This is a genomic window from Cupriavidus sp. F041, from assembly GCF_057814235.1.
The window spans coordinates 1-112,916 of the sequence record NZ_JBVASY010000005.1 but is presented as its reverse complement, the minus strand read 5'-3'; the positions used below and the strand labels follow the sequence as shown (position 1 = coordinate 112,916).

The 112,916-nt window shown below is 62.7% G+C and carries 96 protein-coding genes and 18 pseudogenes (1 of these 114 running past the window's edge); 50 read left to right on the top strand and 64 right to left on the bottom strand.

Annotation, left to right across the window (positions count from 1 at the left end):
* The 8 genes from ACZY0R_RS43330 to ACZY0R_RS43295 form a co-directional block, all read right to left on the bottom strand.
* Positions 1–1,187, bottom strand: partial view of a hypothetical protein gene (locus ACZY0R_RS43330; RefSeq protein WP_488867994.1) — the 5' portion only. It extends 712 nt beyond the left edge of the window; 1,187 of the gene's 1,899 nt are visible here — the first part of the coding sequence; the start codon lies at positions 1,185–1,187; the stop codon falls past the left edge of the window.
* A 44-nt stretch (positions 1,188–1,231) separates the two neighbouring features.
* Entirely contained in the window at positions 1,232–2,008 is a 777-nt protein-coding gene (locus tag ACZY0R_RS43325; protein WP_488867992.1) for a VOC family protein, read from the bottom strand.
* Positions 2,009–2,114: 106 nt separating this feature from the next.
* Positions 2,115–2,885, bottom strand: a complete 771-nt coding sequence (locus ACZY0R_RS43320; protein ID WP_488867990.1) for a UbiA family prenyltransferase — start codon at positions 2,883–2,885, stop codon at positions 2,115–2,117.
* A complete protein-coding gene (locus ACZY0R_RS43315) occupies positions 2,882–4,249 on the bottom strand; it encodes an alkaline phosphatase family protein (RefSeq protein ID WP_488867988.1) in 1,368 nt (455 codons plus the stop codon). Before ACZY0R_RS43315 ends, ACZY0R_RS43320 begins: the two co-directional genes overlap by 4 nt.
* Complete coding sequence (gene eboE / locus ACZY0R_RS43310; RefSeq protein WP_488867986.1) at positions 4,227–5,351, bottom strand: metabolite traffic protein EboE; 1,125 nt, start codon at positions 5,349–5,351, stop codon at positions 4,227–4,229. The genes ACZY0R_RS43315 and eboE overlap by 23 nt, the downstream gene beginning before the upstream one ends.
* The gene (locus tag ACZY0R_RS43305; protein WP_488867984.1) at positions 5,348–6,535 is read right to left on the bottom strand and encodes a 3-dehydroquinate synthase; all 1,188 of its coding nucleotides are present in this window, start codon (positions 6,533–6,535) and stop codon (positions 5,348–5,350) included. Before ACZY0R_RS43305 ends, eboE begins: the two co-directional genes overlap by 4 nt.
* An 89-nt stretch (positions 6,536–6,624) precedes the next feature.
* On the bottom strand, positions 6,625–7,521 hold the full coding sequence (locus ACZY0R_RS43300; RefSeq protein WP_045242812.1) for a TatD family hydrolase: 897 nt from the start codon (positions 7,519–7,521) through the stop codon (positions 6,625–6,627).
* 35 nt (positions 7,522–7,556) lie between these two features.
* Positions 7,557–8,456 carry an EboA domain-containing protein gene (locus tag ACZY0R_RS43295; protein WP_488867982.1) on the bottom strand — a complete coding sequence of 300 codons (900 nt, stop codon included), beginning with the start codon at positions 8,454–8,456 and terminating at the stop codon, positions 7,557–7,559.
* A 1,596-nt stretch (positions 8,457–10,052) separates the two neighbouring features.
* Here ACZY0R_RS43295 and ACZY0R_RS43290 point away from each other — a divergent pair.
* Together ACZY0R_RS43290 and ACZY0R_RS43285 are read left to right on the top strand one after the other, a co-directional pair.
* Positions 10,053–10,295, top strand: a complete 243-nt coding sequence (locus tag ACZY0R_RS43290) for an H-NS family nucleoid-associated regulatory protein (protein WP_488867980.1) — start codon at positions 10,053–10,055, stop codon at positions 10,293–10,295.
* 124 nt (positions 10,296–10,419) lie between these two features.
* Entirely contained in the window at positions 10,420–11,454 is a 1,035-nt protein-coding gene (locus ACZY0R_RS43285; RefSeq protein WP_488856757.1) for an IS630 family transposase, read from the top strand.
* Positions 11,455–11,675: 221 nt separating this feature from the next.
* Here ACZY0R_RS43285 and ACZY0R_RS43280 read toward each other — a convergent pair whose 3' ends face one another.
* Positions 11,676–12,629 carry a DnaJ C-terminal domain-containing protein gene (locus ACZY0R_RS43280; protein ID WP_488867978.1) on the bottom strand — a complete coding sequence of 318 codons (954 nt, stop codon included), beginning with the start codon at positions 12,627–12,629 and terminating at the stop codon, positions 11,676–11,678.
* 160 nt (positions 12,630–12,789) lie between these two features.
* Between ACZY0R_RS43280 and ACZY0R_RS43275 the strand changes: the two genes are divergently transcribed.
* From ACZY0R_RS43275 to ACZY0R_RS43265, 3 genes are all read left to right on the top strand, one after another.
* Positions 12,790–13,224 (top strand): Hsp20/alpha crystallin family protein, encoded by a 435-nt coding sequence (locus ACZY0R_RS43275; RefSeq protein ID WP_488867976.1) that lies wholly within the window; start codon positions 12,790–12,792, stop codon positions 13,222–13,224.
* Positions 13,225–13,242: 18 nt separating this feature from the next.
* Positions 13,243–13,623 carry an Hsp20/alpha crystallin family protein gene (locus tag ACZY0R_RS43270; RefSeq protein ID WP_488867974.1) on the top strand — a complete coding sequence of 127 codons (381 nt, stop codon included), beginning with the start codon at positions 13,243–13,245 and terminating at the stop codon, positions 13,621–13,623.
* 125 nt (positions 13,624–13,748) lie between these two features.
* A complete protein-coding gene (locus ACZY0R_RS43265) occupies positions 13,749–14,009 on the top strand; it encodes a transcriptional regulator (RefSeq protein ID WP_488867972.1) in 261 nt (86 codons plus the stop codon).
* 175 nt (positions 14,010–14,184) lie between these two features.
* Here the strand turns inward: ACZY0R_RS43265 and ACZY0R_RS43260 are convergent, their stop codons facing one another.
* A complete protein-coding gene (locus ACZY0R_RS43260; RefSeq protein ID WP_488867970.1) occupies positions 14,185–14,517 on the bottom strand; it encodes a hypothetical protein in 333 nt (110 codons plus the stop codon).
* A gap of 61 nt (positions 14,518–14,578) precedes the next feature.
* Positions 14,579–14,908, bottom strand: a complete 330-nt coding sequence (locus ACZY0R_RS43255; RefSeq protein WP_488867968.1) for a hypothetical protein — start codon at positions 14,906–14,908, stop codon at positions 14,579–14,581.
* A gap of 289 nt (positions 14,909–15,197) precedes the next feature.
* Here ACZY0R_RS43255 and ACZY0R_RS43250 point away from each other — a divergent pair, with 289 nt between their 5' ends.
* Positions 15,198–15,461 carry a hypothetical protein gene (locus ACZY0R_RS43250; protein WP_488867966.1) on the top strand — a complete coding sequence of 88 codons (264 nt, stop codon included), beginning with the start codon at positions 15,198–15,200 and terminating at the stop codon, positions 15,459–15,461.
* 59 nt (positions 15,462–15,520) lie between these two features.
* Here the strand turns inward: ACZY0R_RS43250 and ACZY0R_RS43245 are convergent.
* Positions 15,521–15,922, bottom strand: a pseudogene (locus ACZY0R_RS43245) (zinc-finger-containing protein).
* A 163-nt stretch (positions 15,923–16,085) separates the two neighbouring features.
* On the opposite strand from ACZY0R_RS43245, the gene ACZY0R_RS43240 reads away from it, so the two are divergent.
* Positions 16,086–17,825, top strand: coding sequence for an IS1634 family transposase (locus ACZY0R_RS43240; protein ID WP_488857056.1), 1,740 nt, complete (start codon positions 16,086–16,088; stop codon positions 17,823–17,825).
* 127 nt (positions 17,826–17,952) lie between these two features.
* On the opposite strand, the gene ACZY0R_RS43235 is transcribed toward ACZY0R_RS43240, so the two are convergent.
* Positions 17,953–18,561 carry a DUF5131 family protein gene (locus tag ACZY0R_RS43235; protein ID WP_488868047.1) on the bottom strand — a complete coding sequence of 203 codons (609 nt, stop codon included), beginning with the start codon at positions 18,559–18,561 and terminating at the stop codon, positions 17,953–17,955.
* A 346-nt stretch (positions 18,562–18,907) separates the two neighbouring features.
* Here ACZY0R_RS43235 and ACZY0R_RS43230 point away from each other — a divergent pair.
* Positions 18,908–19,113, top strand: a pseudogene (locus ACZY0R_RS43230) (IS110 family transposase); the annotation flags it as partial.
* Positions 19,114–19,341: 228 nt separating this feature from the next.
* On the opposite strand, the gene ACZY0R_RS43225 reads toward ACZY0R_RS43230, so the two are convergent.
* The 4 genes from ACZY0R_RS43225 to ACZY0R_RS43210 all read right to left on the bottom strand — a co-directional run bounded on the left by ACZY0R_RS43225 (position 19,342) and on the right by ACZY0R_RS43210 (position 21,744).
* Positions 19,342–19,851, bottom strand: a complete 510-nt coding sequence (locus ACZY0R_RS43225; protein WP_488867964.1) for a DUF1993 domain-containing protein — start codon at positions 19,849–19,851, stop codon at positions 19,342–19,344.
* A gap of 448 nt (positions 19,852–20,299) precedes the next feature.
* Positions 20,300–20,674, bottom strand: a complete 375-nt coding sequence (locus ACZY0R_RS43220; RefSeq protein WP_488867962.1) for a PHA-granule associated protein 4 — start codon at positions 20,672–20,674, stop codon at positions 20,300–20,302.
* Positions 20,675–20,782: 108 nt separating this feature from the next.
* Positions 20,783–20,908 (bottom strand): hypothetical protein, encoded by a 126-nt coding sequence (locus ACZY0R_RS43215; protein WP_488867960.1) that lies wholly within the window; start codon positions 20,906–20,908, stop codon positions 20,783–20,785.
* Positions 20,909–21,159: 251 nt separating this feature from the next.
* Positions 21,160–21,744: a hypothetical protein gene (locus ACZY0R_RS43210; RefSeq protein WP_488867958.1), complete on the bottom strand. Its 585-nt coding sequence runs from the start codon at positions 21,742–21,744 to the stop codon at positions 21,160–21,162.
* A gap of 224 nt (positions 21,745–21,968) precedes the next feature.
* On the opposite strand from ACZY0R_RS43210, the pseudogene amrS (ACZY0R_RS43205) reads away from it, so the two are divergent.
* The 5 genes and pseudogenes from amrS (ACZY0R_RS43205) to ACZY0R_RS43185 form a co-directional block, all read left to right on the top strand.
* Positions 21,969–22,385, top strand: a pseudogene (gene amrS, locus ACZY0R_RS43205) (AmmeMemoRadiSam system radical SAM enzyme); the annotation flags it as partial.
* 46 nt (positions 22,386–22,431) lie between these two features.
* On the top strand, positions 22,432–23,046 hold the full coding sequence (gene amrS, locus ACZY0R_RS43200; protein ID WP_488867956.1) for an AmmeMemoRadiSam system radical SAM enzyme: 615 nt from the start codon (positions 22,432–22,434) through the stop codon (positions 23,044–23,046).
* A gap of 861 nt (positions 23,047–23,907) precedes the next feature.
* Positions 23,908–24,603, top strand: coding sequence for an ABC transporter ATP-binding protein (locus tag ACZY0R_RS43195; protein WP_488868045.1), 696 nt, complete (start codon positions 23,908–23,910; stop codon positions 24,601–24,603).
* A gap of 3 nt (positions 24,604–24,606) precedes the next feature.
* Positions 24,607–27,132: an FtsX-like permease family protein gene (locus ACZY0R_RS43190; RefSeq protein WP_488867954.1), complete on the top strand. Its 2,526-nt coding sequence runs from the start codon at positions 24,607–24,609 to the stop codon at positions 27,130–27,132.
* A complete protein-coding gene (locus tag ACZY0R_RS43185; protein WP_488867952.1) occupies positions 27,129–28,205 on the top strand; it encodes a lipocalin-like domain-containing protein in 1,077 nt (358 codons plus the stop codon). Before ACZY0R_RS43190 ends, ACZY0R_RS43185 begins: the two co-directional genes overlap by 4 nt.
* Positions 28,206–28,300: 95 nt before the next feature.
* Here ACZY0R_RS43185 and ACZY0R_RS43180 read toward each other — a convergent pair whose 3' ends face one another.
* A complete protein-coding gene (locus tag ACZY0R_RS43180; protein WP_488867950.1) occupies positions 28,301–28,825 on the bottom strand; it encodes an MBL fold metallo-hydrolase in 525 nt (174 codons plus the stop codon).
* 480 nt (positions 28,826–29,305) lie between these two features.
* On the opposite strand from ACZY0R_RS43180, the gene ACZY0R_RS43175 reads away from it, so the two are divergent.
* The 3 genes and pseudogenes from ACZY0R_RS43175 to ACZY0R_RS43165 form a co-directional block, all read left to right on the top strand.
* Complete coding sequence (locus tag ACZY0R_RS43175; protein ID WP_488867948.1) at positions 29,306–29,530, top strand: hypothetical protein; 225 nt, start codon at positions 29,306–29,308, stop codon at positions 29,528–29,530.
* Positions 29,531–29,680: 150 nt separating this feature from the next.
* The gene (locus ACZY0R_RS43170; RefSeq protein WP_488867946.1) at positions 29,681–29,935 is read left to right on the top strand and encodes a hypothetical protein; all 255 of its coding nucleotides are present in this window, start codon (positions 29,681–29,683) and stop codon (positions 29,933–29,935) included.
* 224 nt (positions 29,936–30,159) lie between these two features.
* Positions 30,160–30,285 (top strand): annotated as a pseudogene (locus ACZY0R_RS43165) (IS6 family transposase); the annotation flags it as partial.
* Positions 30,286–30,627: 342 nt separating this feature from the next.
* Here ACZY0R_RS43165 and ACZY0R_RS43160 read toward each other — a convergent pair.
* A pseudogene (locus ACZY0R_RS43160) lies at positions 30,628–31,967 on the bottom strand (IS110 family RNA-guided transposase).
* A 295-nt stretch (positions 31,968–32,262) separates the two neighbouring features.
* Positions 32,263–33,267 (bottom strand): annotated as a pseudogene (locus ACZY0R_RS43155) (IS110 family RNA-guided transposase); the annotation flags it as partial.
* Between the two features lie 90 nt (positions 33,268–33,357).
* Here ACZY0R_RS43155 and ACZY0R_RS43150 point away from each other — a divergent pair.
* The gene (locus ACZY0R_RS43150) at positions 33,358–34,419 is read left to right on the top strand and encodes an IS110 family RNA-guided transposase (RefSeq protein ID WP_488867944.1); all 1,062 of its coding nucleotides are present in this window, start codon (positions 33,358–33,360) and stop codon (positions 34,417–34,419) included.
* A 321-nt stretch (positions 34,420–34,740) separates the two neighbouring features.
* Here the strand turns inward: ACZY0R_RS43150 and ACZY0R_RS43145 are convergent.
* From ACZY0R_RS43145 to ACZY0R_RS43135, 3 genes and pseudogenes are all read right to left on the bottom strand, one after another.
* Positions 34,741–35,070 (bottom strand): annotated as a pseudogene (locus ACZY0R_RS43145) (IS110 family transposase); the annotation flags it as partial.
* Positions 35,071–35,335: 265 nt separating this feature from the next.
* A pseudogene (locus ACZY0R_RS43140) lies at positions 35,336–35,524 on the bottom strand (IS6 family transposase); the annotation flags it as partial.
* A 137-nt stretch (positions 35,525–35,661) separates the two neighbouring features.
* Positions 35,662–36,564 (bottom strand): M28 family peptidase, encoded by a 903-nt coding sequence (locus ACZY0R_RS43135; RefSeq protein WP_488867942.1) that lies wholly within the window; start codon positions 36,562–36,564, stop codon positions 35,662–35,664.
* A 705-nt stretch (positions 36,565–37,269) separates the two neighbouring features.
* On the opposite strand from ACZY0R_RS43135, the gene ACZY0R_RS43130 reads away from it, so the two are divergent.
* The gene (locus ACZY0R_RS43130; RefSeq protein ID WP_488867940.1) at positions 37,270–37,848 is read left to right on the top strand and encodes an elongation factor P; all 579 of its coding nucleotides are present in this window, start codon (positions 37,270–37,272) and stop codon (positions 37,846–37,848) included.
* A 208-nt stretch (positions 37,849–38,056) separates the two neighbouring features.
* On the opposite strand, the gene ACZY0R_RS43125 is transcribed toward ACZY0R_RS43130, so the two are convergent.
* Positions 38,057–38,494 (bottom strand): universal stress protein, encoded by a 438-nt coding sequence (locus ACZY0R_RS43125; RefSeq protein ID WP_488867938.1) that lies wholly within the window; start codon positions 38,492–38,494, stop codon positions 38,057–38,059.
* A gap of 492 nt (positions 38,495–38,986) precedes the next feature.
* Positions 38,987–39,274 (bottom strand): GYD domain-containing protein, encoded by a 288-nt coding sequence (locus tag ACZY0R_RS43120; RefSeq protein ID WP_006161436.1) that lies wholly within the window; start codon positions 39,272–39,274, stop codon positions 38,987–38,989.
* A gap of 333 nt (positions 39,275–39,607) precedes the next feature.
* On the opposite strand from ACZY0R_RS43120, the pseudogene ACZY0R_RS43115 reads away from it, so the two are divergent.
* Both ACZY0R_RS43115 and ACZY0R_RS43110 read left to right on the top strand, forming a co-directional pair.
* Positions 39,608–40,596: pseudogene (locus tag ACZY0R_RS43115) on the top strand (IS110 family RNA-guided transposase).
* A 451-nt stretch (positions 40,597–41,047) separates the two neighbouring features.
* A pseudogene (locus tag ACZY0R_RS43110) lies at positions 41,048–41,335 on the top strand (IS6 family transposase); the annotation flags it as partial.
* A 287-nt stretch (positions 41,336–41,622) separates the two neighbouring features.
* On the opposite strand, the gene ACZY0R_RS43105 reads toward ACZY0R_RS43110, so the two are convergent.
* The 3 genes and pseudogenes from ACZY0R_RS43105 to ACZY0R_RS43095 form a co-directional block, all read right to left on the bottom strand.
* The gene (locus ACZY0R_RS43105) at positions 41,623–42,024 is read right to left on the bottom strand and encodes an avidin/streptavidin family protein (RefSeq protein ID WP_045239538.1); all 402 of its coding nucleotides are present in this window, start codon (positions 42,022–42,024) and stop codon (positions 41,623–41,625) included.
* A gap of 37 nt (positions 42,025–42,061) precedes the next feature.
* On the bottom strand, positions 42,062–42,475 hold the full coding sequence (locus ACZY0R_RS43100; protein ID WP_488867935.1) for an ACT domain-containing protein: 414 nt from the start codon (positions 42,473–42,475) through the stop codon (positions 42,062–42,064).
* A gap of 146 nt (positions 42,476–42,621) precedes the next feature.
* Positions 42,622–42,897 (bottom strand): annotated as a pseudogene (locus tag ACZY0R_RS43095) (universal stress protein); the annotation flags it as partial.
* 509 nt (positions 42,898–43,406) lie between these two features.
* On the opposite strand from ACZY0R_RS43095, the gene ACZY0R_RS43090 reads away from it, so the two are divergent.
* Complete coding sequence (locus ACZY0R_RS43090; protein ID WP_488868043.1) at positions 43,407–43,973, top strand: phasin family protein; 567 nt, start codon at positions 43,407–43,409, stop codon at positions 43,971–43,973.
* 225 nt (positions 43,974–44,198) lie between these two features.
* Here the strand turns inward: ACZY0R_RS43090 and ACZY0R_RS43085 are convergent, their stop codons facing one another.
* On the bottom strand, positions 44,199–45,452 hold the full coding sequence (locus tag ACZY0R_RS43085) for a polyhydroxyalkanoate depolymerase (RefSeq protein ID WP_488867933.1): 1,254 nt from the start codon (positions 45,450–45,452) through the stop codon (positions 44,199–44,201).
* Between the two features lie 97 nt (positions 45,453–45,549).
* Between ACZY0R_RS43085 and ACZY0R_RS43080 the strand changes: the two genes are divergently transcribed.
* Positions 45,550–46,203 carry a glutathione S-transferase family protein gene (locus tag ACZY0R_RS43080; RefSeq protein ID WP_488867931.1) on the top strand — a complete coding sequence of 218 codons (654 nt, stop codon included), beginning with the start codon at positions 45,550–45,552 and terminating at the stop codon, positions 46,201–46,203.
* A 78-nt stretch (positions 46,204–46,281) separates the two neighbouring features.
* Here the strand turns inward: ACZY0R_RS43080 and ACZY0R_RS43075 are convergent, their stop codons facing one another.
* Complete coding sequence (locus ACZY0R_RS43075; RefSeq protein ID WP_488867929.1) at positions 46,282–46,974, bottom strand: AMP-binding enzyme; 693 nt, start codon at positions 46,972–46,974, stop codon at positions 46,282–46,284.
* 47 nt (positions 46,975–47,021) lie between these two features.
* Here ACZY0R_RS43075 and ACZY0R_RS43070 point away from each other — a divergent pair, with 47 nt between their 5' ends.
* Positions 47,022–47,633 (top strand): IS1634 family transposase, encoded by a 612-nt coding sequence (locus ACZY0R_RS43070; RefSeq protein WP_488867927.1) that lies wholly within the window; start codon positions 47,022–47,024, stop codon positions 47,631–47,633.
* Positions 47,573–48,043: a transposase gene (locus ACZY0R_RS43065; protein ID WP_488867925.1), complete on the top strand. Its 471-nt coding sequence runs from the start codon at positions 47,573–47,575 to the stop codon at positions 48,041–48,043. The genes ACZY0R_RS43070 and ACZY0R_RS43065 overlap by 61 nt, the downstream gene beginning before the upstream one ends.
* Before the next feature lie 225 nt (positions 48,044–48,268).
* On the opposite strand, the gene ACZY0R_RS43060 is transcribed toward ACZY0R_RS43065, so the two are convergent.
* The 18 genes from ACZY0R_RS43060 to ACZY0R_RS42975 all read right to left on the bottom strand — a co-directional run bounded on the left by ACZY0R_RS43060 (position 48,269) and on the right by ACZY0R_RS42975 (position 68,410).
* Positions 48,269–48,859: a LysR family transcriptional regulator gene (locus ACZY0R_RS43060; RefSeq protein WP_488867923.1), complete on the bottom strand. Its 591-nt coding sequence runs from the start codon at positions 48,857–48,859 to the stop codon at positions 48,269–48,271.
* Positions 48,823–49,797 (bottom strand): N-formylglutamate deformylase, encoded by a 975-nt coding sequence (gene hutG / locus ACZY0R_RS43055; RefSeq protein WP_488867921.1) that lies wholly within the window; start codon positions 49,795–49,797, stop codon positions 48,823–48,825. Before hutG ends, ACZY0R_RS43060 begins: the two co-directional genes overlap by 37 nt.
* Positions 49,797–50,798: a hydroxyacid dehydrogenase gene (locus ACZY0R_RS43050; RefSeq protein WP_488867919.1), complete on the bottom strand. Its 1,002-nt coding sequence runs from the start codon at positions 50,796–50,798 to the stop codon at positions 49,797–49,799. Before ACZY0R_RS43050 ends, hutG begins: the two co-directional genes overlap by 1 nt.
* A 66-nt stretch (positions 50,799–50,864) precedes the next feature.
* Entirely contained in the window at positions 50,865–52,127 is a 1,263-nt protein-coding gene (locus ACZY0R_RS43045) for a Zn-dependent hydrolase (RefSeq protein ID WP_488867917.1), read from the bottom strand.
* On the bottom strand, positions 52,124–53,872 hold the full coding sequence (locus tag ACZY0R_RS43040; protein WP_488867915.1) for an ABC transporter ATP-binding protein: 1,749 nt from the start codon (positions 53,870–53,872) through the stop codon (positions 52,124–52,126). The genes ACZY0R_RS43045 and ACZY0R_RS43040 overlap by 4 nt, the downstream gene beginning before the upstream one ends.
* Complete coding sequence (locus ACZY0R_RS43035) at positions 53,835–54,671, bottom strand: ABC transporter permease (RefSeq protein ID WP_488867913.1); 837 nt, start codon at positions 54,669–54,671, stop codon at positions 53,835–53,837. Before ACZY0R_RS43035 ends, ACZY0R_RS43040 begins: the two co-directional genes overlap by 38 nt.
* Positions 54,672–54,681: 10 nt before the next feature.
* Positions 54,682–55,668 carry an ABC transporter permease gene (locus ACZY0R_RS43030; protein ID WP_488867911.1) on the bottom strand — a complete coding sequence of 329 codons (987 nt, stop codon included), beginning with the start codon at positions 55,666–55,668 and terminating at the stop codon, positions 54,682–54,684.
* A gap of 79 nt (positions 55,669–55,747) precedes the next feature.
* Entirely contained in the window at positions 55,748–57,343 is a 1,596-nt protein-coding gene (locus tag ACZY0R_RS43025) for an ABC transporter substrate-binding protein (protein WP_488867909.1), read from the bottom strand.
* A 69-nt stretch (positions 57,344–57,412) separates the two neighbouring features.
* Positions 57,413–58,165: a LamB/YcsF family protein gene (locus ACZY0R_RS43020; protein WP_488867907.1), complete on the bottom strand. Its 753-nt coding sequence runs from the start codon at positions 58,163–58,165 to the stop codon at positions 57,413–57,415.
* Positions 58,166–58,182: 17 nt separating this feature from the next.
* Complete coding sequence (locus tag ACZY0R_RS43015; RefSeq protein WP_488867905.1) at positions 58,183–59,187, bottom strand: 5-oxoprolinase subunit C family protein; 1,005 nt, start codon at positions 59,185–59,187, stop codon at positions 58,183–58,185.
* Complete coding sequence (gene pxpB / locus ACZY0R_RS43010; RefSeq protein WP_488867903.1) at positions 59,184–59,966, bottom strand: 5-oxoprolinase subunit PxpB; 783 nt, start codon at positions 59,964–59,966, stop codon at positions 59,184–59,186. Before pxpB ends, ACZY0R_RS43015 begins: the two co-directional genes overlap by 4 nt.
* Positions 59,963–61,189, bottom strand: coding sequence for a pyridoxal phosphate-dependent aminotransferase (locus tag ACZY0R_RS43005; protein ID WP_488867901.1), 1,227 nt, complete (start codon positions 61,187–61,189; stop codon positions 59,963–59,965). The genes pxpB and ACZY0R_RS43005 overlap by 4 nt, the downstream gene beginning before the upstream one ends.
* A 135-nt stretch (positions 61,190–61,324) precedes the next feature.
* Positions 61,325–62,779 (bottom strand): N-acyl-D-amino-acid deacylase family protein, encoded by a 1,455-nt coding sequence (locus tag ACZY0R_RS43000; protein ID WP_488867899.1) that lies wholly within the window; start codon positions 62,777–62,779, stop codon positions 61,325–61,327.
* A 16-nt stretch (positions 62,780–62,795) separates the two neighbouring features.
* Positions 62,796–63,749, bottom strand: coding sequence for a dihydrodipicolinate synthase family protein (locus tag ACZY0R_RS42995; RefSeq protein WP_488867897.1), 954 nt, complete (start codon positions 63,747–63,749; stop codon positions 62,796–62,798).
* 32 nt (positions 63,750–63,781) lie between these two features.
* Entirely contained in the window at positions 63,782–64,504 is a 723-nt protein-coding gene (locus ACZY0R_RS42990; protein ID WP_488867895.1) for a GntR family transcriptional regulator, read from the bottom strand.
* Between the two features lie 49 nt (positions 64,505–64,553).
* The gene (locus ACZY0R_RS42985) at positions 64,554–65,624 is read right to left on the bottom strand and encodes an ABC transporter ATP-binding protein (protein ID WP_488867893.1); all 1,071 of its coding nucleotides are present in this window, start codon (positions 65,622–65,624) and stop codon (positions 64,554–64,556) included.
* Between the two features lie 2 nt (positions 65,625–65,626).
* A complete protein-coding gene (locus ACZY0R_RS42980) occupies positions 65,627–67,333 on the bottom strand; it encodes an ABC transporter permease subunit (RefSeq protein WP_488867892.1) in 1,707 nt (568 codons plus the stop codon).
* A gap of 27 nt (positions 67,334–67,360) precedes the next feature.
* Positions 67,361–68,410 carry an ABC transporter substrate-binding protein gene (locus tag ACZY0R_RS42975; protein WP_488867890.1) on the bottom strand — a complete coding sequence of 350 codons (1,050 nt, stop codon included), beginning with the start codon at positions 68,408–68,410 and terminating at the stop codon, positions 67,361–67,363.
* A 68-nt stretch (positions 68,411–68,478) separates the two neighbouring features.
* On the opposite strand from ACZY0R_RS42975, the gene ACZY0R_RS42970 reads away from it, so the two are divergent.
* From ACZY0R_RS42970 to ACZY0R_RS42955, 4 genes and pseudogenes are all read left to right on the top strand, one after another.
* Positions 68,479–69,312: a LamB/YcsF family protein gene (locus tag ACZY0R_RS42970; protein ID WP_488867888.1), complete on the top strand. Its 834-nt coding sequence runs from the start codon at positions 68,479–68,481 to the stop codon at positions 69,310–69,312.
* Between the two features lie 83 nt (positions 69,313–69,395).
* Positions 69,396–70,298, top strand: coding sequence for a dihydrodipicolinate synthase family protein (locus tag ACZY0R_RS42965; RefSeq protein ID WP_488867886.1), 903 nt, complete (start codon positions 69,396–69,398; stop codon positions 70,296–70,298).
* 131 nt (positions 70,299–70,429) lie between these two features.
* Positions 70,430–71,828 (top strand): annotated as a pseudogene (locus tag ACZY0R_RS42960) (ISNCY family transposase).
* Positions 71,829–72,705: 877 nt separating this feature from the next.
* Positions 72,706–73,950: a Fic family protein gene (locus ACZY0R_RS42955; RefSeq protein ID WP_488867884.1), complete on the top strand. Its 1,245-nt coding sequence runs from the start codon at positions 72,706–72,708 to the stop codon at positions 73,948–73,950.
* 909 nt (positions 73,951–74,859) lie between these two features.
* Here ACZY0R_RS42955 and ACZY0R_RS42950 read toward each other — a convergent pair.
* From ACZY0R_RS42950 to ACZY0R_RS42930, 5 genes and pseudogenes are all read right to left on the bottom strand, one after another.
* Positions 74,860–75,099: a hypothetical protein gene (locus ACZY0R_RS42950; protein WP_488867882.1), complete on the bottom strand. Its 240-nt coding sequence runs from the start codon at positions 75,097–75,099 to the stop codon at positions 74,860–74,862.
* A 108-nt stretch (positions 75,100–75,207) separates the two neighbouring features.
* A pseudogene (locus tag ACZY0R_RS42945) lies at positions 75,208–75,538 on the bottom strand (transposase); the annotation flags it as partial.
* Between the two features lie 76 nt (positions 75,539–75,614).
* Positions 75,615–76,637: an SWIM zinc finger family protein gene (locus ACZY0R_RS42940; protein ID WP_488867880.1), complete on the bottom strand. Its 1,023-nt coding sequence runs from the start codon at positions 76,635–76,637 to the stop codon at positions 75,615–75,617.
* 18 nt (positions 76,638–76,655) lie between these two features.
* The gene (locus ACZY0R_RS42935) at positions 76,656–79,340 is read right to left on the bottom strand and encodes a DEAD/DEAH box helicase (RefSeq protein WP_488868041.1); all 2,685 of its coding nucleotides are present in this window, start codon (positions 79,338–79,340) and stop codon (positions 76,656–76,658) included.
* A 544-nt stretch (positions 79,341–79,884) separates the two neighbouring features.
* Positions 79,885–80,340: an HU family DNA-binding protein gene (locus tag ACZY0R_RS42930; protein WP_488868039.1), complete on the bottom strand. Its 456-nt coding sequence runs from the start codon at positions 80,338–80,340 to the stop codon at positions 79,885–79,887.
* A gap of 1,131 nt (positions 80,341–81,471) precedes the next feature.
* Here ACZY0R_RS42930 and ACZY0R_RS42925 point away from each other — a divergent pair.
* The 5 genes and pseudogenes from ACZY0R_RS42925 to ACZY0R_RS42905 form a co-directional block, all read left to right on the top strand.
* On the top strand, positions 81,472–82,902 hold the full coding sequence (locus ACZY0R_RS42925; RefSeq protein ID WP_488867878.1) for a Wadjet anti-phage system protein JetA family protein: 1,431 nt from the start codon (positions 81,472–81,474) through the stop codon (positions 82,900–82,902).
* Positions 82,895–83,581: a DUF4194 domain-containing protein gene (locus ACZY0R_RS42920; protein WP_488867876.1), complete on the top strand. Its 687-nt coding sequence runs from the start codon at positions 82,895–82,897 to the stop codon at positions 83,579–83,581. Before ACZY0R_RS42925 ends, ACZY0R_RS42920 begins: the two co-directional genes overlap by 8 nt.
* Complete coding sequence (locus ACZY0R_RS42915) at positions 83,571–87,242, top strand: SbcC/MukB-like Walker B domain-containing protein (RefSeq protein WP_488867874.1); 3,672 nt, start codon at positions 83,571–83,573, stop codon at positions 87,240–87,242. Before ACZY0R_RS42920 ends, ACZY0R_RS42915 begins: the two co-directional genes overlap by 11 nt.
* The gene (locus tag ACZY0R_RS42910; protein ID WP_488867872.1) at positions 87,239–88,402 is read left to right on the top strand and encodes a Wadjet anti-phage system protein JetD domain-containing protein; all 1,164 of its coding nucleotides are present in this window, start codon (positions 87,239–87,241) and stop codon (positions 88,400–88,402) included. The genes ACZY0R_RS42915 and ACZY0R_RS42910 overlap by 4 nt, the downstream gene beginning before the upstream one ends.
* A 114-nt stretch (positions 88,403–88,516) precedes the next feature.
* A pseudogene (locus ACZY0R_RS42905) lies at positions 88,517–88,696 on the top strand (transposase); the annotation flags it as partial.
* Positions 88,697–88,867: 171 nt separating this feature from the next.
* Here the strand turns inward: ACZY0R_RS42905 and ACZY0R_RS42900 are convergent.
* A complete protein-coding gene (locus ACZY0R_RS42900; protein ID WP_488867870.1) occupies positions 88,868–89,257 on the bottom strand; it encodes a helix-turn-helix domain-containing protein in 390 nt (129 codons plus the stop codon).
* Between the two features lie 806 nt (positions 89,258–90,063).
* Between ACZY0R_RS42900 and ACZY0R_RS42895 the strand changes: the two genes are divergently transcribed.
* From ACZY0R_RS42895 to ACZY0R_RS42885, 3 genes are all read left to right on the top strand, one after another.
* Positions 90,064–90,744, top strand: coding sequence for a methyl-accepting chemotaxis protein (locus ACZY0R_RS42895; RefSeq protein ID WP_488867868.1), 681 nt, complete (start codon positions 90,064–90,066; stop codon positions 90,742–90,744).
* 13 nt (positions 90,745–90,757) lie between these two features.
* A complete protein-coding gene (locus tag ACZY0R_RS42890; RefSeq protein ID WP_488867866.1) occupies positions 90,758–91,552 on the top strand; it encodes a type IV pili methyl-accepting chemotaxis transducer N-terminal domain-containing protein in 795 nt (264 codons plus the stop codon).
* Positions 91,553–92,088: 536 nt separating this feature from the next.
* Positions 92,089–92,442, top strand: a complete 354-nt coding sequence (locus ACZY0R_RS42885) for a helix-turn-helix domain-containing protein (RefSeq protein ID WP_276290344.1) — start codon at positions 92,089–92,091, stop codon at positions 92,440–92,442.
* 276 nt (positions 92,443–92,718) lie between these two features.
* Here the strand turns inward: ACZY0R_RS42885 and ACZY0R_RS42880 are convergent, their stop codons facing one another.
* On the bottom strand, positions 92,719–93,279 hold the full coding sequence (locus ACZY0R_RS42880) for a hemerythrin domain-containing protein (RefSeq protein ID WP_488867864.1): 561 nt from the start codon (positions 93,277–93,279) through the stop codon (positions 92,719–92,721).
* 489 nt (positions 93,280–93,768) lie between these two features.
* Entirely contained in the window at positions 93,769–95,343 is a 1,575-nt protein-coding gene (locus ACZY0R_RS42875) for a Fic family protein (RefSeq protein WP_488867862.1), read from the bottom strand.
* A 194-nt stretch (positions 95,344–95,537) separates the two neighbouring features.
* On the opposite strand from ACZY0R_RS42875, the gene ACZY0R_RS42870 reads away from it, so the two are divergent.
* From ACZY0R_RS42870 to ACZY0R_RS42855, 4 genes and pseudogenes are all read left to right on the top strand, one after another.
* Positions 95,538–95,738: a plasmid pRiA4b ORF-3 family protein gene (locus tag ACZY0R_RS42870; RefSeq protein WP_488867860.1), complete on the top strand. Its 201-nt coding sequence runs from the start codon at positions 95,538–95,540 to the stop codon at positions 95,736–95,738.
* A 4-nt stretch (positions 95,739–95,742) separates the two neighbouring features.
* Complete coding sequence (locus ACZY0R_RS42865) at positions 95,743–96,138, top strand: IS1096 element passenger TnpR family protein (protein ID WP_488867858.1); 396 nt, start codon at positions 95,743–95,745, stop codon at positions 96,136–96,138.
* Positions 96,139–96,170: 32 nt separating this feature from the next.
* Positions 96,171–97,569, top strand: a pseudogene (locus tag ACZY0R_RS42860) (ISKra4 family transposase).
* A 27-nt stretch (positions 97,570–97,596) separates the two neighbouring features.
* Positions 97,597–98,294: pseudogene (locus ACZY0R_RS42855) on the top strand (porin); the annotation flags it as partial.
* A gap of 87 nt (positions 98,295–98,381) precedes the next feature.
* On the opposite strand, the gene ACZY0R_RS42850 reads toward ACZY0R_RS42855, so the two are convergent.
* On the bottom strand, positions 98,382–99,716 hold the full coding sequence (locus tag ACZY0R_RS42850) for a CitMHS family transporter (protein ID WP_488867856.1): 1,335 nt from the start codon (positions 99,714–99,716) through the stop codon (positions 98,382–98,384).
* Between the two features lie 211 nt (positions 99,717–99,927).
* On the bottom strand, positions 99,928–100,968 hold the full coding sequence (locus ACZY0R_RS42845) for an isocitrate/isopropylmalate dehydrogenase family protein (protein WP_488867854.1): 1,041 nt from the start codon (positions 100,966–100,968) through the stop codon (positions 99,928–99,930).
* 540 nt (positions 100,969–101,508) lie between these two features.
* Here ACZY0R_RS42845 and ACZY0R_RS42840 point away from each other — a divergent pair.
* From ACZY0R_RS42840 to ACZY0R_RS42830, 3 genes and pseudogenes are all read left to right on the top strand, one after another.
* Positions 101,509–101,757, top strand: a complete 249-nt coding sequence (locus ACZY0R_RS42840) for a hypothetical protein (protein WP_488868037.1) — start codon at positions 101,509–101,511, stop codon at positions 101,755–101,757.
* A gap of 43 nt (positions 101,758–101,800) precedes the next feature.
* Positions 101,801–102,394 (top strand): annotated as a pseudogene (locus tag ACZY0R_RS42835) (pseudouridine-5'-phosphate glycosidase); the annotation flags it as partial.
* Between the two features lie 2 nt (positions 102,395–102,396).
* Complete coding sequence (locus ACZY0R_RS42830) at positions 102,397–102,636, top strand: hypothetical protein (protein WP_488867852.1); 240 nt, start codon at positions 102,397–102,399, stop codon at positions 102,634–102,636.
* A 202-nt stretch (positions 102,637–102,838) separates the two neighbouring features.
* Here ACZY0R_RS42830 and ACZY0R_RS42825 read toward each other — a convergent pair whose 3' ends face one another.
* Positions 102,839–103,099, bottom strand: a complete 261-nt coding sequence (locus ACZY0R_RS42825; RefSeq protein WP_488867850.1) for a hypothetical protein — start codon at positions 103,097–103,099, stop codon at positions 102,839–102,841.
* A 513-nt stretch (positions 103,100–103,612) separates the two neighbouring features.
* Between ACZY0R_RS42825 and ACZY0R_RS42820 the strand changes: the two genes are divergently transcribed.
* A complete protein-coding gene (locus tag ACZY0R_RS42820) occupies positions 103,613–103,951 on the top strand; it encodes a hypothetical protein (protein WP_488867848.1) in 339 nt (112 codons plus the stop codon).
* Between the two features lie 65 nt (positions 103,952–104,016).
* Here the strand turns inward: ACZY0R_RS42820 and ACZY0R_RS42815 are convergent, their stop codons facing one another.
* Positions 104,017–105,174 carry a hypothetical protein gene (locus tag ACZY0R_RS42815; protein WP_488867846.1) on the bottom strand — a complete coding sequence of 386 codons (1,158 nt, stop codon included), beginning with the start codon at positions 105,172–105,174 and terminating at the stop codon, positions 104,017–104,019.
* Between the two features lie 176 nt (positions 105,175–105,350).
* On the opposite strand from ACZY0R_RS42815, the pseudogene ACZY0R_RS42810 reads away from it, so the two are divergent.
* The 5 genes and pseudogenes from ACZY0R_RS42810 to ACZY0R_RS42790 all read left to right on the top strand — a co-directional run.
* Positions 105,351–105,635, top strand: a pseudogene (locus ACZY0R_RS42810) (hypothetical protein); the annotation flags it as partial.
* Positions 105,636–105,762: 127 nt separating this feature from the next.
* Positions 105,763–106,056, top strand: coding sequence for a PDDEXK nuclease domain-containing protein (locus ACZY0R_RS42805; protein ID WP_488867844.1), 294 nt, complete (start codon positions 105,763–105,765; stop codon positions 106,054–106,056).
* Positions 106,057–106,150: 94 nt separating this feature from the next.
* Positions 106,151–106,381 (top strand): hypothetical protein, encoded by a 231-nt coding sequence (locus ACZY0R_RS42800; RefSeq protein WP_488867842.1) that lies wholly within the window; start codon positions 106,151–106,153, stop codon positions 106,379–106,381.
* A gap of 760 nt (positions 106,382–107,141) precedes the next feature.
* Complete coding sequence (locus ACZY0R_RS42795) at positions 107,142–107,465, top strand: H-NS histone family protein (RefSeq protein ID WP_488867840.1); 324 nt, start codon at positions 107,142–107,144, stop codon at positions 107,463–107,465.
* A gap of 183 nt (positions 107,466–107,648) precedes the next feature.
* Positions 107,649–108,089 carry a GNAT family N-acetyltransferase gene (locus ACZY0R_RS42790; RefSeq protein WP_488867838.1) on the top strand — a complete coding sequence of 147 codons (441 nt, stop codon included), beginning with the start codon at positions 107,649–107,651 and terminating at the stop codon, positions 108,087–108,089.
* Positions 108,090–108,309: 220 nt separating this feature from the next.
* Here the strand turns inward: ACZY0R_RS42790 and ACZY0R_RS42785 are convergent, their stop codons facing one another.
* Positions 108,310–108,513, bottom strand: coding sequence for a cold-shock protein (locus ACZY0R_RS42785; protein ID WP_488867836.1), 204 nt, complete (start codon positions 108,511–108,513; stop codon positions 108,310–108,312).
* A 1,185-nt stretch (positions 108,514–109,698) separates the two neighbouring features.
* Between ACZY0R_RS42785 and ACZY0R_RS42780 the strand changes: the two genes are divergently transcribed.
* Positions 109,699–110,265 (top strand): phasin family protein, encoded by a 567-nt coding sequence (locus tag ACZY0R_RS42780; protein ID WP_488867834.1) that lies wholly within the window; start codon positions 109,699–109,701, stop codon positions 110,263–110,265.
* A gap of 587 nt (positions 110,266–110,852) precedes the next feature.
* Here ACZY0R_RS42780 and ACZY0R_RS42775 read toward each other — a convergent pair.
* From ACZY0R_RS42775 to ACZY0R_RS42765, 3 genes are all read right to left on the bottom strand, one after another.
* Positions 110,853–111,137, bottom strand: coding sequence for a PHA-granule associated protein 4 (locus tag ACZY0R_RS42775; protein ID WP_488867832.1), 285 nt, complete (start codon positions 111,135–111,137; stop codon positions 110,853–110,855).
* A 206-nt stretch (positions 111,138–111,343) separates the two neighbouring features.
* Complete coding sequence (locus ACZY0R_RS42770) at positions 111,344–111,715, bottom strand: PHA-granule associated protein 4 (protein ID WP_488867830.1); 372 nt, start codon at positions 111,713–111,715, stop codon at positions 111,344–111,346.
* Between the two features lie 760 nt (positions 111,716–112,475).
* Complete coding sequence (locus tag ACZY0R_RS42765; RefSeq protein ID WP_488867828.1) at positions 112,476–112,874, bottom strand: hypothetical protein; 399 nt, start codon at positions 112,872–112,874, stop codon at positions 112,476–112,478.
* Between the last annotated feature and the right edge of the window lie 42 nt (positions 112,875–112,916).

The following is a 112,916-nucleotide window of genomic DNA, read 5'->3' as shown; positions in this document are numbered from 1 at the left end:
AGCACGACACTCAATGTCGCTTCGACCATTGGCTCGCCCCATTGCATCGCGTAGACGGGTACCTGCAGCTTGTCGTCGGGACTTGCACGATAGACGAATGTATCCGCGCGCACGAACACGCCGCTCTCCCACTCGCTGATCATCATCCCCGGGGTTCCACTCAACGTCAGCGGGGCACTCTGCACCGCGGCGAGCTGTTGGGCGCTTAGCGGCAGCTGCACCACGCCCGCGGTGGTCGAGTACCAGGGCGTGTCGCCCGAGTAGCCGTTCTGCCCGGTGGACGGGATCGTTCCCAGTGCGAGCAGTCCTGTCGACGTGGCGACACTGAGCGTCAGGTCGCCCACGTCATTCATCGTGCCGCCCGGGTTGCCGGTAGTCAGCGCGTTGCCCAGGTCAAGCAGGATGGAACTGGACGCATTGTCGACCTGCGCTGCGAGGAAGTTGATGCCGCCTTGCGGCTTGAAGAAATTGCCACCCTGCGCCGCGGCGGCCATGAACTGCCGGCCGAATACCATGCTCTTCGGCTCGCCCGCGGCGGACGGGCCGATCGTGCCGGCAATCCGTCCGCACATGAACTGCGGTGACGTGTAGTCGAGATTGATCCCGTCCACGTTGAACTTGATCGAGAGCCGGTCGCCGGTTGCCTGCAGCGCGGCCAGGAACGGCGAGTTCGACACGTCTGCCCATTGCAGGTTGGTCAGCACGGACTGATACATCGCGCCGGCAATCACGTCGCCGGAGGTCTGGCCCGTCGCGCGGTCCCAGATGTCCAGGAACGGTGCCGGGTCGAAACTGCCGCGCAGCAGTGTGTTGCCCCTCGCATCGGTGATCCGCACCTGCAGGCCCCAGATTTCGGATACCAGTTGCTGTTCGCTGTCGAGATCGACCATCTTGGCGCAGACACGGCCGTCCGAGTCGGCGACCAGGTACTGCAGGATCGGATCTGCGGGACTGGCAGGGCCCGACGGCAGCCAGGCGGACGTGACCTTGCAGCCGAGCAGCCGCCAGGAGGCGTCGCCAGTGGGATTGAACCAGCCATTGGGCGGATTCATGCCCGGTCCCTGCAGCTTCTGGTAGCTTGGTTCGAACGCAGCGTTGTCGAAGTGCCCGGGGTCGTTATTGACCGTCGACACATTGGCCTGGAACTGGCCTGCGAAGTGCAGGCGCAGCGGATTGAGATAGCTCATGAGGTCCCTCCTTGTTAGCGGTGCGACGTCGTTGCCGCGGCGCGTCAGAACGGCTTGATCAGGCCAACCGGATTGCCTTCCGGATCCTTGATCATCGCGAAGTGGTAGCCATCGACGCTGACTGGATCGACATAGCGGCTGCCGCCGTTCTGCAAAGCACGGTTGATCGCTGCGTCCAGGTCGTTAACGCGAAGGTAGAAGTTCTTGCCCGGCTCGTAGCCAGGGGTGTCCGGTTCCGTCTGGCCGATGCCGCCGAGCAGCGGCAAGGTCTGCACCTGGAACGGGATGTAGGCGAAGCCGGCGGTGCCGGTCTGGTAGTGCCAGCCGAAGACGCTGCTGTAGAAGGCCTTCAGCGTGACTTGGTCCTTCGCGATGATCTCGAACATCACGCTCGGGTGCTGATTGACGGCATCGGCTTGCGGCGCGGCGATGGGGGCGGCGGCCGTCGCGGTCCGCACGAAGCCCGCGCGCATTTGCAGGAATTCCACGAACGTGAACGGCGAGCCGTTCGACGCGACAAACAGCGCGCCATGCTGCCGCACGAAGCCGGTGAACACCGGTCCGTTGACGTGGCGCAGGAAAGCGTCAGCGTCGCGGTATGTCTCGAAGAACAGGACGGAAAGCGGATCGGCCGGAGGCAGCGATTGCAGGCGGGCGTCGCCGCCGTAGGGCGTATGGACCAGGTACGCCAGCGTATCGGGCTCGAGCCGCAGGACATCGTCGGCGAGCTGGCGCAGCGCGGCGTCGGCGGCTGGCTCGCATCCCAGCCGGATAAACCAGCGCGATGTCAGGCTGACGGGGGTGGGGATGGATGGACTCATGGTGCTCCTTCCTGGTTTGGAGGCTTCATGCGCAACCGGCATCATGACTTCGGATTCACGTCGGGCCGCTGTGCCGGAAGCGGCCACGATTCTCTTGCCTCGACGATCAGTCGCCGCGAACGTAGCGCTGGCCCGCACGGGTCAGTCCCATACCGACCACGCCCACAAGCAGCCACGCGGGATCCGCCAGCACGGCGAGCACGACGCCGTCGAGGAGCGGCATCGCGGCAAGCATCCACGGGATCACCGGCCACCGGTAACGCCCGGCGGCGGTATGGCATTCGTGGCGCGCGACGACCGTCAGCAGCAGCACGTAGGCCGCTTGGACGAAGGCGGCGATTCCGACCACAGTGGATATCCCGCCGGTCAGCGCGAACGCGGTGACGACGTAGACCAGCAGCCGCGCGCCGGCCATCGCGAACACGGTCGAACGGTGGCGCTTGTGGAAGTGGTCGTAGACCCAAATGACGAAAAGCAGCATCACGCCGGCAACTAGCCCCGCACGATGCGGAACGGGCAGCAGGCAGGCGAGCGCGCTGGCGAACAGCGCGAGGGTGACCGCGCGCGCATGGCCAGCGGTAATGCGGCCGGCCGGAATTGGCCGGTAGCGCTGGTGCAGGCGGTCATGCTCGAGGTCGCAGAGGTCGTTCAGGGCCATGCCGCCGCAATAGAAGCACGACAGTGCGAACGCGAGCAGTACGACCAGCAAGGCGGGGGCAGCAGCCTGCGAGTTGCCGGCATCTTCCCAAACCGCGTCCGATACCCCGCCCGAGAGCACGGCCGCGGTCAGGACGTTCATCCAAACGGTGGGCAGATTGCTCACGCGGCACAGCGAAAGTACCGCGTTGAAGCTGGGGCGCAAGGGTAGCGTGCTCATTGGTCGAAGACGTGATCGAGCAGGATGGCGAAGACACTGGTGGCGGCCATGTTGTCGTCGGGGATGCGGCCGCGTTCGGAGCTGATCAGCACTGGCGCGTCGTCGTCGCTGGCCGTGCGGATGCCGTGCGAGCCGCGTACCAGCGACGCGTCGAGGGACACCACATCCATCGTGTACCGCATGCCGAGCGCCTTGCGCGCGAGAATGCTTCCGACTTTCAGCGCGGGGAAGCGGATGTCAGGATCGACAAACAGCTCGACCGGATCGTAGCCCGGCTTGTTGTGGATATCGATGGTGCGCGCATAGTCAGGCGCAGCCCCGTCGTCGGCCCAGAAATAGTAGGTGAACCAGCTATCCGGTTCAGCCAGCAGGACGATCTCCCCGGCACGCGGATGCGCGAGGCCGTAGTGGCGCTTCCCGGCCTCATGGAGCACTCCGCCAACGCCATCGACGTCGTTGAGAAGCCGGCTCACCGCGCCGACATCGCGCGGGTCGCGGACATAGACGTGCGCCACCTGGTGGTCGGCCACTGCAAATGCGCGCGAAGCGCCGGTGTCGAGGTAGTCGCGGCCGAGATCGCGCTTGATCGCGAGCAGCCCCGCGTCGCGCAGTATGCGGTTGATATGCACCGGCCTGCTGACCGGCACGATGCCGTACTCGGACAACACGACGATGCGTACCCCCCGCGCCCGGAATGTGTCGATCAGATCGCCGCAGACCGCATCGATCTCGCGCAGGTCGCTCGCGATATCGGCTTGCGGGCCGACTCGTTGCAGGCAGTAGTCGAGGTGCGGCAGGTAGATCAGGTTCAGCGTTGGCGCGAACTGCTCCTCGACCGCGAGTGCGGCATCCGCGATCCAGCGGCTCGAGCGGATGCTGGTGCGCGGACCCCAGAAATCGTACAGGGGGAACTGCCCGAGCCGTTCGCGCAGTGACTCCCGCAACGCTGGCGGTTGCGTGTAGAAATCCGGCAGCTTCAGGCCGTTCGCGCAATACAGCGGCCGCGGGGTCAGCGTGATGTCCGCGTCGGTCGCCATTGCGTACCACCAAAACGTGTTGGCACAGGTGAACGACGGATCGCGTTCCCGCGCGAGATGCCAGATGCGCGGCGCCTGCACCAGCTGGTTGCTTTGCCGCCACAGCATCACCTGGTCCAGCTCGCGGAAATACCAGCCGTTGCCGACGATGCCGTGCTCGGTCGGCAGCTTGCCAGTCAGGTAGGTCGTCTGTGCCGAACAGGTCAGCGCAGGCGTCACGGCGTCGATCGTCGAGACCTCGTCGCTAAGCGCCGACAGGTTCGGCGTGTGCGGGCCAAGCAGGCCCCTGGTCAGTCCGACAACGTTAATGACGGCCGTGCGCTGCATCGAGTGTCTCCCTGACCCAGTTCAGCTCGCGTGCGATGGACGCGCCGGGCGAGTCGAGGCGCAGCGCCCGCGGCAGCACGCCAAAGCTGTAGGTTTCGACCTCTAGCGGCGTCCCCGGCGCCAGGCACGGCAGGCAGTCCTCAAGAAAGAAGCGCGTTGTGCCGACGTCCCCGAGTTCCGCAAGAAAGACCGGTACGTGAAAGTGCACGCGGCACTCTTCGGCCGGCTCGCCGCGTTTGAGCCAGCGCGCCAGCTCCGGCAGATCGGAAAAGCGCAGCAGTTCGCCGTCCTGTGTGCACAGCACGGCCTGATGCAGATATGTCGCTTCGTCGAACGCCAGCAGGTTTGCAATCGCCTTGCCGCGGGCACGCAGCGCGGAGGAAACCTGTACCTTGACCACACGGATTTCCGCGCTTTCCAGTGCCGCGAGGCAGTCAGCGGGCCGCTCGAACTCGACCGCCTGGTGGCAGCAGTCGAAGCACAGGCCGATGTAATCAGCAAGCGAGGCGGGAAACCGCATCCGCTGGAAGAACTCGACCACTTCGCGGGTCTGCTCCAGTACGCAGTATGGCTCGGGCTCCAGCGCGAGGCGGATCAGCGGACCGCCACGCTCGTGCAGGTATGCAAGATGCATGAGCGTGTACAACAGATGCGTCCTGACCGGTCCCCAGTGTTCTGCGGCGAAGCCGCTGCGGCATGCGACCGGCACGGTCGAGATCGAACGGGCCTGGCCACGTGGCGTCCATTGCGCGAGGATGTCGGCGAGCCGGTTCGTATAGGTGGCGCGCCGCGGATCCCTCCAGTCTGGCAGGTAGACCGCTTCCTTGACCTGCGTGCCGTGGAACGCGCCGTGCGGAAAGCCATTCAACGTCAGCACGTAACAGTCATGTGCCTCGCACCAGTTGGCAAAGCGGCGGATCTCCGTGTCGTCGAGTTCGAACGCGGCCTGCGCGGACAGGCGAATGCCCAGCGGGAACGTGCGCCCAGGCGAGCAGGCCTTCTTGACCTGCAACGCGTGTTCCTCCAGATTGCGTCGGACGTCGGCCCATGCATCGCCGGGGTGGATGTTGGTGCAGTAGGTCAGCGGGTAGTTGTGGTTCACGACACGACCTCCGGCGCAATGGGGTCGCCCCGTGCATGCCGTTGCCACGCCCGCAGTTCGCCGATGCATGCACGCATGGTGGCGATATCGATATGATTGACCTCGACGCCTTCGCCAATCCCTTTCAGCAGCGTGATGCACAACTGCCCGCCCAGGTGCTCACGGAAATCGCCCAGTGCCCGTTCGACATCGAGCCGGTCCAGCGCCGCGTGATCGAGCGTAAAGCCGATATCGCACAGCGTTTCCATGATGGTGTCCGCCGCCACATCGCCGATCATGCCGAGCCGGCGCGAATACTGGACATCGAGCGCTATGCCGATCGCGACCGCTTCGCCGTGCCGCAAGCGGTGCTCGGAGAGTTCCTCGAGCTTGTGCGCCGACCAGTGGCCGAAATCGAGCGGCCGCGCGCTGCCGCGCTCAAAGGGATCGCCGGAATTGCGGATCTGCGCGAGATGCAGTTCCGCGCAGCGGACGATCATCGGCTCCATCGCATGCGGCGCAAGTGCCGCGAGCGCTAAGCGCTGCCGGTGCAGCCGTCCGAAGAAGGCGCGGTCGCGGATCAGCGCCACCTTTACCGCCTCCGCAATGCCGGCGCGCCGGTCGGCGGCCGGTACGCTTGCCAGCAACTCGAAGTCGTTGATGACCGCGAACGGCGGCGTGAAGGTGCCAAGGAAATTCTTGCGGCCTTGCCAGTTGATCGCGTTCTTGACGCCGACGCCGGCGTCATTCTGCCCCAGCACCGTTGACGGCATCCGGATCAGGCGGAGACCGCGATGCGCGGTGGCCGCAGCGTATCCGATCGCGTCGAGCACCGCGCCGCCGCCGATCACGACGATGTAGCTGTGGCGGCAGAGCCGGAGATCGCGCGCGTAGCCGTAGAACTCGTCCACCTCCCGCGGATCGCGCTTTGAAGTCTCGCCTCCACGGACGATCCATGGCGGACGGACCAGCTCGATGGCATCCGCATGCGCCAGCGCATATTTCTCAATCGCTTTGATGCAGCCGGGTAGCGCACCGGCAAGCCCGGAATCCACCGCGAAAAACACGCGCGCTCTGGCGCCGGGCGGCTGCGCTCGCATCAGGTCTACCAGCAGCCGGTTTTCAGGCGCGAAGGCGCCGCGGGTGAAGCAGACCGGATAGCTGTAGCGGACTTCGAAACTCTGGTCGATGCGATGCTCGAGCATGAGGCGCTCCTGGGTCACGTACCTGGGGCGATGACTTGACTGGAGGGAGACGGCACTTAGCCGCCAGCGGTAGGACTACCGGCGCCGGTTCAGTTTGGCACCGGCTCGTCGACACGCGGCAATTGTCCGCGCAGCACGGAGTTGTCGGCGAATAACTGCCGCTGATCGAGCCGCGGAGTTTGGTCAAGCGCAGCGACATCGATCTGCTGTGACTGCGCATAGGCCTGCAAGGCGTTGCTCCAGGTGACTGCTTCGACACCGGCTGGAGGAATGCCGCGAGCAAGCATCAGCCGCGCGGTCTTTGGCACCGACAGCGGGTCGCTGACGCCCCAGTCGGCCGAACTGTCGACGATGATCCGTTCCGGCCCGTATTGCCGGACGACCTCGACCATCCGCTCGGAGCCCATCTTCGTGTTCGGGTAGATCGTGAAGGCGGCCCATGCGCCGGAATCGAGTACAGCGCGCACGGTCTCCTCGTTGTTATGGTCGATGACCAGCTTCGTCATATCGATGCCGTGCTCCCGGGCGACATCAATCGACCGCAGCGTGCCGTTCTTCTTGTCGCGATGAGGCGTATGGACCATCACCACCATGTCGTGCTCGCGTGCGAGATCAAGTTGGGCGCGATACGCGAAATCCTCCGCGGCAGTGATCTCGTCGTAGCCAATCTCGCCGATGGCGACGACCCCCTCTTTCAGCGCAAATTGCGGCAGCAGTTCAAGCACTTCGCGCGCGAGCTTCTCGTTGTTCGCTTCCTTCGAATTGAGCCCGACGGCGCAGTAATGCGCGATGCCGAACTGGCTGCATCGAAAGCGCTCCCAGCCGACCAGGCTCGAGTAGTAGTCGAAGAAACTGCCGACATTGGTGCGCGGCTGACCCAGCCAGAACGCCGGTTCGATGACCGCGCGGATGCCGGCGGCAGCCATGGCCTCCAGGTCGTCGGTGGTGCGTGAGCTGATATGGATGTGGGGATCGAAGAATCTCACGGCGGGTCCTTTTCTGGTTCTCGTGGTTCTTGACGCTAGAGGAAGCGAAGGGCTTGCTGCGTAAATCCTGCCTGGCGGGCCTGTTCGACGAAACGGGCGTGTTTGTTGAGTGCGGTGCGCAGCCATCGGCAATCGCCGCTCAACGCGTCACCGGTCCGGGCGATCATGAGAAGCGCACCGCGTTGGCCTTGCACATCGTCTTCCGCCAGCTCCTTGCGCACGGCCTGAAGCCCGCGTTCACCGCCATGGGGGCCGAGGCAAAACCATAGCTGCGGCGGAACATTGCGCCCGGCGCTGCGCCGTTCGTCGGCAAGGTCGAGCGCCATCCGCGCCAGTTCCGGAGACAGCCGCCGGTCGATGCCGTCGATGCGCCAGAGCGGCACGTCAATGAACACGGCCTTGATCACGAGCTGGCGCCAGGCGACCTCGTTAAAATGCGTCGCAGCGTAGGGAGAATCGCACGCGACGGCTTCGAATATGGAGCGCATATTGCTGCGGCAGCCTTCACCTGCGCGCCAGACAAAGCGATCGCAGCCCGGCAGCAGTGCGAGCGCGCGATACAGGGCGCACGACTCGCCGTGGTCAGCAAAACGAAAGCAATGCTCGAGCGCAATGGGGAAGGTGTCGCCTTCCATGTCCGGCGAAGCGAGCAGCAAGGCTACGCGCAGCGTTTCCAGAAGGCTCCAGTGTGACGGATCCCACCCGGGAACGCCTGCGCTTAGCGGGCGAACTTCATCCGGGCCCGGATCGAGTGGGATCCCGGCGCGAACATGGCGGCTCGCGAGAGCAAGCAGTTGCGCGAGACGCAGCTTGGATGCGCCGTTGCTGACTTCACTCGATGCGCTGTGCCGGAAGGCGTTGGCATCGCGCGACAGGCGAGGGCCGAGAAGGTCCGAAAGGGCCGCGGCAGCATCGAATTTGGTCGGGACATCCATGCGTGATCGTCAGGTATTGCCTGTCGCCTGCGTTAAACAGGTTGTCGTTCAGCCAGGGTGCGATTGCTGGTCCGGCGAGAATCAATATAGGTCTATGGTTTGATTGATAATACGTGGTACAAACCCTAGCCGCTTATTTCTATTTGTTTAATTCTGATTTTTATAAATATAGATTTAAGTAAACAGAGACAAGAGCAGGACTAAACACGCGCCAGAGAGCAGCGCCGGCCCCTGCCAAGCGAGTCTCAGCAGGAAAAAATGACGGGCGACGTGGCGCGGGCCGCGGTGGTCGTGGCCGAGCAGGAGAAAGCCGGAGTAGAGGGTTGGCCGGGATTCGCAAATACCTTAAGCTTCACATATTCACGAATCCCGGCCGCCCCTCTAGTAGCCATGTCGGACAGCCCCTGCAGCGAAGTGCACTTAGAAGTAGCTATAGGAAGCTTGCGAGTGTATGTGCCTCGCGTATGATAGTCAGGGCGATATCGGGAGCCCAGCAAGGCTCTCCGCCAAAGAATGGGTAGCGAAAGGAGGCGCGTCGTGGACGAGTCATCGGCAGGCCAGTTCTCGGAGGTCGAAGACAGGGTATTGCTGTGCATATACTTGCTGTCGGACACGACTAAACCAGCGAAGCGCGAGCTACATGACGATTGGGACTCCGCTCACACATGGTGCTCTCGCTATGTCCACGATGGGTTTACGTTAGGTGATGGTTCCGCGCAAGATCGATATCCACCGCATCAAATCTACAAGATTAGGTGCGTCCCTGTGAAGCGCGTCACGGAGGGATTTTCGGAAAATGACACTCACGAGAATCTGGACGACCGCATCACTCACTTTGAAGATAAAGACGGTCGCCGGATTGACATCTGGACTATGCCAGTGTGAGTTGTCGCGGCAGATTGAATCTCCCTTCAATCCAAGGCGGGGGCGGCGATTGGCTCTTCGTCGGCGCCATATCCCTTTGTCCGGAAGCAGCGGCAGTGGGCCCCGCCTGCCGCGGCTACAAGGCGGAGTACTTCGGACGCATGGACCGGATGAGTGTCAGCTTCCCTATGTTCAAGGAGATCGACTACCAAGTTGAGTATGGGCGGCGGTAAAGGCACGCTGAGCTCGGGCCAGCTTCCGGACCACCTAAACGGAGACGCCCAACGGCGGGGCTGTCGTCAAGAATGTACGGCACACCCTTGTTCCTCGGCATGGTCAATCGCGAAGTCTGGGCGCAAGGGTCAGGGGTCGGCGCGTTCGAAGGAGGCGTGCTCCCGGCTCTGCGCCGCGCAGTCAGGGAGCGTCGCGGGATGGCGTACGCCGCCTAGTCGGCGAGAGAGGGGCAAGTTGGCAACGGGAATCCTTCAGTCGGTAAGCGGCAGGAAGCACTGTCCGAGTTCATTCAGGACCTGCACAGCCCCGGACGTCAATACCAAAGTCGCCGTCTGCAGCGGCGCGGTTTGCCGCCAGGCGAGCCGTAGAACACAACTTTCGGTGCGTGAGTGCTTGTGATGTACGAGCTCCTTTGAGGCGATCCAGGGTGCTGGTGCGGCGGATCACAGGCTGGCGCCGTGGCCTCCTCTTTATAGAAGGGGCTCCGGGCCGCCTCAGGTGTCGCCGGGCCGGGGTTCGCGCGGTCGCCGGCACGGGTCGCAGGCATCATCTGGGCGCGCAGCGCGGCCAGTGGCGATATACCGCAGCGCGGACGGGCAGAGTTTGGACGGGGAGGGCGCCATGCCGGACTGGCTGCAACGAGCGGTCAACGCCGGGCAGACGTTGGAGCATTTCCGCGTCGGTGCCTGCGCTCGTCGTCTACCCAAGCGAAGTCAATCCCAGAATGAGGAGGCGCGATGAGAACCCGGATCGCGCCAGGCCCCGTCCGCCTCGCCACAAGCCTCGTCGACATGCTGCTTACTCAGCAGTCAGAAATATATGCGACAAAAATTGAACTTCCATGATCTGTTGAAATCCGACGTTAATGAAACGAGATGGACGAACCTTGGCGCATAACACCCTTGAGGAAATGCGCGTACTGGCGGTGCAGCGGATGAGGGAGGGTGAGCATCCCGAGGACGTGGCCAAGTCCTTTGGCATGCATCGTTCCTGGGCCTTCCGATGTCGCGCTATGACCATGGGCCGCGGCAAGGGCTTGCAGGCTTTGCGCTCAACCAAAGGTAGTGGCAGGCCACGCAAACTCACGAACAGCCAAGAAGCCCAGGTGTTTCGCTGGATCAATGGCAAGAATCCGACGCAATACGGTTTTGACTTTGGTTTGTGGACGCGCCAGATTGTTCAGTTGTTGGTGGAAGAAAAATTCGGAGTGGATCTGTCCTTGGCTAGCATCGGTGCGCTTCTGGCGCGCAGGGGACTGACGCCGCAAAAGCCACTGCAACGCGCCTATCAACGCGATCCAATGGCCGTTGAGACATGGCGCAAGGAGACCTTTCCTGCCATCGCGAAGGCGGCAAAGGCACAGAAGGCTGACATTTTCTTCTGGGACGAGTCTGGCTTTCGTGCCGACACCGTGCATGGCAAGACATGGGGTGCGCGTGGCAAGACCCCGGTGATCGATCGGCCGGGGCAGCGCCAGAGCATCAGTGCCGCGTCGGCGGTCAACTCCAAGGGGGCCTTCTGGTTCGCCACCTACAAAGGCGGTCTGACGGGAGAGCTGTTCGTCGAACTCCTCAAAAAGTTGATGCGCGGGCGAAAAAACAGCGTGCACATGGTGGTCGATGGACTGCCCGCGCACAAGAAGGCATGCGTGAAGCGCTACGTTCAATCGACAAAGGGCAAGCTCGCATTGCACTTCTTGCCTGGCTACTCGCCCGACCTTAATCCAGACGAGTTGGTGTGGAGTCATACCAAGCGCACAGGTGTGGCACGCAGGCCTCTTCGTAAAGGTGAGGACCTGCAACAAAAGGTTAACGAACAGCTTCAAACCGTGGCGGAAAACCCGACGCTTGTACGCTCATTCTTCCGCCATCCTTCTGTCGCATATATTTCTGACTGCTGAGTAAAAGCTTGTTGATGCTTATCTTGAATTGGATTGGGGCCCTGGGGGGCGCGGCTTGCCGCCACCAGCAGGCCGCCCCTCATAGCGTTTACGCTCATCAGGACCAGGGGGAGGGTCACGTCCACTCTGGTGCTACCATGCAGGCTGCCCGCCACTTGCTCCAGAGTCAGCCAAGCATCTACCATCAGGCAGCCGATCAAAACGTCATCATCAGGCATGGGTCAGGCTCTCCTGTCCGGGCGCGGATTAAAGGCCAATTCCCGCGCCATGGTTTCATAAAGCTCCCGCGCCTTGGGGGTATTTGCCGGCGGCAACACCACCTGGATGTCCAGCAGCAGATCGCCCGGTGGATTAGCGGGAATGCCCTTGCCGCGCACGCGTAGCTCGCTGCCGCTCTGGGCGCCGGGGGGAATGCGCACCTTCAGTTCGCCCCCAGGTAAATCGATGGGCACCACCGCCCCCAGCGCCGCCTCCCATGGCGCCACCGGCAGGGTGAGGTGTAGATTGCGTCCCTTCACTTTCAGTTGATCGTGCGGTTTGAAATGCACTTCCAGAAAAAGATCCCCCGCCGGCGCACCGCCGGTCCCTGGCGCACCCTGCCCACCCAGACGGATGAGCTGACCCTCGCGCACACCTTTGGGAATTTTCACGCTGAGGGTCCGGCTCCTGAGTTGCACCCCGCCCTGGGCGTCCACGCTTGGCACCTGCAGCGAAAGCTGACGGGTGGCGCCGTTAAAGGTATCTTCCAGATCCAGCAGCACCTTGGCGTGGTGATCGCCACCGCGCGACGGGGACTTGCCACCATGTGTATGGAAACTGCGGTGTCCGCCCCCCATGTGGCCAAACAGCTCGGCGAAGAAGTCGCTGAAATCGGCCTCTTTCCGGGGCGAGTAGCCCCGACTGGAGAACTCGAAGCCGGTGTTCCAGTCCGGCGGCGGACGGAACTCCTGGCCGGGCTGATGGCCTCGTCCCAATTGGTCGTACGCGGCGCGCTTTTCCGGGTCGGAGAGTACGGCATAGGCCTCGTTGAGCTCCTTCATGCGCAGTTCGGCATCCGACTGCTTGGAAACGTCGGGATGGAATTTGCGCGCGAGCTTGCGGAACGCCTTCTTGATGTCCTCCGCGGTGGCATCGCGCGTCACTCCCAGCGTTCTGTAGTAGTCCTGGAATTCCATGCGTGTTCCCCTTTTCAGGTCTCTAGCGCTGCCCTTCCGCTCGGAAGAATGATGGCGAATATCAGTCAAATCAAGAACTTGAAATCCTCAGGGGAAGCCTTACCATTCCAACCGAGGACGTCAGAATATGGCGCCCGCGCTAGAGCGAATGGAGGCAAACATGATGTATCGATCCCTGTTTCCCCGTGACGTATTCTCAGCGTTGGAACGCCTGCAGCGTGAGATGCAGCAGCCATTCGAGCTGTCTCACAGCATTCGCGGTCAGGTCAGTTTTCCGGCCATCAATGTCGGCGGCACACCCCACTCGGTGGAAATCTACGCTTTTGCCCCCGGCATCGATCCGGCCAACATCGACGTGCAACTTGTGAAGGGCGTACTGACCATTGTCGGCGAGCGCAAGCCCGATCTCTCTGACAAGGACGAGCAACCCTCCCTGCATATCGATGAACGCTTCGCCGGCCGCTTCCGCCGTGTGGTGAGCCTACCAGACGACGTGAATCCCAATGCGGTGGAAGCCAAGTACCGCGACGGGGTGCTGCACATCAGCATCCAGCGCCTCGAAGCCGCGCAGCGGCGCCAAATCAGCATCCAGTGATGCGAGGAGGATCTGGCCATGAGCGAAAATACTGCTGTCACCAAACAAGCCGACACTGGCAGTGCTGAAGCGGCCCTGATACCGCCAGTGAATGTGTACGAGGACGTCGCAGGCATCACCCTGTACGCCGATCTGCCGGGTGTGCCCAAGGACAAGCTGGTCGTGCAGGTGGAAGGCGATATCCTGACCATCAAGGGCGAAGTCGTCCTGGCTCAGCCGGACGACATGGAAGCGAGTTACACGGAGGTTTCCCTGCCGCGCTACCGGCGCGTGTTCACGCTATCCAAGGAACTAGATGCCGAGAAGGTCGTCGCCGAGCTCAACCACGGCGTGCTCAAGCTGCGCATCCCGAAAGCCGAACACGCGCAACCGAGCCGCATCGAGGTCAAGGTGGCGTGATGTAAGCCGAGCGGGCCGTGGGCATCGCCCATGGCTGCCCACACACGTAGGCGGGCTGACATGAAACTGGAATCGTTGAAAGAGAGTTTCGGTTTTCGCCCCTTTGAACAGGTGAGGGACCGACGATGCGACTGATCGAACTGGATGAACAACAGGACTTTCTTGCGGCCTTGCAGCGTAACGGTCTGGCAGCAGGTGATTTCGAACTCCTGGAAACGGATACGACTGACCCAAAAGGCGACGAGAACTTCGGTTTACAGGGCTACGTCACGCTAACCAGACTATCAACACAAGTTACAAGGGAATACCCCATCGGCTATGAAACCGATTGGGTTCAGCATTTCAGGAAAGATCTCGAAGCCGGCATTTTCGATAAGTCGGAATGAGATCCTGCATGCTATTTGGGCGGCGGGTGAAAGATGACCACCTGCCCAATTGGATACTCGCCTGGAAGCGGGCATATCCAGACCATGCGCATGTACCCGGAAGAACAGCCTCTCCTGCCACATCGCCTCCAGATTTCCTTTGGCCGAGATCCCTGTCGTGGGGTTCAAGGGGATGCTACCGGTAATGCCGTTCAGACGCCCCGTTGTCGAGGAGCACCGACACCCGGCGGCGCTCGAAGTCGAACGGCATGCGCCAGCCGCTCACGTCGATTTCTGCGTGCTCCAGGATGGCGTCATCCAGGGGGCTTCTTAGTCCTGTTTCAAAAAAGCTGTTGAAGTAGGCCAGTTCCAGAACCCGCTGACTTTCCCGGCCAAGGAGGTCCAGGTGGCGCTCCAGGTGGATGCGGGCCTGGGTCAGCGTGCCGGTCTTGTCGGTACAGAATATGTCCATGCTGCCCAGATTGTGGATCGAGGCGAGCCTCTTAACGATTACCTTGCTGGCTGCCATGCGCAGTGCGCCTCGCGACAGCGTCACGGAGACCACCATGGGGAGGCCGGCTATATGATTATCAAAACCTTTCCCACAGGGTCTGGTAAGCGGATACAGCGGTGGAGTGGATCGTCGCGTCGAGCCATGGCTGCCAGCCCAGTGCGTAACCCTCGCCGTGTGGCAGCAAGCCCTCGGCCGCAGCGTCTGCTTCGCTGCAATCGTGCAGCGGCTCGACGCGCACGCCCGTCACCTCCAGGTGGATCCGCGACAGCGCGCGCGGCATGTGGATGCTGGGCTTCCAGGTGATGGCCTCGGCCGGCGGCACATTCTCGTAGCCGGCCGGCACGCACGCAGGGTAATCCGCGCGGTAGACGGTCGGCCCCGGATCGAGCGCTGCGGCTGCGCCCACGTCTCCCGCACATACAGTCGGTCGCCGGGCTCGCCGTAGGGGCACAACGCAGGTGCCAATGGAACTGGCGGCAACGGATCAACCGACTCGTCGAGGATTGGCCCGCCCCTGCGATCGAGGAACGTCAGGCGCCGGCAACCCATGCCAGGATGCTCTGTCGGTTGCGGCTTCACTGCTCGCCTCGTCTGGGTCTTCCGGCCGTCGAGGATGGCGCGCACCAATAGGTGGCTGAAAAGGATGGGGCGTTCTTTGGTCATGCTAGGATTCCTCGAAACGCTTGGAGACAGTCATGACCGTTCCCCTCTTTCATGAATTCCCCGCAGACGAGCAAGAGGACGTGAAGGCGGCACGCGCTCGATTTGGGTTTATCCCCCTGGATTTCGAAATTACTGATGAGGATGCTTATCCTGTCGGCCCCGCGGCAATACATAGAGAAGTTAGGGTTCTGAGATTGATCAATGGAAAGTTGAGCTTATACGATGTCGGGCCTGGAACGGCCTGGACTGTGGCATTCGAAACGGAGCTTCAAGCAGGTGCCTTTGGGAGGCCCTAATTTGAGACGCCTCTCTTGGGTGTCTGCTGGCCGCTGTTGGTTAAATGAGGCTGCGTGGGTCATGCTGTCACCCCCATCCGCTTCGCTTCCTTGGCGAGTTGCTGGCACACGACCACCACGCGCTGGCAGGTCTGCACGTCAAACCATCCAATGTGGCATTCCTCGACGTTGGCGATGCCGAGCTGCCCGGCCAGCCAGCTGTAGGCCTCCGAGCGCGTCATGCGCCGGCTCTGTCAGATCGGGTTGAACACCGCCTTCGCGCGCGTCCTTGCTTGCCGCGTCGGTGCATCCGCCAGGGTGCCCAGCGGGATGTTCGTGAACGGGTGCATGCCCACGTAGGCGTGGCAGTTCTTTCCCATGCAGAGGTAGGCCCACGGCCATTCGCCGTACTCGCGGCCATAGATCTCCGAGTTGTTGGCGATCACCACTGCCGCCGCGCAGAAATGGCAGTGCGTCGGCACCGGCAGCGGGTTCTTGACGCGCGCTAGGCCTAACTTTGGTCCCTGAACTCGCCGGAACCCGCGCCACCGTTGGGTTTCGGCTATTTTTTGGGGTGCATATGTACCCATGTAAATACATTATATTAGCCTTGTTTTTTGCTGAATATGTCCAATAATGGTGTTCATGTATATCGAACACGTCCCCAACCGCAATTCCCCGCCGGCGATCCTGCTGCGCGAGTCCTATCGCGAAGGCAACAAGGTCAAGAAACGCACCCTGGCGAATTTGTCCGCACTGCCGCCCGAGGTGATCGAGGGCTTGAAGGTCTTGCTGCGCGGCGGGGCGGCCGTGGCCTCGGCCGATGAGGCCCTGGTGATCGAGCGCAGTCTGCCGCACGGCCATGTGGCCGCCGCGCTCGGTACGGCCCGCGCCTGTGGCGCGCAACACTGGTTCGCGGCGGCGCCGGGCCGCGTGCCATCCCTGGTCATGGCGCTGCTGGTGGCACGCCTGATTTCGCCCGCCTCCAAGCTGGCCACGCACCGCATGCTGCAGCAAGAGACCGCGGCCCATTCGCTGTCGCGCATGCTCGGCATCGGCGATGTGGAGCCCGAGGAGTTGTACGCCGCGCTGGACTGGCTGGGAGAGGCCCAGGAAGCCATCGAGAAGCGCCTGGCGAAGCAGCATCTGGCTGGTGGCACCCTGGTGCTCTATGACCTCACTTCCACCTGGCTGACCGGGCGCTGCTGCGACCTGGCGGCCTACGGCTACAGCCGCGATGGCAAGCGTCACGAGCCGCAGATCGTGTTCGGTCTGGTCTGTACGCCGCAAGGGTGTCCGGTGGCGGTCGAAGTCTTCGCCGGCAACACTGCCGATCCGAGCACGGTGGCGTCTCAGGTGGAGAAGCTCAAAGACCGTTTCGGCATCGAGAAGCTCGCCTGGGTAGGGGACCGGGGGATGCTGACGCAAGCCCGTATCGACACGCTGTTGCGCCCGGCAGGACTGGACTGGGTGAGTAGCCTGCGCGCCCCGCAGGTAGCTGAACTCGCCCGCGAACAAGGCCCCTTTCAGCCCTCGCTGTTCGATGAACGCAACCTCATCGAACTCACCAGCGAAACGTTTCCTGGCGAGCGACTGGTGGTGTGCCGCAATCCGCTGCTGGCCGACGAACGGGCCAGGAAACGCGAGGCGCTGTTGCAGGCCACCGAACAGGAGCTCAACAAGATTGCCGAGGCCACCACGCGCGCGCGCAACCGGCTCAAGGGCACGGAGGCGATTGCCCTGCGCGTGGGCCGGGTCATCGAGCGCTTCAAGATGGCCAAGCACTTCGAACTGACCATCACCGACACCAGCTTTGCCTGGGCGCGCAAGACGCTACAGATCGAGCAAGAGGCGGCACTCGATGGCCTGTATGTGGTGCGCACGAGTTTGCCGGCAGCGCAACTGTCAGCCGAGGCGGCCGTGTCGGCCTACAAGGGCTTGGCGGCGGTCGAGCGAGCGTTTCGTTCGCTCAAGACCATGGACTTGCACGTGCGCCCCGTATTCCATTGGAATGCCGAGCGCGTGCGTGCTCATGTCTTTCTGTGCATGCTGGCCTACTACGTCGAATGGCACATGCGCGAAAAATTAAAACCGATGCTCTTTGACGATGAATACATCGAGCTAGCGCGCGCTTCCCGTGCCTCGCCCGTGGCCAAGGCACGGCGTTCGGAACAGGCGAAAGCCAAGGACGCCACCAAGCGCACCGAGGATGATCTGCCGGTCCACAGCTTGCGCACGTTGCTCGGTGATCTGGCCACGCTCACCTACAACATCTGCCACACGCCGCTGAATCCGGACGCCAAGATCATCATGACCACGCGGCCAACGCCCCTTCAGGACCGCGCCTTCCGCCTCCTGGGCATCAGCCCGGCAGCCCTGCCGTAGCACCTGTACCCAGTCAGCCCTCGCTACGCACTCGCATAACCGCGTGAAATCAACACCTTACGCTGGCCTGAACTCAAAGTTAGGGCTAGGGCGCGGCGCGACGGGTTCCAGGGGGTCTTCGGGCCGGTCATGCTGCGCTCCTTGGGTATCCGTCGTGCTGCACGCCGTCGAGCAGGCGGCCGGCGGCCTTCTTGCCGGACATCTGCATCCACGTGGGCGTGTGCCCGTTGACCGAAGTGAGGAACGCATCGTTCTCGCCAGCGGTATTGATCCGCACCCGCGCGACACGTGGCCGCTCATCAATCAGATAGCCCCAGGCCTCCGGCCCTCGCGGCACCCACTCGCTCCATTGCTTGAACAGGAAGGGCACGCCAGCGGCGATGCATTGGTCACGCAGGCTTCGCGCCCAGTCCGGATGCATCGGCCGCGCGCTGGCGCCGCTCTCGCCGCCGACGATCACGCAGTCGATACCCTGGGGAATGCCACTCGCGTGGCCGTGCCGGTTGATGTGCTGCGGGAAGCCGACGGCGCGGGCGGGCAGCCGCAGGTCCACCGGCCCCAGCAGCGGCTCCATGCTCAGGAGGCGCACGCGCGCCGGCACGGCCAGCAGCTTCGGGATGTCGCGGTCGGCTTCCTCCTGGTCGCAGATGGTTGCGCCGATCCAGACGTTGAGCAAGGACACATCTGCCCATTCGGTGAGGCCATGCGACAACTCGCCGAGGGCTTCGTCCAGCATCGCGTGCGCGTTGGTTAGCACCTCCGAGGACATGTTCGATGTCTGGTTCCAGATCGAAGGTCCAATGAAGCCGCCGGGCGCCGCAACACGATCAGCCCTGCCGGCCTTACTGCGCCAAGTCCCGTAGGAGTCAGGCTTACGCCGGCGCCGCGCACAGGTAGGCGCAGAACGACCGCGCCAGCTCCACATCCGATAACCGTGTCCGGATGGGGTTATGCCAAGAGACGGTCTTATACACTGCAGCGCAGTGCACAGGGCTTTTTGGTTAGCGGATCGCGGCCGGTCGCCACAAGGCCATCTTGAGGCACCGGCCGCGATCCGCTAACCAAAAAATCCTCCGCAAGGGGACAAACCGCGTGCCAATACCGCTGTCGCCCATAAACTTGCGCGGATGGTGTACTTCATGCTGACCCGCGGCGAAGCCTTCGTCGACCAGGGTCAGCAGCACTATGAAGAGAGCAGCAGCGCCAGCGCAGTATTGCCGCCCTCAAACGCCGTGCCGCGGCCCTCGGGTTTCAGGTCAATCCGGTAGAGGTGGCCGCATGGTGTTGAGCTCAACATCTAGGATTGAGGTCGGGGTTGTAGGCGGGGAGGACGGCCATCGGCACACCGCCCCGCGAGTGCTGTCCTGGTAGTCTCGCACGATGCGGCTCTTGTGCTGTGCTGCGTCGTCCCAGACGATGAGCACGCGATGCTTGATGTGTTTGCGCAGCGCCTTGAAGAAGCGACAACCACGCAAGCTTACAGCGAGCCGCCGCTCTTCCCGAAAGGAAGGGAGTCTTAGTACGTACCCATATAGTCACGCTTGCCAACTTCCACGCCGTTATGGCGCAGGATCGCGTACGTGGTGGTGACATGGAAGTAGAATTGCGGAAGCCCGTAGCTCAGCAGGTACGACTGGCCAGTGAATTTCTTCTCCTTTGGCGTGCCCGGGCGCGTGATGATTTGACGCTCCTCGTTGCCATCGATTTGTGCCGGCGTGAAGCCTTCAATGAAAGACAGGGTTTTGCTGATAAGCGCTTGCAGGTCCGCAAAAGTCTGTTCGTTGTCCTCGTACTTGGGAACTTCCACACTGGCAAGGCGTGCAGATACGCCCCTGGCGAAATCGGCGGCAATCTGCACCTGGCGGATCAAGGGCAACATGTCAGGAAACAGGCGGGCTTGCAGTATTGCGTTGGGATCGATGTTCTTCGTAACAGCATGCTCTGCCGTCTTGGTCAGAATCGCGCTCACGCTGTTAAGCATTTGCTTGAAGAGCGGAACAGAGGTGGCGTACAGGGAAATGGCCATGGAACTTCCTTTAGGTGAATGTGACGCGATTATAGCCAGGAACCGAAGGGCCCTACCTGTGTCGACTCGCCACACCTCCGTCATTGCCGAGAGCGCGGGGTTGGGCTCAAATCGGGTGGCACCTCAGATGAGGGCTAAGATCTGCACGGGCCGGAAGGCGACTGCGTTATCTTCTACGCCAACGTCCCAATCCGAGTCTCTGAATCCCTCTCATATGACCGTCTTTGCGATATTCCCGAGCCCGCCCGTACGCTCTTTGAGCACAACATCCGGTACTCGACGTGTCCAGTAGTCGCTGGCGAGCCTGAGCCAATGGGCTGCGCGCACGCCTCGGTATGGGAGGACTTCCTCGATGGCGCTCGTCTCCACGCGTCGGCTGGCTAATAGAGCATAGGTACACTCGTAACTCTGGTCGATTGCCAACCCGACAGCTGAGTCTTACGCAGCGCTACTCCGCCAAAATCGCATCCACTTCTCGCAGCAAATGTCCAGCCAGGATGTAGTCTCCCAGCGTCGCCGCCTTTGCCTCGAAGCGCGCCAACTCACCTGCGTCCAGCGCGTCGAGCTCAAACTGGCAGTACAAGTTGCGCTGCCGGAACGTTGTTTTCGGTCGCATCAGCCCAGCAACCAGCGCCGCCAGTGAGTTGACAGCAATACTTTCGTGGCCGCGGTATTGCACCCGCACGCCAGCCTTTTCCCCGAGTCTGCCGAGTTCAATCGCATCTTGCCAACCGGACTCATAGTCTAGTTCGAGCACAGCCACTCCCGCAGCTTCCAGAAGGCGCAGTGCCTCACCCTTGCTTCCAGCACGAACTGTTGTCATTTCCGGGCTCCCGCAACTGCACAATCAAACATCCACGCCAGTCGAGCGCCACCGGGGGAGTCCTTGTCGCAATCCCTTGGGCGTCGTGCCGCGGACATTGTAAGCGGACTATGTTGCAATCAACGTGGGCGATCTCCTGCAGGCAGGTTGCACATCGGTCACATTTGCAGCCAACCGCTGCAGCAGCGCAGTGATGGGGGTGTCGTCGATGTCAAGCTGGATCAAGTTGGCCATTTGTTGGCCCTCCTAGTTTCGTCTATAGTGGGGGCTGTCGCCGTGACGACAGAAAGTCGCCGGGCTGTACGCTGTGGCCGTGGTTTCGCCTCCCGTTTCCACGGCCGCTACATGAGGGACACCGGATAGGGCTAGGGCCTGAGTTCCGGGATGGCGCCCCTCCACGGCGGCCCTTCCTAGATCACTTGCCCCATCAGCACCTGGTAGCGCTTCTGGTTGGCCAGGTCCCCCGTTTCCGCCACCCCAACCGTTCATACCGCATTGCGCACCAGCTTCTGGCAGCGCGTCTCTTCCCGCGTCTGCTGAGCGAAGTCGACGCGCACCACCACCACCTTGGCCTTCGGGCCGGCCGTGTCCGCAAACACATAAACAAGGGCCGGGTCCTCTAGGTCCCACAGCACCGCCTGGGGCGCGGGCCAGCCGCCGAGGCAGGTCGAGCAATCGAAAGCGCCCAGCCGCGGGCCGCCTTGGTATCGCGCGCCAGGTGCAGCAGCTCGGCGTCGCGCAGGGCCAGCGCGGCGGTTTCGGGGCGCACGCCCAGCCCCTTGAGGTGCCCCAGCACTTCTGGCTTCAAGGCACCAACCACGCGCTAGGTGTTGTTGGCGCGGCCGGCGGCGATCGCCTCTGCCGCCCCAGGTGCGGAGCTCGCCAGCGATCTGGGGCAACATCAGGCGCAGCGCGGCGTCCATGGCGCGAGCCCCCAGCTCAGGGTCGGCAAATTCCACCTTGCGCGCCAGGATCAACGTGAACTGTTCGAGCGCCGCCGCATTTGCGTTGTAGCTGAAGCCAGCACACGGGTAGAAGGTGATCGGCTTGCCGTTCTGGACGACGCGCATGCCGGTCACCTTGGTGCGGTAGAAGTCGCTTGAGCCGAGCCTGGCCTGAATCGCGTATCCTGTTCCGCGGCGACGTACGTCAAGCCAGTCAATGGGGCGGGTGCAGACTGGATCAGTTCGATAGATAATTACGAAATGCTAGCTTGTCACTTTGGATACACGCTAGCGATCCACCCGACACGGCCCCCAGTTTTCTTGGACCAGCCGTCAGCGCTGCCACTGCCATGAAGGAAGCTCTTTACCCCGGCCGTTACTGGCATTTCCTGGATGATGGACGTATCCAGTGTGACCTGTGTCCGCGCAACTGTCGCCTGCACGTGGACCAGCGCGGCGCCTGCTTCGTGCGCCAGCGGGTCGGTGATCAGATGATCCTTACCGCCTATGGCCGGTCATCGGGTTTCTGCATCGATCCGATCGAGAAGAAACCGCTCAACCACTTCTACCCTGGCACCAGTGTCCTGTCCTTCGGCACGGCGGGCTGCAACCTGGCGTGCAAGTTCTGTCAAAACTGGGACATCAGCAAATCGCGCGAGATGGAGACGCTCGCCGACGCAGCCAAGCCCGAAGCGATCGGCGAGGCGGCAGCGGCCTATGGCTGCAAAAGCGTGGCCTTCACCTACAACGACCCGGTGATCTTCGCCGAATACGCCATGGACGTGGCCGACGCCTGCCACGAGCGGGGGCATTATGACGGTGGCGGTGACCGCCGGCTACATGGGCGCGGAAGCCCGGCGCGACTTCTACGTCAAGATGGATGCGGCGAACGTCGACTTGAAGGCCTTCACCGACGAATTTTATTTCATGCTCACCGGGGCTCGCTTGCAGCCGGTATTGGAGACGCTCAAGTATCTGAAGCATGAGACCGATGTCTGGCTCGAAATCACGACGCTGCTCATTCCCGGCAGGAACGACAGCAATGACGAAATTCGCGCCGAGGCGCAGTGGATCGCGAAGGAACTTGGCAGCGACGTACCGCTGCACTTCACGGCGTTCCATCCCGACTACAAGATGACCGATGTGCCGCCGACGCCGTCCTCCACGCTTGCCCGCGCGCGCGCGATCGCGCTTGCGGAAGGACTGCAATACGTCTACACCGGTAACGTCCATGACGCCGACGGTGCCACTACCTACTGCCCAGCCTGTCGCACGCCGCTCATCGTGCGCGACTGGCATGACATCGAAAGTTATCGGCTGGCTCACGGAGGCACCTGTCCCGACTGCTTCGCGACGATTGCGGGGCGGTTCCAACAGTTCGACCGCCAGTTCGGGCGCCGGCGAATTCCAATTCGCATCGGGATGTAGACCCTCCGGCAACAGGTTCCAAACGCGCTGTGATCACGAATGCTGCGTGAGCGTTCGCGTACAGCGCTCGCTCTTCGGCGAGCGTGTGCTCAGGTATCTGGACTGCGCGATGCGCAGAAATATATCTTCGTGCCCCTTGCCGCCGAAGGCGATGGGATCGTCTCGTTGCTGCCGTTGCTGGCGCTTCTCGAATACGCCTATGAAATCCTGCGGACCCAGGGTCTGATACTCAAGGCCGGGACCAACGGTGATCGCACTATGCGACCGGCCGGCTGCCGGCGAAGGCATCGACCGGAGGCATCCTGCGATATTTGGGAGGACGGTGCCGTTGTCCTGGAGGCCGGCGCTGTAGGCACCACGTATCCCACGCCGGACGAGGCTAAAGCAGCAGCTCATGGATGGGCTAGGCGCATTGGGTAGATAGCAGCGGCTGAATTTGCCGTGCCATCTGGCTTGCCTATCTCGCGTGCTAGTTAAGTCTAATCCACCGACGGCAGCCTGCACGTGTGAACCAGCTTAACTGCCCTGGCCGCTCTCGAGGCTCCTCCGCGAACCCGCCCCGTAATTCCTGATGTGAGGGACTGACAGGGGGGGCGCGGGTACGTGGCAGTGTGCGCGGTTTCGCGGGAACGTCCACTCGGGTTTCTCGACGAGAAAAAAACTGCCCACGGCGCGCGTACGAAACAGGCAAATAGTCGACGCATAGGGTTTCTCCCTTCGACCTGCACGTATAAACTGGACTTACCACGCAGAACCAGCACCCACGCCCACGCCGCGCTGGTCGAACCGGTATGCCGGGCAGTGCTCGAACTGGTGTCGTTGGCTTGCGGTGGATGCGTGCGTCGCGAGGTTGACAATGTTGTGCTGACGCTCACAGACATCTCCAAAAGCTACGATGGCGCCCGCCCGCGCAAGGTGCTGCACGGAGTCAGTCTTGCGCTAGATGCCGGCGAGTATGTCGCTATCATGGGCGAATCAGGCGCGGGCAAGTCAACTCTGCTCCACCTGATCGCAGGCCTGGATCGGCCCGACAGTGGTCGCATCCTGTTCGACGGGCAGGATCTGGCTACGCTGGACGACGATGCCGCAACCTTGCTGAGGCGGCGGAAGCTAGGGTTCGTGTTCCAGGCCTTCCACGTGCTGCCGAATCTAAGTGCGGGGCAGAACGTGGCGCTGCCGCTGCTGTTGAACGGCCTTGAGCGCGAAGAGGCGTCGGCGCGCGTTGCCGAGATGCTCGCTGCGGTGGGACTTGACGGGCGCGAGGACAGTCTGCCGCGCGAGCTTTCCGGCGGCGAGCTGCAGCGGGTGGCGATTGCGCGAGCCCTGGTACACCGGCCAATGCTGCTGCTGGCAGATGAGCCGACCGGCAACCTTGATCACGAGACGGCTGCGCGCGTGCTAAGGCTGCTGCGCGAGTTGGTCAACGCAAACGGCGCGGCCGCGATTATCGTCACGCACTCGGCAGTGGCTGCGGCAGCGGCGGATCGCGTCTTGCAGTTGACGCCAAGCGGATTGGCGCCGCCGGGGCCGCTGCCGCCCATGAGCGCGCCCAGCTAAGCCATGCGAACTCCCCACTCACTCGGCCTCGCGCTACTCCTGGGCGAATTGCGCGCCCATCCGTGGCGGGCCATGGTCGGCATCCTGGCCGTGGCGATCGGTGTGGCAATGGGCTATGGCGTGCATCTTGTCAACCACGCCGCGCTCGCGGAGTTCTCCCAGGCAGTGCGCTCGTTGATGGGGAATGCTGATCTGGAGATCCGCGGGCCGCGCATGGGATTCGACGAATCGCTGTATCCGCGCATCGCGCGCCTGCCAGAGGTGGCGGCGGCCAGCCCAGTGGTGGAGGTCGATGCGTGGGTGCCGGAGCGCACCGGCGCACTGAAACTGCTCGGCATCGATGTGTTTCGGGCGGCCCCGGTGACGCCCAATCTGATTGGGGGGGCTGTCGAAGAGCGTGCGGGCAACCTCGATCTTCTCGATCCCGATGTCGTGTTTCTTTCGCCGGCAGCGCTAAATTGGCTCGATCTCAAGCCAGGGGATCGGCTCACCGTGCAAGTCGGGCTCACCATGCTTGCGCTGCGTATCGCCGGCACTCTGCCGGCGGCGGGCGAGGGATTGCGCCTCGGCGTGATGGATATCGGCGCGGCGCAGTGGCGCCTAGATCGGCTTGGTCTGCTGCAGCGGATTGACGTCAAGCTCAGGCCGGGAGTGGACGCCGGCATCTTCGCACAAGTGCTGGCTCCGCTTCTGTCGCCTGGTGTGGCGGCGGATACGCCGCAGGACAACGTGCGCCGAAGCTCCAGCCTGTCGCGCGCCTATCGGGTGAACCTGAATGTGCTGGCACTGGTGGCTTTGTTCACCGGTGCCTTCCTGGTATTCACGATGCAGGCTGTTTCGGTATTGCGGCGGCGCTCGCAACTTGCACTGCTGCGCGCATTGGGTGTGACGCGTAGTGGTCTGCTGCGGCTACTTTTGGCTGAAGGCGCAGCTCAAGGCGCGCTCGGCGCGATGCTCGGCCTGGCGCTAGGCTTCGCGCTCGCCGCCGCAATGCTCAGGTACGCGGGCGGGGATCTGGGCGGTGGCTACTTTGAAGGTGTGCAGCCGAAGATCCGCTTCGAAGCGCTGGCGGCGCTGACCTTCTTCGCGCTCGGCCTATCGGCGGCTGTGCTTGGCAGTCTCGCACCGGCATGGGAAGCAGCCCGCACGCGCCCGGCGCAGGCTCTCAAGGCGGGCGACGAGGAGACACCGCTCAAGCGGCTACGCTCGCCGTGGGCCGGGCTTGCGGCGATCGCGGCCGGGCTCACGTTGACGCAGCTCCGGCCAGTGGCAGATCTGCCGCTCTTCGCTTATGCGGCGATCGCGCTGCTGTTGGTGGGCGTCATTCTGCTGATGCCACGGCTGGCGCATCTTGTGTTCGGCTTGCTGCCCTCATCGCGACAGGCTGTGCCGCAGCTTGCCCTGACACAACTCGCCGGCGCACCGGGCCGCGCGTCCATCGCCCTGGCCGGCATCGTCGCCAGCTTCAGCCTGATGGCCGCGATGGCGATCATGGTGTCCAGCTTCCGCTTCTCTGTCGACGATTGGCTGCACAACATTCTGCCGGCGGACCTCTATATGCGCGCTTCCTCAAGCGGCGACAGCGCGTATTTCTCGCTCGACGACCAAGAGGCCATTGCCACCACCCGCGGCGTTGCGCGTGCCGAGTTTCTGCGCGCAAGCCAGATTCTGCTCGCCCCCCGGAGTCCCGCGGTTACGGTCATCGCCAAGCCAATCGATGCGCGCAATCCTGGCGCGCGGCTGCCGCTGACGGCTGCGCCGGTCGCGCCGCAGCCGGGTGATCCGCCGGCGGTATGGGTCAGTGAGGCGATGGTCGACCTGTACGGCTTCCGCCCGGGCCAACATATCACGCTGCCGCTGCAGGGCCGCCCCGTCACCTTCCTGGTCGGCGGAGTGTGGCGCGATTACGCACGGCAATATGGAACGGTCGTGATCAGCCAGGACGATTATCGACGGCTCACGGACGATTGGCGCGTCACCGACGTCGCCTTGTGGCTAGCGCCGGGCACTGGTCTGGCGCCAGCCACAGAGCGGCTGCGCCAGCGCGTCGCCGGCGGTGAACACATCGCATTCGCTGAGCCCCGCGAGATTCGCACCGTCACGCTGAGAATCTTCGACCGCAGCTTCGCGGTGACCTACCTGCTGGAGGGCATAGCCGTTGTGATCGGCCTAGTCGGCATCGGCGCGAGCTTCAGCGCGCAGGCGTTGGCGCGCTCGCGCGAATTCGGCATGCTGCGGCACCTGGGCGTCATGCGTTGGCAGATCGGCGCGATGCTGGCGCTTGAGGGCACATTGCTCGCGCTGCTTGGCGTGGCAGCCGGTCTTGCGGTGGGATGGGTCATCGCGATGATCCTGGTTCACGTTGTCAACCCGCAGTCGTTCCACTGGACCATGACCTTGCATATGCCTTGGGCATTCCTGACGCAGGTGGCAACTGCGGTGGTGGCGGCAGCCTCCCTCGCCGCGCTGGCGAGCGGGCGACAGGCGATGTCGGAGAGTGCCGTGCGCGCGGTGCAGGAGGATTGGTGAACAAGCGCTCATTCCTGCTGTGGTTGCCGTGCTCCGCCGTGGCGGCAGCGGTCTTGGGCGCTACGCCGACTTATCCGCCGGTTGGCGCAGGCCGAACCCTAATCTTCCCGCGCGACCACGGCGCGCACCCCGACTATCGTACCGAATGGTGGTATGCCACCGGCTGGCTCCAGACCCAGACGGGAGCGCCGCTCGGCTTCCAGGTAACGTTCTTCCGATCGCGACCGCAGATCGATCAAGCTAACCCAAGCCGCTTCGCGCCGCAGCAACTCCTGTTCGCCAATGTGGCCCTGAGCGATCCAGGAGCGGGGAAGCTACAGCACGACCAGCGCGCCGCGCGCAGCGGCTTTGGTTTGGCGGTTGCGAGTACCGTCGACACCGATGTATACATCGACAGCTGGACACTGCGTCGAGAAGCGTCAGGGAGCTATCGTGCCAGACTTCCCACACGGGATTTCACGCTTGAACTTACAATACAGCCGACGCAGCCGTTGTTGCTCCATGGTGAGCGGGGTTACAGCCGCAAAGGCCCACTGGCGACTCAGGCAAGCTATTACTACAGCCAGCCGCAACTTAAGGTGAGCGGCACATTGAAGCGGCGCGGCCAACAGGAGATAGTGCAGGGAACCGCTTGGCTGGATCACGAATGGTCGTCGACGTTGCTGGCTGACGTGGCCGTCGGCTGGGACTGGATCGGCGTCAACCTTGATGACGGCAGCGCATTGATGGCTTTCCAGATCCGGGACAAGGCAGGGCGCAAATTTTGGGGGGGCGGCACGCTGCGCGGCTCCGATGGTCGCGTGCGGCTACTTGCTCCCGAAAATGTGAATTTCATGGCGCTGCGACTCTGGCGCTCGCCTCGTACCGGCACTGACTATCCAGTGGCTTTGCGGCTAAATGCAGGCAATCTCACGCTCGAACTTGCGCCGCTGATGGATGACCAGGAGCTCGACAGCCGTGCGAGCACCGGCGCCGTCTATTGGGAGGGTGCGGTGACCGCACTGCGGGGGGGCAAGCCGGTCGGGCGCGGCTACCTCGAACTAACCGGGTATTTCCGGCGCCTTGACCTTTGAGTTCGATGAGCGCGAGGCCCAGCACAGCTTCGTTCGCTTCGCTGCCCTTGCTGCGACTGAGCCATCGCGACGTCCCTCAGATCACCATGAGGTCTTTACCGAGGATGATCTCGCCGCCAAAGTGCTGGCGCGCCTCGGCCGACCACAACTCGTCGGTGATCGCCGCCGGGCACGAAGTGACTTAGCACCAGCGTCTTGACCCCGGCTGCCGCAGCCACCTTGCCGACTGGCGCGGTGGTGGTGTGGCTCTTGACCAGGTGGTCGAGCAGCGTCGGGGCGTTGTCGATGGTCCTCATCAGCTTTTCAAGCGCCGGTAAGTACATCACTTCGTGCACCAGTACATCGGCGCCTTTCGCGAGCTTCATCAGGTTCTCGTCGTACGTGGTGTCGCCCGAGAACACAACTGAACGGTTCTTGGTGTCGAAGCGATAGGCGAAGGCGGGCTTGATCGTGTAGTGGTTGACCAGAGTCGCTGTGACGCGAACCTTGTCGTCTTCCATCACCAGGCGCGGGCCCTCGAATTCGTGCACGTTGATAAGCGGCTGCAGCGGCGGGCGGCCTTCCTCTCTGATGCGCACCTCGATGTCGATCGCGTTCATGTCGATGAAGTCATCCATCATCTTGCCAATGCGCGGAGGGCCGTAAAGATGCACCGGCGTCGCCAGGCCAGTGGCCCATTCGCTATGACGCGGGAAAGAAGGTAGTCGGCCGCAAACGACATATCGGGGTGGATACAGATGGCAGGCTTTCCAGTTCTTTACAAACGTGGTCGCGCTCGGCTTGCAGTCGTGGATGCCGTCCTATCTGTTGCAAGTCCACCGTATCGATCTGCTGCATATCGGAATCGCATCGGTCGTGCCCTATCTGCTGGCCTTCTACAGGCTTAACTATGTCGGCTAGCTGCTGGACAAGGCCGGACAACGACGCGAGCGCCTCTTCCTGGCTACAGGGCGCACTGCTAAGCGCGAGCTTCCTCGCCCTGATGATCACCACCACTTCGCTGGGGTTGCTGGTCGCCTATTGGTCGCTCAGCTTGCTCTCGCATAACCTGGTCTATGCGACCGCCTTTTCAATTCCGCTCAAGCGGATGCCGGACGTAGATGGTCGGCAGCGCAACAGGCATCATGAACTTCGGCGGCCGACTCGCCGGAGCTATCGTACCAGCCGCGATGGGATTGCTGATTGCCCACTTCCAGCAGTCGTTCACACCGCCCTTTATCTTCCTGCTGGCCGAGGGCGTTATAGCGTTCCTGATCGTGCTCACCTTGAGCCCGGAGCCTGGGGAGCTTTCCGCATTGCCCCGGACCAGCCGTCCTTTAGATTGACGCAGTGGCTGCGAGGGAGCACGCTGGCGATCCGGCACCTGCGATTCGTCGAGCTGCTGCGTCTGCAAGCTTGCTTTGATGCGCGTTGACTCTGGGCAACTTGACACGCGGCGCAGGTGCTAGGCTTCTCTCAGATACTTGGAGATTCACATGCACGAAGGAGAGCGGTCTTACAAAGGGTTCAAGGTCAGGCTTGTCATGCCCGACGCCACCAATGCTGGTGAACACTATGGCCGGGTGCAGATTTCGGGCCCGGATCTGAGTGTGAGCGTTCGATTTACGCCGGACTGGCTTCAGCCGCCCAAAACGGCTGAGGAAGCAGAAGCCTGGCTCTTTGCCTATGCAGCTGGCGTCATTGACTGTGAGCTAGCTGGTGGCTTTGGAATGGATCTCAGAAACGAGTAGATTCCTAAGTGGAGTCTCCTTGACTCCACACCGTCACTCTGGCACCGGCGTGCTGGGACCTACGTCCGCTTTAGTTGCGCATGCGGCGCAATCAGTGCCAGAAGTTTCATGCCACGGCACCGCTCGCTCTTCTCGCCGAGCAGGACGCGCTCGCGCGGGCTCTGGTGCAAATGGGAGGGGCCGGTGGGTTACGCTCGGGTTTTTGACAAGCGCGAGCCTGAGACATCGACTGGTTGTTCAACGGGCGGCACTTCGACCGCAAAGTCATCGTCCCGTGCGTGCGTTGGTACCAGCGTTACAAGCTCAGCCTTCGAGACCTCGTTGAAATGATGGCCGAGCGCGGCCTGTCGCAGTCGTCCGAGAAGGGCCCCGAGTCGGCTGGCACTTTTCTCTCCCCGTCCGTACGGGCCTTTTTGGCGGGCGCCTCAGTCCTATGGCATGGGCGACCCCGGTGGAGCTGCAGCAGCGCATCGCGTATGAGGTCAGGTTGGAAGCCGCCTTGGCGGTGTGCCAGTAGCTTCGCGTTTCTCGAAGGGCCTATGATAAAGCTACGTTTTTGTCGGTGCCGCTTCCTACCATGCTGAAGGTCAGCTTCCATCAGCCGGGCCGGCTTTGTCAAATTAACGCAAATGGATGGGACGGCAGCAAAAGCTGATGAGGGCTCATGAGAAACAAATGGGAACGGCGGGTTTTTAGGGCGTTGGCGTTGGCGTTGGGGTTGGGGTTGGGGTGATTTGGAAGCCCAGCGTGGCGGCGCGGCGCCTGAGGGCGGCGATGCTGCGCTGGCGCTGCTGCTCTTCATAGTGCTGCTGGCCCCGATCGACGAAGGCTTCGCCGCGGGTCAGCATGAAGTAGACCATGCGCGCCAGCTTGTGGGCGACGGCGGTATTGGCGCGCGGCTTGTCCATGCGGGCACACAGGCGCCGATAGAACGCGCCGAGCGCCGAGCCGTTGCGCGACAGACTCATGGCGGCTAGCTTGAGTGCCTGGCGCACCCGATTGGTGGAACGCCGGGTACGCGCGGACAAGACCTTGCCGCCGCTGATCTTGGTGCCGGGGCACAGCCCCAGCCAGGAACAGAAGTGCTTGACGTTGGCAAGCGGCTCAAGTCAGGCCCTATCTCCGATAGCACCGTCAGCACCGAGGTGACGGCCAACCCGTTGATGCGGGTCAGGTCCGCGCCGGCCCATTTCGCCAGCGCGGTGCGCAAATCGAAGCTGGGCGTGTTCTTGCCGGCACGCTTGGCAGGCCCGGCCAGCTTGACGTCATGGTGCCCCAGCGGGGCCAGCAGCGACTCGAGCTTGGCGTCGCACTCGGTCACGCGCTGGCTCAGGCTGTCATACATGGCCAAGGCCTGTTGCAGCACGAACAGGTGCTCCTCGCGCCAGTTACCCGTCAGCGCCCGCTCGATATCGCGCTCGCTGGCCTTGACGCGCCCATGGCGATGCCGCGCCAGCACTTTGGGGTCACGCTCGCCCGTCACAATCGCCCGCACGATGGCCTGCCCGGTCATGCCCATCACGTCGCTGAGCACTTCGCTGAGCTGCAGGTTCATCTGCACCAGCGCCTTCTGCATGCGCTGCACCCAGTTGGCCTGCTCGGTGAGCAGCACTTCGCGCTGACGCACCACCGCGCGCACCACACAGACCTCATCGCCGAGGCGCCAGGCCGCCCGCAGCAGCCCCAGGCTCATCAGCTTTTGCAGCCACTGGCAGTCTTGCACGTCGCTCTTGCGTCCCGGCACGTATTTCATCTGCCGCGCATCGACCAGCCACACCGTCAGGCCGCGCCGCTCCAGCACCTCGTACACCGGGATCCAGTAGACCCCGGTCGACTCCAGGGCCACCGTGTCCACCCCGCATGCCAGCAGCCAATCCGCCAACGTGTGCAGGTCATCGGTCATCGTGCCGAATTCGCGCACCGGCTCGTCATCGGCCTTCCGAGGCACCGCTACCCAGTGGCTCGACGCCCCGATATCGATCCCCGCCGCGTTCGGAAACACCTCGTCGTCGTCTCGCTTGCGCATCGCCATCGCCTGCTCCAGAATCGTCAGTGAACGGCAGCGCCCTGGGAAACGTCGAAATTGACTCGATCTCATGAACGGGATGCGGCTCGCGCCGCTCACCACTGTCGCCGACGAATCCCGGACCATGCTCCTGCGCGGGCTCACTCCACGGCGTGCATGCCGCGAGCGCGCACCATTGGTCTGTCGGTCATCGCGGCGCTGCCGTTCACCGGTATAGCTCATCTCTGTTTCTCTGCCAACGCCGAGCCCGCCGCGGGGGGATTGGAATGCTCATGAGAAACAAATGGGGCAGCACGGTTTTTCAAGCCGGCTGAACGGCTTGGGTGATCTGGAAACCGAGGGCAGTCGCGCGGCGCCGGAGCGCGGCGACGGCGCGCTGGCGCTGCTGTTCTTCGTAGTGCTGCTGGCCCTGGTCGACGAAGGCTTCGCCGCGGGTCAGCATGAAGTACACCATCCGCGCGAGCTTATGGGCGACGGCGGTATTGGCGCGCGGCTTGTCCATGCGCGCGCACAGCCGCCGGTAGAACGCGCCGAGCGCGGAGTCGTTGCGCGACAGGCTCATCGCCGCCAGCTTCAGCGCCTGGCGCACCCGGTTGGTGGAGCGCCGGGTGCGCGCGCTGAGCACCTTACCGCCGCTGACTTTGGTGCCGGGAGACAGCCCCAGCCACGAGCAGAAGTGCTTGACGTTGGCAAAGCGTCCCAGATCCGGACCGATCTCCGAGAGAATCGTCATCACTGTGGTGACCGCCAGGCCGTTGATGCGCGTCAGGTCGACCCCAGCCCAGCGCGCCAAGGCGGTACGTGCATCAATCTCCGGGGTGTTCTTGCCGCGCCGCTTGCCCGGCCCGCCGAGTTCGACCTCGTGACGGCCCAGCGGCGCCAACAACGCCTCGATCTTCGCCTCGCACTCGAGCACCCGCTGCGCCAGACTGTCGACCATCGCCAAGGCCTGCCCGAGCACGAACAGGTGCTCCTCGCGCCAGTTGCCGCTCAGCGCACGCTCGATGTCGTGTTCGCTGGCTTTGACGCGCCCATGGCGATGCCGCGCCAGCGTTTTGGCGTCACGCTCGCCCGCCACAATCGCCCGCACGATGGCCTGCCCGGTCATGCCCATCACGTCGCTGAGCACCTCACTGAGTTGCAGGTTCATCTGCACCAGCGCCTTCTGCATGCGCTGCACCCAGTTGGCCTGCTCGGTGAGCAGCACCTCGCGCTGACGCACCACGGCGCGCACCACGCACACCTCGTCGCCGGGACGCCAGGCCGCCCGCAGCAGCCCCAGGCTCATCAGCTTCTGCAGCCACTGAATTGGTAAGGACCTCCCTGATCACCGGATCGGCACCGTCTGGTGACATCATGGGGGTGCTACACAACCTTCCATGGAAAGGGGGAAGTCATGGACAAGATTACTCGTGTCGGCGTGGATCTGGCGAAGAACGTCATGCAGATTCATGCGGTCGACAGCGCCGGGCGTGTCGTGGTACGTAAGGCGATTGCGCGCGAGCGATTCGTGAACTGGTTTGTCAATCTGGAACCGTGCCTGGTCGCGATGGAGGCCTGCAGCGCGGCGCACTACTGGGCACGCAAGCTGCGCGCGCTCGGACACGACGTGCGCCTGATTCCACCGCAGTTTGTCGCACCCTACCGCAAAGGCGGCGTTCACGTAAAGAACGACTCACTCGATGCCGAAGCGACCTGCGAAGCGGCGAGCCGCCCCCACATGCGCTTTGTGCCGGTCAAGTCACCCGCACAGCAGAGCGTGCTAGTGCTGCACCGCATGCGCACAGGATTTGTCGAAGAGCGTACCGCGCTGGTCAATCGATTGCGCGGGTTGCTGGCCGAGTTCGGCGTGTTCCTGCAGCAACGGATCGGCCAGTTGCGCAAGCATTTCGTCGACCAGGTTGAGGACGGCAACAATGAGCTGGCAGGGCCGGCGCGCCAAGCCTTGATGCGCGGCTGGGCACAATGGCAGGCGCTGGATGACGAAATCGCGTGGTTTGACAGGCAGATCGCCGAGCACGCCAGCCACGACCCGCAGGCGCAGCGTTGCATGGACGTGTGTGGCGTGGGCCGGCTGACGGCATCGGCCGCGGTCGCGACGGTGGTGGATGCCCGCCAGTTCAAAAACGGCCGGCAGATGGCCGCCTGGCTGGGCATCGTGCCCAGGCAGAAGAGCAGCGGCGGCAAGCAGCGGCTCGGGCGCATCACCAAACAAGGCAACGACTATCTGCGAACTCTGCTGTTTCAGGGCGCGCGATCGGCCATCCTCACTGCCCACCGGCGTCATGACCGGCTCTCGCACTGGATCGTCGAGCTCCAGGCTCGCGTGGGCTACTACAAGACCCTGGTCGCCGTAGCCAACAAGCACGCGCGTATCTTGTGGGCGGTGCTTGCCAAGGGGGAACGGTTCGATCGGTTTCACGCGCCCGCTCGCACTGGTGGGGCGGTGGGCGCGTGAAACCGTAAACGACATCACCACAAATTGACTTCGTACGAGGACGCAATCGACAAGGATAGCGACAGGTCAGACCGGCAGCGGGCGAACTCGAAGGACTGTAAGGCGCTACACGACATGTATTCGCCGTCCACTGGATGGAGTCCTGCTGCGCGGTTACTATCCGGGCCCGGGCGCGGTTGTGAAGGCGCCCAGCAAGGCCGTTTATAGGCATGCAGTCTGTCTCGCCGCCACCGTTGTCGTTGTAATCCTCACTGACCGATACAGGAATCAAACACATGAATCACTAAACCCAGCTTGCAAAAACGGGGGAGATCCTTATAGGCAGTCCTGCACGTCGCTCTTGCGCCCGGGCACGTACTTCATCTGCCGTGCATCGACCAGCCAGACCTTAAGCCCGCGTTGCTCCAGCACCTCGTACACGGGGATCCAGTACACCCCGGTCGACTCCAGTGCCACCGTGTCCACCCCGCAGCCCAGCAGCCAGTCGGCCAGGGCGTTGAGGTCGTCCGTCATCGCCCCGACTTCGCGAACCGGCTCGCAGCCGGCTTGCTCGGCCAGATGCCGCGGCACGGCCACCCAGTGGCTCGACGCCCCGATATCGATCCCCGCCGCGTTCGGGAACACCTCGTCGTCTCGCTTGCGCATTGCCATGGCTTGCTCCATCCTCGTTGATGAACGGCAGCGCCATGGGAAGCGTCGAATTCGACTCGATCTCTCAAACGGGATGCGGCTCACGCCGCTCACCACTGTCGCCGACGATTCCCGGACCAGGCTCAGAAGCGGGCTCACACCGTGGCGTCCGGTAACGCCACGGGCTCGCACCAATGACGTGTCGGTCATCGCGGCGCTGCCGTTCCCTTTATAGGGCAGAACCGTTTCTTCGCGAACGCCGGGCGCATGCATGGGCTTGGGATGCTCAGAAGGTGGTAGACGGATTTTGGGCGAGTTCAGTCAGGCGATGCCATGCCGCAAAGGGTGCAGCGAGCTGTTTGCGATAGAGCGAGGCGCGCAGCAAATGTCGCTTGAGAGCGAAGTGCTGCCGGATTGGGCCGGAGCTCGACAGGAAAGCCTGCGTGCGATCAGCTACATGGAAGCCGCGCATGCGATAGACTTCCCCGTTTTCCGGCACTTCGGTTCTGGCTTTTCAGAGAGGCTTCACAGTGGCCTGACTTTGTGCTTGGTCCGCAGCAACTATAGCTGTCGCGGCCGCACACGGCCGCAGTTGACCCTTTTTTTTGCGGCCTACGCCTTGCCAGGACTCGCGCCCCTCGGCCCCAGCGACGCGACGCTCGCGGCCAACCCGCGCGTCACCGCGGCCATGCGACCATAGTCGAGCGTCGCGGGGACATCGTGCGCGGTGTGGTAGTGCGGATTGCGCAGGTAGGCGGTGTCCGTCACCATGACGGCCGGATAGCCGTAGCGCCAGAAGGAAGAGTGATCGCTCAACGCGACTCCGGGCACCCACCACGGCAGCGCGGCTGCTTCGAGCGGAAAATTGGACGAGGCCTGGAACGCGTCGACGACCCATCGCAGTCGGCGCGCCGAGCGAAGATTGGAAACGAAGGCGATAAAGTTGCCGCGCGCTGGATAGAAGTAACGTAGCAGAGGCGGATACCTTTGGGTGCCAGGTTCGTCCTGGTAGTAGCCCAGCATCTCGAGCGAAAGCATCAGGCGAATGCAATCCCCGCGCACCCGCGCGGCTCTCGCGTACCTCAGGCTGCCCATGTCCCCGCGGAAGAAAAACGGCGCTTCCTCGTTCACGAACGCGACGCAGCGCACGGTGTACTGGGGCGAGAGGGCCTGAAGCATGCCCACGATCTCGAGCAGCGCGGCGACGCCGCTGGCGTTGTCATCGGCCCCGGGGCTGTTCCGCACGGTGTCGTAGTGCGCGCCCAGTACAATGATTTCGTCAGCCGGAACGCAGCCTACGAGCGCAACCTCGATATTGGCGCAGGGGACGCCTCGCACCTGATAGTCCTGACGCGTCACCGCACAGGCGCGCCTGGTCCATTGCTGCACGATATAGTCGGCTGCCGCGTGCAGCGCGTCCGGCCGGAACACGTTGCGTTCGCCGATGTCTCCGGCAAGAACCTTCACATGGCGCTCCAACGCCGCAGCCAGGTCGGGGACGTGCGCAGTCAGCATGCAATTCGCTCCCGAGACCGGCCAGGCGCCGAGATCGACGCATCAGCAGGATCGTTGCCAACTCGCCGGGCGTCGCCGTTTCTACTGCGCGGCCAACCGGGTTGGTGCAAAAAAAACATCTCCAGGCTTCCTTCGTCCCTGAATTCTCAACGCGTCACGACTTCCGGAACAAGTTAGCAGCGGCGTTCGTTGCATCGCCGAGATCGTGGACAACGGCGTGAGAATGAGCGTGCCTGGCCCGCAGAGACACGAGCCCGACAAATCCGGCCGCAACGAGAACATTATGCACTTCGGCAACGCCGCCAGCCACGGGAGAGACATTACCGCGGTGCTGAATGCGATACATGCAGAATACAAGTTGACGGACAAGTCGAAAGCGTCTCATGACCCCTTTTCCCGAGTTCTCCGACAGCGCATTTCGCCGCGCCGGTCGCCACGCGAATTCAGGCGCGGGACCGATTCACCAACCTTCGTGTGACGCGATGTCCGGAGGCACAGGGCGTGCATTTTGTGTTGATTCCGTAACGCAGTCAAGCTGACCTGATGCGGCCGAGGCCTGCATAGGGTGGGGCGCTCAGTGCCGCGATGGCCTGGTCCAAATCAGCCTGATTGCGTTGCCGTTGCCGTTGCCGCGGCCGGTTGTCGAAGCCCCGCCGCAGTGCTAGGCTGATACCGTCATCCTCCCGACCGGGCGGAGGCAAGCAAATGGTCGAAGCTTCCGGACTGAAGGCGGGCATGGTCATCATGCTCGACGGCGAACTCCACAGCGTCGCCAGCGCCGAGCACCACGCCGGCGGCGGGCAGCAGGGTGGCGCGGTGTTCGCCAAGGTCAAGAACCTGAAGACCAATCATGCCAAGGCATTGCGGCTACACCCGAGCGACAAGCTCGAGGACGTCGCGCTCGAACATAAGGAGATGGAATATCTATACACCGACGGCGTCGCCTTCTACTTCATGAATCCCGACACCTTCGACCAGATCAGTCTGCCCACGGTAACCATCGGCGCATACGAAAGGTTTCTCCAGCCCAATATGCGGATCCCGGTGCAGCTTTACGAGGGCGAGCCGGTCACTATCGCATTTCCCCCGGCTGTCGACTTGACAGTCGTCTCCACGCCGCCCGGGTTGCGCGAGCACGAAACCTCTACCTTCAAGACGGCCACGCTCGAGAACGGCATGGAGGTTCTCGTTCCCCAGTTCATCAAGGAGGGAGACACCGTGCGGATCGACGCCGCATCAGGGAAATACCTTGAGCGCGTCAGACGTGAGGCACGAAAGCCCTGACCGCTACAGCCTTTATCCAGGCTCTGTAACATCACACAGTTGAGATGTCCTGCCGGCGCTGTCGGGCCACGAGACCTCGAGGCTGCTTGAACATATGACGGCGTGAACCCAGCTCTGCGCGCATTTCTCTCGCTCCAAGGTGATCGTCCGGGACAGATCAGAATGGACACCATGCGCGGCATGGCTTTTTGGGATCCGGCTGCACCGGTTAGCGGTACACGAGGACCGGGATCGTACTATGGGTCAGGACTTTCTGGGTTTCGCTGCCGAGCAGCAGACCCTGCACGCCAGCTCGACCGTGCGAGGCCATGACAATGAGGTCGCAGTTCCGCTCCTCCACGGCGCGGATGATCGCCTCATAGGGGTGATCGCTTGTCACGTGGATCGTGTCGCATGGCACCCCCGCTTCCCTCGCGGCTTGCGCGATCTTCCCCAGGTAATGTTCCGCATGCTGTTCGGCTATCTGCGCGAACCGCTCCTGGGTATCCTCCAGCATGTCGACCCGATGGGTGAAGATGCGGTACTCCGGGATGGCGTGAAATCCCGTGATTTTGGCCTGGAATCCCTTAGCGAGCGTCACCGCCATCCGAATCGCGGCTTCGGAGAGCGGGGACCCATCGGTCGGCACCAAGAGATGCTTGAACATATATGTCTCCTCCCGGCAATGACCGTCTGCGTCGGCGTCCTGTCCGCAAATCACTTGTCTAACAGTCGTTTCCGACCGGAAGTGACGAGTTCTCCTATCGTGGCATATTGTTGCTAGCCGATCGGAGGAACGGGGTGGCATCGCTGATACCAGGCGGGCCATCGGACACGCAAGGCTTTGGACGCCAACACGCGTCAGCACAAAGTGGTGCTGCTAGGAGTTCATCCGCCCACGCGCATCCGAGAAGTCTTTCAGACACGTTAAATCGAATGCAACACTACCAAGCCAACTATAGGCGATGTCGGCAGACCGTGGCAATTTGCATAGGTAGGTCACCTCGCTCCTGCCCAGCGACCGACCGACTGCAAGCCGGGGGGCGGCGTATTCCCACGGACCGGACCATGTCACTGTAGGCGCTGCCCGCCGTTGATGGCGAGATCGGCTCCGGTCAGGAAGCCCGCTTCCCGCGCGCACAGATACGACCTGCGGCCGCTATAGCGTTGCGATGAACTGTTTCCACGGGGTCCCTTGTAGAGTCTCGGTGGTTGCATGTCCGTAGGCGCGAATGATTAATGCCGCCCTTTCGAGTTGCGCCAGGTCATTCGATTCAACGATGTCCACCACATCGAACCGACCGAGGGTGAGAAAGCTGTCTTTCCAGGTAACCGCAGGGCATTCGGCCTTGATCTTTTCCGCAACCGTGGCGGCGATCTGCTTCAGGTCCTTGGGCTCTTTGAACGCATCAGGGGATAAAGTGCTGAGGATGACATAGGTGGTCATGGAACACCTCCATACAAAACGGTTGACGGTCCGTTGGGCACGGGCTGACGCATGGGGACATTGTCTTTCCGCCGAGAGGGCGTATGCGTGTGCCTACTGATTATAGGTTTGCGGGGGCGGTTCCCCTTCGCAGGACACGAAGATGCTCAGCCCCCATGAAATCGTCGCCTTGATGCTTCAGTGCAAATGAGAATCTCGATTTGGACCCCGCTGACCTCAATACTCTAGTGTCGACGGCTCTGATAATCATATAGCCGGCCTCCCCTCCGTTTGGGTCGAACGGCTGGCGTAGAGTCGAGGTGCAAACACCGACGTGACGCACAGGAGGCCCGTATGAACAAGTTTAGTGGAATCGACCTGCACTCGAACAACAGTGTGGTTGTGGTCAGCGATGAAGCTGACCGGGTTATTTGCCAGCGGCGGTTACCAAACGATCCGGTCCAGATTCGGGCCGCGCTGGCACCGCACCGCGAAGAGCTGGTGGGGGGTGGGAATCGAAGCCACGTGCTGGTCGATGGCCTGATGAAAGATGGCTATCAAGTGCATCTGGCGAACCCCGCAGCGATCAAGCAGTACGAGGGGCTGAAATATAGTGCGGGACTTCGCGGATGCAGCCCATCTCGCACAACTCCTGCGTCTGGGGCTATTGCCAGAAGGCTACATTTATCCAGCAGAAGAACGTCTGGTGCGCGCGCATGCAACTGGTGCAGTGTCGAACGAAGATCCTCGCGATCGAGAACCTGTTCTCACGCCACACGGGTGGGCAGATGCGGGTTGAACGGGTCAAGCGATTGGATCAGACACAGGTCAGCGGATTCGGCTTTGCACCGGATGTAGCGCTCGCGATGCTGGCCAATCTGGCGGTGATGCAAACCTTGCAGGAGCAGATCGGAATCCTCGAGAAGCGACTCATGGAGCGGGTGAAACTGCAACCTGACTACGTGTTGCTGAACTCGGTGCCCGGCATTGGTCCGATTCTCGCAACGACGATCATGCTGGAAACCGGAACCATCTCGCGTTTCACCGAGGTTGGTGATTTCAGTTCGTACTGCCGCTGTGTGGACAGCCGGCGCGAAAGCAACAGCAGGAAGCAAGGCGAAGGCAACACAAAGAACGGCAACAAGTATCTGGCGTGGGCATTTGTCGAGGCGGCCAACTTCGCCATGCGCTCGTGCCCGGAAGCCAGGCGCTTTTACGAGCGCAAGAAACGCGCACGTAACGGGATTGTCGCGATCAAGGCGCCGGCGCACGAGCTGGCGCGCACCTCCTATCACATGCTTCGGGAGCACAAGCCATTTGACGTAACCCGCTGCTTTGGCTAAGAGGCGGTGCAAGGGGAACGAGCCCAATATCGCGACTGGTGAAAAGCCATGGCGCTGATAGGGTCTTCCCTTTGCCGCGCCTCCTGTTTGCAGATAACCGGGTCGCCTAGACAATGAGCCACGCTTGACTGACGTTGTGCAGGCAACAGCCACGGTTCTGAAACCCATTGGACCTTGTCTGGCACCAACGTTTCTCTGGGGCGGCACCGCCGCCAGGGCGATCGGCAATTCATCGCCGATCGCTTGATCCCGATGGGTGTCTGGTGCGATCCGGTTCGCAACCAGCCGCGAGAAAACGGATGCGATACCGCTCCCTGCAGGCAGCCGCGACAGGATAACGGAAGGGATTTCGCCGGATTGGCATGACGATGAAAATGATCATCGTCATGCCAATCCGGCGATGGGGAGAATTTGTACCTTGACTTCGGCCGACTAATGGGTGTCACGTTAGGCCGAGATCCCCGAGCTCGCGCGGGTCAAACACGTGTTCGTGAAGGCCAGCGCCCGCGTGAACAACCGCGCCGAAAACAGCCACCAGCCCACCCGTGAACGCGAGCGGCGCATGTGTGGCTTCCGCCTGCTTGAGCGCACGCAGGCTTTTCTCTCGATCTTCGGTCCCATCCGCCCACACTTTGCGCTCAAGCGACATCTGCTGCGCGCTTCGCTCTATCGAAAGCAGCTTGCCGCGCGGTTCGACTCGCGGCGTATTTTCACTGGCATCGCCCAAAAGCCGTTCGCTGCCTTGGGAGTAGTTAGGCCGCCTACCGAAGTTGCGGCCCGTGACCTTCAACGTGACAGCGCCGTTGCCAGGTGTATGCCGAGCGCCCGTTGATTTGCCGATTGTTCGGAACGACGCCACGACTGGCCTGCCCAAACGGAATCTGGCCGGAGGCGATGGTCGACCCGCATATAGAAAGGCAGATTCATCGCTTTTTCGTCGAAACGCGTCACGTACTGGTCTGAGGTAGCGGCCATCGAGACTGTGTTGAGCGGGCTGACGCGCGCCGACTGTGCGGCCGGCGGGCGTCATGGGGCCGGCCTAAACTCATCGGCACCCGCCATCACGGTTTTCCACTGGTGACCGGGCTTGACCTCATCGGGAACTGCCAGGACCATTTGCCAGAGTGTCAGAATACGTGCTTCCCCGTTATCAAGGACGCCATGGCCGACCCAGGTGGTAATGGATTCTCCCCAATTTACTGTAAAACAGATCAGATCACCGGCCACCGTTCCAGACAACTGCATCTCGGGCGTTGGCAAACCGGTCTCGCTCACTGCACTGGTATATGTGCCGGTAATCGTAGCAGCCGCGCTGACTACTATCCGCATGGCCGACCCCAACTCGTTGACCCAACGGCCATTGAAATCGACCTGCCTGCTGGGTGGCACCGTTTTGGTCGCGAAGAACGTCTGTTCGGCGTTTTTCATAGGGATACCCCTCATCGGAAACCATGGTCTGGAGGCGTCAAGCGGCTTCCAGCACCTCGGTCGTCTTGTTGGCGTCCGCCTTCAAATCGACCGCCACATAGGCGACGAATTGCGTCCCGATCGCCGACGCAGAGAAACCGCGGAGATTCATACCCGTTTCGGCGAGCTTCCCGGTCAACGCCGCAGCAATGCCCGGCCGATTGATTGCCATGACACGAACGCAGTGCAGCGTCTGCATCACATTGAATCCCACCAGGGCTGCTGCCACGATTTCTCGATCACCCTGCATTGGTGTGACGAATAAGGCTCCTTTTCCTGGACTGCGCCGCGCAATGATCAGTTGTAGGTCGGCCCCCACATCGCGTAACGGAGCCAAGGCCACGGCCACGCCGCCTGGTTTGTCTGGAATGCTCGCCACCCAAACATCAACTTGTTCCACGAGCAGTTCCATGGCGGATTCTCCTTCTTCCGTACGGTGGTAGTGAACACCGCTATTCCGACGGGTTCGCCATCCCCCGACGGGTTATGGCCAATGGACTCAATGCGCATCGAGTTGCTGCGCCGATGAGTCGAACACAGGTCTCGATGCCATGACGTCTAGCGGTACACCAGCACGGGGATTTTGCTGTGGGTCAGCACCTTGAGGGTCTCGCTGCCGATCAGAATTCCTTGCACACCGCGCCGTCCATGGGACGCCATCACGATCAGGTCGCAGCCTCTATCTTCGGCGGTCTTGATGATGGCCTCGTATGGGTGATCGCTGACGGCATAGACGGTGTCGCATGTCACGCCGGCGGCGTTTGCCTCACCCGCGATCCTCTGAAGATATTTAGCCGACTCTTGCTGTGCCTCCTGAGTGAAGCGTTCGCGGGAAGCCGTCGACTGCCAGCAGAACATGCGTGAACATGTTGTCCTCCTTGTCTGCCAAATGCGGGGGTCTCCAGAACCGTTCACCATTTCACGCCAACTGGCGCGAAACATCGGAACCGCCGAGGCCCTCATCGATTGCTTCCATATGCCCATCACCCAGTTTAAGTATAGGTGCCGAAGGCCTCACGTCAATTCATGGAGAATCACGGGGAAATGGAGGAGTCGCGCGGGGAATCATTGACAGCAGAGCGGCGCGGACACCTTGGTCAAGACCATCGGGAGTTGGCGGTACTCAACACCTGGCGAAAAAGCGTTAAAAAACTCGTGCCTTGCAAATACGGGAGAGGCGATATTGAATGGATCGGGTCTGACATGAACTGGCAATATCCCTCCTTGTCAGGGACGTCCCGGATCGCACGTTACGCGCTCACGCTGATGTCGACGCCGGGCAATCACACAAGCATGGCCGTCCGGCAGCAGGAGGGGCACCCGGCCAATTTCAGGAGTGCATGATGAACGCGTTTCCCCCCGAACAATTCACCGCCACACAACAGGCAAACGTGGCCGTGATGTTCGGCCTGGCAAACAATGCCCTCGAAAGCTTCGAGAGACTCGTTGAGCTGAATCTGGAAGTCATGAAGTCGACGTTGACTGAGGCGCAGGAGAACTCGCAGATGGCGTTGTCCGCCAAAGACCCACAGGAGTGGCTCGCGCTACAGGCCGGCATGATGAAACCCATCAGCGAGAAGGTGCTGTCTTACAATCGCCGCCTGCGCGAGATCGGGGCGGCTACCCAGGCCGAGTTCGCCAAGGTGACCGAGGCGCAGTCCGAAGCGTACAATCGCCGCATGCAGGAGTTGGTCGATGATCTCGCCAGCAGCGCACCAGCCGGTTCGGAAGGCGCGGTGGGCGCGCTGGCCTCGGTGATCGCTGCCACCAATAAAATGTATGAGTCGATGTACCAGACCGCGAAGCAAGCGGGCGAAGGTGCAGAACAGATCCTCGGCACTGCGAGCAACACGACGTCCAAGGCTGCAAAGCAGGTCGTTGACCAGGCGTCGCGCAGCGCCAAGGCCTGACGTCGATGCAAGCCAGCGGCAGTAGCTGACCCAGGGGCCGCCAGGAAAACATGCCGGCCTGGTGATGACGCACCCGGGGCACATGGTGGATTCGCAATATTTCCGGCCCTGGGCAGACGCAGGCTGCGCATGACCTGAGCAGCGGCATTGCGGCGCGCCACAAGCATGCGTGGGCTGGTGCTTCCCCCTTATGTGGGACGGGGAGGGTGGGTCCGCGCGTTGCCATCAGCCGGGCACCGGCTGAGCGGCCTCCACGCAGCGCTGTTCCGTTTCATGGATGATCTTGCGCAGGAGCGGATAGACCTGCGTCGCCCAACGCCGGCCGGCGAACACGCCGTAGTGCCCGACACCGGTTTGCACATAGTGGGATTTCAGATTAGACCGTAGCTCGCTACACAGCTCCTGCGCCGCCTCGGTCTGCCCAACCGCGCAGATGTCATCGTTTTCCCCCTCGATTGTCAGCAGTGCCGTGCGCCGGATGGCGCGCAGGTCCACGCGCCGCCCCGCCACCGTCAAGCAGGCGCGCGGCAGGACGTGCTGCTGGAACACCCGATTCACGGTCTCGAGGTAGAACTCGGCCGGCAGGTCCATCGTCGCAAAATAGTCGGTGTAGAAGGCTCGAATCGCCTCGGCCTTGGCCGTCTCGCCATCCAGCTTGTGTTGGTAGGCATGGATCAGCGAAGCAATATGACGATCCAGATTCATGGAGAGGAAGGCGCACACCTGCACGAAGCCTGGGTAGACGCGTCGCCTTGCCCCCGCGAAGCGGGCCGGCACGGTGTCGATCAGGTTGGCCTCGAACCAGGCGAGTGGGGTGCGCACCGCCAGTTCATTGATGCGGGTCGGATTGACGCGGGCATCGATCGGCCCGGCCATCAGCGTCACGCTGCGCGGCAGCGCCGGATCGCCGTCTTCGGCCATCAGCGCGACGGCGGCCAGGGTGGCCACCGTCGGCTGGCAGACCGCCACCACGTGCGTGCCTGGACCGAGAAAGCGGAGAAGACCGATCAACTGGGCGACGAAGTCGTCGAAGCCGAAGGGCCCGCAGGACAAGGGGATGTCGCGCGCATTACGCCAGTCGGTCAGGTAGACATCGTGGTCAGCCAGCATCGTGGCCGCCGTCGCTCGCAGCAGGCTGGCGAAATGGCCCGCCAGGGGCGCAATCAGCAACACGCGCGGTTGTCCGGGCGCAATGTCCCTCCTAAAATGCAGAAGGGAGCAAAACGGCGTGGCGAGCACCACCTCTTCGCTCACCGCGACGCTGCCACCGTCGACCCAGGCCGCGTGGATGCCAAAGGGCGGCCGCTCGTGGCGCAGGCGCACGAGCGCGCTCCATTCAAGGAGCGCGCACCACTCCGGCGCGAATTGGGGCCCGGACGCAGGTATTGGCGACGCCGTGCAGGAAGCGGCTGCGGCGTCGGTCGCGGCCTGCAATGGGGCCATCAGGTCGGCCAGCAGCTGGTACGCCTGGTAAATCATGGGGTGACTCACAGAACGCATATCGGCAGCCACGCAGCGATATGCATGGCGTTGCATCGATATCACTAAGTCACTCCATTATCTCTTAGAGTTCGCCATGTCAAGGACAACCCTGACCATCAACAGCAGGAACTATGGCGCCTGGTCGCTACGCGGCTGGCTGCTGGCAAAATTCAGCGGGCTGGAATTCGAGGAGATCCTGGTGCCGATGACGGACGCGGCCAGCCGCGCGGAACTCTCGCTACTTTCGCCCTCGACGCTGGTACCGCGCCTGGAACACGACGGTGCCGTAGTCTGGGATACCCTGGCCATTGCCGAGTATCTGAACGAAGTGCGACCAGAGGCTGCGCTTCTGCCCGAGGACCGCATTGCTCGTGCCCACTGTCGGGCGATTTGCGGCGAGATGCATTCGGGATTCAGCGCCATGCGCGCAGCCTTACCGATGAACTTGCGTGCCCACCACCCCGGATTCAAAGTCTGGTCGCGCGCCCAGAGCGATATCGATCGAATCACCGCCATCTGGCGCGAATGCCTCTCGGCTTACGGTGGGCCCTATCTGTTCGGCGCACGCACCATGGCCGATGCCATGTACGCACCGGTCGTCACCCGGTTTCGCACCTACGAGGTCAAGCTCGATGAGGTATCGGAAAACTATTGCCGCACGATCATGGCGCTGCCGGAGATGCAGGAGTGGATCGAGGCGGCGCAGCGGGAGCCTGAGGAAATTGATGAACTGGATGTTGAGTTTTGAGCATCCCGAGCCCATACGTGCGGTCGGCGTTGCGTTCCGGTGCTTAACGGTTTAACCGTCGTTGTGTGCGACCTGCGACTAGCCTGACCGTCCCTGCGCAGCCAGCTCCTTGATCTGCTCAACGACCTCCGGATTGGCGAGAGTGGACACGTCGCCGGGGTCCTGCTGATTCGAGATCGCCGCAAGTACGCGCCGCATGATCTTTCCCGAGCGGGTCTTGGGCATGTCGGGAACGATGACGACTCTATGCGGCCGCGCGATTGCACCGATCTGGGAAACCACGGATGCCGAAACCTTATTCGCGATCTTCGCGGAAGGGGCCAGCCCCGGTTTCAGCGACACGTAGAGGTCGGGCACCTTGCCCTTGAGTTCGTCCGCGACCGGAACCACAGCCGCCTCAGTAACATCGGGCACAAGAAGGGCAGCAGACTCAATTTCCTTGGTGCCGAGGCGATGGCCGGCGACGTTGATCAAGTCGTCAATGCGACCGAGGATACGAAAGTAGCCATCCGCGGCCTGCATCGCGCCATCACCGGCCAGATAAGGCCAGTCCCGCCAGTCCTTGCTCTTGGGGTCCTTGCAATAGCGTGCATAGTACTGGCTCACGTATCGATCTGGATCCTTCCAGACCGTCTGCAACACGCCCGGCCAGGGATTACGGATGCAAATATTCCCTGCCTTGCCAGACCCACCCGGCAGTTCCTTGCCTTCCTCGTCGAAGATCACCGGATGAATCCCCGGAATGCCGGGCCCCGTGCTGCCTGGCTTCATCCTGTGGATCGCCGGCACAGTGCTGCAGAGAAACCCACCGTTTTGGTTTGCCACCAGGTATACGTTGCTGCGAACTTGCCGCCCACGGCTACAGCCGTGATGGCAAGCGCGACGATCCCCAGATCGTGTTCGGCCTGGTGTGCATGCCTGAGGGCTGTCCAGTCGCAGTCGAAGTCTTCGCTGGCAACACCGCCGATCCGGCTACCGTGGCCTCGCAGGTGGACAAGCTCAAGAACCGCTATGGCATCGAGAAGCTCGCGTGGGTGGGCGACCGGGGCATGCTGACGCAGGCGCGCATCGATACGATATTGCGCCCGGCTGGCCTGGACTGGGTGAGCAGCCTGCGCGCGCCGCAGATGGCCGCGCTTGCCCATGAGAAGGGACCCTTCCAGCCGTCGCTATTCGATGAGCGCAACCTGCTGGAGGTGACCAGCGAGGCGTTCCCCGGCGAGCGGCTCATCGTGTGTCGCAATCCGCTACTGGCCGAGGAGCGCAGCCGCAAACGCGAGGCGCTGCTGCAGGCCCACCGAAGCCGAGTTGATGAAGATTACCGACGCGACCACGCGTGCGCGCAACCGGCTCAAGGGCACCGAGGCGATTGCCCTGCGCGTGGGCCGCGTCATCGATCACTTCAGGATGGGGCAAGCACTTCGAGCTGAGCATCACCGACTCGAGCTTCACCTGGGAGCGCAAGGCCGAACAGATTCAGCAGGAGGCCGCACTCGATGGCCTGTATGTGGTGCGTACGAGCCTGCCGGCAACGGATCTGCCGGCTGAGGCGGCCGTGGCGGCCTACAAAGGGCTGGCAGTCGTGGAGCGGGCCTTCCGTTCGCTCAAGACGGTCGATCTGCAGGTGCCCCCGTGTTCCATTGGAACGCCCGCGCGCGTGCGCGCTCACGTCTTTCTGTGCATGCTCGCTTACTACGTCGAGTGGCACATGCGCGAAACGCTAAAGCCGATGCTGTTTGACGATGAATACGTCGAACTCGCGCTGTGCGGCCCGGCCTTCGCCGGTGGCCAAGGCACGGCGCTCGGATCAGGCGAAAGCCAAGGACGCCACCAGGCTTAGTGAGGATGGCTTGCCGGTCCATAGCTTTCGCACCTTGCTCGATGATCTAGCCACGCTCGCGTACAACGTCTGTCACACACCGCTCAATCCGCAAGCGAAGCTCGTCATGATCACGCGGCCGACGCCCATTCAAGAAAAGGCCTTCCGTCTGCTCAACGTCAGCCCCGTCGCCTGTACCCAGTAATCGCCTCGCTCGCGCGCACATAACCGTGAGAAATCAAAGCATTATGCGCGCCGCGCGCTCAAAGTTCGGGCTAGCGCGTGTCCCCTGGGCAGCGCGCACAGGATCCGCCCCTCGCCGATTTCCCGGGTCCGGAGATTCGCGCCGTCGGGCGGCGCCATCGATGCAATGCAGAGGTCTGCGTGCCCCTGCACCACGAACGGCAGCAAGGCGTCGAACGGCATGGGGCGGTAGTGGACACGAACGGCGGGATGCCGCAGCCGGAAGCGCTGGATGGCGCGCGGCATCAGCCATTCGCTGTAGCTCGGGCTAGAGACAATCGACAGCTTGCCCTCGTTTTGTTCGCCCAGGCTGCTGGCCACCGCATTGAACTGGGCGACGCCCTTGAGGATGACCTCGACTTCCTCGAACAGCCGGCGCGCCTCCGGCGTGGGCTGCAGCCGTCCCTTGACCCGTTCGAACAGCAGGAACCGCAGGCGGCTTTCCGCGGTTGCCAGCACACGGCTGAATGCTGGCTGTGACACGCACAGCATGCGCCCGGCCTCGCTCAGCGAGCCGGTGACCATGATCGCGTGGAAGACCTCGATCTGGCGAAGGTTCAGGGGTATGGCGGGAGGCCTGCTAACGGCTGGCATACAAGGTGGCGCCAAGGCACAAGCGCGGTAACGGCAAGAGGATCCCGTGACGACGGAAGAAGCGCGCTATCGGGCGGCGGATCCACGCCGCCCCTCGGGCGCGAGCGAGGTGTCAAATCTGTGTGTCGGCCGCGACGGGCCGCAGCGTTGCCATTGCCGCGAGCGCGCCCCCCCACTATGTCGCGCAGTGTCGGCCACAGCATCGCGGCCAAGTCTTCACGATAGCCGAACGGTGCCGCTTCATCCATGTAGATGGCCTGCGCCATTTCGAGTTGCACCGCATGCACCCCCCGCTGCGGCTGGCCGTAGTGCCGCGTGATATGCCCGCCTCTGAAACGATCGTCGGCGACCCACGAGAAAGGACTGGCCGACGCGGCGGCGATGACGGCCTCGCGCAGCGCCGGCGCGCAACTGGCACCGCTGTTGGTACCGATGTTCAGATCAGGCAAGCGGCCCGCGAACAGGCGGGGCAGCACGCTGGCGATCGAGTGCGCTTCCCACAACAGCACGTGCCCGTGCACTTGGCGCAGGCGCGCGATCTCGGCGGCCAGCGTGCTGTGATACGGATTCCAGTAATCGCGGATACGGTCCGCGATCTCGGCAGAGGACGGGGCCTCGGGATTGGGATACAGCGGCTCGCCCAGGAATGTGTCGCGTGGGCAAAGCGCCGTGGTGTTCTGGCCCGGATAGAGGCTTTCGCCGTTGGCGGGGCGGTTCACGTCGATCACGTAGCGCGAGTAGTTGGCTGCCACGACGGACGCGCCCAGCGTTGTCGCGAACGCGTAGAGACGCCCCAGATGCCAGTCGGTATCGGCACGCACGCGCGCCACGTCTTGCATTTGCGCGGCGAACGCGTCGGGCAACAGTTCGCCGCCGTGCGGAATCGAGACCACCAGGGGAATGGTGCCCTGCGTCAGCTTGCAAACGGGGGAATTCATTACTGGATTTCCTTGGATGGCGTGATAACGGGAACGCGCCTGTGCACCCACACGCGCGCGTCGAGAAGGTGTTTCGGTTGCAGCCCCGCGAACACGTCGATGATCTGTTCGGCGCATTGGAGCGCCGTGGCATGCAGCGCCTCCTCGGTGGAGCCGGCCAGGTGCGGGCTCAGCACGACGTTGTCGAGCCCGGCCAGCGGGGATGCCGCGGATAGCGGCTCCTGCGCGAAGACGTCCAGCCCGGCGCCGAACAGCCGGCCTTCCTTTAGCGCCGCGGCCAGCGCGGCTTCGTCGATCAGCCCGCCGCGCGATGTATTGACGACGATGGCGCGCGGCTTCATGCTGCGCAGCGCATTCGCATCGAGGGTGTGGCGCGTGTCGGCACGCAGCGGGCGGTGCAGCGAGACGACCTCGGACGCCGTAAGCAGTTCGGGCAGCGTCGATACCCGCGTAGCGCCGTGCGCTTCGACCTCGCACGTCTGCACGCTGGGCGACCACACCAGCACGCGCATGCCGAGCCCCGCGCGCGCCATGTCGCAGACCAGGCGTCCCGTGCGGCCGAAGCCGATCACGCCGAGGGTCTTGCCATGGAGCGAGAGCATCGGTGCCGCGTATCGGTAGCGCCAGTCGGACTGCCGCGTGGCCGCATCCGCCAGCGGCACCCGCCGCGCAACCGCCAGCATCAGCATCAGCGTGTGTTCGGCCACTGCGCCGATATTGGCGTCGGGCGTGGACACCACCGGGATGCCCAGCTCATGCGCGTGCGCGACCGCGATCTTGTCGGTGCCGGTACCATGATTGCTGATGACCGCGAGCCGCGGTGCGGCATCGATCATTTCGGCTGTCAGGCCTTCGCGCACGATCACGGCGTCGGCGCCGGCGACTTCGCGGATGCGAGCGGCTTCGTCACCGGCCTGGCCCAGGCGTACCTCGAAGCCCGCGGCACGCAGGCGCTCCGCGCCGATGGGGTGGATGGGCTGGGTAATCAGGCAGACTGGCATGGGTGTTGCATGGAATCAGGCATGGGTTGTGCTGTGAATTGCGATGCGGGTTGTGCCGCAGGCATCCTAGCCTGCACGCGCTGCCAATGCGCCGGCCAGCAGTCGGGTGGCGACGGCGAAATCGGCGAGATCCATCGACTCGTCGGGGTTGTGGCTGCCATGGGCATTGCGTACGAAGATCATCGCAGCCGGTATGCCCTGGCCGGCAAACAGCGCCGCGTCATGTCCCGCGCCGCTGGGCATGGCGCGCGCGCGTACGCCGCCCCGGCTCGCCGAGCAGAGCAGGGCGTGCTGGAGCGACGGGTCCATCTGCGCCGCGGCACTGGCCGACGGGGCCCCGAGATCGACCTGCACCCGGTACTGTGCGCCAATGCCTGCGGCAGCGGCGTGTACCCGCGCATCCATCAGGTCGAGCGTGTCGCGGCTGCGGGAACGCATGTCGATACTGAACTCGACCAGGCCGGCGACCTTGCTGAAATCGGCCTGCTTTGGGTCCGTCATGCAACGGCCGAACGTCAGCGTGAGTTCATGCCCCTGCGCCTCCAGGGCGATCCAGTCCTGTTGCAGCGCGTGGATCAGCGTTGCGGCCGCGACCACGGCATCTTGGCGATGGCTGCGCGGCGTCGCGCCGGAGTGCGCATAGGCCCCCTGCACGCGGGCGTGCCGGTAGCGCTGGCTGCCGCAGATGCCAGTGACGATGCCGACAACGTCGCCCGCCTCCAGCAGCACCGGTCCCTGCTCGATATGGAGTTCGACAAAACAATCGATGCGCTCGGCGCGCAGATGCGCCTGGCCTGCGCGGATGTCGTCCGGCCGCCCGCCCGCTTCACGCAGATGGTCGGCCAGGCTGCGGCGGGTGTCGGCACGCACGCTGTCGAGCGCCTGCGGCTCCAGCAGTCCGAAGGCGGCCTTGCTCCCGGCATAAGACACCGGAAACCACGCGCTCTCCTCGGCGCGGATTGCGGCCACGGTGACATCGCGACGCGGCGCGAAGCCCGCCTTGCGCCAGCCAGCGAGCACGGCGAGACCGGCGACAACGCCGGCGGCACCGTCGAAATTGCCGCCGCGCGGCACCGAGTCAAGATGCGAACCCGTCATGACCGCCGCGGCGCCGCGATCCGTGCCCGGCAATGTCAGATAGAGATTGAGCGCCGCATCGGTCGCCACCTCCAGTTCGAGCGCGCGGGCGGCGTCGGCGACAAGCTGGTGCGCCCGCTGCTCGCCGGCGCCGTAGCTGTCTCGCGTGACACCAACGCCGTCGAAACTCTGTTCGTGCAAGCGGTCGAACAGCGCGGTGGCGAGGGCGAGATCCGGTTCGGCGATGGTCATCGGATGGTCTCCATCGCGTCTGCCTGCGCCTCGGCCTGCGCGGCCGTCTGCCTGGCAGGCGACGGATCCCAGTCACGCCCCGGCATCGCGTCCATGAGCTGGCGCGTGTAGGCATGCCGGGGCGTCTCGAATATCTGGGCAGGGCTGCCCTGTTCAACCACGATGCCCCGGTGCATGACCAGCACCGCATCGCAAATCTGCGCCGCCACACGCAGATCGTGGGTAATGAAGACCAGCGCGATGCCGAGGCGCTGTTGCACGTCTCGAAGCAGCCGCAGCACCTGCGCCTGCACGGAGACATCGAGCGCCGAGACCGATTCGTCGGCGACGATCAGCCGCGGCTCCATCGCCAGCGCCCGCGCGATACCGATGCGCTGGCGCTGGCCGCCGGAGAACTGGCTCGGATAGCGGTCGAATGCCGAGGCATCGAGCTCGACGAGCTGCAACAGCTCCCGCGCCCTGGCCAGCGCCTGTTCCCGGGACACGCCGCACGCGAGCGGACCATCGCAGAGGATGCGCCCGACCGTATGGCGCGGATTGAGCGAGGCGAACGGGTCCTGGAAGATCATCTGGATATGGCGGCGTAACGGCCGGAACTCCCGCTCGCTCAACGGGGCGATGTCGCGCCCATCGAAATACATCCCTCCGCCGTCGGTTCCGGTCAGCTTGAGCAGGCATTTGCCGATCGTGGACTTGCCGGAACCCGACTCGCCGACGATACCCAGCGTCTTGCCGGCGCCGACCGAGAAGCTCACGTCCTTGACGGCTTCGACCACGCGCTTGCGTTTAAACAACCCGCCCGGACTGACATAGGTCTTGCGCAGCGCTTCGACGCGCAGCACCGGATATCCGCTCGCTGCGTCGGCCGGGTCATTGTCTTCGCGATCGCCCGGCCGATGCGACGGCACGCTGGCGATCAGCCGTTGCGTGTAGGGATGGCGGGGCCGGTTCAGCACCTGGTCGGCCGTACCCTCCTCGACCAGCAGGCCCTTCTCCATCACGACGACACGATCGGCGATTTCGGCTACGACGCCAAAATCGTGCGTCACGAACATGACACCCATGCCTTTCTCGCGCTGGATGCGGGCGATCAGCGCCAGGATTTGCGCTTGCGTGGTGACGTCCAGCGCCGTGGTGGGCTCGTCGGCGATCAGCAGCGCCGGCTCAAGCGCTAGCGCCATCGCAATTATCACGCGCTGGCGCTGGCCACCCGAAAGACTGAACGGCCAGGCATGAAACAGGCTTGCCGGATCCGGCAAGCCGACGAATTCGAGCAGTTCGAGCACGCGCGCCTTGCGTGCCGGACCGGGATGGGCGCCATGGACGCGCATGACCTCGGCAATCTGCTCTCCCACCGGCTGCAGCGGGTTGAGCGCCGACAGCGGCTCCTGAAAGATCATCGCCATGTCCTTGCCGCGCATGCCGCGCAGCGTCTTCTCGTCCATGCCCAGCAGATTCTTACCGTGCAGCAGGAGCTCCCCTTGCCGCGGACACAGATAGGCGGGCAGCAAGCCCATGATGGCGTTGGCGCTCATGGATTTGCCCGATCCCGATTCGCCGACGATGCAGAGAATCTCGCCGGCGTGGATGTCGAACGACACGTCGCGCACGGCATACTGGCGGTCGCCGCCTGCCGGAAGCGGGATACTGAGTCCGCGGATGGACAGCAGGGCGGCGCCCTGGTCTGGATTGCCTATGGCCACGGTATCAAGCTCCCCGCTTGCGCAGTTGAGGGTTGAGGGCATCGTTGAGCCCCTCACCAATCAGGTTGATGGCCAGCACCGTCAGCATGATGGCGATGCCGGGCCAGAGGCTCATCCACGGCGCTTCTCGAAGCATCGTGCGCGCGGCGCCGATCATGAAGCCCCAGCTCATCAGATTGCGGTCGCCCAGCCCGAGGAACGACAACGCCGATTCGGTCAGGATGGCCGTCGCGGTCATCAGCGAGGCCGTCACGATGATCGGCGAGGCGGCATTGGGCAGGATCTGGGTAAAAATGATCCGCGCCGGCTTCTGGCCGATCACGATGGCGGCCTGCACGAATTCCCGCTGCTTTAGCGTCATGAACTCGGATCGCACCAGGCGCGCCACCGGTGGCCACGACACCATGGAGATGGCCCCGACGATCGAGTATAGCGACGGCTTGAAGATCGCCACCAGGACGAGTGCCATGGCCAGCTGCGGAATGGTCTGGAAGAACTCTGTTCCCCGCATCAGGGCATTGTCCACGCGGCCGCCATGGTAGCCCGCCAGCGCACCCACCACGATGCCGATCAGTACGGCCACCAGCGTGGAGATCACGCCGATCATGAGCGACACCCGCGCACCATAGGCGAGGCCCGCCGCGATATCGCGGCCAAGCATGTCGGTACCCAGCGGATACGCGGCGTCGGCGAACGGGCCCAGCAGCGGCTCGCCCACCATCATCCACGGCGGATCCTGATAGAGCGTCGAGGCAAGGATGCCCATCAGGATCACCAGCAGCAGCAGTGCGAGGCCGACGGCCGCGCCACGATTGGCGACGAATCGCTTCAGGAAGGACATGTGAGACTCCTCAGGCTTGCTGGATGCGTGGATCGATCAGCCGGTAGGCGAGATCGGTGAGCAGGTTGAAGACCACCACCATCGTCGATGTCACCAGAAACACGCCGAGCAGCAATTGATAGTCGCGCTGGAGCAGCGCGTCGAACATCAGCCGTCCGATGCCGGGCCATCCGAACACGGTTTCGGTAAGTACCGCGCCGCCGGCCATCTGCCCCAGCTGGATCCCCGCGAACGTCACCACCGGCAGCAGCGCATTGCGCAGCGCGTGGTGGCGGATGGTCCCGCCCACTGAAACGCCCTTGGCGCGCGCCGTCTTGATGAAGTCCATGCCAAGCACTTCGAGCATGGAAGCGCGCGTCAGCCGCGCGTAGACCGCCATGAAGAAGCAGCCGAGCGACGCAGTAGGCAGCACAAGGTGATGCGCGACGTCGCGCACACGCGCCCAGCCAGTCAACGCGCCGCCCACTGTCTCCATGCCGTAGGGCGGCAGCCAGCCGAGGTGCAGCGAAAAGAAAAGGATGGCCAGCAGCGCCAGCCAGAACTGCGGCGTGGCGTAGATCAGAAGCGATCCCGTCATCAGCACGCTGTCGAGCCATGGGTGCTTGCCCTGATAGCGGCTGCGCGAGGCCACCACGCCGAACAGCACGCCGAACACAAGCGCGAAGACGAACGCGCACGACATCAGCAGCAGCGTGGCCGGCAGGCGGTCTAGGATGATGTCGAGCACCGGCAGGCGTTCCCGGTATGAGTAGCCCAGGTCGAGGTGCGCCACGCCGTTCAGGTAGTTCGCCAGCTGGACATAGACCGGCTTGTCGAGGCCGAACTCTTGCCGTAGCTGTGCCACGTAGGTGGGGTCCGAGGCCCCCGATTCTCCCGCCAGCACGGCGGCCGGATCGCCGGGCGCCAGCCGGATCAACAGGAAGTTGATGACGACGACGCCCAGCACGACCAGGGCCGCTTTGCCGAGCCGCGCGAACACTGACAGTGCCTTATCCACGAAATAGATTCCAAGAAAGTTAACGAGGGGGGAACGATGCGCCGTACAACTTGCCCGGCGCATCGCCGCGCACGGGTGCTTACTTGTCGATGTAGGCATCGGCGAACGTGTCGTTAAGACCGATCGCCGTCTGGATGAGGTTGTGCACCTTCGCGTTGTAGAGCGTTGGGATTTCCATCTCGAACAGGTACCCGTTCGCCACCTCCTCCACGAGTGTCTTCTGGATGCTGGAGTACAGCTTCTGGCGCTCGTCGTTAGACGTCGCGGCGGCAGCCTTGTCCCACATCGCATCGACCGCGTCGTTCCGATATCCCTGGTTGTTGACGAACGCGGAGCCTTTGACCATGTTGCGGGCCAGGTAAAGACGCGAGACGCCCAGCGCCGGATCGCCATATTGCGACGTGAAGCTAAAGGTCAGGTCGAAGTCGAAATCCGAGACGAGCTTGGCCCACGTGCCCGCATCCGCCGACTCCATCTCGACCTTGAAGCCGAGTTGTTCGAGGCTCTGGCGCGTGTACTCGCCGAGCCGGTCCCAGGTCGCGCCGTAGGGATACGACAGGATCTTGATCGGCGTCTTCGCGGGGTCGACACCGGACTCCTTGATCAACGCACGCGCTTTCTTTAGTTCGAAGTTGTAGGCCGGAACGTTGGCATCGTAGAACGGCGTAGTTGAAGAAATCGGACCGGTGGCGACCTTGCCGAGACCGAAGAAGATGCTGTTCACAACGAACTTGCGGTTGATGGCCTCCATGACAGCCTGGCGCACCTTGACGTTGTCGAAGGGCGGCTTGCGCTGGTTCATCTGGATATAGGCCAGCTTGGAGAACATCTCCCAGCCCTTCGTCGTGTATTGCACGCCCGGTAGCGCCTTGAGACGTTTCACCTCCACGTTGTCCACGTCACCGGCGCTCACCACCTGGACATCGCCGCGCTCGAAGGCGACCGCACGCGAGGCCGCATCGGGAATCACGTTGAAGACGATCTCGTCCAGGTACGGTTTGCCGGCCTGCCAGTAATCGGGGTTGCGCGTGAGGATGATGTACGCGCCTTTCTTCCATTCCTTGAATTTGAACGGGCCGGTCCCGATTGGCGTCTGGTTGGCTGGGTTCTTGGCGTAGTCGGTGCCGTCATAGATGTGCTTGGGCACGATCGGCATGTTGTCGCTGACGAAGGCCTTCAGAAACGGGGCAAACGGCGCCTTGAGCGTGATCTGCACCTTGTTTGGGCCGAGCGCCTTCACGGTGTCCACGAACTGCTCGATGATGACCCGCGCGCGCGGGTGCACCGCGCGCAGGAACTTGTCGACCGAGAACACGACGTCGTCTGCCGAGAACGGCTTGCCGTCGTGCCACTTGACGTTCGGCTGCAACTCGAACGTGTAGACCTTGCCGTCGGGCGAGATGGTCCAGGACCTGGCCAGGCCCGGCCTCGGCGTCATGTCCGGCGTCCATGTCAGCAGGCTTTCGTAGATCTTGCCCGCCACGTATTGGGTGGGCGTTTGCTGATTGAGGCCAAGCATGAGCGTGGGTGGCTCGGGCTGCGCGATCGCGCGCAACGTGCCGCCGCGCGTCTGCGCGTGCGCGCCGGCGCCAGACAGCACGCCGAGCGCCAGCGCAACGGTGCACGCCGCGAGGTTGAGCGTGCGCTTGGGGGGCGGAGTCAGCTTGGAGGACATGAGGATCACCTTGGTTTGGGGAGGGTCGGTCGGAATGGGGGGCGTTACGTGCGTAGGTGGCGGGATACGTCAGACAGGCCGCACGCCAATGCCATCGGCATCGAGCGCGGCGCGGATGCGCGCCGCGAACACCGCCGCGCCGGGCTGGTCGCCATGGATGCAGAGCGTGTCGGCCGCGATGGGAACGGTCTTGCCTGCGAGTGAGATCACGCTGCCATCGCTCACCATGCGCTTGACCTGGGCGATCGATTCCGCCACGTCTTCGATCATCGCGTGCGGCTCGGAGCGCGGGGTCAGCGTGCCGTCGTCCTGGTAGCTACGGTCCGCATAGACCTCGAAGGCCACGCGCAGGCCCATCCCGCCGGCAGCGCTCGCCATGTTGGCGTTGGCGACGTAGACCACCAGGCCTGGATCGATGTCGCGCACGGCCCGCGCCACCGCCTCGGCAAGCGCCGGGTCGTGCGCGGTCATGTTGTAGAGCGCGCCGTGTGTCTTGACGTGGTGCAGGGGCACGCCTACTGCCCGCGTGACGCCAAGCATGGCACCAACCTGGTACACGGTCAGGGCATAGACCTCGTCGGGCGTCATGGCCATCTCGCGGCGGCCGAAGCCCTGCAGATCGGGGAGTCCCGGATGCGCACCAACCGCCACTCCAGCGGCCGCGGCCGCGCGGACCGTCTCGAGCATCGTGTCCGGATCCCCTGCATGGAAACCGCAGGCAATGTTGGCGGAGGTGACATGCTGCAGGATCGCGCGGTCGTTGCCCATGACCCAGGGCCCGAAGCTCTCGCCCATATCGCAGTTGATATCGATGAATGGCATGATGGATTCCTTTTGCGTTATTGGACGGGGAGGCCCAGCGCCTTCGCGGTCAGTAGCCTGACCCGGGCAAAGCGATCTTCGACTTCCAGGCAGAGTGCTTCTGCCTCGGCTTGGGTGACGGCCTGGAAGCGCAGCGCATCGCCTGGCAGGGCCTGCGCCAGCGAGGGCAGGTCGGCACTGGCGACATAGGCCAGCTTCGGATACCCGCCGGCGCTCTGGCGGTCGGCCATCAGCACGATAGGACTACCGCCCGGCGGCACTTGGACGGTGCCAAAGGTCACGACTTCGGAGATCATTTCCAGTGGCTGCTCCAACAGCAGCTCGGGGCCTTCCAGCCGGTAGCCCATGCGGTCGGATTGCGCTGAAAGCCGGAAGCACTCGGATTCGAAGTCGCGCTGCGCCTGGCTGGTGAAGGAATGCCACTGCGGGCCAGGTACGAAGCGCAGCGCCTGCGTGGCGGATGACAGTGGTGTGGTGTCCGGCACCGCTGCGGCGACGAAGGGCATGCCACTCTGGATCATCATGCGCTCGAGTTCCAGAACTTCTCTCCTTGGCGACGCCACTGGCACCCGGTCGCCACGGCGCAACGCGCGGCCTTCGAAACCACCGAAGCTGCCGCGCACGTAGGTGCTGCGGCTGCCGAGCACGAGCGGGGCATCGAATCCACCCCGCACCGCGAGATAGAGACGGGCACCCGCCCTGCGCTCGCCGAACTCCAGGCGTACGCCGTGGCGCACCACGACGGCACAGTGCATCGGTATCTCCGCACCGCCCGCAGTGACCCGCATATCCGCGCCGCTCAGTGCGATCAGGGTGTTGCGGGAGAAGCTGACGCTGGGGCCCTTCAGCGTGCACTCAAGGGTAGCGGCGTCCTCGCCATTGCCTACCAGGGCATTGGCGATGCGGTGCGCCCACTCGTCCATCGGCCCGTTGACCGGCACGCCATAGCTCTGGTAGCCGTTGCGCCCCGTGTCCTGGAGGAGGGAAAACACCCCGGGCTTCTCAACCAGCATATGGTTCATTGGCGTGGCTCCAGCAGCTCTTCGAACTCGCGCGGCGAGATCGGCACGAATTGCATGTGGTCGCCGATCTGCAAACGCGTCGGAGGGCTCTTGCGGATGTCGAACAAGGTCCAGGGCGTGCGGCCGATGAGGTTCCACCCGCCGGGGGATTCAGTCGGGTAGATGGAGGAGATCCCGTTGGCGATCGCCACAGACCCGGCCGGCACACGGGTACGCGGCACTGCGCGCCGTGGCACCTGCAGCCTGGGATCCAGCGGTCCCGCGAACGGGGTGCCTGGCGCGAAGAAGAACGTATAGAGGACAAGCGGCGCGGCGGTATGCAGGCGGATGACCTCACTGGTGGAGATTCCGCATTTGTGCGCGACGTCTTCCAGATCGGGGCCGTACTCGCCGCCGTAGCACACCGGAATTTCCACTAGGCGCCCGGAGCCGGCGATCCTGGGCACCCCGTGTGACAGGAGCTGGTCTATGGCCGCGCTCAGGGACTGGGAGGCGGAGCCCTTGCCCAGTGGCAACTGCACGGGCCGGTAGTGGACGGCCACCGTGGTGAACGCGGGCACCACGTCGATGACGCCGGGCAGGGCGCGGCTGGACAGCCATACCGTCACCGCGTGCACCGTCTGGCTGACTTCGGCATCAACCCGGTTGCCGAGGCGGATCAACAGGCAGCGGTCGCCGGCGGGCTCGATGAGCCATCCGTCGCGCAGGTGCTGGTGCGCAGGCCCGGGCTCCGCCGCGCTCCCGGTATGCGCCGGTGCATTCATGTCCGCTGCTTTCATGGCCTGGACAGCCTGCAGCAGGCCTGGGCGATCTGCTCGCATGCCATGCGCAGCCGGTCATCGGAAACCGCATAGGCAAACCGCAGGTACGGCGCCAGGCCGAATGCCGTGCCAGGCACGACCGCGACACCCGCTTCCTCCAGCAGGTAGCGCGCCAGGTCCAGATCGCTTTCGATGAGGTTGCCGCCCGGCGTGCGCATGCCAATCGTCCCACTGCAATCCGCATAAAGGTAGAAGGCCGCGGGCGGCGTGCGCATGGTCAACAGCGGTGCCGCCCCCGAGAGCAGATCGATGGCGAGGTCCCGGCGCCAGCGCAGACGCACCATCCAGTCCTCCAGGAAATCCTGCGGCCCGTCGAGCGCGGCGATGGCGGCGACCTGGCTAACCGAACTGGGGTTGCTGGTGCTTTGGGATTGCAGCATCTCCAGCGCTTTGATCAGCCACAGCGGGCCGCCGGCATAGCCCAGCCGCCACCCCGTCATGGCGTACGCCTTGGAAACGCCATTGATGGTGAGCGTGCGCGCCTTCATGTCCGGTGCCGCCTGCGCGAAGGAGAAGAACTCGCCGTCGAACACGATCTTCTCGTAGATATCGTCGGACATCACCAGCACGCGGGGGTGCGCGCGCAGCACGTCCGCCAGCCCCCGCAGTTCGTCGGCGGAGTAGAGCGATCCGGAAGGATTGCAGGGCGAGTTCAGCATCAGCCAGCGTGTCCTGGGCGTGATGGCGGCGGCGAGTGCGTCCGGCGTCAGCTTGAAGCCGGCATCGGCCTCCGGCGTCACCACCACCGGCGTGCCCCCGGCAATGCGCACCATCTCGGAATAGGACACCCAGTAGGGCGCCACGACAATGGCCTCGTCCCCGTCGTTGACGGTGGCCAGCAGGGCATTGAAGAGAATCTGCTTTGCGCCCGTCGCGGCAATGACCTCGCTCTCGTCGTAGTGCAGGGCATTGTCACGCACGAATTTGCGCACGATCGCGGCCCTGAGTTGGGGCGTGCCTGCCACGTTTGTATAGCGCGTATGCCCGTCCATGATGCCGGCGACGGCAGCTTGCCGAATGTGCGCGGGTGTATCGAAGTCGAGTTCTCCCTCGGCCAGGCTGATGACTGCGCGCCCTTGCGCTACCATGAGGCGGGCGGCTTCGGCAATAGCCCCCGTGGCCGACGGCCGCGCGGCGCTCAGGCGGGACGCCAGGCGGGTATCTAAGCTAAGAACAGACATGGCTTGCGCTGCTTTCCTATACGCGCCCATGGGCATCGAGCGATCGCCCATGGCATTGCGTTGGTGGTTGATATGAGGCTTGTGTGCCATTGGTATGCCAATGGAGTGCAAGCAATACACGTGCCAAACGGATTGCTACGCTTGCACGGCCTGTGATGGCGTCCTGGTCAATACACGTCCCGCGCGATCGTCGCGTGCTTCTCCCTTTGCGAAAGCCAGCCGTCCGTTGACCCAGACGCTCTCGATACCCGCCGATAGCGTGGCCGGCTTGGCAAAGGTCGCGCGATCCCCGACCGTGTCGGGGTCAAACAGCACAAGATCGGCCGCCTGGCCGACGGCGATATGGCCGCGGTCGGCGATGCCGAGCTCGCCGGCGGTGAGGCCGCTCATCTTGTGGATTGCCGTTACCAGCGGGAAAAGCCGTTCCTCGCGCGAGTAGTGGCCCAGCACTCGGGGAAATGTCCCCCACAGGCGCGGGTGGGGATGCTCGTCGTGCGGCATGCCGTCCGAGCCGATCATGGCTTTGGGGAAGGCGAGGATGCGGCGCACGTCAGCCTCATCCATCATGAAGTAGACGGCGCCGGCCGGTGCCAGGCGCGCGGCGGCTTGTTCATCGTCGCAGCCCATCTCGCGCGCAATATCGGCGAGCAGCCTGCCGGCATGCTCCGGATGCGGCGTGGACCAACTGACCATCACGGCGGCCGCGCGCGCCACGAACTCCGGCCGCAGTACAGTGGAGGACGCGTTGTAGGGGTAGCAATCAAGCGATATCGGCTGCGTTTGCATCGCGGCTGCGATGTGCTTCAGCGTCTCGGCGGAGCGCCCGTGATTGGCGATGCCCGCCAGCTTGTGGTGCGAGATCAGTACGCGTACGCCAAGCCGCCTGCCTATCTCGAAGGTTTCATCCAGCGCATCGATGATTTTCTCGGCTTCGTTGCGCATATGGGTGGCATAGAGCGCGCCATGGACCCGCAGGGGCTCGCCTACCGCGACGATTTCGTCGGTGGTGGCAAGCCGCGCGGGCGGATAGAAGGTGCCGGTGGACATGCCCCAGGCACCTGCCTCGAGCGCATCGGCCAGCAGGCGCCGCATGGCATCGCATTCGGCGGGGGTTGCCGGGCGTTCCAGGTTGTCCATGACGCTGGCCCGCAACGTCAGGTGGCCCACAAGGCAGACGGCGTTGACCGCAGTCCCGCTCGCATCCAGGGCGCGGAGGTAGTCGCCGAAGGCCGGAAAGCGGAGCCATTCCGGCGTGGCGATCAGGTCCAGCGGAGGCGGTATGGCGGTTCCCGGCCGTGCAGGCGCCAGGCTGAGTCCACAGTTGCCGGTGACGACGGTTGTCACGCCCTGGGACAGCTTCGCCGTCATCGCGCCCGGCATCAGCAGGGCGCGGTCGTCGTGCGTATGGACGTCGATGAAGCCGGGCGCGACAACCCGGCCACGGCCATCGATGCATTCCACCGCGCTGGCGTGGGCAAGCTCACCCACGGCGGCGATCTTCCCGTCCTTTACGCCAACGTCGCCAACGAAGGCGGATCTGCCGCTGCCGTCCACGATCGATGCGCCGGTGATGCAGAAGTCGAAAGTCATGCAGTTTCCCCTGGCGTCAGTGACCAGCCTGGCCGGCGTTCGCCAAACTTGCTTCCACGCGGCCAATCAGCCGCTCGAGCTCCGCAAGGTCAGTTGCGTCCAGCACCGGTCCGGGCTTGCGCACCGCGGCACTGGCAATCGCGCCGCGCCGGCGCAGGGTTTCCTTGCGCAGTGCCAGGCCGATGCCGTACTGGAACTCATGGCGCAGCAGTGGCAGGTACAGGTCGAACAGGTCTTCGGCTTCACCGGCCTTACCTTGGGCGAAAAGGTCGCAGACCTGGACCAGCATCTCAGGGTAGGCGAAGCCGGTCATCGCGCCATCCGCGCCCCGCAGCATCTCCTGCGGCAGGAATAGACCGCCATTGCCGGCCAGGATGCTGATGCGGCGCAGGCCTTCCGCGTCGCTTCGGGCACGAATCTGCGAGAGCTTGCGCAGGCCGGGTAGCTCCTCGTGCTTGAACATCACCACCTGCGGGAATTCCCGCACCATCCGCAGGACGACGTCGACCGAGGTGTAGACGCCGGTGGCCTGGGGGAAGTCCTGCAGGCAGATCGGCACATCCGGTCCAAGCAGGCGCGCAATGGCAGCGTAGTAGCCATAGACCTGGTCGTCGGTCCTGAGGTTTGCCACTGGCGCCAGCATGACCCCGGCCGCGCCGAGCGCCATCGAGGCCCTCGCCAAGCGCTCCACATGCTGATTCGACGCGTGGCTCACCCCGACGATCACCGGCACCCGGCCCTCGACCCGCTCGAGGACGCGGCGCACGAAGATCATGGACTCCTCCTCCGACAGCTTGGGCGCTTCGCCCATCATGCCGAGGATGGTCATGCCCGAGACCTTCTTGCCGAGGTAGAAGTCGACCACGCTGTCGGTGCTCTCCAGGTCGAGCGCCCCCTGTTCAGTGAAGGGGGTCGCTGAGATGATGAAGACGCCCTTAGCGCTTTCGTCAATGCGCAATGTAGTTGTCATGGATGAATCTGCTGGTTGATGGACACACAAAGTCACAAGTTTGTATGGCGTGCGACCAGGCCAGCGCGTGCGTTGGCTAGGTGCAGGCTCATGGCGGCGCGCGCCGCATCCGGGTTGCGCTCGACAATGGCCTGCAGGATGGCGATATGCTCGCGCGCGCAGGGCTCGAAGCGCTCGGGTGCGCCGTTCTGGTCGAAGCATCTGGCCTTGATGCGCAGGTCATGGATGGTCTGCGCCAGCATCTGGTTACCGCTGGCCGTGGCGACGGTGTCGTGCAGCAGGTTATCGATCCTGTGGTTCTCGTCCTTGGTGGTGTTGCGCGCCAGCAGATGCGCTTCCACCTGGGCGATGACGTATTGCGCATGCTTGGGGTCCATCCGGGTCGCGGCCTGGGCGGCTGCTTCGCTTTCCAGCAGGCCCCGCATTTGCAGGATCTCCAGGTACTGGCGCAGGGTGGGCTCCTTGATCATGAGTTGCCCGCGCGGCGTGCGTACGGCAAAGCCACCACCGATGAGCCGGCTCATGGCTTCGCGCAGCGGCGTGCGCGAGATGCCAAGCGTAGCCGCCAACGCGCGCTCCTGCAGCGGCGTCTCGGTGCGCAGGCGGCCCAGTTGGATCATCTCAAGCAGCGTGCTGTAGGCATCGCCCGCCAGGTCCGGGATGTCCCCGGCAGGCGTGGTTGAGATCAGCGCGATGTCTTCCGGCGCGCTTGCGGTAGCGCCGTGGTCTGTCTCGATCTTTGTCAGTGTTTTCATGTTGGTGCGGTAGTGAATATGCTGTCGCGCTGCTGGTGCCCATCTGCCTTCATTGGATGGCAAACGCCATGGCGTCGCCGGAGTTGAAGCCCCAGGCTACGAGCCGCCCGGGCTCGTGATCGGTATCGGTACCAGCGACCCCGGCGGGGGAATAGGCAACGATGGTCCTGTCCCGCCAGGCGATGAATACCTTCCAGTGCAGGCCGCAGAACGTCGAGGCCACCACGCGGCCCTCGTGCCGTACGTCAGACGCGCCAAGCTGCGTGCCAACGCGCACGTTCTCCGGCCTGATGCCGAGCACGCGGGTGGGTTCTTCGAGGAAGTTGCATTCACCCAGGAAGCCCGCGACGAACGGCGTGTCGGGCGAGCGGTACAGCGCCGCGGGCGCGCCCGCCTGCACGATGCGGCCCTGGTCCAGGATGACGATACGGTCAGACAGGTTCATGGCTTCCTCCTGGTCGTGGGTGACGAAAACCACCGTCAGGCCGAGGTCGTGGTGCAGCTTCTTGAGTTGCAACTGGATCGCCTGCCGCAGGTTCTTGTCGAGTGCGCCAAGCGGTTCGTCCATCAGCAACACGTCAGGCATGAAGACCAGCGCACGGGCCAGCGCCACGCGCTGCTGCTGCCCGCCCGAGAGCTCGCGCGGCAGGCGCGCTGCCAGGGCCTGCAGGCTCACCAGTTCGAGCGCTTCGCCGACGCGCCGCTTGATGTCGTCGTGGTTGAGGCGCCGCATGCGCAGCGCAAAGGCTACGTTCTCGAACACCGACATATGGGGGAACAGCGCGTAGTTCTGGAACACCATGCCGATATTGCGTTCGGCGATCGGCGTGTGGGTGACGTCACGGCCGGCGATATGCACGCTGCCGGTGTCGGGCGCTTCGAAGCCGGCGATGATCTTCAGCAGCGTGGTCTTGCCCGAGCCCGAGGCGCCAAGCAGGGTACAGAATTCGCCGCGTGCCACTGATAACGAGACATCCGGCAGCGCGACCGCGCTGCCATAGGACTTGCGCACGGCGCGCACCGAGATGTCCTTGCCCTGGGCCTCGGGGCGCTCGGAGAGCTGCAGCACCGGCGGCGCCGCAAAGGGCGGGGGCGCGGTTGGCGAGAGGGTGGCTTGCATCGTCATGCTCCTTTCTTCTTTCCCAGCAACTGGTTGGCCATCAGGATGAGCGCGGTGGCGGCAATCAGCACGCAGGACGCGGAGATCACCGTTGGATCGAAATCGTGCGCCAGGCCCTCGTACATCAGCTTGGGCAGGGTGCGGTTACGGATGGTGGTGAGGAACAGCGCCATCACCACATCGTCGAACGAGGTCACGAAGGCGAACACCGCGCCGCCGACGAGGCTGGGCAGCAGCGCCGGCAGCATCACCAAGCGGAACATGGTCGGCCACGAGGCGCCCAGGCTCAGCGCCGCCAGCTCCAGGCTGGGATCGAAGCTGCGCAGTGCGGCGCGCACCGTGATGTAGACGTAGGGCGTGGACAGCACGGTGTGGCCGATGACGATGGCCAGCGAGTTGGCGACCCAGCCGAGCGGCGCCAGCAGGTAGTAGAGCGACACCGCAGTGATGATCGCCGGCACCGACATCGGGACGACGAACAGCGCATCGAGCCAGCCCTTGCGCGCCGACGCCATCTTGTGTACGCCTAGCGCCGCGGCGGTGCCAAGCAGGGTGGCGAGCACCGTCACGATCGCGCCCACGCGCAGGCTGGACCAGAGGGCATCAAGCCATTTGGCGTCGTCGAAGAAGCTGGCGTACCAGCGCAGCCCATACTGCGGCGGCGGGAACACCGGGAAATCGGTGGTGCCGAAGCTCATCGGGATCACGATGACGATCGGCAACACCAGGAACACGGCGCAGGCGATGCCGGCGGCTACGGCGAGCCGCCCGCCCGGGGCGCGCCCCGTGCCCGGCGTGCTGCTGCCCTTGCCGGCCGAACCGGCGATCAGCTTGTCCAGGCCGAACAGGCGATTGAAGAGCCACAGCGACGCCAGCACGGTGAGCAGCAGCACGGCGGCCAACGCCGCGGCCAGGCCCCAGTTCAGCTCCTCGGTGATGTTGTAGGAAATCAGCTCTGCCACCATGCGCTGGGCCGGTCCACCCATCAGCGAGGGCGTAATGTAGTAGCCCACCGCGTTCATGAAGACGATGATGCCGCCCGCCACCACCCCGGGGCTGGTCAGCGGCAGCACCACGCGGCTGAAGATGCTCACCGATCCCGCGCCGAGACTCTGCGCGGCCTGCACCAGAGTGTGGTCCAGCGAGCGGAACGAGGCATAGAGCGGCAGCACCACGAAGGGCATCAGCACATGGGTCATGCCGATCATCACGCCGGTGAAGTTGTAGAGGAAGGCCATCGGCTGGTCGAGGATGCCGGCGCCGGTCAGGAGGGCGTTGAGCGGCCCGTTCTTGCCCAGCAGCGCGATCCAGGCGGAGGTGCGCACCAGCGCGCTCGACCAGAACGGGAGCAGCACCGCGAAGAACAGCAGCCTGGCCACATTGGGCCGCACGCTGGCCATCAGGTAAGCGAGCGGGTAGCTCATCAGCACGCAGGACAGCGTCACCGCCGCGGCGATAGTGAACGTATTGCCCAGCACGATCCGGTAGATCGGCGTGTCGATCAGGTGGCGGTAGTTGGCCAGCGCGGCCACGCCGTCCTGATAGAAGCCTTCCTTGAGCAGGCCCGCGATGGGCCCGACAAAGAAGCACAGCAGGAAGAGCAGCAACGGCAAGGCAGCGAGCACCGCCGCGCGGCTCGGGCGGCGGCGTGCCTGCCTCGCGGCGGGTGCGGTCGCGGCAGGAGGAAGGGGAAGGGCGGTGCCTGTCATGATGCAGTTACCTCGCGGCGGTACGAATCAACGTGCGCGGATCTGGTTGTAGCGCTCGACGATGGCCGGCCCCTGCTTTTCCCAGAACTCGGAATCGAGGAACAACGCGCTCTTCAGCCGCTCTGGCGTGGAAGGCAGGCGCTGCTTGCGAGCCTCGTCGATCAGGGGAAAGGCGGCTTCGGTGGTGGGGCCGTAGGCGATGTGCTTGCTGAACTCGGCCTGGTTCTTCGGCTGGATCATGTAGTTCAGCAGCTTCAGGGCTTCGTCGCGATGAGGCGCACCCTTGACCAGGGCAAAGTAGCCAACCTGCGCCACGGCGTTGCCCCAACCCATCTGGATCGGCAGCCCGGAATCGATGCCGGCCTGGAAGCGGCCGTTCCAGCCCAGCGCCATGACGACCTCGCCGCTGCCCAGCGCGTTGACCGGTTCGGCGCCGTTCTTCCACCACATGGCGACGCTTGGCTTGATCTTCTCGATCTGCTTCATGGCGCGGTCCACGCCCGCGGGCGTGGCGAGCACCTTGTAGACGTCGGCGGGCGCAACGCCGTCGGCGATCAGCGCGGCCTCGATGACGGTGGCCGGATCGTCCTGCAGCGTGCGCTTGCCCGGGAATTTCGCCACGTCCCAGAAATCCGCGAAGGTGGATGGCTGGGGCTTGCCGGTGGGGAATGTCTTGGACGAAAAGCCCACCACGGTCGAGAAAATCTCGGACGGCACGCCATAGTCATTGCGCGCGCCGCGGATTACGTGCTTCTGGTCCACCATCTCGGGCGTGATCTTTTCGAACACGCCCAGCTTGACGCCGCGCGTCAGCCGCGCGCTGTTCTCCGTCACCACATCCCAGTTCACGGTCTTGGTGTCGATCATGGCGCGAATCTTTGCGACTTGCGGATCGGTGTCTTCCGTCACCTTGACCCCGGTGTCCTTGGCGAACGGCTTCAACCAGGCCTCGCGGATCGCGCCCTGATAGGCGCCGCCCCAGCTCGCGAAGTTCAGCTCCGCCGCGTTGGCGGTACCTGCCAGCAAGGCTGCGGCAACTGCCACAGTGCTAGCTATTTTCTGCAACTTGCTTGTCATGCTTTCTCCAGTCGAAACGCCCGTTTTCGGGAATACGGCCACCAAGATTCTGTCGCCCGCCAAATGGCATGCATTTTGCGTGCCAGTGGTATACCAAGCGGCGCCGAGTGGCGTTTCGGAGGATGAAAGTGCAGCAAGTCGATCTGAATTCAGACCTAGGCGAGAGCTTCGGCCCTTATGAAATAGGGGACGACGGCGCGATGCTGGCCATCGTCACGTCGGCCAACGTGGCCTGCGGCTTTCATGGCGGCGATCCCGTCGTCATGCACCAGACCGCGGCCCAGGCACTGTCGCGAGGCGTCGATGTTGGTGCGCACCCTGGCTTTAACGATCTGTACGGTTTTGGCCGGCGCAAGATCGTCGGAGACAGTCCGCCCGACATCGAGAAGATGCTGATCTACCAGATTGCTGCGCTGCAGGGGATGGCGCAGGCCGTCGGCCATCGCGTGACGCACGTCAAGCTCCATGGTGCCCTCGCCACGCTGGCCTTCGAAAGCGCGGAGCTATCCGACGCACTTATCGGTGCCATGCGCGCCCTCGACCGGGATCTCGTCCTGGTCTGCTCGCCGCACAATGAAACCGAGCGCGCGGCCCGCCGTGGCGGCGTCCGCATGGCCTGCGAGGTCTTTGCGGACCGTGTCTATGGCGACAACGGCTTAACGCTGCCGCGGAACCAGCCGGGCGCGGTCATCCACGACCCGGCTGTTGCGGCCGCGCGTGCCTTGCAGATGGTTCGGGAGCAGGCGATTCATACCGTTGGCGGCCGCAAGGTCGACATGCGGGTCCACACGATCTGCGTGCATGGCGACAACCCGCAGGGGGTGGCCATTGCCAGAGCGGTGCGCGCCGCGCTGGAAGGCGAGGGCGTGCGCATTCGTCCGATCAGCCAGCTCGATTTCTAATCCCATTCGTATTCCAGCCGATTCCTAGCTTGGCCCACTTACATTTTTCCATCGCAATCGCATCAACGTTGACCCGAGGCATTATGAAATCTCAAGATGAATCGCTGGCGCGCACCCGCGGCCTGTTCAATATCGCAGTCACTCCTTTCGCGGCGGATGGCAGTCTGGACCTCCGCTCGCTGACGGAGAACATCGAGCGCATGCTGAGCCTGGGCTACGATGGCCTCCTGATTGGCGGCACCTACGGTGAATTCCCGGCCATGGATACCGCAGAGCGCGCCACGCTGTTCCGCCACGCAATGGAAGTCGTGGGCGATCGCGTGCCTGTATTGCTGTGCACCGCACATGCCGACGTGCGCGTTGTGAAGGAACTGACCTCGTTGGCTGGCGAACTGGGCGGACTGCCCATGCTGATGCCGCCGTTCGTGTCGGAAGTCACCGATGACCAGATCGAGCGGTTTTTTAAGGAAGTGGCACCTCTCTCCAGGACCGGCGTGATGATCTATAACGCGCCGGGCGTCGGTATCACGCTATCGGTGCCGCTGATCGAGCGCCTGTGCGATGTGCCGCAAGTGGTCGCACTCAAGCAAGGCGATCTCAATCCGACAACGGTCGATCAGCTCGTCGGACGCGTCAGCGGCCGCATTCGCGTACTGGCCGCGTCCGATCTCGTGATGCTTGGGCCCCTGGTGCTAGGTTTCGACGGTGTCAGCTCGACCAACAGTTGCGCGCTGCCTGAGTTGGTCAAGGCTACCTACGATGCGGTGCGCAATGGCAACGCGACGGACGCCGGCGGCCTGCATCGTCGCTGGTACCCCATGCGGGCGGTCGCCCGCAAACTGGGCCAGCCTCAGTCCACCAAGGCTGCCATGAATCTGCGCGGCTGGCGCGGTGGCCATGTGCGGCATCCGCTGCGAGATCTCGATGCCGACGGGATCGAAGCCGTGAGCGAAGCTTTGCATGCCAGTGGCGTGGTTACCATCTGACGACGACAGTGGCGCAGCTAGTGTTACGGCCAAATCAGAATGTCCGGTTTCAGCAAAGTTGAAATGTCCGCCTGAGGCGCCCTTCATGGTATTCAGCCTACCCGGTTGAATGCATAAAAGGACGCCCGGCGATGGCTGGAACCGAGGTCATTACAGTAAGCATGCGTGAGTTAGATAGGCTCAAGACCGTCCAGGCGGTCGTGGATAATTGCGGGCCGGGGTAGCTGCCGAACGGCTGGAGAACACGGATCGGCAATTCCGGCGGCTGCTGGAGCGCTACAGGCAGGAAGGCGCATCCGGGCTGGTTTCTCGCCGGCGCGGTCGACCCAGCAACAATCGGATGCCAGCGGACCGCGAATCCGAATCCCTCAGCCTGATTCGGGAACACTACGCCGATTTCGGTCCAACTCTGGCGGCCAAGAAGCTGCGAGAGCGCCATGGACTGACGTTGTCCAAAGAATCGATCCGCCGACTGATGACGGCAGCCGGCCTGTGGGTGCCGCGCAAACAGCGGCCGCCGAAGGTCTACCAGCCTCGTAATCGGCGCGCCTGCTATGGCGAACTGATTCAGATTGATGGCTGCGATCACCACTGGTTCGAGGACCGAGCGCCGGCGTGCACGCTGCTGGTCTCTACGTGGATGACGCTACCAGCCGGATCATGGGGCTGCGCTTTACCCATACGGAGTCTACGTTCAGTTAATTCGCTGCGACGCGGAGATATTTGGAGCGCCACGGCAAGCCGGTGGCGCTCTACGGCGACAAGGCCAGCGTCTTCCGAGTCAACCATCCCAACGCCACCGGGGGCGACGGTCATACTCAGTTTTCCCGGGCCTTATTTGAGCTCAACATTGAAGGCATCTGCGCCAACAGCAGCCAGGCCAAGGGACGCGTTGAGCGGGCGCACCTGACGCTGCAAGACCGGCTGGTAAAGGAACTACGTCTGCGAGGCATCAACACGATGGAGGCTGCCAACGGCGTTTGCGCGTGAATTCATCGACGACTACAACGAGCGCTTTGCTAAGCTGCCGCGTAACAACCACAACGCCCATCGGCCGCTGCGATCTGATGAGAAACTGGATCTGATCTTTGCGTGGCGAGAGCCCCGTCGAGTGTCCAAGAGCCTGACATTCCAGTTCGACAAAATGCTCTATCTGTTGGCCGATACGCCGGAACATCGCAAGCTTGCCGGTCGCTACATTGATGTCTATCACTACCTGATGGGCGGATAGAACCGCGGACGAACGGCGTTGCTTTAACCTTCACCACCTATGACAAGTTGTCGGAAGTGAATCAGGGCGCGATCGTGGACAACAAGCGCCTCGGACATGTGCTGCAGTTGGCCCAATACGTTCAGGAAAAGCGCGACAACACACGATCTCTCTCTTTGCCTGCCACTGAAGAGCCGCCCCGCAAGCGTGGGCGGCCACCTGGCAAAATGTCCCAACGCTCGCCGGATCAGAGCGATATGTTGGAAGGGCTAAAGCGCTTGCAGAAGCAGCCGTGGTCGCTTAACGGAACGGAGAACTGATCTTGTGGCCGTCCGGAACGTCCAGAGGAAAGGGAGCGTGTGGCGAGGTCCAGTAGTGACCGGCTGGTAGAGGCGTGATCGTTTTTCGGGACATTCTTTTCAGCACCGCAACGCAGTGTCACTCAACCTGCTATCCGGCTTGTGATTGTCGCCGTTGTCTCCCGGCAAGTCTATCTGCGGGTCGGCGCGGAATCTGGCATTGCCGCCGCAGATGAGGACGGCGCGGCAGCGATGTTGGTCCGCCGCGAGGCACTGCACAGCCGCCTGCAGAATCGCCAAGTTTCCAAAGACGCCGCGGATGGTGCTGAGGAGCCGCCAGCCCGTTGTATGGAGTCCTGAGCGCGCTGCAAGAATCCTAACCCACCCGCAGATCACGCACTGGCCTCTCTTGGCGGCTTTTCGCCTGCATGCAGGTCGGCATGCGGCGGTACAGTTCGTCGGAGCGTTCGCGGATGATCTGATATTTCCTCGCGCCCGAGTTCAGTCAGGCTGTAGCAGCCAAATTCAGATCGCCATACTATACGGCGCAAGCAATGACCGGGGTGCCATACCTCTCGATACCGGGGGAGCGCCCTGATTCAAGGCAGAAGTGGATCTTCGACAGCGCTTGCCGGTTTTTGCAAGCGAACAATGTGACTCTTGAGCAACTTTGACTGCACCGTAACCTGCTGATTTATAAATTTATAAGGAAGCTGTTGGTTCCGGCTTCGCTGGGCCCGTCGCATGTGAGTTCAAATTTGAGTAAATCTCGACAGCTGACAAAGCCGAGGAGGGAAGTCAGGTGCCGATAGATGCCCATCCCACACGGCGTCGAACGTGAGCCGCAAATCTTGAAATGCGGCTCACAAATTGAATCGCATATGGCAAAATGCGGCTCATGAGTACAGAGTCCCCCTGGATATGGCGTCGCGCAGATTGGCCCGATCTCGCCTATGACGCTCAGACGACCGCGCCTGACTTGGCGGAGGCCTACCGGATGCACGGTGTCGTGGAAGGCAAAGCCATGGCCATCGGCCTTGGAAGTACCAGTCAGGTAGCGCTGGATGCACTCTCCGACGAGGTGCTGGCCACTGCAGCCATTGAGGGGGAACGGCTGTCGCTAGATGCAGTCCGGTCGTCCGTCATGAGGCGGCTTGGATTGGCGCAGTCTGGCCCCTTCAACCGCAGTGTCGACGGCTTGGTGGAGGTCATCAGTGATGCCACGACAGCGGTTGATACGCCCCTTGACGAAGACCGCTTGTGCCGCTGGCAATCTGCGCTGTTCCCCGGTGGCACGTCAGGCATTCACCGAATTGCCGTCGGACGATATCGTGACCATGACGATCCAATGCAGATCGTGAGCGGTCAACCGGGCCGCGAGGTTGTGCATTATGAGGCCCCACCCTCAGAGGACGTGCCCGCGCAGATGAAACGCTTTCTCACATGGTTTGCCGATACCTCGCCAACACAGGTCGCGACGCTGCCGGCAGACAGTAAGCCCATTGACGGGTTCGCCCGCGCCGCCCTCGCGCACCTGTGGTTCGAGAGCATCCACCCGTTTGAGGACGGCAACGGCCGCATCGGTCGGGCTATCGTTGACATGGTCATGGCACAGCATCTGAGGCAGCCGGTACGCCTCTACAGTCTTTCGCGGCAGTTCCTGACCTCACGCTCGGCATACTACGACGCCCTAAACCACGCCCAGCGCGGTGAAACCGACGTTACGGCGTGGGTTCAGTGGTTTGCACGCCAATGCACGGCCGCTTGTCATGCCGCGAGCCAGGTCATCGACCAGGCGATCGAGAGGAGGCGCTTCTGGGAGAAGCACGAGGGCGGCGGGCTTCATGAGCGGCAGCGCAAAGTGCTACAGCGACTCCTCGATGACGGGGACGGTGGGTTTCTGGGCGGCCTGAACGCTGAGAAGTACATGAAGATGACCGGCGTCTCAAAGGCCACAGCTACACGCGACCTTTCGGCGATGGTCACGTGCGGGCAATTGCGGAGCCACGGTGTGGGCAAAGCGGTGCGCTATTACATCAATGTGCCCGGGTGGTCGCATGGTGTAGCCATGGAGGCCAATCCGGCTGGTCTAGACCCCGAAGCAGGTTTAGTCGTCGCCGACGAGAAGCGCGAGACCAAGTAGTCCGAGCAGAATGTGCATGCTGCGGTCGAAGCAGGCGGCTACACGGTGTCCGGAGGTCCGGTGAGCAAGACCGGCAATACATCGGCCCCATCGTGGCCGTGTCCACGCTGCCCAGCATATCGGTCGTCGGCGGTTGTCATCCACGACACCCGTTTGCTCGACACAGCGCCTTACCGTCGATCCCTATGCGGAGCCTATCAAGCACCTTGGCTATTCCGACAAGTGGGGATGAGCTAGGACGGGAAGGTGTACCGGCCTGACATGCCGGATTGGTTGATGAGAAAGTGAGCGTAGGCTCGCTCGGCCTAAGTCGTCCGGCCCTTTGCCTTTGCAGTAGACTGTTGACTCCGATATAGAAAGGAATCTGGCTCATGGCAGACGCTAAGAATGCGCTCGCAAGGATCGAACCACGGCCCGGTCTCTCGTCTGAGCAGGATAGGAGCACCGCGGACGCGGTCTCGCTGTTTTTGACCATTCGGGAGAAGCTTCTTTCGAAAGCGCACATTAATCACGTCGACAGTGCTGCAACGCTAGTGTAGTGTTGCACTCTTGAATGAACGTATAATGTTCGCATGCCTCCAAGGTTCCACTATGTGGCAGAGTGGAGAGAGTGAATGCGAGTTGCCCCTGAGATTGTGCTGACCGACAAAGAGCGCGCCGAATTGACGAGAAGCTGACCAGTGTGAGGCTGGTGCAGCGTGCGCACATCGTGACGGTCAGAAATGGCGAAAATCGGGCTCAAACTGTCGAACTCGGGGGTGCTGGTGAGAGCCCAGTGAACCTAATTCTTGGAGCCAGCCATGAGAGCCTGTATGCCCGAATCGTGCTGTGGCTGATCCGGCGCGCTGGAGTTCTCAACCAGGCGTCACACTGAGTTTGTCGCAAACGCCTCTCGCGAGTCGGTGCGCCTCAGACAACAGTTAGCGGCGCAGGCGACAGATCGAGCATGACGCGGAGCTCGACATTGTCCGGATCGCGTGGCTGCCAAATGCGACCGATGACCACAAAGATGATTGGTTGTCCTGGGAACTGGATTAGGTCCCCGATCACTGGCGTTATCGCGCCGGTATGAGGCGTCAGATCCAAGTCGATGTCCCTTGCTGCGGCTTGTGCTGCCGGAGTGAACTGCAGTGTGATCGTGAGCTTCATGCATACCCCTATCGTGCCTAGTTGAGAAGGTCAGATCTCTCGATTGTTCCACAATTAAGGTAGGTCTGAAGCTTGCCAAGCGTTCGTATCTTCCACTAGTACACTGCGTCAATTAAATGGCACCGGGCGAATTCGCCGAGATGGGTCGTTGTACTTCCACTTGATGGGGCCGGATTCTCGTTGTGCTGACGGATATAGCGCATCAGCTTTCGGTCGAGGTCCTTCACGGAAGTAAAGATGCCGCGACTAATTACGTCATGCTGGATACGGGAGAACCAATTCTCCACCTGGTTCAGCCACGACGAATATGTGGGCGTGAAGTGCGGTGCACGTACCGATGGGCCCGCAGGAATTCCTGAACGTGCGACGTCTTGTGGCTGCTCACGTTGTCACAGATCACGTGGATTTCCTGACCATCGGGCTGATGGGCCACGATATCCGGCCGCAACTTGCGACCAGCCGGCTCGGCCGAACAGTAGTCACTCACCCCTTCGAGTCGCTCGCCAGATCATCATTTAGCGGGACGTACCTTTCACCAATCGAGTACTGGCGCGCTTCCTTGTTGCTGCCTCTTTCGGGGTTGCAGGCGAGTTCGCCACCTTTGCTTTACCGGCAACAACGTTGCCAGATGTTGATTTACGTGGCCCAGCAGATAGCTTGACTGGTAACGTCTTTGTTACCGATTTATTGTCCTCCGCAGTCTTCGCGTTCGCAGGTGGCTTGCGGGCTGTCGAGACAGCCGACCTGGTCGCCTTCTTCGCTGTCACCTTACCTGCCGGCGGCTTGTTACGTCCAGCAGCAGGCTTCGGTGGTGGGTAAGCGCCGGCCATCTCGATGCCAAACACATCGGCCACCAGCGCGTCGTCGAGCACCTTGCTGGTAGCGGGTCGCTTTGTGGCTTTGGGCAGGCCAGCGCCAGCCTGCCTGACAAGATCATTGACATCGACGCGGCGCAAGGCGAAGAGCAATTCCGGCTGTTGGTCGAGCCGCGCGCCGATGCCGTAGAGTACGGCAGCAACGTGCTTGCACATTGACGCCCAGTCCGGGCAACTGCAATTAAACTTGATTTCTTTCGGCACCGGGAAAAGACCGGTGCCAGGTTTGCAGATGCGCTCCATCACGGATGTCGAGAGCTTGCCCTGCAATAGCTCCACGATCGAATCGATCGACCCCGCGCAATCGGCGCCAATCGCCCGCCATTGCTTTTCAGGACACGCAGTCACGGTCACAGCGACCGTGTAGAGGCTCGAACCCATTACCTGCGCGCGGACTTCGCCTGCCGTGATCTGAAGGTCGATCACGGAACCGTTGCGCACATAGGTACGGCCGCGCGGCAGCCGGTTGGCATAGTCACTGTAGCCTTCCAGATTGTCGCACCAGGCCTTGCCCCAGAAGGTCTTGGTGATGGCGCCGCGATACGACACGATTGGCGACAGGACCACACCAGCCTTCGTCGCCTTCGCGGCGGCCCGTTCAGCCTTTTTCCTGCGCTCGGCGACCGAGACATAGGGCTTCCACCCCCCATAACCGTAGCCCATTGCGATTCCTCTTGACGATCAGTTTTCCTGCGCGGCATAAACGTCGAGCTTCACGAGATCGAGCAATTCACGATCGCTCACCTCGGTGAGCAGAAGTTCCGCGCCGCCCTCCAGTACATCTTTCACCAATTGCTGCTTTGCTTCGATCAATTGGTCGATACGGTCTTCGATCGTGCCACGGCAGATGAACTTATGCACCAGGACGTTCCTCTGCTGGCCGATACGGAATGCACGATCGGTCGCCTGGTTTTCCACGGCCGGGTTCCACCAGCGGTCGAAGTGGATCACATGTGAAGCGGCGGTGAGATTCAGACCCGCCCCACCTGCCTTGAGCGAGAGCACGAAGAAAGGTGTCAGCTCATCTTCCTGGAATCGCTTGACCAGTTCGCGGCGCTTGGCTACCGGGGTGCCGCCATGGAGTACCAGACCTTCGCGGCCGAAGATCGAACCCAGGAATGCCGCCAGCGGTTCAGTGGTCTCGCGGAATTGGGTGAATACCAGTACCTTTTCCTGCTTGGCGGCAATGACTTCGGCCAGTTGGCGCAGGCGGGCGAACTTGCCGCTGTCTTCCGCCTTCCAGGCCGCGTCGCCCAACCACTGCGATGGATGGTTGCATATCTGTTTGAAGCGCATCAGGAAGCTCAGCACGACACCCTTGCGACCGATGCCTTCGGCGTCTTCAAGCGCGGCGGCCAGATCCTTCACCGCACGCTGATAAAGTGCCGCCTGGCTCGGGCTCAGGTGGCACCAGGCCTTGAGTTCGGTCTTGTCCGGAAGATCGTCGATTACCCGCTTGTCGGTCTTCAGGCGGCGCAGGATGTAGGGGCGTACGAGCGTTCGCAGCGGACCGAAGTGCTCGGCCTTCGCCAGCCGCCTGGTAAAGTTGGCAAAGACTTTGTCTGAGCCCAGTAAGCCGGGATGGGTGAAATCGAAAATGGACCACAGATCGGACAGGCGGTTTTCCACGGGGGTTCCGGTCAGCGCGATGCGCGATTGTGCCTGGAGTTGCTTGACCTGCCGCGTTTGCTTGGCGCCCGGATTCTTGATCGCCTGCGCTTCGTCGACAATGGCAACGCGCCATTGGATGGCCCCCAGTACCGGCTGGCGAAGAAGCGAGCCATAGCTGGTGATGACGAGATCGATGTCCGCAAGCCGCGCGGGGTCCAGCGCGCGCAAATCGGCCGCCGGCATGACCGACGGATGGGCGATCAGTAGGCGCAAGCCGGGGGCAAAGCGCTCGGCCTCTGCCGCCCAGTTGGCCAGCAGCGATGCGGGGGCGACCAGCAGACTGGGCCGGACCTCGGCGCCTTCGCGCTTCAGCACAAGCAGCAGCGAGAGTACCTGCATGGTCTTGCCCAGACCCATATCATCCGCCAGGCAAGCGCCCAGTCCGAGCCGGGTGAGCAGGTACAACCACCGCACGCCGACCTGTTGGTAGGGCCGCAGGTTGGCCTTGAGTTCCGGTCCCGGGCTGATCTGCGCCAACCCCTCCGGCTGACGCAACTCCTGCAGGATGTCGGCCAGCCAGGGCCCTGCAACAAGCTGTGACCAGTCGCGGTTAGCGGGGTCGGCGCTCTCGTCGAGCGAAACACCCGCCAGAAGGCGCAGGGCCTCATTAAAGGGAAGACCGGTTTGCGCCGCCTTTTCCATGGCCTCGAATCGCTTCATGAGGCGACTAAGCTTCTTCTTGTCCACCTCAATCCAGCGACCACGGATGAGTTGCAAGCCGTCGGCGCCTTTGAGCAGATCCCTGACCTCGGAGGCGCTGAGACGCTCGCCGTCGAGGGAGACCTCCATGCTGAAATCGAGCAACGCGTCCTTGCCCAAGAGCGAAGGCGGTCGTGCTCCGACGCTGGCTTTCACAACGGGACGAGCGGGGCGGCCCGCCTGCCAGACGCCTGGCGTGCGTACGACAATCCCGGCGGATTCGAGTTTGGATAGGTCCGAGAGCAGGCGATGGGCGTCGCGCGGCGTCCAGCGCAGCGGATGGTATATCTCGCCGGTATCCACCATGTCGCGAAGCCAATCGCAGTGTTCCGCAGCGCGCTGCACCGGCAGCAGTAACGACAGGAGCTGCGCCTTGCTCCTGGCTCCCGAAAATTCTGCCAGGGCTTGCGACAGTGGCTGGTGTTGCGCCTTGCCATGGGCCGACAGGCGCGAGGTGTAAGTCGCAAGAAAGGCGAACGGTGACTCCGGGTCCTTGCGGTTCTCAGCGAGGTTGAAATGCACACGGCCGACGAGATTCCAGGCCGGGTGGCGCAACTTGAGGAAGTTCTGAAGCGAGACGTTTGCGGTCGCCAGTTCCTGGTGCAAGGCAGTATCGATCTCGCCCCACAACGTGGCCAGCACATCTGGCGTTAGATACTCGCCGCCCGTCATCGGCGGCGCATCGGCAATCATAGCATCAAAATCATTGGCAGCAGGCGTTGCGACCACGATCTCGCCGCCTTCGGGCGTAGCGCACAAGGCGGTGACATAGCGCGCGGCAAAATCACGCCACCAGGCCCATGCGGGGGGCAAAATGCGGCCGATTTCCGCCGTTCCCAAATGCAGCAGGCCATGCCCCGCGCCAAACGCAAACGAACTCCCAAGCCGCAGTCGCGTTTCATCTGCCAATATTGGCGCGGCGTCCTCCGGCACCGCAAGCAGGTGTCCGCCGGGCGTCAGGTGTGGCGCGAGAATGTCGGGAGCAGTCAAAGGCACCAGTCCCAATCGCACTGTTGCAGCGAGCGCTGAAGCCGCATGTTTTCAAGGGAGGCGGCTGCGGAATCAACCAGCGGGCCCTCCCGCCTAGTTCGGACTGGGCGAATCTCCGATTGCGTCTGGTCCGACCGGTTTATCGGGTCGACCAACCGTCCGGGGTATGCCTGTCCGCTACGTTGCACATGCGTCGTGAACTGTCTATTCATCTGCTGGACAAACTGATTGCTACGCATAAACTGACGGAAGTTCGCTCCCGGCTCTGCCGCCGGCGGACCACCTTCAACCTTCGAGGCGGCCCCGCGCGCATTTCCGAATCTTGCCAACTTTCCATGAAAGGGTGCCAAAACCTCAGTCACGCGAGATTGGATGCCGATGGCGGCGCCCGCCCGCGCGGTGGAAATCAACTGGCGCGCTTGTTACAAACGAGTAAATGGCGGAGTGTCCCGAATGGCCGGTATGGGACATATTTAGAGGACGCCGAGCAGCTGCTTAAAACAAAGGGAGCCGCGCTAGGGCTCCCTTCACCTTGCACGTCGACAATGGCTTAGGCAGCGGCGTCCTTGAGCTTCTTCATCGGACGGACCTTCACCTTGACGGCCGCCGGCTTTGCAGCAAACCACTGATCCTCTCCGGTGAACGGGTTCTTGCCGAAGCGCTTCTTGGTCGCCGGCACTTGGGTGGCGACCACCTTGAACAGGCCGGGCAGGGTGAATTCGCCCGCGCCTTTCTTGTGCACAGCGCTCAACACCGTGTTTTCCAGATGGGCCAACACGGTCTTGACGGTCTTGGCATCCAGTTCGGTTTGCGCAACAAGGTGAGCGAGCAGGCTGGACTTGTTGAACTTGTCGCTCAGCGGCTTGGCGACCGGTGCAGCTGCGGCGGCCTTTTTCGCTGGCGCCGCCTTCTTGGCCGCAGCCTTCACCGGGGCTTTGGTTGCCAGTGCCTTCTTGGCGGCAGGCTTGGCAGGGATCTTCGCGACAGCTTTAGCTTTGGTTGGCATAGGGATTGAAGCCTCAATTTCTAGTGGTTTGGGCGCTGACGTGCCAGAGGCATGAGCGCACGCTGGAGCATAGCAAAAACCGCGCTGCATGTGGGCTTGCCGTCGACCTGAGAGGACGCGCCGGGGCTCGCTCAAGTGCTTGCATTTTGATGGCGGCGGCAATCCGGTCGCCGACACGAAGGCCAGCAGAGATTCCGCCGAGGCATTCGCCACGGGCATCATACTGCAGCGGCGGAATCCCTCAGGCTCAATGATCTCCACAGCGACACATGTCAGTACCTTTTTCCCTTGAGCGCGCCCACCAGACAACTCTGGATCGAGCCAGCGGCAACTCGGGGAGCTGCGTACCCAATTCTCGACGGAGCTGGGGCCCAGCCGCGAGCAGGTGGCCGTGGCGCAGGCGCGGGCCAGCGCCACCGAGCGCCGCACGAGATCGACCAAGAGCGCACGCTGCGCCACAAGGGCGAGCAGTCGGGCTGCCGACCTGCGCGTTGAGTTGGCGGCAGCGCAGGCGCGGGTGCAGAGCACCGCGGTGGCTGGCGCCGAGGCACGCGCGCGGCTGCAAGCCGAGCGCGTGCAAGCGGAGGCCACCGCGACGCGCCGCTTGGTATCGCCCGGGCGCCGGCGACGAAAACCAAGTTCAAGCCCGGAGCAGCGTAAGGGCCGTGTCCACCAGTGAGGCAGGGAGGACGTTGTTCACACCGGAGCGGGATCAGCCGGTGGTCACGCGCCGCGGCATTGAGCGCGCCTCTACTGCCCGCGTTGATCCCTGCTTGAGCGGAAGGTGGATTGCTGGCGAGTAGCCCTGGCAAGCGCCGGCTCCCAGGCATCACCAGGGCGGAGCCCAGTCACGCGGGACGTCCGCCCCACTTGTTCACCCAACCCGCGTGTAGGGGGCAGGGCTGGGATAGCGGCGGGGCCATACCGGACTGACTGCCGCGGGCGGTCAATGCCGGGCAGACGGTGGAGCATTTCCAGATGGGTTAGGCGCCACGGCCTCCCTTCCGGGTTGATGGGCGCCTTGGACTTGCGTGGGTTTTATAAAGGGGTGGTATCGTACGCCTTTGGTCGCTGCGTCGATGGTACGTAGGTGCAACGCCAGCGTACTCAGGAGATGGGACATCAGCCGCCATGGTGGATTCGGGTTACCCGCAGTTCTTTCGTCCGCTGACGCTGAAGAGGCGCCAGCTGATCGCTGCCTGCATCCGCGCATTCTATGCGCGGCTTTATGGTTCCCATGCCGACTACCGATCCATTCTGGGACGCGAGGACTTGCGTGACCTCTTTGTTCAGACCATGCAGTCCGCCACGCTGCCGGCTGACCCGGCGGGAGAAGATGGCGAAGACGGATTCGCCGCCGGTGACCTTGCCGACGATCAGAAGCTGGCAAGCGCCATCGTGCGCCTCCTCGTCGCGGACGGCTGGCTCGAAACCGCCGAGGATCGGGTTCGACTGGTTACCGCCTATCGCTTCACCCGCGCCGGCAAGATCTTCGCTCAGGCGCTCACGCTGGCCGACCGTCCACGCGAACGGACCCGCCAGCGCAACATGCGCTCCTGCAAGAATGCTCTGGGTGCCTTCATCGAGCGCCGCGACGTGGAGGACCTGCTCGACGCCTACGAGTATGCCGATCGGGTCATTGCCGACCTGTCCGAGGACATTGAGCTCTTCTACGACCTGGCGCGCAAGATATTGCTCGATGCGCATGTGCAGGGCAATTGGGATGGGTTCATTGAGTTCGTAGAGCGACGTTTTCGTGATGAGTTCTCGCCCCGGCTGGTCTATGACAATGCCGAGCGCCACCGGCTGGACATCGGGGCGCTGATCGAACGTCTTAACGAGTTGAGCGCGGCCGAGATGCAGGCCATTGACGATGACCTGGCCAACCACGCGCCATGGGCCGCGCAGGCCGCGCCGGACGGGGCTATCTTGAGATGGATGCTTGATCGGATCGACGAGATGGTGACCGCAGCCTGCCGGACGAAGCAGCCGGAATTGTTCCGGGCCATGGAAAGCTATGTCCGCCGCCATGTGGTCTTGTTGTCGCAGAGTCTGTTCATGGGGGCATCGGGCAGCGGGGCGGCGTTGTCCACCCTGATCCGCCGCCTGGGGCAGATGCCGGAGCGGGAGCAGAGCGCGTGGCTGGAACGGCAGGGAGCGGCGCTCGCACCGGTAAGCGTGGCGCTGTATGATCCCGCCGCGGTGCAGCCGAGAAAGGCCGGCGAGCGTAACCGGGCACAGGTCGTGAGCATTGTTCCGGAGATCACGCGGGAAGAGCGTTTGCGTCAATTCGTGCGGCAAGCGGAGGAGCGGGCCTTCTCCTTGTCGCATCACGATGTCGTGGATTACCTGCTCGGTTTCATGAGTGGCACAGGCGCGCTGCGCCTGTCCGAGTTGCCGGTCGACGATGCCATCCAGGCGTTATCGTTGTTGCGGGCCGTCGAGGCAGCACGGGACGATGACGGACTGGAGGTGGAGCGGCTAGACGCCGAGCCGCTGGACAATGCCATCATGTCGGGCACCGACTATGCAATCAGGAGGCGCCACATTGGCCATGGATGAAATTACGATTGGGCAACTGGTGGAAGCGGAACTCAAGGCGGGGGGCGTCAGGCCGGAGACGTTCCGGCAGATTCTCGCCCGCCTGTTCGGGCTGTCCATCCTGCACCGGGAGGACAGCGCCATCGAGCGTCAGCTCTACGACGACGCCGTGCGTATCGAGGGGCTGCTCAATGCGTACTTCGACGTGGGCGGGTTCCGGCTGCTGCACGAGCGGCATCAGAGTTATTTTCGGCTTTACCCGCCGGGGGCGCGCGTGCCGGGACTGCCCGCCGAGGACGATGCTATCGTGGTGGACGCCGTGCGGGCGAAGCTCTCCGCCGATTTTGTGGCATGCTGCCTGGTGCTGCGCTTGCTGTACAACGAAAGCCTGCGGCAAGGCTCGATCAACGAGCGCAACGAGGCGCTCGTCACCGTGGAATACCTGAATGCCACGCTGACTGCGCAGGCGCGCCGCTCACTGCCGGCCAAGACCGCGCGGGAGAAGCTCTTTGCTGACCTGAAGCGTGCCCGCCTGATCGATTACCGGGCGGATTCCGAGGTGGAAGATGCTGACGCTCTGGTCGCCATTCGTGGAACGATCCTGCAGTTCGTGGCGGATTCCGCCATCGATGCCCTGCTGGCCGAAACTCGGACGCCCGTGTCGGCCGTCACGTCGCCGGAGCCTGACGATGAAGCTTGAGAAGCTCATTCTGGTCAACTGGGGTTTCGTGGTGTCCCGGGAATACCCCTTTGGCGATACCACCTTGCTGTCGGGTTCGACGGGAGTTGGGAAGTCCTCTTTCCAGGACGCGATCCAGCTGGTCATGACGGGCGGCAAGCAGCACATCAACGTGTTCAACTCGGCGCAGGACGAGAGCAGCGCCTCGCGCGCAGGCGGCAAGGTGAGGCGGACGCTGGCGTCCTACGCGGTAGGCATGCGCGACAACCTCTGCGTCCGGCCGTATGGGTCGCACACCTATGTCGTCGCCGTCTTCGCGCCCGATGCCGGGGAGTCCGCCGAGCCATTCACCGCCGTGGTGGCCGTGGAAGCCGCCGTGTCCGGTACGCGCGAGCAAGGCCGCAGCGTCGACGTGGCGCGCAAGCTCTACTTTGTGCTGCCGGGCAGCCGCGCGATGGAGGCGGATTTCATCGAGTCGCGCAAGGGTAATTCGATTACGGCGGTGAAGGTCGAGGATATCTACCATCGGCTGCGCCAGCGCTATCCGCGCGTCCTGCCGTTCGAGAACAGCATCGAAGACTATCTGTGCAAGCTCTATGCTGAGTTTCGCGGTGGCGGCAAGACGCTGGTCGGGCCGCGCGAGGCCGAAGCGGCGGCGCGGGCTTTCGTCCAGTCCATTGCCCGCAAGACCGTCGGCTCGGTGGACGAGCTGATCCGGGAGCAGGTGCTGGCCGAGCCTGATTTCTCCGATCAGATCGGGCATATCGCGTCGCTCATGCAGAACGTGCAACGTCTGCGCAAGATCGCCACCGACCTACTGGCATGCCGGGAGCGGCTGGGAGTGCTGAAGGCACACGCGGACGCGTTCCTTGCCGCGTTCGAAGAGGCCATGGAGGCCGAATTGGGCGAAGCGCTGCGCCGGCAGCAGGATGTCGAGGAGGAGATCCAAAGACTGGAGGCCTCCCGGCGCCTCGCCTTGGCTGATGTCGAAAAGCAGCAGGCGCTTGCCGACCGGCATGCACAGGCGCTAAAGCGCGCCACGGAATTGCACGGCACTGCCAAGGGGCGGCTCAATGGCAATCCGGTGGCGCAGGATCGTGAGCGGCTCAGCCGCGAGATAGCCGCGGGCACCGAAGGTCGATCCCGTATCGCGCTGGACGTCCTGACCGCCCTGACGGGCTTGCGCGGCATGCTGGACGAACTGGCTGCCCTGGCTAAACAGCCTGCAGGGCCGGCCTCCGCCTACGCTCCCCATGTGGAGCGGCTGGTTGTTGATGCCGCGGCGATCGATGCCGCCGACGGCCAGGCCGCCGCGCGTGAGCTGGCGGCGATGCTGACAGGCGCGCAGATCGACCCGGCGAGCCTGCGGCGCGACCGGTTCGCCAGGCTGGATGCCGCCCTGGCTCCCATTGCGCAGCGGCTGCACGGCGCCGACGGCCTGTATGGGGCGGTGGTCCAGGAGCAGGCGCGGGAGTCGGACCGCGCTGCCGCCCTGCAAGGGGAAATCGATGATCTGAAGCGGCGCCGGCAAGGGCTGGAAGATGGCCACTTTGACTTGCCGCCGCATGTGGAGGCTGCGGTTCGATATCTCGAAGCCCAGATGCCGGGCGCCCGTCCCAGGGTGCTTTGCAACCTTGTCCAGCCGCGGGTGGGCTCACGCTGGCAGAACGCCATCGAAGGGCTCTTGGGCGGCAACCGCTTCGTGATCCTGGTGGACGCGCAGTACGAGGCAAGCGCCATCCGGGCGCTGAGGCACGAGCTGCAGGCGACTAAGCAAGGACGAGAGGCTTCCGTGGTGCAGGGTGAACTGGCCAAGCGGCGGGCGGAAAACCAGGCGCTGTCGCCCGATGCGGTGCTGCAGGAACTGGTGATCGCCGATGAGACCGCGCGCGCCTATCTGGTTGCAAGCTACGGCCGTTACGTCAAGGTAGCGGATGTGCAGGCGCTGCGCGGCGCGCCACAGGCACTGACCGTGGACGGCATGGCCAGCGGCGGGTTCAAGATGTTTTCGTCATGGGTGGAGGACGGCGAACTTGCCTTTGGTGCCGAGGCGCGGCGCAAGCGCGTGGTGAGGCTTGCCCGGCAGGTCGACGAAAAGACGCGGGAAAGGGACGCACATCGCGCAAGCGCTGCGGAGTTGGCCGCATGGGGTGCGCGTCTGCTCGGCCTGAAGCTCGTGCCTGTCGCGCCGATGCTGGACAAGCTGGGTGAGACACAGCGCGGTCTGAACAGTCTCGCGGCGCAGCTCGCCAGTCTGGATGACTCCGATCTCATCGTGCTTGAGCGCCGCGTGGCGCGTGCGGAGCAGCTATTGGACGGCCACCACCGGCTATCCAATACCGCGTCACGCTCAGCGGGCGAAGCGGCGGGCCGGGCGCGTGGCTTCGAAGCGAACATCGCTGATGCCGAGGCTAAGCTTGTTGGATGCCAGGACAGCGTGAGACAGGTCAACGCCCGCGTGGCTGAACTGATCCGGCTCAATCCGCACTTCGATCCGGTCCGGCTGGACCAGCGCGCCCGGGAAGCGGCCAAGGAGCAGACCTCCGCGTCCTTCGATGGACGGCGGCGCCAGCAGGCCGGCCTATACCGCCAGGAGCGCGAGGCATTCGAGCGGAAACTGGAGGCACACAATCTCTTGTCTTCCTCGTTCGATGAGCGGGTCGACTTTCAGCCTTGCCAGTCGACGCAGGGGGAGTACGAGTGGCAAGCCTATGGCGGCGTACCCGCCGCCAGGCGGCAGATCTCGGCCATGCTCGAACGGCTCGACCAAGTGCGCATTCTCAACAACACTAGCGAGCTGCGGGGCGCCGAGAAGAGCTTCAACAATACATTCAGTACGCATTTCGCGCTGGCCGTACGCACCGCGGTGGAGCAGGGCATCGATCCGCTCAAGCGGCTCAATGAGAAGCTCAAGCGCCTGGCATTCGGCGAAGACCGCTTCGAGATCGAATACGGGCAGATGGTCAAGGAGTACAAGAAGTACTTCGACCTGTTCCAGGAACTGAACCGGCTGGCCGAGACGCAAACGCCGGTGGATCTGTTCTCGGCGGCCGAAGGCGTGCTGTCCGCCGACAGCGTCGTGGCGCTGGACGACATCAAGCTGCTATTGCTCGACACCAACCGCGACCACGCGTTGCGGCGACTGAAGGACATAGCGGACTACCGCAACTATCGCCAGTATGACATCCGCAAGTATTCGGAAGATGGACGCGAGGCGTCCTTGGCGAGAATGGCGACGTTCTCGGGAGGCGAGCTGATGACGCCGGCCTATCTCGTACGGGCCGCCGTGCTGGCCCAGGCATTTCGCCAGTTCGAGAAGACGCCGAGCCTTAAGCTCATGATGATCGACGAGGCCTTCGACAAGATGGACGAGGGCCGCACTGCCGCCGTGATGCGCTATCTCAATGAGAACCTTCGCCTGCAACTGGTGGTTGCCATGCCGTCCCGCGCGTCCGGCCCCCTGCTCGAGTTGTTCAGTTTCGAGCATCGCTTTTCCCTGATGAAGGTGGAAGGTCTGGCAGGGGAACTCGATAGAATTACCGAGGTGGACAGCTCCCTGTTGAAGGCTGACCGGTTGCATGCCCTCTGGACTGAGCGCCGGGCGACGGTGCGGCGTGAAGCGGTAAGTCAGTTCGACTTGCAGGAGGCACGCAAGCAGTTGGTCTCGGACATGGGGACATGAGCGCCGACGGCATTCCGGGACGCCGGCCGGCCGCCCTCACCGCGTTGCTGAATACGCTGGTGGACCGCATCGAGGCGAAGCCGTTTGCCGAGAGGCGCCGCGATATCAGCTTCCCGTTGAGTGCCGGGACGTGGCCGGAATTTTTCGCGATCGCTCTCCACGGCGAACGCATGTTCGTGTGGCGCGCCCTGGAAGCGCTGCAGGCGCAGCCCGGGTTGGCGCTGGTGCTAAACCAGCGTCGCGGCCAGCGAGATCTTGATATCTGGGAGCGTTCACCGAAGCTCGTCATTGCCGCGCAAGCGGAAGCGTTTCTTCGTGACGAAACGGGGCGCCAGCCCAGTGCCGTGGTCGCCTGGATGGAGCAGTGGCGGCAGGCTGTGCCGGCGCGCTTCGGCAACGCGGCGCTGTGTGAGCGGCTGCTGTCCCGTCCGATCCTCATCCTGCCACGTTCACCGGAGCAGGTGCTGGAGCGCCTCGCGGGCATCCCGGCGCTTGCCGGCGAGAACCTCATGCTCCATGAGGTGGCAAGCCGGCAGTTCTGGGGCTTGTCAAAAATTCTCAACGGCCAGCAGGAGACCATTGCCCTTTTGCTTGACACGGAAGTCTGCCCCTTTCCGGACAAACCGGTGCAACTGCTGGTGGCCGCCCGAACAGCCGATCCTGCTGCCCCGATCCTGTTTGTGGAAAATGCCGCAACGTTCGAATCGATGGCAGCAGGGAGGCTGAGCGCCGCCGAAGGTTTTGTCCTGATATATGCATCAGGATACAAGGCGAGCGCGAGGCGGCTGCGCCAGCCGGGTGGCAGCTCAGTTTATTTTGCCCCGGGCGTGTTTGAGCGGAATGCGGCATTGGGGCGTAGCTTTCTTGCCTGGCTGCATGGCACCGACGTCACGCGCCCGGTTCATTTCTGGGGCGACCTGGATTTTGCCGGGATGGATATTCTCAAGGAGCTGCGCGTGGTATTCCCAGGCGCGCAAGCGTGGAAAGCTGGCTACGAGGCGCTGCTTGCACGCCTGCTCGCGGAGGAGTCCCACGCGCCGGATGAAGCAAGGAAGTTGGGCCAGACCGATCCGGGCCTTACCGGCTGCTCTTATGCGGATGAAGTGCTGCTTCCAGCATTACGCAGGCTGGGCCGATTTGTCGACCAGGAAAGTCTGTAGCGTCTCGGCTGCGAATAGGCGGTGCCAAATTAGCCAAAGTATTAATCGGTTCTGGCAGTTGCTGGGAGACACACTCGGCGAAGACTTGGTGAGCATGAACTAGAACAGTAGATACACACTCTCTGGCCGGTCCTGACCAGCATGCCGGGAGTCGGCGTCAGGACCGCCGCCAGACTCCTCACTGAGGTCGCGCACAAAGCCTTCGCTTCGGCCGCGCATCTTGCCGCCTATGCCGGTCTCGCCCCGGTCACCCGCCGCTCAGGCTCGTCCATCCGCGGCGAACATCCGACCAGAGCGAACCCCTCGGGCCGCCTCTCGCGAAAGGCCACTTCCTTGCCGACCACCTGCACGTTCGTCTGCTCATCGAGCACGCAAAGCAAGGTGGGACTTGCCGCCGTAGCCGGCAATGCTCACTGCAAATTGCCCTCGTTCGGCGCCTCTGCCGTTTGCCTGGTGCCCGCGTGCCTACGACAGCTGGCTTTCGTAGGGGATGCGCAGTCCATCGTGCAGGCGCTTGACCATGCCCAGGCTGAGCTTGCGCTTGCGGTTCAGTACCTCAGACACGCGGCCACTGGAGCCGATGAACGGCTCAAGATCGCGCGTGGTGAGGCCCTGCTGATCCAACCGAAACTTGATGGCCTCGACCGGATCGGATGGCGGAATAGGGTAATGCTCTTCCTCGTAGCGTTCCACGAGGATCGACAAGACTTCCAGCTCATCGCCATCGGACGAGCCGACCGGCGCGCCCCATAGCTGGCCGATGCGCTCCATTACCACGCGACCGCCCTTGAGGATGCTGGCTGTCCGTAGTTCGGCCTTCACATCCTGTAGTGTCTCATATATCACTTTTTCCATGTGGCGATACCACTCCGTGAGGGGAGATATCGCATCCGCATACGCGGGGTCGCTCTCCCAAAACTCTCGCAGCGTCCGCCGCGCAATGATCCGCATCCTTTAGTTCTCCCGTTTTGGGAGGATTTACTCCCATTTTGGGAGGTTCGCGTATCTCGGCAGAAAAAATTTACCGAAAGGACCAGCGTTGGTGGAATGCGGCGCCACGATTCAACCCGCGCGACTGCCTCTTGTGCCGTGACGCAGTCTCCGGCGCTAATCCCATAGCAGTGCGGCACGGGCATCGGCCTGCCGACGATGGCATCCCTCCATCGCCGGAGAAAGTGTTCATCGCATCTCTCCGTTTCGGCGCGGTCTCGTTGGCTAATCGCCAAACCCACCGATCTGGCCAAAGACGTGTTTGCCGTTCATGGGGTCGATGCGGCAGGCAAAGCACTTCTCGTCAAGCCGAGAGTTACCCGTGATCAGTTGGCCATGCTCCAACGCACGCGTCGTGATGAGGCATCTGGCACGGGATCGGTGCGCGGGTCGGTCCCGCCGTGCCATTTTCCTGCTCCCGCAGCCTGATGCAACTGCCGTGAGCTATGGCATAGATATTGCGCAGGCGACACACAGGCCAACGGCGGCCTTGAAACAATCTGGCAAGTCGCGATGACACGCTCCGAAAAGGAGCATCCCGGGCAACGGCGCCCCGAAGCGAAATGATCACGAACCGAACAACCGGTTTGCAGGCATCTCGCTTCGGGGCGCTTTTTCTTTGCCGGTCAGCGCGGTGCGCGTCTGCGTCGACACTACCTGCAAGGCATGGCATGAACGCTTTCTCTACTCAGTCACCCGAGGCCGAAGTGTCCGCCGAAACCATCGGCGGATTGATCAACCTTTCCGGAAGGCAGCGCATGCTGTCGCAACGGATCGTCCTCCAGATATTGCTCGCTTCGCGGGGGGGCACTGCCGCGCTCGATATCGCACGCAAGTGCCTGTCAATGTTCGAGTCGGCGCATTCGGATCTCGTGACGGGCAATGAGCGTTTGCCCGGCGCATTCTCCGGCGCTTTGCAGCAACTGTACTTTGGTAGTCCGCGCGCTGACGCGCGTGTCCGTGAATTCATCGCCCAGGTCAGGACAGCGATAGACGCACCACTCGCCGACACCAGCCGGCGAGCGCCATCCCTCGACGTGCTGGTGGCGCAAGCCACGCCAATGCTTGAACTGCTGCAGACCGTCACGCAGGCCTACCAGGAGGAGATGCACCGTTGCGAGGTCGCTGTGCGCAAACGCCACACCGACCTCGTCGAGCGCCTCAGCGGTATTTCGATGCAGGCGAACATCGTCGCAATGAATGCGCGCATCTCGGCGGCACGGGCGGGAGAGTACGGCAGGGAGTTCGCGGTGATCACGCTGGTGCTGGCGGACATCATCAAGGAGATGGATCAGTTGATCCGCCACGCCGTCGGCTCGAACGATGCGTCCAAAGGTCCAACCAAAGTTTAACGCGGAGATGCCCTTGAGACGTTACCTCTGTTCCTTCTGCTTGATTGCCTGCAGCGTCCTGGCGCTGGCCTTGGCCGGGACCGCTTCGGCCGAAACGCTAACGATCAACGCGGCGATCAACAAGGCGGGCCGCCAGCGCATGCTGTCTCAGCGCATGGCCAAGGCTTACTGCCAAGCTGGCCTCGGTGTTGAAGTCGAACGTTCGAAGAAGGTCCTCGAGCAGTCCGTGGCGCTCTTTGACAAGCAACTCATGGAGCTGAAGGCGTTCGCGCCCACGCCGGAGATCAAGGACACCTACGCCAGGCTCGAGCAGACATGGATTCCCTATAAGCAGTTGCTGTCCGGCGGCGATCCGAATCTCGATAGCGCGAAAGCAATCGCAAAAATGAGCGAGGACGTGCTGAAGCTTGCGCAACAGGGAACCCTCCTGCTCGAGAAACATTCCGGCACCATGATGGGTAAGCTGATCAACGTTGCCGGCCGCCAGCGGATGCTCTCGCAGAGAATCGCCAAGATCAGCATGTTCCGCGCCTGGGGCATTACCTCCCCCCAGATGGCGCAGGATCTGGACACGGCTACCAGGGAATTCGCAGCCGCGCAGGAACTCCTCTCCGCGGCGCCGCAAAACACAGAGGCAATCCGTCGCGAACTGCAGCTTGCCGGCTCTCAGTGGCTGTTCTTTGAAGAGGCACTCAATCAGACCGGGGTCAGTCGCGCGGAACAGTTGAGAAACATCGCCACGACCAGCGAGCGCATTCTTCAGGTGATGGATGACGTCACCAGCATGTATGAAGGGATGCCCAAGTAACGTGGGAGCGTGAACGAGCTATGCCAGACGCGGCTTTACAGGCAGCCACGCTTGCAATGCCTGCCAGGCGCGCAGCTTTTCCGCAGCGATGGCAGGTCCACGCGGATCATATCGCCCACCAGGCGCCAGAACTGATAAGAACGACGCGGCCGATGCCGCGTCGTTCTGTGAGGCGGTGAACTGGATGCCGAGGGCCAGGCCAACTTGGCCGCGCACGCGCGTCGCGCGGAGGGCCCCTCAGCTCTAGGCGCTCGAGCGGCAGTTGCAGGATTTGCGTACCCAATTCTCGACGGAGTTGGCGCGTACCCGCGATCAGGTATCCATCGCGCAGGAGCGGGCCAGCGCTACCGAGCGCCGCACACTGCGGAAGATCGACCAGCCAGAATGCCGAGCAGGCGCTCGCGGAAATTGCGCGCTGAGCTGGCGGCGGTGCAGGCGAGGGCGCGGCGTTTGATATACTTTCACGATAGTGAAATAACCGGGAGAGCAGCCCCAGTGCTGGATCTCCCAGTCTCCCAAATCTCCGGACCTGCCCAATGCCACGACCGCTAGCCGATGCCGCGCCACCATCGCGGGCTGCCATTCGCACCATCGACCAACTGGGTGATCGCATTCGGGCGACGCGGGTTGCCGAGGGGATGCCAATTGACCAGGCGGCCAGGCATTGCGGCGTTTCCGTCGGCATGCTGTCCAAGCTGGAGAACGGCAAAGGGGTGAATCTGGAGCACGCACTACGCGCGCTGGAAGGACTGGGATTGACGATGCTCGTTGTCCCAAAGGCGCACGCGCCCCTGCTCGAGCAGGCCGCCACCCACGCGGCCAAAGCCTCCCAGCTCGCAATGAGGGCGGATGGCACCCACATGGAAGAGGGCGAAGCCCAGTACTTTTGAGCGGTCACGCTAGAGCGAATCAAAATCGCCCGCGGCGGGAACCCCTTCGCCGATCAGTTGGCAGTGGCTTGTATTTGCTCGGTTCTTCGTTGACCGGCGTGGCCGCAGATGCATCCAGCCGCGACCGTCAGCAGCCGGCAAAAAGGCGGCGTACATAGCTCGGTACTTGTCGCGCTATACCAAGCCCCCGATCCTTGCGGGGGGTACTTACGCCGAAGCCATCCAGATAGCGGTGGTCAGTCAGGGGGGGGGGGAGCAATGCCAATGTGCCTGGTCCTAGTCCTGGCTGGAAAGTCTCTCCTCACAGATTTGCTTGTGTAGCTTCGCGAAACGCTCTTGTACATTTCCCCCGAAGAGCGGATCGGAGCTCGCCGGAACGGAGGCGGCAACGGCTGCCCAATCCTCTTGTGTCAACAGCTGAGCAGCGCGCGGCATTACGTGTCGCTCCTCAGTCGAGAGATGATTTCGGTAGTACACAAGGTACATGGCTGCGGCTGCCTCCAGAGCCGCGCGCGGACTTATAACATCTCCCTCGGCTTCATTAAGGCGGTTTAAAAGCGCTTCGCCCACATTGGCAATCACACGATGCTCTTGCAGGAGCCGGTTAACCACAACCTGCATCCCGGGATCTCGCTCAATAAGCCGTGCATACGCGACATCCTCGCGAGGATGGTGAACGCAATCGCCAAAACTCCGCATGTAATAGACAATAGTCCCCATCAAAATGTAATTCGGCCGCTCTCCTCGGTGAAAGATGTCTACCTGCTCTTCCAAAAGGTCGAGCGGCCGAGCGAAATTGATGTGATCGGCATGCCATACGGCAAGTGAGTTGGCCATGGCGCGTTCCATGGAAACGGGTTAAGTTCAGGTTGCGTTCGAAGCCATATCGAACTCAAGTCCCTCATTCAAAACAATACACTCTTCAATCCACAGACAGTGCTGATATAGATCAATAGATTGAATCACGGATTGCTTCTTCATGCAGGTCTACGGCGCCGACAAGGTCTGGCGTCAGCCTCAGCGCGCAGCAGCCGCCTATCGGTTCGAGAGGGGCGTAGCGTGGGGACGGGTAGTGCAGCGAGTCAAGTAGGCAGGGGATGCCGCGCTCGCGCGGCGCGGCGCGCCAGTTGCTCCGGTGGCGGGCCATACCTCGCCCGCAGCCGAGCCAGCTCCGCCTTGTGATCGTCGTTGCGGGCGGACAGCAGCCATCTGGCCTCGGGAAGCCGGTACAACCCGTCGTGCCCTTCCAGGGACGTCGGCAGGATAGCTTGTCGAGCGGGACCAGCGCGACCGAACCGCACAGACTCAGGCTATGCAAACTCGCTCTTAAGGCAGTTCTCTTGTGGGTGATCCACTATCGAAATTCATGAAGGCATTTTTCAGTACACTGACCAGATCTGCCACGATCTCCACGTTTTGGAGAACAGGGAATTCCTTTCGGAGCTTGTTCGAGACTACTCCCTGGTTGTCCCTGACCGACCGGATGATCCGATCGATATCGGCGTCAGGGCCGTCGATGATGTCCTTCACCATCTGTCGAGCGGTGGTCCATTCCTGCAGAATCCCGGCCTCCGTCCTCATTTCTTGCCTGATGGTTCGGTCGATGACGTCGGCCATATACTCTACCTGCACAGTCAGGTCAGGGTAACGCCAAGCCGGCAATGCAGCGTCGTAACCGGCGAACTCAAAGTTCGATTGGACGCCATCTGGATAAAGCATGCGAGTTGGCGCGAACTCGCAAAATTTGCCATATGTGAGCATTAACGGCTTCGAGAAGCGTTCGAGGATTTGGTCGTAGCGCGCGACGTTCTGCGGTTTCTCTGTGATGACAGCCGAGATCGGCAGGATAAATGGCCGCGGAACGGCGCCATCTCTTCGAAGGACGTCGTTAATGATGAAGCGGTGGATGCGCCCATTGCCGTCGGCCAGCGGGTGGATGAACACGAACGCGAACGCGGCCGCTCCAGCGCGAATTACCGAAGATTGCCCGGCTGTACGCTCGAGAAAGACCTCGAGCCCGCGTAGCATGTCATGCAGCCGATCCCAATGCGGGGCGACATAGTGGACGATATGCTCAAACCGATGCGTTTCGCCGACGAACACGGGCGAGGCGCGCAACCCGAAACGGGAAATGGTGCTGCGTTCGCTCACGATCTCTCGCTGTAATTCGGCTAGCGTGTCAGGGGACAGCAGCGCGGGATACTCACCGATCCGGCGTTCCATCACTGCCGCGAATCGGCGAATTCGGTCCATCTGGTCCTGCTCGTGTTCGATCGCAAACGACGACTTGGATTCCTTGATAGTTAGCCAGACGGCACTGCGCATCAAGACGTTGCCGCCGAACTCCGCGTTGAGCTCGTCGAGCCGGGCCGCGCAGTCGTAGTCCTGTGCCGCGCGAACGTCCGGGGTCTTTCGAACCAGCGGGCAGAAATCCCGATTGCCGGGCAGGTTGTCTCTCACGCGCCAACGTGTATTTCGAGTTGGCGCCGTCGCGACGAAATAGGCCTCAGGGTCGATCGCGTCGACGTAGTTGCCCCCGGTCACGGCATCGATGCCTTCGATCTGGCGGCCGGTTAGCCATTCATATAGAAAGCCAACCCGTCTGGCATACTGGCCTGTGCGCTCCCGATTCAGCCAGGCGGATAACTCCGCCTGCGGAAGTACATCGAAGAGTCGCGCCAGGAACTCTAGATGGACCCCTTCCTGTCGGAGCGCGTAAGTCAGGTGGGCCTGCAGCGTTGGCGCCGGGCGAGAAGCAGCGGGGTAGGTTTCGAGCGTTCGGCCATCGGTTACCACGGAGCGCCTAGCGGCGCCGATCTCGCTGGCAATCTGAAAATCCTGTACTGGGGCAACGTCGTAGTGCTCCGAGAGCCACTTGTACCCGATCCATTCTGCTGTCAAAGTGCGCTCCAGTCGTTTAATCGGCCAGGCAGGCGTTTAAAAAACCTCCCGTTTCTAAATTATCGTTTAAACGGCACATTTTTGCTGCGCCTTTTCCATCGACTGGGGCGAGGGTCGATCAGGAGACCGCGCCAAAGCGGGGGCTACGGTCAGGTCTCTCCGCGAGAGGTCAATGCGCCACCTACAATGCGCTCATGCCCTCCGCCCTTCAGCCAGCGATCTCCGTCCTTCAACTGCGGATCAGCCTGCGGGGCCTGAGCCCGCCGGTTTGGCGGCGCGTTCTTGTTCCCGAGCACATGACGCTCGGACAACTTCACAGTGTCATCCAGGTGGTCATGGGTTGGACGGACGAACATCTGCACCATTCGTGGCAGGCGTTACGGCGAAGCCCATGAAGGCGTGCTGCAATTTTCCACGGTGGCAAACGAGCTGACGCTGACCGCGTTTCGTCTCCGCGAACACGAAGGCTTCGTCTATGTGTACGACTTCAACGCGTGGTGGCGGCACGATATACGGTTGGAGCGGCGGTTGCTGCGGCAGCGTCCTGAGCCGCTGCCACGTTGCGTGGCAGGTTGTGGGCCTTGCCCGCCAGAGGACATCCGCGGGATCGAGAGGTATCTGGAGGCCAGGGACGAACGCAGTGAGTACGAGTTCCTCGACTGGCTCGAGTCGCTGCGCGAGGGTCCAGTTATGCTGGACGACCTGCGGGATGAGGTCGACCAATGGCTGGTTTGGCTGGACCGGCGCTTCGACCGTCGGACCGCCAATGAACGTTTGCAACAAATCCTGGCATAGACTGGCTGCCCAGACATGCGTGGGAGGCCGCCATGCGGATCAGCTTGCAAGTCGTAGTGGATACCGAGGGTGATACGCCTGCCACCGTCACCGAGATTGCGCAGTTCGAGCGCGCCGGCCTCGATGCCGGCTCGCTGGGTCTGCACTTGGCGGAAGCCAAGTCATTGTTGAGCCGGCTGCAGCGCACGATGGTCGCGGCACAGGTTGCCGAGGCGGTTTCCCGGACCAGCGTTTGCCCCACGTGCGGTGCGCAGTTGGCTTGCAAGGGCCACCATCACCTGGTCTTCCGTAGTGCGTTCGGGCGACTGTCGATTGACAGTCCCAGGCTGTACCCCTGCCGGCAGTGCAATGGCGACGCACCTAGCTTCAGTCCGGTCGCCGGCCTTTTGCCTGAGCGGGTCAGTCCAGAACTGCAGTATCTCGAGGTCAAGTTTGCAGCGTTGATGTCCTATGGCCTGACCGTCAACGTCCTGCAGGAAGTGTTGCCGCTCGACCATGTGCTGACGGCCAGTTCGATCCGGCGCCAGGTCACCGCACTCGGTCGCCGGCTGGAAGCGGAACAGGCCACCGATGCCCGGCAGCAGGTGGCGATGGCGGCTAGCATTTGTCCTCCCGACATCCCGGACCCCGGTCCGGTGCGCGCGATTGGCATCGACGGCGGCTACCTTCGGCTGGCGGGCCGCAAGCGTCGCCAAGACGGTTGGTTTGAAGTGATTGTCGGCAAGTCTATGCGGGATCAGGGTGCCGGCCACAGTTTTGCCTACGTGCACAAACTGGAGCATCGGCCGGCCGATCGCATGTTGAATTTCCTCCTGCGAGAAGGTGTGCAACCGGATCAACCGGTTACCTTTCTCTCGGACGGCGGGGATACCGTACGGTCTGCCCAGTTCGGCTTTGGTGATCGCGGTGAGTGCATCCTCGATTGGTTTCACATCGCCATGCGGGTACAGAACCTCGAACAGATGATCAAGGGCCGGCCAGCACACAGCGATGGCCCGAGCAATGCGACATTGATCAAGGCGCTGCAAGGTGCCAAGTGGCACTTGTGGCACAGTTGCCCCTATCCAGCGTTGCGCCGGCTGGAAAACCTGGGCTGGGATCTCGACGCCGAAGCCAGTCCCGAGGAAGCCAAGCTCCTCGGCAAACTCGAGGAGTTGATCATTTATCTGGATAACAACAGGGGCTTCATCGTGAACTACGGTAACCGCTATCGCCACGGGGAGCCCATTGCATCGGGCTTCGTCGAGTCGGCCGTCAACCAGGTGATTAGCAAGCGGTTCGTCAAACGCCAACAGATGGCCTGGCGGCCGCGACACGTGCACGCACTGCTACAGATCCGGGACTGCCGTGCTCAATGACCAATTCCGATCGCACGGTGAATGCTGGTATCCCTCCATCGCCAGAGCAGAAAGCCACCGCATTGCCGCTTAGTCAGCCCCCGCTTTGGCGCGCTCTCCGGCCTACGCCGGGCTGCAAAACAACTGGGGCACCCTGACCCTGGGGCGCCATCAGACCCCGTTTTATGACTTCGGCCTGCAATTCGACCCGATGGTCATCTCCACGAACTACTCATTCATCGGGCAGGATGCAGGGTTCACCAGCCGTGTTGACAACTCCGCCAAGTATGTCGGCACCTTCAGCGGCGTGACCGCCAGTGCGCTGTACAGCTTCGGCTCAAACACCGGCGCCGGCTGGATCCCTTGGCTGATGCCAGGACCCGCTGCACCAGCCTGGCTGGTGCCTATGCATTCGGCCCCGCCAAAACGTACGCTGGTTATCGTTGGGCCAAGGCGCTTGACGGCGCCGGGCTGGCCGGAAATCTCGGAGCTAAAAGTGTTTCAAGCCTGTACTGGCTGGGTGTGGGCTATCGGCTGACGCCGGCGCTCGCGCTGACCGGCGCTGCCTACTACCAGGATTTCCGCGGCACCAAAGCTGATCCCTGGAGTTTCGTGGCATCGGCCGACTACACCTTGTCCAAGCGCACCGATGCCTACCTGAACATGGGCTACACCAAGAACAAGGATGGTTCGACCCTGAGACTGACCGCGGGTGGCGCCGGGGCGATCCAGGGCAGCGCCTTTGGGACGGTCAATGGCTCGGAGAACCAGTTCGAGAACCAGTTCGGCGCCGTGCTTGGTATCCGTCACAAGTTTTAGATTGGGACGAGTGCGGGCAAGCGTCAACCTAGCTCAGGTCGGCCGCGCAGCGAATGTCCGGATGGTGCCTTGCATGCGAGGTCTGTCTCAAGTCGCCTGGCCGATGATGGGTATCACGCCGAAAGCAACGGTTGCCAGCATCATGACCAACGCCGCCGACAGCGCCCAGAGCAGCGTATAGCGCTGGTGATCGCCAAACTCGACTTCTGCCAGACCGATCAGCAAATAGGTCGACGCAACCAGCGGGCTCAGCAGGTGAACCTGCTGCCCGATCAGCGAGGCGCGTCCGATCTCCGCCGCCCCGATACCATAGACGGCGGCGGCCTTGGCCAGTATCGGCAGGATGCCGAAGTAGAACGCGTCGTTCGAGACAAAGAACGTGAACGGAATGCTCAGCACACCGGTCACCAGGGCCATGTAGGGGCCCATCCAGTCGGGCACCGCGCCAATGACGCTGTTGGCGATTGCGTCGACCATCTTGGTGCCCGACAGGATGCCGACGAAGATGCCGGCGGCGAAGATCAGCGAGACGACCGGCACGACGTTGGCTGCATGCGCGCCGATCCGCTCCTTCTGTTCCTGCAGGCTAGGGTAGTTGACCATCAGCGCGATGGCGGATGCGACGATGAACAGCGCGGGCAGCGGGAAGGTGCCGAGAATCAGCAGCACCATCAGGCCGACGGTCAGCAGTAAGTTGAACCACAGCAGCTTCGGCCTGGCGATCAGCGGGTCGCCGGCGGCAACCTCCGGCGCGGCATGGCCGTCATGACCGGCCCCGGCCGCCATCATGGCGATGGTGCCGAGTCGGTTGCGTTCGCGGCGGCCAAGCAGGAATGCCACGAACAGGCCCCACATGCCGGTGACAATCATCGGCAGGATCATCGGCAGGATCATCGGCACGAAGAGCGAGCCCACGTCCACACCCAGCGCACTGGCGGCGCGCGCGGTCGGGCCGCCCCAGGGCAGGATGTTCATCAGCCCGCCCGCCATCATGATCACGCAGGCCAGCACAAGCCGGCTGATACCCAGCCGCTTGTAGAGCGGGAGCATCGCGGCGCAGGTGATCATATAGGTGGTCGAGCCGTCGCCGTCGAGCGACACCAGCACGGCCAGCACAAAGGTGCCCATGATTATCTTGACCGGATCGCCGCCCACTACCCTCAGGATCACGCGCACCACCGGATCGAACAGGCCGGCATCGATCATCACGCCGAAATACAGGATGGCGAACATCAGCATCACGCCGGTCGGCGCCAGCTTCTTGACGCCTTCCAGCATCATCGGGCCGAGTTCCGGGCCGAAACCGCCGATCGCACCGAACGCAATGGGAACGAGGATCAGCGCCACCATGGCGGAGAGTCGCTTGGTCATGATCAGTGCCATGAACACAATCACCATCGAATAGGCGAGCAGGGTCAACATCTTCTTCTGTATCTCTTTGCCGCCCTGCCACGTGGGGCGCATGGGGGCGGGTGTGTGTGCGTCCGTCCGGCGCACGAGGTTAAGGCCGAGGCCGATCCCGCCGGCACGTCGGGGCGTGCCGGATATGGAATGACCGTGGAGGGGGCAGTCTTGTGCGCCGGCAAGACTTGTCGCGCGGCGCAGCAGGCGCTGCCTGCCGCGCGGGCGTGGGTCAGCTGGCCGAAACGATGCGCTTCACTACCGCGTCGGCAAACTGCAGCGTGGAGGCTGTGCCGTGGAGGTCGCCGGTCTTCACCTGGTCCTGGCTGAGCGTCAGCTCGATGGCCGAGCGCAGCCGCGTGGCCAGATCCTGGCGGCCCACGTGGTCGAGCATCAGGCCGGCGGCCAGCATCAGCGAAATCGGGTTGGCAATGCCCTTGCCGGCGATATCGGGTGCCGAGCCGTGCACCGCCTCGAAGATCGCGGCCTGGTCGCCGATGTTGGCGCCCGGCGCCATGCCAAGCCCGCCAACCAGGCCGGCGATCTGGTCCGACAGGATGTCGCCGAACAGGTTGGTACAGAGCAGCACGTCGAACCGCCACGGGTTCAGTACGAGCTGCATGGCGCAGGCGTCGACAATGATGTCGTCCATGTCCACGCGGCCGGCGTAGTCCCTGGCAACTTCACGCGCCGCTTCCAGGAAGATGCCAGTCAGCGCCTTCAGGATATTGGCCTTGTGCACCACCGTAATCTTCTTGCGGCCGTTCCTGACGGCGTACTCGAAGGCAAAGCGGGCAATGCGCCGGCAGGCGTCACGCGTGTTGGTGCCGGTGGACACCGCCACCGCATGCGGGTCGTCGCCGACCGGAATGTAATAGTCGTGCGCCACATAGAAGCCGCCGACGTTCTCGCGCACCAGCACCAGGTCGATATTTTCGAAGCGGCCCGGCACTAGCGTGCGGGCCGGGCGCACATTGGCGTATAGATTGAACGCCTCGCGCAGGCGCACATTGACCGAGCGGAAACCGCCGCCCACCGGCGTGGTCAGCGGACCTTTCAGGGCCAGGCCGGTGCGGCGAATGCTGTCCAGCGTGTCTTCCGGCATTGGGTCGCCGCTGTACTCGACGCCGGCCATCCCCGCCCGCCGGACATCCCAGGCAAACGGGGCGCCAAGCGCATCCAGCACCCTGACGGTGGCGTCCACCACTTCGGGACCGATCCCGTCGCCGGGGATCAGCGTGGCTGGGATCTGTTCGCCTGCACCGTTTTCCATTTGCTTTCCTGTCGTGAAGTGAGCGTTTCGCTGGCCGGCCACTGCGCCGGGCCAGGGAGGCCGTATTTCTCGTCATTGCGGGCGCGTCGGCGCCGGATTCGGGCATTTGCCGCCGATCCGGCTGACCAGGGGGCAGATTCTAGGCGGGGAAGGCTGTCAGCAAACTGTCAATGTACCTGTTTTGTCACTGGGGTTTACGCTAGGGTCATCGAAGGTTGCCAGGCCAAGGGCAGAAGCGACGATTGGAAGACCTTGCGGGTCGCTGCCCCGCGATCTTGGGGCGGCGGCGGTAGAGAGCCAAGTGTCCCAGCGCACGGCGAGCGGTTACACCGATGTGAAGGCCAGGTTCGGATGTACGGTTCCGGTCAAGGCTAAAATGTACACACGTGAAACAAAAGTCGGGTTGCTTCACCAGACAAGCAAATGGAATGTATCCCCGCGCAAGGTATGTGATCAGTAGTCTGATGGCGCAGCGGCATAAGGACCGTCGCCACCCACTGGCCGACTGCCTGCCTTGCGCACCAACCTGAAGTTGGAATGATGAAGACTAGAACTTCGATCGTTGCGATAGTGCTCACCGCCCTCAGCTCGTTGGCGCATGCGAGCCTGGCGACGGATGCCCACGCGTTCAAGAGCGGTATAAAGACAGCAGGGAAGCAGAGCGGGCATGCTGTGCGCGATGCCGCGCACGCGGTTGGCCACGGTGCGAAAGCGGCCGGCCATGCCGTTGCCGACGCAAGCAGGCACGGCTATCACGCGACGAAGAAGGTCGTGACAGGGCACGAATAGAGGTCGAGGAAAGCCGTCGAATCTCACCGTCGAAAGCATCAACATGGTTGCCGACCTGGCTCACTCATGGTTGACCTTCAGCGCGCCTGTGGCCGCTGCACAGGCCGCCGGCCGCCCGCTCGTGGCGCTGGAATCGACCATCATCGCTCACGGCATGCCCTACCCGGAGAACGTTCGCACCGCGCGCGAAGTGGAGGCCTTGATCCGCGGCCTGGGAGCCGAGCCTGCGACGATCGCGCTAATTGGCGGGCGAATCCGCATCGGCCTTTCGGACGACGAGCTGGAACTGCTCGGCCGCTCGGACCAGGCACTCAAGGTCAGCCGCCGCGACCTGCCGGCCGTGCTGGCCAGCGGCGGGCTCGGCGCCACGACCGTGGCCGGCACCATGATCTGCGCGGCGCTGGCCGGCATCGAGGTCTTCGTCACCGGCGGCATTGGCGGCGTGCACCGCGGTGCGCAGGAGACCTTTGACATCTCGGCCGACCTGCAGGAACTCGCGAAGACGTCGGTGGCGGTGGTCTGTGCCGGTGCGAAGTTCATCCTGGACATCGGGCTCACACTGGAATACCTGGAAACACATGGTGTGCCGGTGCTCAGTTGCGAGCAAGACAATTTCGCTGCGTTCTACACGCGCGACCTATGGCTTTCAAATACACCTTCATTGATGTAACCAACGCCACGCCCGCGGGCGCCCCCGTTCTCGTGGCTGACCTGACCGCAGACGCGCCCATCCCGCATCTCGCTATTGGTGTAGTCATTCGTCTGCCGGACGCCGCCGGAAAGCCTTGGCTGGTAAAGAAACTGAGCCTGAGTTCGACGATCCAGACCAACGTGGTCGGCGCGGACCTGGTGGCCTTGGTCTATGTGACTGCCGAGTAAGCCTCCGGCTTTCGCGGACATCCACGAACGCGCTGTGTGGCTGTCACGCAGCTATTCCCAGCGTCCTTGCCGGCAAGTGGTAGGTACTTGCCGAACCTGACCGCATGCCGAGCAGGATGCTCCCGCGGTCAGCCCGCCGTGGCTCGGGCTCGTCGAGCCCGAGCGCCCAGGCCCAGGGAACGTCTCGGGGATGCATGGCGCATCAGACGCGGGGGAAGCGAACCCGCAGCGGCGGCTTTATGTAGGGGCGAGCGATCCGGAACCGGTGGTGCTGGCCGTCTGCGTCGAAAGAGAGGTATTCGGCCATCCAGACCATCGCCTGGAGATGGCGTGCCTCGACGCCTTGCACAGTCACCGCGTCGTCCAACACTAATATCGTGTCGCAGGGCAGGCGCAGCTCGGCCGTATCACCTAGAAGGAAGTGGGATTCTAGGAAGATGGTCGTGGGACGGTAGGTGGTCATGGCTTATTGCTTCCCGTGGGCCACCGGCTTGACCACGAAATCGGGCGCGTTGAATTCGATGCGCGGAAGTCTCTGCCCGAGAGGAGGGGTGCATGTCGTGCTCCAACTAAATGTGCATCATGAAACACACTCCGGGCGAGCGGCGGCCAACCGCGGGGATCATCGGTCGCAGTCTTGCATAGGGCGACCCGCTGTCAAGTAATTCGGCGGCGCGATGTCAGCGCCAGACGTAGTTGACTGGCCGATGCCCAGGCTTGATCCGTCTGGGTCGTCGAGTAAATTGGATTCTCGGGCCACGACCATGCCTGCCGCACCGCGGCGCACACCGCAGTCAAGATCGCCGCCGCCGGGATCTGGGCTGCGCTGCCGGTCGGAGCGCTCAATCTGATTGGACGCGCGTGATGATCGAGAGCGCGCTCTGTGTCTGCTTTGGTGGAGGAGACCGTCCGTCAATGATCGCGCCGCTCTTGCTCACCGTCGTCTGCTCACCCAACCATTCTCCGCAAGCCGATCATGGGCAAGTCTGCGGGGGTTTCCTTTGGCGCCCGCCGCAGGGTGAGGCGAAGCCTATGTCGCGCTAAAGAGGAACTGGACGCCGCGTGCCAAGCCCACGCGGCCGCACAGGCGCGTCAGGAGGAGGGCCGGCGCCAGATCGAGACGCTCGAGCGGCAACTGCACGAGCTGCGTACCCAATTCTCGACGGAGCTGGAGCGTACCCGCGAGCAGGTGGCCGTGGCGCAGAAGCGGGCCAGTGCCACTTCGTGCCGCGCGAGAGTGACCAGGAGCACACGCTATGCCAGAAGCGTGAAGCAGGCAGTCGCGGATTTGCACACCGAATGGGCGACCGCGTGAGCACTCAGTCAGCGGTTGGGCGAAGCGTAGTGGCTGCAGGCGGATAGGCGGGGCGCGCAGGGCTATTACGCGGTAAGCCCTTTAGCTTGCAGCCAGGCCAGCCAGGCTTGATCCTCGATCTCATACGAGCCACGGGACTCCTTCCACACGATCTCCCTTTCGCGTAGCGCATCAATCGCGTTCTGCACCGTGCCGGCGCTGACCGAAACGTCGCTGGCCACCAGTGCTTTGTAAGCCGTCATTGCATTCTCGCCAAACGGCGAAAATTGCCCAGTTTTGGCACTCATCACCCGCACTACGGCTTGCTGCAAAGGCGTTAGGGAATCGTAGTCGCTTTCGACGTCCTGCCAAACCCGATCCTGGACTAGGTATGCATCATCCCGGAGCCGCTCGCTGAGGTTCTGGGAGTTCTGCGCGAGCGCTATCTCGCCGATCAGGCTGCGGAGCAATTCGGGACGATGCCCGAGCATTTTGAAGGCCTCGTAGACCGCCGCTGGGTCCAACTGATTGTCGGCGGCGAGCGCACGGTTCACACTCGCCGTGTATTCGTCGGTGAACTCGCGATCCAGCAGGGGGAAGGGCGTCACGCGTGAGCCGTAGAACGGCATCCTCGCGTTCATCACAAGGTGAGCGAGTTTGTCGCGGCTGGAGCCCGTGAACGCGAGCATCAGATTCGGAGCCGCCCCGGACAGGTTCATAGCATCGCGAGCGGCCTTCAGGCCAAACATGGCCTCCAGCCCCGGCGCTGTGGTGAGAGCGTGCTGCGCCTCATCCACGATCAGCAGGACCGGCTTCTTGGCTGTCTCGTGCAGCGCCTCGAGCGCCTGCGTCAACGTGACCCCCGATGGTAGGCCGGTGACAGACAGGTCCAAACCGAGCGTCCCCAAGACAGTAACCTTTGTCAGCCCGATCGCTTTTGCCGCCTTCGTAACAACGCCGTCGTAATCGGCAATGCGATGCTTGATCGCGTCGGCGATCAGCTCGGCGGGGTCATGGGCTTTGTTCGACCACAGGTCGACGTAGACGGTCGTCCAGCCACGGTGTTCGGCGGCGGGGATGAGGTCTTCCCGCAGGAACGTAGACTTGCCCACGCGCCGTTGCGCGGCAAGAAATAGGCCGGAGCGCGCGTCCAGCAGGCCCTCACCGGACAGGGCTGAGCAAAAGCTCGCCGCTAGCGCCGGGCGGCGGAATGTGTATCTTGCAGAGGAGGCGGAGGCTCTCATAAGTGCTCCATGATGCAATTATCGCCATTTATTTTCACACGATAAATTATTGCTGGCAAATAAATAACGATAAATGACGTATGAGTCGCTTTAAGAGCTGCGCTTGAACGCCAACTGCAATGAGGGGGTCGCTTCAGAAAACGGAGGGCTTTGTTGCAGTAAGCCTCCGGTAGAATGTGCCGGTATCGAATTCAGCACGTGTGGGCAACGTTCATGAACCCCGAAGTTGCAAAGGTATTGACGCGTCTTACCACTGCCCCCCCGTCTATGCTGATTGGCTTGCCTCACTCAAGTCCCGCATCGGGCGCGCACAGCGACTGCCGTCAACCAGACCCTGGTCACGCTGTACTGGGATATCGGCAAGGAGATCCTTGAGCGGCAGGAAGCAGGGGTGGGGCGCCAAGGTGGTCGAGCGCTTAGCGCAGGATCTGCGGCAGGCGTTTCCCGACATGAGCGGGCTCTCGCGCTTCAATCTAATGGCGATGCGAGCATTCGCCGAATGCGTGGCCCGATGCAGCAATTGTCCAACAGCTAGAAGAGCAGATCGAGATAGAAGTCTTCGCCCCCCACTTCGACATCGTAATCGAATTGAAAACGGGCGCCTTCACCCCGGAGTATGCGGGACAAATCAGCTTCTACTTGTCGGCGGTCGATGTCGAGATGAAGACGGCAGCCGACAATCCTACTATCGGGCTACTGCTATGCCAGGAGCACAACCGGCTGGTTATCGAATACGCACTGCGCGGCATGGGAAATCCGATTGGCGTGGCCCAGTACCAGTTGGTGGCGGAGCTGCCGGCCGAACTGCAGGAAAGCCTGCCGAGCGTCGAGGCGCTGACTCAGGAATTGGAGCCTGAAGCCCGGGGTAACGAGGGGGATTAAGCCTGAGACAGGCACCGCCGCGCTGGCCTCCCACGCTGGCGCCTCCGATGTGGCTCACTGAGGCGCAGGGCCGGCAGGCAACGAACCGGAGACGGTGCGCACCATGCTGGCCGCGGCGGTGCAACGGTCCGAGCGGGGCGAGCCCGAAAGCGCACTGGCGCGCCAGCGGCTGACTGAGTTGCGCGTGGCGTGGCCAAGCGGTGTGGATGACCTTCGCCTCAAACTGAATGGCGTGCCGCTAGCCTTGGATGTTTCCCAGCGTCCGAGCTACGACCCCGCCGCCGGTGGATTGGCCGCCTTGCGGCTGCCGGCAAGCGAGGCGTAAGCGCGACGGGATTTGGTGCGGGCCGCGGTGTTGGCAGCCGAGCAGGCTTGTGCGTCAGGGCGAGGCGCTCGATCGGCAGTTACTGCAACTGCATACCCGGTTCTCGACGGGCCGGAACGCATGCCCGAGCAGGTCGCGCGAGATAGACCAAGAGCGCAGGCTGCGCCCGAAGGGCGAGCAGGCGGTGGCGGACCTGCTCACCGAACTAGCGGCGATGCATGCACGAGCGCAAGACGCCGCCGTGGCCGGCGCCGAGGAGCGGACAGGGCTGCAGGCCGAGCGCGAAACACGCTCAGCCGGCAACTGGCGGCGCAGCCCGGGCCGGCCTGAGGGGCGTGGGGGGGGGGGGGGCGGATTTGTCCGCCGCGCCAAGCATTGGAGGGAATTGATGCAATTCGGCCATCCAGAGATGTCGCCGCACAGCCCAAGGTGTAATTAACATCTTGGCGCGTCTTGGAGACGGACCACGGAACGCGCCATTTCATTGGCCATAGTGTCGAGCACAACACCGGGGCGCGTCAGCACGCCCATTACCAGCTTCGACCTGGTGAAGCGTACCGGTAAGACTTCCAACGGACGTGAGTACATTGTTGGGGACCGCCGGGTTTTAATAAAGAGGCCGTGCATGTCTGGGAGCACCAGTCACAGATGGCGCTACTATATCCATTGATTGGTGCGGACATCGATATACCGCTTGAACGTGTTGCAATCTCCGAAATAATGTACGATGCTGTAGTTACTACACAAACGGAGAAAGAAAATGGCGACATACAAACAGCTGCTGGTGGAAAAAGAAAAGATTGAGGCTCAGCTTGTTGAAGTGCGCGCAACAGAAGTCGCTGGCGTTATCGAACAAATTCAAGCCCTGATGGCGCAGTATGAGTTGACAGCCGACGACATCGCTCCAAAGCGCCGCCGTGGCCGTCCCGCAGCAGGCGCGGCAGCTAAGGCTCCGGCAAAATCCAAGTCATCCCTGCCACCAAAATATCAAGACCCAAAGACGGGGGCGACTTGGACCGGACGTGGTCGGGCACCGGCTTGGCTCGGTAAGAATCGCGACAAGTTTCTGATTCCAGAGGCGTGAGCGGGAGCGCGGACATCCATAGGCTAAGTAGAGACTTCTTGGCCTACGCTGGTACCGCATTGTCCCTGCGCATTTCATTTGCCTGACGCAAGTGTTAGCCTAGAAGCCGACATTTTGGGGTGTTACATCTATGTGTTTCCCTCCCGTATTCAGCTCGCAATATGACACGAGGAGATGCCGGGAATGATGAGAAGCGTGCAGATTAGGGCGGCGGGAGAAGATGATTGGCTCGCCATTGTAGATGTGCTCGAATGTTGTGGATTGCCCAACGACGTCGCCAACCAAGCACTGCGCGTCTTTCATATCGCTATATTAGGCGAGAGCGTAATAGGTTGTGCTTGTGCTGAGCAATATGGAGAGACGGTTGTCGTGCGGTCCGTCGGTGTGCTTCAAGAGTATCGTGGCCATCAAATCGCGACTCGCCTTATCGGCAGCATACTGACGTGCGCACGCGCAGATGGCTGTACCAAAGCGGTACTCATCACTGCTGGGCGGCTCGGTCTTCGTAATCACTGCGATTTTTCGCTTGCCGAGCTTGAATCGATGCCTGAGGAAGTAAGGCTTTCCAGCTCGTTCGTGCGACGATTCGGCGGGTGGAGGACACTAAAAATCTCCACCGACTAGCATTGCGCAGGTCAGTGCCAATGTCTAGCTGGAAAACTGGGCGCTAAATCGTCAATTTCGCCGAGCTGGCACGCAAAGCCAAGCCGGCTTCGAAGCCGATGACGGCAATGCCTCTGAATACCAAGAGAGATGGCCGGGCCACAATGGCGTCGAGCGCAGCAGACGAAAAGCCCTTCACGATGGCGAAGGGCTTTCGTTTGTTGTAGAGGCGCGGCGGGAGTTAGAGTTTGCGAATCTGGGAAGCCTGCGGACCCTTTTGGCCTTGCGTGACCTCGAACTCAACTCTGGCACCTTCTTCCAGGGACTTGAATCCAGTGCCCAGGATTTCCGTGTGATGCGCAAACAAGTCCTTGCCGCCATCATCCGGCGTGATGAAGCCAAAACCCTTTTCGTTGTTGAACCACTTCACGATTCCCGTTGCCATCTCATCCTCGCATTGGTGCTGAGAGCACCCAGCACGTTGAATAGAAGTAAATAGCGGAACGGCACATGGACTTCGTGGGCAACATGACGGCATTCCCAATGCGCTCTGCGACCCCCAGCATAGCCGAATCTTGCGGTTCAAGCCATGAAGCGCGCGCTTGTTGGGGTATTCCATAAGAACGGTGCAATTCGTTAAGCCAAGGGCGGCGGTGCCACGAACCGGAGGCTGGCAGGGCGCTACTGCCGGGAGGTCGATGCGGCCTGGTTCAACCGCCATCAGAAGCGTGCATCTTCTTGGCCGTTGTGAAAAACGCGGGCGGAGGGACCCGCTCGCCCGTGCAGGGCTTTTGAATATTGTCTAGGACGTTGGCTTAGTGCGGAACAATCTGCGAGTTCTGGGTGAATACTGTCTTCGGTGTCGAGCATACTGCCGTCGGTGCTTCGGTCAGACTTACCCGTGATGCCTACCACGGCATTCCGTGTACTACTCTCACGGTGTGATAGGTATGCGTGTCACTCGCGGACACGCAATGCGGAGGTGCCAGATGAACGAGACGCCATAGAGATTCTGTATGTGATTTCGAAGCATATTGAACCGTATGTGGTGAGCGGGTAAGATGCCTCTTCGGCGAGCGAGAACAAGCGCGCCCACCAGCAGAACTCGCGCCCGCGAGATAAGAGAGTCGAGCACAAACCAGGCTTGCTGCCACAGACTGCAGTCGTAGTCCTCCAGTAAACATAGACCAATAGTCTAGGAGACGATGATGCTGAGTGCCCATGAGTTCGCCACACTCGTACTGGTAAACGAGACCCCCGACCAAGTCGACCTAGATTTCGCAGACGTCGCGGCGCTGCTGAAAAATCAGCTCGTCACCCTCGAGGAGCTTGGGCCAAGCTGCCGACGGCCGCAAGTCACCCTCCAAGGGTATGTTGTCCTCAAAGCCTTCGGGCGTTCCCGCGCAAGAACTTGTCAGACAACTCCTGCCTCACGATGAATACAGACGGTGACGCGACGCTCGTCGGAGGTGCCTCCCGATATGGCCGCGCTCTCGCCGAGCTCTCAAGTCTTAGGTAGTCGAGATGTATCACAAGACCGCCTACCAAGCAGCGGTCGTTTTTACCGGACTCAGTCTCAAATGTGCTGTCGTCGGATGGCGCGGGGCTTGGTTCGCACTAAGGAGATGAAATGAATCAGTTTTCCCCAGAGAAAATCGTGGATGCGCAGAAGGCGAGTCTTGAAATCTTGGTAGGTCTGACGAGCAAGGCGTTCGAAGGTTTTGAGAGACTGTGCGAGCTGAATCTTCAAACCATGCGGTCGACGCTGACGGAGACAAGGGAAGGTTTGCAGAGGGCCCTGTCGGTCAAGGACCCACAGGAATTGATGGCGTTGCAAATCGAATTATTGCAGCCCGTAGCCGAAAACGCTTTGTCCTATCGCCGCCGTTTGCTCGAAATCGCAGCCGCTACACGGGCCGAGTTCGACAAGGTAGCCGAAGCCCAGTACGAGGCCAACAAACGTGGGGTGCAGAGTCTTGTGGAGAGCGTCGGGAACGCCGGACCCGCCGGCTCCGGTGCCGCGCTCGCTGCCGTGCAATCTGCAATCGATGCAAGCAATACGCTGTACGAAACCATGCAGTCGACGGCCAGGCAAGCGGTGCAAGTCGCCGAGACCAGCTTCAATGACGCTGCAGTTGCGACCGCTAAGGTCGTGCAGCATCGTGCGGCGCAGACATCCCGGGCAGCTAAGCAGTAACTCACTATGGACTCCGCAGTCCAGGACATCAAGGTGCTGCGGAGCAAGCGGATCTTGAGACATGCTGTCGGCTGCCCTGCGGCGCTACAGGCGACGACGCAAACGCATTGAGGACTGGAGTCATGACGAACAGGATGGCATCAGAGATGGTCTCCGCTAACGGGTATCTGCGTCTGATGAACGGGCCGGCCGCGAATTCTACAATAAGCAAGAGACTGGCGTAGAGGCACAGCAGATGCGGCCGAAAAGGCTGCGTTTATCATGGTCTCTGGCCCGGACTCTCCCACGCACTGCGATTTTTCACTCGCCTGGCCAGATACCATGCCCGAGGAGGTGGAGCTGTCTTCCGAATTCCTGCGGAAATTTGGTGCGAGGGGCTTGGCTAAGCCGCGCATTGACTAGCGGCGCGCGAAATCAGTAGGATGGCCTCGCATTGTGCGTGCGCATTGAAACTGGAATGGCCAGGCAGGTACAGCTGGTGGCGCCGGCCGGCATCTTCGTTCACTCCCAGACAAGCGTGGCTTCCTTGAGTAGTTGGCCACCCAAGATGTAATCACCATGCTCGACGGCACGTGCCTCCATCTCCGTCAGGAGCGCACGGTCATCAAGGTTAGGTCGAAGAGGCAATAGAGGTGCCGCTGCCTGAAGGCATTCTTCGGTGCTCGCAGTCCCTGAGCCAGGGCTTCTGGAGTGCGCACGGCGATATGCTCAAGGGTCCTGAACTGAACGACGACGCCGTACTTTTGCCCACCCCTTCCAAGTTCGAGGGCATCTTCCCAACCGGCCTCATAGTCCAGGTCAACCGTTCCCGTCACCTGTGACAATATCTGTTCAAGCGCATTGGCTCGATTGTACGCAACATGGACGGTCACGGCGAAATCTCGTCTATGGGTCACGTTGCCAAGGAATATAGCGGGAAAGCCAAGTCACACAACCAGAAGTGCAGACGCGAAGCACTCGGACGCAATGGCCTCCAGTGGCGCTACACTGAACTTGACTGCCTTGAGGCACGACAAGTAGCGCCAAGAACTGGGCGCGCAAGTTGTCGATACGGAAGCCCCGCACAAGCGGAGCCTACTCAGGCCCAAACTGTATCGACCTCCCGCAGTAGATGCCCAGCCAGGATGTAGTCTCCAAGCTTCATTGCCTTTGTCTCCAAGGTCGCCAAGTCCTTGGCTGTCAGTTCGGTCAATGCGAACTGGCAGTAGAGATTTCGTTGTCTGAAGGAGACCTTCGGCCGAATAAGGCCCGCGATAAGTGCAGTGTGGGACCTCACAGCGATGTTCTCGTGCCCGCGATACTCCACGCAGATGCCAGCCTTCTGGCCCAAACGTCCGAGTTCAATCGCATCCTGCCAACCTGACTCGTAATCCAGTTCGACTCGTGCTATCCCTTCTGCCGCCAAAAGCCTAACGGCTTCCCCTTTGGTTCCAGCTCGGGCTGTCGTCATTCCTGTCTCCACTTACATCGTCCGACGTACGGGTCACCGGTCTAATTCTGCATGCTATTGAATTCAACTCAATGTCGTCTGTCCACTTTGTACAATGGCAGGACCCTCGTCACGCGTGCGGCCTCGCTGGAATTCATTTGCAAGCGCGAGAGCGGTCCATCCGCCTAAAGTGTTATTTAATTCTGACGTAAAAAAAATTAAAGTCAATATGTGCTGGCGACGATGTCATTGTGAGCACCCACGTAACCAACCGGCACTTGACTTCTGCCAGAGCATTGAGGGCGAGGCCGCAAGCTTCCAGCTAAGGAAGTATCTGACCCAATCCGAACGGGGCCCCGTTTGGTATCGACGGGGCTCCGGGAAGCTCGCCGCGACTCTTCAATATTGCTTACCGTTGCAATGAATCCCATCGCGCAGCCGTTGGTTGTTGTCAAATGCGACTGTTGGCAACACCCAGAGTGACAAAGCTGTGCCGGCTTTGCAAAGCTGACTTGAGAGTTATTTTGACGCGGTGACGGCGACTTGCGGACTTCAACTTATCGCATCCCGTCCGGTCGGTCGGCGAGAAAATTCGGGCATCTCGGATGACGAGGTGGGACCCGCCGTGGACTACATGGTATGTGCTGCGAAGTAGCGCGACGCGCCACCAATATGAAAAACTGACGTGCGGGCGACCAGATTGGTTAGGCGACTGGCGGCGAAGAGCCGTGACGGCAGGGGAAAGCTTTGAGCATTTCCGCGTCGAGGCTGGAGTAGGGTCTCAGCTTGGGTAGTCCGAGGGCGTGCCACTCGCGGCGAGGAGTGAGGCCTCCCCTGCTAAGGAAGGACGGTGTTGCACCCAAGCAGGGAAGCGCTCATCCGTCTCGTCGACGGAGATATCCCCAAGGTGCGTGCAGGCCTCGGCAGGCAGGGCAATGTGATACTCCTTGCGCCATAGCACCATGACGGTGAACCTGAGGACACGAATACGCACCTCTCTGGGGACGGGATACGGGGAAACATGTGAGGGAAGTGCCTCCATGCCAACACGCCGCCGGACCTCATACGTGAGCATCCCTTTCTCCTCGCGCCGGACCAACTCTGCGCGCGCGAGGTGCAGGTGCAAATATAGGGTACGCATGACGAGCGCAAGTACCAGCAGCACCACGATTGTCAGCACGATGATTCTCCCCAATGAGACCGGATTCCCTTATATGGGTCA

What these genes read in the sequence shown, in the direction of transcription:
- ACZY0R_RS43170 (WP_488867946.1), top strand. Translation starts at nt 29,681, where the DNA reads ATGCACGAAGGAGAGCGGTCTTACAAAGGGTTCAAGGTCAGGCTTGTC.
- ACZY0R_RS43280 (WP_488867978.1), bottom strand. Translation starts at nt 12,629, where the DNA reads ATGGAATTCCAGGACTACTACAGAACGCTGGGAGTGACGCGCGATGCC.
- ACZY0R_RS42895 (WP_488867868.1), top strand. Translation starts at nt 90,064, where the DNA reads ATGAACGCTTTCTCTACTCAGTCACCCGAGGCCGAAGTGTCCGCCGAA.
- ACZY0R_RS42820 (WP_488867848.1), top strand. Translation starts at nt 103,613, where the DNA reads ATGGGCAAGTCTGCGGGGGTTTCCTTTGGCGCCCGCCGCAGGGTGAGG.
- ACZY0R_RS43085 (WP_488867933.1), bottom strand. Translation starts at nt 45,452, where the DNA reads ATGATTTACCAGGCGTACCAGCTGCTGGCCGACCTGATGGCCCCATTG.
- ACZY0R_RS43250 (WP_488867966.1), top strand. Translation starts at nt 15,198, where the DNA reads ATGACCGTTCCCCTCTTTCATGAATTCCCCGCAGACGAGCAAGAGGAC.
- ACZY0R_RS42880 (WP_488867864.1), bottom strand. Translation starts at nt 93,279, where the DNA reads ATGGCCAACTCACTTGCCGTATGGCATGCCGATCACATCAATTTCGCT.
- ACZY0R_RS43215 (WP_488867960.1), bottom strand. Translation starts at nt 20,908, where the DNA reads ATGGCCAACTTGATCCAGCTTGACATCGACGACACCCCCATCACTGCG.
- ACZY0R_RS42950 (WP_488867882.1), bottom strand. Translation starts at nt 75,099, where the DNA reads ATGAAGCTCACGATCACACTGCAGTTCACTCCGGCAGCACAAGCCGCA.
- ACZY0R_RS43060 (WP_488867923.1), bottom strand. Translation starts at nt 48,859, where the DNA reads ATGCCAGCCGTTAGCAGGCCTCCCGCCATACCCCTGAACCTTCGCCAG.
- ACZY0R_RS43015 (WP_488867905.1), bottom strand. Translation starts at nt 59,187, where the DNA reads ATGAACCATATGCTGGTTGAGAAGCCCGGGGTGTTTTCCCTCCTCCAG.
- amrS (WP_488867956.1), top strand. Translation starts at nt 22,432, where the DNA reads ATGACGGTGGCGGTGACCGCCGGCTACATGGGCGCGGAAGCCCGGCGC.
- ACZY0R_RS43045 (WP_488867917.1), bottom strand. Translation starts at nt 52,127, where the DNA reads ATGACCATCGCCGAACCGGATCTCGCCCTCGCCACCGCGCTGTTCGAC.
- hutG (WP_488867921.1), bottom strand. Translation starts at nt 49,797, where the DNA reads ATGAATTCCCCCGTTTGCAAGCTGACGCAGGGCACCATTCCCCTGGTG.
- ACZY0R_RS42985 (WP_488867893.1), bottom strand. Translation starts at nt 65,624, where the DNA reads ATGCAAGCCACCCTCTCGCCAACCGCGCCCCCGCCCTTTGCGGCGCCG.
- ACZY0R_RS43100 (WP_488867935.1), bottom strand. Translation starts at nt 42,475, where the DNA reads ATGGAACTGCTCGTGGAACAAGTTGATGTTTGGGTGGCGAGCATTCCA.
- ACZY0R_RS43005 (WP_488867901.1), bottom strand. Translation starts at nt 61,189, where the DNA reads ATGTCTGTTCTTAGCTTAGATACCCGCCTGGCGTCCCGCCTGAGCGCC.
- ACZY0R_RS43105 (WP_045239538.1), bottom strand. Translation starts at nt 42,024, where the DNA reads ATGAAAAACGCCGAACAGACGTTCTTCGCGACCAAAACGGTGCCACCC.
- ACZY0R_RS43220 (WP_488867962.1), bottom strand. Translation starts at nt 20,674, where the DNA reads ATGACAACAGTTCGTGCTGGAAGCAAGGGTGAGGCACTGCGCCTTCTG.
- ACZY0R_RS43265 (WP_488867972.1), top strand. Translation starts at nt 13,749, where the DNA reads ATGCGACTGATCGAACTGGATGAACAACAGGACTTTCTTGCGGCCTTG.
- ACZY0R_RS43130 (WP_488867940.1), top strand. Translation starts at nt 37,270, where the DNA reads ATGGTCGAAGCTTCCGGACTGAAGGCGGGCATGGTCATCATGCTCGAC.
- ACZY0R_RS42980 (WP_488867892.1), bottom strand. Translation starts at nt 67,333, where the DNA reads ATGACAGGCACCGCCCTTCCCCTTCCTCCTGCCGCGACCGCACCCGCC.
- ACZY0R_RS43125 (WP_488867938.1), bottom strand. Translation starts at nt 38,494, where the DNA reads ATGTTCAAGCATCTCTTGGTGCCGACCGATGGGTCCCCGCTCTCCGAA.
- ACZY0R_RS42795 (WP_488867840.1), top strand. Translation starts at nt 107,142, where the DNA reads ATGGCGACATACAAACAGCTGCTGGTGGAAAAAGAAAAGATTGAGGCT.
- ACZY0R_RS43135 (WP_488867942.1), bottom strand. Translation starts at nt 36,564, where the DNA reads ATGCTGACTGCGCACGTCCCCGACCTGGCTGCGGCGTTGGAGCGCCAT.
- ACZY0R_RS42915 (WP_488867874.1), top strand. Translation starts at nt 83,571, where the DNA reads ATGAAGCTTGAGAAGCTCATTCTGGTCAACTGGGGTTTCGTGGTGTCC.
- ACZY0R_RS43270 (WP_488867974.1), top strand. Translation starts at nt 13,243, where the DNA reads ATGAGCGAAAATACTGCTGTCACCAAACAAGCCGACACTGGCAGTGCT.
- ACZY0R_RS43080 (WP_488867931.1), top strand. Translation starts at nt 45,550, where the DNA reads ATGTCAAGGACAACCCTGACCATCAACAGCAGGAACTATGGCGCCTGG.
- ACZY0R_RS43040 (WP_488867915.1), bottom strand. Translation starts at nt 53,872, where the DNA reads ATGCCCTCAACCCTCAACTGCGCAAGCGGGGAGCTTGATACCGTGGCC.
- ACZY0R_RS43150 (WP_488867944.1), top strand. Translation starts at nt 33,358, where the DNA reads ATGGACAAGATTACTCGTGTCGGCGTGGATCTGGCGAAGAACGTCATG.
- ACZY0R_RS42995 (WP_488867897.1), bottom strand. Translation starts at nt 63,749, where the DNA reads ATGACAACTACATTGCGCATTGACGAAAGCGCTAAGGGCGTCTTCATC.
- ACZY0R_RS42790 (WP_488867838.1), top strand. Translation starts at nt 107,649, where the DNA reads ATGATGAGAAGCGTGCAGATTAGGGCGGCGGGAGAAGATGATTGGCTC.
- ACZY0R_RS43225 (WP_488867964.1), bottom strand. Translation starts at nt 19,851, where the DNA reads ATGGCCATTTCCCTGTACGCCACCTCTGTTCCGCTCTTCAAGCAAATG.
- pxpB (WP_488867903.1), bottom strand. Translation starts at nt 59,966, where the DNA reads ATGAAAGCAGCGGACATGAATGCACCGGCGCATACCGGGAGCGCGGCG.
- ACZY0R_RS43075 (WP_488867929.1), bottom strand. Translation starts at nt 46,974, where the DNA reads ATGAAGCCAGGCAGCACGGGGCCCGGCATTCCGGGGATTCATCCGGTG.
- ACZY0R_RS43235 (WP_488868047.1), bottom strand. Translation starts at nt 18,561, where the DNA reads ATGCTGGACGAAGCCCTCGGCGAGTTGTCGCATGGCCTCACCGAATGG.
- ACZY0R_RS43315 (WP_488867988.1), bottom strand. Translation starts at nt 4,249, where the DNA reads ATGCAGCGCACGGCCGTCATTAACGTTGTCGGACTGACCAGGGGCCTG.
- ACZY0R_RS42870 (WP_488867860.1), top strand. Translation starts at nt 95,538, where the DNA reads ATGCCCTCCGCCCTTCAGCCAGCGATCTCCGTCCTTCAACTGCGGATC.
- ACZY0R_RS43180 (WP_488867950.1), bottom strand. Translation starts at nt 28,825, where the DNA reads ATGATGGATGACTTCATCGACATGAACGCGATCGACATCGAGGTGCGC.
- ACZY0R_RS42885 (WP_276290344.1), top strand. Translation starts at nt 92,089, where the DNA reads ATGCCACGACCGCTAGCCGATGCCGCGCCACCATCGCGGGCTGCCATT.
- ACZY0R_RS43260 (WP_488867970.1), bottom strand. Translation starts at nt 14,517, where the DNA reads ATGGCAGCCAGCAAGGTAATCGTTAAGAGGCTCGCCTCGATCCACAAT.
- ACZY0R_RS43120 (WP_006161436.1), bottom strand. Translation starts at nt 39,274, where the DNA reads ATGACCACCTATGTCATCCTCAGCACTTTATCCCCTGATGCGTTCAAA.
- ACZY0R_RS42970 (WP_488867888.1), top strand. Translation starts at nt 68,479, where the DNA reads ATGCATTTTGCGTGCCAGTGGTATACCAAGCGGCGCCGAGTGGCGTTT.
- ACZY0R_RS43210 (WP_488867958.1), bottom strand. Translation starts at nt 21,744, where the DNA reads ATGCGCGTCGTCCAGAACGGCAAGCCGATCACCTTCTACCCGTGTGCT.
- ACZY0R_RS43050 (WP_488867919.1), bottom strand. Translation starts at nt 50,798, where the DNA reads ATGCCAGTCTGCCTGATTACCCAGCCCATCCACCCCATCGGCGCGGAG.
- ACZY0R_RS42825 (WP_488867850.1), bottom strand. Translation starts at nt 103,099, where the DNA reads ATGACCACCTACCGTCCCACGACCATCTTCCTAGAATCCCACTTCCTT.
- ACZY0R_RS43035 (WP_488867913.1), bottom strand. Translation starts at nt 54,671, where the DNA reads ATGTCCTTCCTGAAGCGATTCGTCGCCAATCGTGGCGCGGCCGTCGGC.
- ACZY0R_RS42900 (WP_488867870.1), bottom strand. Translation starts at nt 89,257, where the DNA reads ATGGAAAAAGTGATATATGAGACACTACAGGATGTGAAGGCCGAACTA.
- ACZY0R_RS42955 (WP_488867884.1), top strand. Translation starts at nt 72,706, where the DNA reads ATGAGTACAGAGTCCCCCTGGATATGGCGTCGCGCAGATTGGCCCGAT.
- ACZY0R_RS42840 (WP_488868037.1), top strand. Translation starts at nt 101,509, where the DNA reads ATGAAGACTAGAACTTCGATCGTTGCGATAGTGCTCACCGCCCTCAGC.
- ACZY0R_RS43285 (WP_488856757.1), top strand. Translation starts at nt 10,420, where the DNA reads ATGAAACGAGATGGACGAACCTTGGCGCATAACACCCTTGAGGAAATG.
- ACZY0R_RS42785 (WP_488867836.1), bottom strand. Translation starts at nt 108,513, where the DNA reads ATGGCAACGGGAATCGTGAAGTGGTTCAACAACGAAAAGGGTTTTGGC.
- ACZY0R_RS43175 (WP_488867948.1), top strand. Translation starts at nt 29,306, where the DNA reads ATGGTCGGCAGCGCAACAGGCATCATGAACTTCGGCGGCCGACTCGCC.
- ACZY0R_RS42770 (WP_488867830.1), bottom strand. Translation starts at nt 111,715, where the DNA reads ATGACGACAGCCCGAGCTGGAACCAAAGGGGAAGCCGTTAGGCTTTTG.
- ACZY0R_RS42830 (WP_488867852.1), top strand. Translation starts at nt 102,397, where the DNA reads ATGGCTTTCAAATACACCTTCATTGATGTAACCAACGCCACGCCCGCG.
- ACZY0R_RS42920 (WP_488867876.1), top strand. Translation starts at nt 82,895, where the DNA reads ATGGATGAAATTACGATTGGGCAACTGGTGGAAGCGGAACTCAAGGCG.
- ACZY0R_RS42925 (WP_488867878.1), top strand. Translation starts at nt 81,472, where the DNA reads ATGGTGGATTCGGGTTACCCGCAGTTCTTTCGTCCGCTGACGCTGAAG.
- ACZY0R_RS42940 (WP_488867880.1), bottom strand. Translation starts at nt 76,637, where the DNA reads ATGGGCTACGGTTATGGGGGGTGGAAGCCCTATGTCTCGGTCGCCGAG.
- ACZY0R_RS43240 (WP_488857056.1), top strand. Translation starts at nt 16,086, where the DNA reads ATGTATATCGAACACGTCCCCAACCGCAATTCCCCGCCGGCGATCCTG.
- ACZY0R_RS42780 (WP_488867834.1), top strand. Translation starts at nt 109,699, where the DNA reads ATGAATCAGTTTTCCCCAGAGAAAATCGTGGATGCGCAGAAGGCGAGT.
- ACZY0R_RS43275 (WP_488867976.1), top strand. Translation starts at nt 12,790, where the DNA reads ATGATGTATCGATCCCTGTTTCCCCGTGACGTATTCTCAGCGTTGGAA.
- ACZY0R_RS42990 (WP_488867895.1), bottom strand. Translation starts at nt 64,504, where the DNA reads ATGAAAACACTGACAAAGATCGAGACAGACCACGGCGCTACCGCAAGC.
- ACZY0R_RS43305 (WP_488867984.1), bottom strand. Translation starts at nt 6,535, where the DNA reads ATGCTCGAGCATCGCATCGACCAGAGTTTCGAAGTCCGCTACAGCTAT.
- ACZY0R_RS42965 (WP_488867886.1), top strand. Translation starts at nt 69,396, where the DNA reads ATGAAATCTCAAGATGAATCGCTGGCGCGCACCCGCGGCCTGTTCAAT.
- ACZY0R_RS42845 (WP_488867854.1), bottom strand. Translation starts at nt 100,968, where the DNA reads ATGGAAAACGGTGCAGGCGAACAGATCCCAGCCACGCTGATCCCCGGC.
- ACZY0R_RS43025 (WP_488867909.1), bottom strand. Translation starts at nt 57,343, where the DNA reads ATGTCCTCCAAGCTGACTCCGCCCCCCAAGCGCACGCTCAACCTCGCG.
- ACZY0R_RS43295 (WP_488867982.1), bottom strand. Translation starts at nt 8,456, where the DNA reads ATGGATGTCCCGACCAAATTCGATGCTGCCGCGGCCCTTTCGGACCTT.
- ACZY0R_RS42930 (WP_488868039.1), bottom strand. Translation starts at nt 80,340, where the DNA reads ATGCCAACCAAAGCTAAAGCTGTCGCGAAGATCCCTGCCAAGCCTGCC.
- ACZY0R_RS42850 (WP_488867856.1), bottom strand. Translation starts at nt 99,716, where the DNA reads ATGTTGACCCTGCTCGCCTATTCGATGGTGATTGTGTTCATGGCACTG.
- ACZY0R_RS43325 (WP_488867992.1), bottom strand. Translation starts at nt 2,008, where the DNA reads ATGAGTCCATCCATCCCCACCCCCGTCAGCCTGACATCGCGCTGGTTT.
- ACZY0R_RS43320 (WP_488867990.1), bottom strand. Translation starts at nt 2,885, where the DNA reads ATGAGCACGCTACCCTTGCGCCCCAGCTTCAACGCGGTACTTTCGCTG.
- ACZY0R_RS42910 (WP_488867872.1), top strand. Translation starts at nt 87,239, where the DNA reads ATGAGCGCCGACGGCATTCCGGGACGCCGGCCGGCCGCCCTCACCGCG.
- ACZY0R_RS43190 (WP_488867954.1), top strand. Translation starts at nt 24,607, where the DNA reads ATGCGAACTCCCCACTCACTCGGCCTCGCGCTACTCCTGGGCGAATTG.
- ACZY0R_RS43090 (WP_488868043.1), top strand. Translation starts at nt 43,407, where the DNA reads ATGAACGCGTTTCCCCCCGAACAATTCACCGCCACACAACAGGCAAAC.
- ACZY0R_RS42815 (WP_488867846.1), bottom strand. Translation starts at nt 105,174, where the DNA reads ATGAGAGCCTCCGCCTCCTCTGCAAGATACACATTCCGCCGCCCGGCG.
- ACZY0R_RS43000 (WP_488867899.1), bottom strand. Translation starts at nt 62,779, where the DNA reads ATGACTTTCGACTTCTGCATCACCGGCGCATCGATCGTGGACGGCAGC.
- ACZY0R_RS43020 (WP_488867907.1), bottom strand. Translation starts at nt 58,165, where the DNA reads ATGCCATTCATCGATATCAACTGCGATATGGGCGAGAGCTTCGGGCCC.
- ACZY0R_RS42975 (WP_488867890.1), bottom strand. Translation starts at nt 68,410, where the DNA reads ATGACAAGCAAGTTGCAGAAAATAGCTAGCACTGTGGCAGTTGCCGCA.